This is a genomic window from Elusimicrobiota bacterium (assembly GCA_016180815.1).
Taxonomy (GTDB): domain Bacteria; phylum Elusimicrobiota; class Elusimicrobia; order JACQPE01; family JACQPE01; genus JACPAN01.
On the sequence record JACPAN010000010.1, the window covers coordinates 1 to 114,879 of the forward strand.

The following is a 114,879-nucleotide window of genomic DNA, read 5'->3' on the forward strand; positions in this document are numbered from 1 at the left end:
TTGAGCCCTCCGAAGGGCACGCCGGGTGGCTTTGATTGGAGCAATCCACCGCAATGCCATCCACCATGATCACCTGAGCAAAGACCTGGTAAAAGTCCAGGCCGGGGGTGGTGATGAGAAGGGATAAAGCGATGAGCAGCGTAATGCCGCGCTTTAGAATGCTTCGTTTCTTAAGCATTGGGTTCATCGCCTTAAGCGTAACAGGGATTTAATGCAAAGAACGTGAGACTTTAGGGAAAAAGTTGGGGAGTGCTGGTCCTATTCCTAAATGGGACTATAGTCCCTATTTAAAAAGTGTCCTATTTTTTAGACAGTAATACTAAAATAATCTATTCGTACACAATTCGGTGACCATCTGATGTGCGGGAGCCATGATAGCCTCCTCCGGCGGGAACAACAATGGTCCCTGTTCTCTCTCTCCATTCGGATGGAAAATTATCAGCGGAACGCGAATTTTCTTCGCGAACAGCGCCGCTATCATGAGCAACCGGCGCAGACACAGGCTCCGGTTGAAAACCAGGCGCATATTCTGCCTGCAAATCAGATAGAAATCCGGAGAACTCAGCATAAGTTCCTGAAAAAGGGCCGTAGGGATTGTAACCGCCGTCTGCGAGAGCAGCCAGCCCCAAATAAACGAAAGCTTCCTTTTCCCGGTCATAAATACGGCTGGAGGCTTCGGTCGTATTGGGATTATCATAATTGCCCGTTCTTGCGCCATCAAGAATCGCCAGCGTATCGATAAGGAAAGCCCTAGCGCGATCTTCTTCTTTGCCTTGGCGCAACTTATCGAACGTCAAAGCAAAATTCGTATAGCGCCGGGTTTCAAGGTTATAAAACCATGCCAACGGCGCCTCGACGCAAGGAGAACCGGCGCCTGTTCCGGCGCGATAAACGCAATCGCGATTGATGCCCATGGCCTGCAAATTTGTCTCCAGCTGAGCAATGCGCTGATTGTGCGCCGCATTGTCGGCCGCGATCTCGTCCATAGCGCTCCTGATTTTCAGCGCAAGATCGCGATTGGAGCGGCCCCCGGCAATTTCGCCGATACGGCGTTCAAGAGTTTCTTGCGCAATGACGCGGACATTGACTTGGCTGCTGTTGGCGATGCTGACATAATCCCGGCAAGCGTTCAGCAAATCATCTAAAAGAATAATCGCGGAAGCATCGCCCGACGCCAAACGGCTCTCCAAATCTTGATAGAACTCTCTGGGCGCATGATTCTCATAACTCCAAAGAAATTGGAGAAAATAAGCGTAACCGATGTCGCTGTCGCCTTGAGAGGCGATACCCGCCGAAGCCAGACGATTTTTAATTCCCGAGAGGGTCGTCGCCGGAACAAAAGCTCCCGAAGCATCGCCTGAAACGGCGTTTAAATTCTCTTGCCCCGGACACTCCGGGTGACATTCGATGGAACAGTCATACTCGCGACCGTCTGAGGCGACGATCACCTGAGCCCAGCCTGCAGGCGCCGCAACAACGCAAAAAACTGCGATCAAACCTCGCGCAAAGAATCTAAACATACTCACAGCCTAGATGAAAAAGGTCCTTTAAACATGGGACTTAAGACCCGGATTATTTTTCCCTGAAGGGCCTAGGCGGACGCAAAAAACGTTTAAAGCTTATTTTTTAGGGACGAAAACCGCGATCTCAACATATTCATCCAGATGGCTGCCGGAGGGAGAACCGCGCGCCTGCACGTTTTCCTTGCTTCTGAGAAGACTTTGAATAAGCCGTCCGGCTAAAAAATCAGCTTGTTTTTGGCCTTTCTCCTTGTTGCCTGAATAAACAGTGATATAAAGAGGAGCCAGAGCTCCACGGTGCGATTTAATCCAATCAGCGGTTTCCTGAACCATGGATTTTCCGGCCGCGGACAAAACAACCCCTTTATCCTTATCCTCCGGTTTTGGTTTTCGCTCAAAAAGAGCTTCCAGGGAAAGGTTAATGACATAGCCTTTCTCCGTTTTTTCCAGCAGGCCGGAAAGAGTGAACGGAGAAGTCAGGGCCGTATGCACCTCGCCATAGCTGTCGCGGTAAGTCAAGACGCCGGCATAGGGAGAACCGGGGCGGACGGGTTCACCCTCCACATTTCGCGTCGGAACAGCCAAAACATCCGGCGGCAAGCCTTTGCCGGAAAATTCCATATAAATTTTACCGGAAGCGTCGGCGATGCGGAATTCCCACCTGGCTTTAACCGCGGCTTCCTTGAGATTAGTCTCTTTATAAATGCGGTCAAGCTCGGCCCGCAGCTTAAACTCATGCGCCACGGCATCCGGGCGAAATTCAAAATACCGGGGCACGATCACGAAATCCGAATGAATCTCGGTCGGAACCGCGTCTTTGACCTGCCCAAAATCCGGCGGGCCGACCAGAAAAGCCTGTTTTTCCGTCTCAAGCGTAGGCTTGATGAGCTCCCCATCGTCAAGCGTCGCCTGCAGCGGAGGCTTTTCGCTGTCTAAAGCCAGACGGCTTTCGCCTTTGATGACGTATTCGCCGACCTTCCCGCCGGAGACTTCCGCCGCAGCAGGCGCCTTTTGATCAGACTTAGCTTTCGAATCCTGTTTGGCTTTGTCATCTTCTTTTTTCGGCGCAGATTCATCCATCGGCGAAACGCCGCCGATGCCGGGAAGGCCGGCCGGAAACTGCGCCTGGAGAAACCCTGCCGGAACAATCAGCATCGCGGCTAAAAAAAGAAATCTCGAATATTTACTCAAGCACATACCTAAATGTCACGACTCCCCATTGTTCTTCGGACGAATTGAGCGGCTCAAAAAGCCAGCCCTTAATGGCCCGGATTGCCCGTTCGTCCAAATCCTTATAACCCGACGTGCGTTCAATCACCGTATTGTTGCTCACGCGGCCATCCGAAGCCACCCAAAATTTAATGCTGACCGAAGCTGCAATGGCTTGATCGCGGGCCCATTGAGGATATTCCGGCAAAAAGTATTTAAGAATTTTACGATTGGAGATAGGGCCTTTAAGTTCCATGGCTTTTTCGCGTCCGAACGATTTCTCCCCCAACAGCCTTTCATCGGAGGACTTAGAGATGGCTTTGGCGGGCGCAGTTAAGTCGCGAATGGAGCCGGCTCCCGGCCCTTTAGCGGCTCCGGCAGGAGCATTTTGCAGGGCCAGCGCCCGATCGTCGGCAACCGGCGCTTGAACCCTAACGGCGGGACCGCGATTTAAAGCGATGGTTTCTTCTTTCAAAGCGGATTTAGACGGCCGATTGAGACCCGGCAAAGCGATGGCGCCGTCGCCGGCCAAGCGGCGCGTTGTCGTGCGTAGAGCGATGGATTCAACCGGGGCTTGCGGTTTGGCAACGGCCACCCGCCCGACTTCCTCAAGTTTGATCGGAGCTTCGCTCAATGCAGGCGCGCGCTGCGAACGGGCCGCTTCAGGCATGGCCGCGTCGCTTAACCCCTTGGTCTGAACATTCGCGCGGTCCAAATTGATTTCAGGCTTAACCCCGGCAAGCCCCTTCTTCAAATCGATCGGCGCCGGAGCCTGAGTCTCCATGAGAGAAGGTTTTTTCTCCGGGCGCACGGACTCCTCAAGGAGCGCGGCCGTTTTTTTAGGCAGAGCTGTTTTAATGAGGTCGAGCCAGGTTTTTTCCTCTTTCTGAGGAACGGCCGTGGGCGACGAAGGCGGCTTCAACGCCTCCGGCTCGATCAATTCAACGTTATCTAAAACCGGAAGCCTCATTTCAACGCGCTTCTGCCAGGTCAAAAAAGTGGCCAAGGCTGCGCCGTGAACGCACAACGACAAGGTCCAGCAGGCTTGCAACCGCCGCGAATCATTAATGGCCCAGCTCATTTGGCAACAACCATTGAGATCTCTCGGTTGTCATGGCGAGGCCCCTTTGGGGCCGTGGCCATCCCATAAAAGCAGTTCTTTGATGAGATTGCTTCGCTGCGCTCGCAATGACGGAAAGAAACAAACGAATTTCTCATTTCTGCACCGTCGCGATGGTGATGGATTTGGCGCCGGCGTTTTTCGCGGCCCGCATGGCTGATAGCAATTCGCCATGAAGCGCTTCCTGGTCGGCCTTGATAACGACGAGCTTGTCCGGAGTTTGCCTAATCCTGGCCGGCAGAACTTTTTCGATCTCGTCCGCGGCGATTTCCTGTTCATTGACGGCCCAACGTTTATCTTTAGTGATCGTGATCGTGACATTGGACTTTTCCTCGCCCTCCTTGGTCTTGGCTTTGGGCAGATCAACGGAAAGCGTGGATTGGTTTAGGATCGGCGCCGTCACCATGAAAATGATGACAAGCACCAGGCAAACGTCCACCAGAGGAGTAACGTTGATGCCGGTGACCGGTTCGTCTCGATCGCCGCCCGTTTGCATGGCCATTACCGCGCCTGTTCTCCTTTTTGAGAGTCCTTGTTCTTGTTCATCAAATCGATTTTTCTGGTGCCGGATTGTCGATCCTTGCTCGCGGCCAACGCTTTCTTTAACGCGATGCGCAATCCATCTTTGGGCACGATTTTTCCATTGACCCTCATGATCCCGGCCCGGTCCATTTCTAAATTGACGTTTTTTTCGACTGTTTTGAGCCCTTGAGCGGCGCCGGTTTTTGATTCCATGGCCTTGATGCCGGCCTGAAGGATAAGAGGAGAAACCGCCATAAAAATAATGACTAAAACCAGGGAAACATCGACGAGCGGCGTCACGTTGATTTCCGTGATCGGATCGTCGCCGTCTGAAAGCGTTCTCATTCTTGTTAAGCGACCTCCAATCCGACCAAAACTTTGATCTGCGTGGTTTCCATAGCCACGGTCAAATTTTTAACCTTCTTAAGAAAATAGTTATAGAGAACAACGGCAGGGATGGCGACGGCCAAACCTCCGGCCGTGGCCACGAGCGCTTCCGCGATGCCCGCGGCCACTACTGAAGGGCCTGCCGATCCAGATAGAGCTAAATCTTGGAACGCCTTGATAATGCCGACAACCGTCCCGAATAAGCCCACGAAAGGAGCGATATTGCCTAATGTGCCCAAAACCCCCAGATGGCGCTCAAGATGTTGGCGTTCTTCCATACGAATAGCCAATAAAAGCTCCTCCAGCTGCGACTTGGGTTTCTTGCGATGGGTAATCGCGGCTTTGGCCACGATGGATAAAGGCGTGGGCGTTTTTCCGCAAAGAGTCAACGCCTCTTCCAACTTGCCGGAATCAATCAGCTTCATCAATGTGTTGACGAAAGCCTCTTGGCCGCGGGAGGCTTTCTTAATGAAAAACCAGCGCTCCGCGGCAAAGGTCAGCAGCACGACCGAACATCCCAGAAGCAAGACAAGCGTAAAGCTTGTGCGCAGAATTTCCAAATAATTGATTTCAGGCATTTAGTTACCCCCCTGCGGACCGGTTTTTTTGCCGCCGCCGAAAATTTCCGGATGATTGGTCTTGATGAACTCGGCGCGGGCCTTGCCCGCTTGAACCCACTCAGGTTTCACGGCGTCTTTGACCAATAAATCATAAACCCTGATGGCGTCCTGCCAGCGGCTATTCTTTTCATAAAGCTCGCCGAGTTTGATCAAGGCGCTGAGCCTCCATTCATTCTTGGCCGGCAACTCCTCAAGCAACAACTCGTACGTTTGTATGGCGGCGTCATCTTGTCCGCCTAAAACCCTCAACTCGGCGATTTTAAAAGACATCTCTCCATAGCGCGGTTCCAAACGGCCGATTTCTTTTCTGGCGTCGTCAAGCTGCATGGCGGCGTCGCCGTATTTTTTTTGTTCCTCATAAACGGCGGCCAGTTCTTCCCGGGCCCCGGTTTCTTTGGCTTTATCCGGAAACTTGCGCATGTAATTTAGGAACGCGTTCTCCGCCTGAGTCCAAGTCTTGGCGCTTTTATAACTCATGGCCGCGTTGTACATGGCGCTGGCCGCCTGATCCGATTTAGGATAATTTTGTGCGAGGGCTTCAAAATATTGCGCGGCGTCCCGGAAATTCTCAAGCTTAAAATACGAGGCGCCGAGACGAAAAAGAGCGAAGGCGACGCGCTCATCTTGAGGAAAATTTTTGACCAAGCGTTCGAACGCTCGAACCGCATTTTTCCACTTGCCCAATTGGTAATAGGATTCACCCGCATAGTACTCTTTCAAAGCCAACCGCTCGGCGTCAAAGCCCGCAATGCCCAATTTTTCCAAGTCCTCCGCGGCATGAGCCCAGTCTCCTGCGGTGAAATAGCTCTGAGCGATGATAAATTGGGCTTCAGCGCCCAATTTTGAAGAAGCCCCCAAGAAAGCAGCCGCATTATGCAGGCGGTCTTGCGCCAGATGACGCAATTCGGCCCGCTCCAACAATGAGGCCAAAAAATCGAGCCCCTCTTTTGCTTCGGGCGTGTCGGGATGATTGACGATCAAGCTTTGAAACGCTTCCATGGCTTCAGGAAACTTTTGATTGTTGTAGTGGCTTTGAGCGATGCGCAAACGCGCCTGAGGCAAACGGCTGTCTTTGGGATTCGCTTCAATGATTTGCTGGTAAGCGCCGACCGCGGCGTCGTATTTGGCGGCGCGAAAATAAGTATCCGCGATCATCCAAGACGCGCGCATGGCGGCCTCCGAGCCCGCATGCGTTTTTCTCAACGCTTCCCAAACCTCAAGCGATTGACCGTGATACCCTAATTGAGCGTAACAAAGTCCGATGCGGTATTTGGCCTCGGGCGCGAGATCGTGGCCCGAATTTTTTTCTCCGAAGCGCTCAAACTGTTCCAGGGCGTCGCTGTAGCGCTTCAAATTAAACAGCACATTGCCCCGCTCATAATCGTTCACGAGCAATAAATCCGCAGGGAAAGCTTCGCCCGTCATTTTTAAAATTTTATCGCGGATGCCCAGGGCTTCGCTGAAACGCCCCATTTTAAAGAAACTCCAAGCCAAACCGTTCTGGGCATGGGGCCAAGCCGGGCTTGATGGGTAAGCCTTAATGATGGCTTCGTAAATATCCGCGGCCTCACGATAATGCCCGCGCTTAAAATACCCTTCCGCGACGAATAAATAGGACCATGCGCGCCAGGGGTTGGCCGCGGGAGGAAAATTATTAACCAGAAGATGATAGCCCGATACCAAGGCCGCGTCATTGTCGCCTAAATAATGCACCTGGCTGGCCAGGGCCATCGCCGCTTCCGCAACTTCGCCCGGGAATGTCAGGTCAATGCTTTTTTGATAGGCGCGAGCCGCCTCGGCATACTTGCCCTGATTGCGCAAAATCCGGCCCAACAGAAGCTGGCCGTAAGAAAGAATCGAATGATTAGGATAAAGCGCGGCCAATTGCCTGAGATTCGATTCAGCCGCGGCCAAGTCCGAGTCTTGGATGAAACACCAGGACAATTTGTACAAAGCATTGGCGGCAAGGGAATGCGCCGGGAAGGTGTTGGCCATTTTGCTCAAGGCATAACCCGCCTCCCTGAACCTTTTTTCTTTCAGGTAGCTTTCACCGATCAAATACAAGGCCCAGGGAACGAATTCATTGCCGTTCTGGGCGATGCTGCCGGGAAGGCGGCCGGAGCCATGGTGAAGCGCCAATTCCCCGGCCGGTCCGGCGGAAGGCCCTTCCAAAACGGTTTGCAGGGCTTCCCTGGCCGCCAGATAATCTTCTTCGGCAAAATAGCTCGCTCCGATTTTATAGTGTGCCGCCCACCGGAAGGAGCCGGTCGAGTAGGTTTCCAGGAAACTCTCGAAACGCCTGACCGCGCCGGCAAAATCCTGGGCCGCAAAGTAGGCGTCCGCCAGAAGAAACGCGGACTCTTCGACGAATGATGAGCCGGGGTAACGATTGATCAATTCTTGAAACTTGGCGGCCGCAAAAAGCGCCCGGCCCTGGGAGGCATAGCTTTTCGCCGCGTAGTAAAGGCTCGCGTCCGTCTGGCGGGTTAACTTTTCAAAATTCTCGATGGCCGCGGCCCAATCCCTCTTGGCGAACGCCAGCAAACCCGTCAGGTAGCGGACGCTATCGCCTTCCTGATAGGCGGGGTTGTAGCGCAACAACTCGTCGACAGCGAACTGAGCCTCGTCGAATTGGCCGCGCGCCGCCTGCGTATGGGCCATGGCCAAAAGAGCCTCCCCTCGCAAATAGCTTCCCTCATATTTATCCAGAAACTTGTCCCAGGATTGCGCGGCTTCGCTATAAAGGCCCGTATTAAAAAACATCTCATTGACGCGAAACTGGGCTCCTTCGGCCAGGTAACTCTTGGGTTCGATATTGACCGTTTCAAGAAAAAGAGAAGCGATTTTATTTTCCGCGGAAAGGCTTCGATCCGTCCGCCCGGAGGAGTCGGCCTCAAGCCGCCGGGCTTTAAGCGCACACTCCGCGATCATGAAGCGGATGGATTGAGCCTTGGGATCTTTAGGATTCTGCTTAATATAGCGCTCGTAATAACCCAAGGCCGAGCTGTACTCCCCCCGATCGTAAAGCTCCTGAGCGGCTTTTAAAGCATCTTGCGCCAACGCAATGCCGGGAAAGCAAAACACGGCTAATACAGCCGCAGCTGCGCGTCGTCTCCCCATTAAGTTCATTCTACAGAATACGACCTGTGGACGCAGCGGTAATTTTTCGGTGCGACAAGGGTTCCATCGTGCTAAAATTGATGTTTCATGAAACTGATCCCCGTATTTTCCACGGCTTGTTTCGCCTCGTTGTTCGGATGTTTGGGCTACCTGGCTTGCCTGCCGGATGTCTCCTCACTCAAAAGGCACAACCCCAAAGAAACTCAATTGATGATTTTAAGGGAAACGCAGGCCGAAAAAGCCGGCAAAAAATCAACCATCATCCAGCAGTGGATGCCGTATGAAAAAATTTCTCCCCATCTTAGAAATGCCGTGATCGTGGCCGAAGACGGACGCTACTGGGAACATAACGGATTCGACGTTGATCAGTTTAGAGAAGCCATGCGCCGCAATTGGGAAAAAAAACGTTTGCATTACGGCGCGAGCACGATCACGCAACAGCTGGCTAAGAATCTTTATTTGTCGCCGTCAAAAAATCCCCTGCGCAAAGCCAAAGAAGCCGTCATCACCCGGCAGATGGAAAAACACCTGACCAAACGCAGGATTCTTGAAATTTATCTCAATGTCGCGGAATGGGGTCCCGGTATTTACGGAGCCGAGGCTGCGGCGCACCATTATTTCGGAAAATCAGCGAACGATTTAACTCCGGAAGAAGCCGCGACTTTAGCCGCCTACCTGCCGGCCCCTTTACGCTATCCCAAACCCCGCAACGCCAAATACGTTTCCAGGATGGCGAAACGTATTTTGATCAGAATGCGGGCCCGAGGATATTTATCCGACCCAATCGGGGCTTAAGGAATCAGGTAACGTAGCCCCAGGTTCTCAGCAAATCCCCATCCCTGACCCAGCGTTCGCCGATATCGGTTCGATAGAACATATTGGGGATGACGATGTTTTTGAGGCGGTTATAGGCTTCTTTGCGCGCGTCTTCCATGGTCGGGCCCGCTCCGGTCACGACCATGGGATAGCCCGAGCTTCCGGTCAGACGCCATTCGCCGTCGACAATTTTGATATCCGCGGGCCAGATTCCTTCTTTGACCGGCCTTTTAAATAAAACAATCGAATCTTCCGAATATTTTTTGAACGTCTTTAAATCATCGAAGGGAAACGGCGGCACGGCCACCACCACGCCGACCTGGAAACCTCTTTTTACTTTGAGGTTGAGAGGCTCATGGCAAGCTAAAGCCGCCAAGAGTTCGCTGACCGGAGTGACCATCGCCTCCATCTGGATGGACAGCGTAGGCATGCCGAAACGCGACGTGCACTCCAAGGGATAAATGCCCCGGCCGTTGGCGATGCAATTAATGTCGAAATAACCGACGTAGCCGGCCGCGGCCAAACGGCCTCTCATTTTCAACAGCGTCTCCTCGAAAAGCTTGCCGCCGTCGCACCAAAACATGGATGTGCCCATTTCTCCGGTCGTGGGCCCGATATCGCCGTTAAAAAGCCGCTTGTGCTCGAAATTGATGCACACCGGCTGGATGAAGTCCGAGCCGTTAAAATAAGCGCCGATCGCCACTTCCACGCCGGTCGCGTGTTTCTGAACCTGAAAACTTTTGATTTTGCTGGACCAGCTTTTCTTGTAATGACCCAAGATAGTGATAATGTCCAACCCATCTTCTTCCTGGCCGATAAAAGAAAGAACCTTTTCTTCTTGGGCCGTGCCGTTAGGTTTGACTACATAACGCTCGGGGTTCTCCTGGACAAATTTGATGGCCTCGTCGAAGGTAATGAAATTCCAGGACGGCAAATTCAACAGCCCGGCGGCTTTCATCTCCTGCTGCCCAAACTCCCGGTCCATTTCCAAACGATCCGTATACGGCGTTCCGCCGATCACGGATTTGCCTTCTTTCCTTAAGCGTACCGCGATTTCCCCAAAATCCGAATCATCGAAGACGATCACATCAGCCCAATCTTTCCACTCTTCCCAGTTCTGGACTTTTTCCGCAAGGCCGTCGCCGACCTCCCGTTCGCCTTTGTCATCAATGAAATACCGAACCTCGCAGCCTTCTTTCAGCAACTGGCAGCACAAGTCCGTGATCGCGCCGATGCGCGACACGCACAAAAATTTCATCGCTTTTTTTTCAACGACTTCTTCCAAGGCGCTGGGTGTTTGCATAACGCTGTCCATTATTTGATACGAACAAGATGATTGCAATAAGCGAATTAAGATTAACCGAAGAAATTACGCGGCCGGAGTTGTTGGGGGGCGGTCAGGATAAACCGCTTCCCAACTGCCGCGGGTGGCGCCGCCGTGCACGGAGCATTGGTGAGGAAATTTTAACGCGCACTCATTGACCGGTTTTCTTAATTTCGGATTCATGAGCTCATGGATGTCGAGGCGCATCGCTTCCCTGGAGGTGGCGGCGACATCAAGGATTCCGGTATCCATGCGGATCGCGTCCTCCGGACAGACCTCGACGCAGTAGCCGCAGTAAACGCAAACGCCCAGATCGATATCGAAGCGCACCGGATATTTTTCGACATTGGGATCGGGATGCTCGCCGGCCACGATGGTGATGCACTTGGCCGGGCACACGGTTTCACAAAGCATGCAGCCGACGCAGCGCGGGGTCCCTTCTTCACGAACCGTCAAACGGTGGCGGCTGCGAAAACGCGAAGCTAGGCGGCGCAGAACTTCCGGGTATTGAATGGTGACGCCTGCTTGGATATGTTTGAGAAGCCCCACGCTATGCGCCGTATGAAGAAATAAATTCCGAAAAAAATGAGCGGAAGTGATCCAAATTCCCGCAAAAATGGCGGGCAAATAAAGGCGTTCCCAGAAGGTCAAGGGGCGGCGCTCAACAACTTTAACGGCCATTAGATAAGAAAAAATCCTGTCACCAAAACATTGGCCACGGATAACGGGAACAAACGGCGCCAGCCCAGTTGCATGAGCTGATCATAGCGAAACCTGGGCAAGGTCCAGCGAATGGTCATGAACAGCCAGCAAAAAACAATGACCTTGATCGTGAAACTGGCCACGCCAAGCAAGACGTAAGCCAAATGGGGCACGCCGTAAAATCCGCCCCATGGAAAATGAAAACCGTCCGGGCTCAAAAAGGGCACCTGCCAGCCGCCGAAAAATAAGGTCGTCGCCAAACAAGCGACCATCACGGTCTCGATAAAATCCGTCATGAAAAACATCCCGAATTTCATGCCGCTGTATTCGACGAAATACCCGATGATTTCGGATTCGCCTTCCGGAAGATCAAAGGGGATACGCTTTGTTTCCGCCAAAGCCGCGGCCAAAAAAATAAAAAAAGCCAGCGGCTGGGCGACGATTCCCCAAAAAGGAATCCACCCGCCCAATGTCCGGCCTTGCGCCCGGACAAGCTCCTGAAGATCGACGGTTCCGTAAACCATGATCAGCCCCAAAATAGAAATGCCGAGCGCGATTTCATAAGAGAGCATTTGAGAAGCGGCTCTTAATCCCCCCAAAATCGCGTAATTATTGCGGGAGGCGAATCCGGCCAGGATAACGCCGTAAACGCCCATGGACAGCATCGCAAACACATAGAGCAAACCGACATTGATATTGACCACCTGCAGGCTGATGGTGCGGCCCGCCCAATGCAGCTCATCGCCGAAAGGAATGGTGGCGAATGCCGCCAACGCGAAAACCATTGAGAGAAAAGGCGCCAGGGTATGCAAGTATTTATCCGCGCCCTTGGGGATCAAGTCTTCCTTGGTGAACATCTTGATCGCGTCGGCCAGGGGATGAAAAAGCCCAAGAACGCGAAAACCAAAAATGCTCGCCCGGTTCGCGCCGATTCGATCCTGCATGAGCGCCGATTGTTTGCGCTCCACCCATGCGTGAAGCCCGGCCAAATTCAGCACGCCGAAAAAAACCAACCCGGCCAGCAATAACTTGATCAGGAAGGCTTCGATCATGGAACGGCCTTCGTCGCTTCCTTTGATTTTTTTGCGGCCAAGTCCGCGCCCTGCAAGCCGATTTTTTCATAGTCGAGGCCATGAAGGGGTTTGACGGTTTTCGCCATCTCAAGGAAAATTTCCTGCGGATGGGAAGCGGAATCCTTACGGCCCAATAATTTTTCGACCTCAAGCAAAATGCGCCAGTCTTCCCGCGAATCTTTCAGAGGAGCGAAAGCCCGGCCGATTCTCTGCACGCGGTTATGGACGTTGATGAACGTGCCGTCTTTTTCCACATAAGCCGCGGAAGGCAATACCCAATGCGCCGACGCGGAGGTTCCATTTTCATTAGGACCCTGGAAGACGAACAATTCAAGCTTCTGAGCCAGTTCCTGAATTTTTTGCGCGCCGCAAACAGCCGCCAAATCAACGCCAAAAACCCATAGGGCTTTGAGCTTGCCATTAAGAGCCTCTTCAACGATTTTGGCGGCATCGGGACCGTCCGCCAATCCCAACAATTCAGCGCCCGCGGTGTTCGGGTGTTTATCCGCCTTAATTAGGAAGTCATCTTCCGAACCCACGGAGGGCGCCGGCGCGCCCAAACGCGCTTTTAAGGCCCCATCAAATACCTCGCGCAAAAGGAAAAGCTCTTCAGTGCTTAATTGCGCCGAAAAAATAACGCCGACGGACGGGCCGTGTCCGTTTTGTCCGGCTTTGCTCAGGACGGGGCTGATCGCCTCAAACGCTTGCTCCCAGGTTGAATCCTGTCCCTTATTAAGAACCTTGGTCAGGCGCTTTTGATCGATGGGTTTAAAACCGTATCGTCCCTCGTCGCAAATCCACCACTCGTTGACGTCGGGATTAAAACGCGGCTTAATCCGCACGACCCTGTCCCCGTTATTTAAATGCGGACGGTCGGGAACAAAATGAAGATTGATATTGCACCCTTGGCTGCAGCCGTTGCAGACCGTGGAGGCGCTCCTTAAGTACCAAACCCTGGCCTTGAAGCGGAAATCCTGTTCCGTTAAAGCGCCGACCGGGCAAATATCGATGACATTGGCGGAGTACGGATTGTCCAAAACCTTCCCGGGATAAAGATTCACCTCGGCTTTATCGCCGCGGTTGAATATGCCGAACTCCCCGGTTTTCGTGATCTCGTCCGTGAATCGCACGCAGCGCGAGCAAAGAATACAGCGCTCCTGATCGAGCATCACATGGGGGCCCAGGGAAATCGCTTTTTCTTTTTTGACCTTATGTTCCTGGAAACGTGGATCATAGAGCCCGAATTGCATGTAAAAATTCTGCAGATCGCATTCACCGGATTGATCGCAAACCGGGCAATCGAGCGGGTGATTGGCCAAAAGGAACTCAAGAACCGAGCGGCGGCCGTCCGTCACCTTTTGACTTTGGGTATGCACCACCATGCCCTCGGTCACCGGCGTATTGCAGGCGATTTGGAGCTTTGAATTTTTTTCGATTTCAACCAGGCAAATTCGGCAATTGCCCGCGATGGAAAGGCCGGGATGATAGCAATAACGGGGAATATAACTTTTGAGCTGTTCGGCAGCCTGGATCACCGTGGTTCCGTCCGGAACCGATATTTTCTTGCCGTCGATGGTTATGCTAGGCATGAGAATCCTGACGGCCGAGCGGACAAAGTTCCGAGGCGCAGAGGCCGTTGTTGATATGCGCCTCAAATTCCGTTCGGAATTTAGAAATGTACGATTGAACAGGCCAGGCAGCCGCATCCGCAAACACGCAAATCGTTTTCCCCTCCATGTCCCGGGCAATGCCCATTAAATCATCCAAGTCGCGCAAACGCCCTTTGCCTTGAACGATCCGATTGACGATTCGGTGAATCCAGCCCGTGCCTTCGCGGCAAGGCGAGCATTGCCCGCAGGATTCATCCGCAAAAAACCGGGACGCGGAATCGAGCGCCCCCAGCATGCACGCGCTGTCATCTAAAACGATCACGCCGCCGGAGCCGGCCATGGTGCCGGCCGCCATCAACGAATCAAAATCCATGGCCACGTCGATCTCGTCGGCCTTCAAAATTTTGGCTGAAATGCCGCCCGGAATAACGGCCTTGATTTTGCGCCCCTCAGGCACGCCTTGGGCGTATTTATTAATGAGTTCCGAAAGGCGCACGGTCACCGGCGCTTCATAGAGTCCCGGCCGCTTCACATGGCCGCTGATGGAAAAAAGCCTGGTGCCCCCTTGCTTGGGCGTTCCCAAAGCCGCGAAGCGCTCGGCTCCTTCCCTCATGATAAAAGGCACGCAAGCCAAGGTTTCAACATTGTTGACGATGGTGGGGCAGCCGAACAAACCGGAAATCGCGGGGAAGGGAGGTTTGATGCGCGGAAATCCTTTCCCGCCTTCCAACGACGTCAACAGCGCGGTTTCTTCGCCGCAAATATAAGCGCCGGCCCCTTGATGAACCACCACATCGAGCGCATAGCCGCTGCCTTGAATATTCTTGCCGAGCCATCCGTGTTTATAGGCTTCCTCCACGGCGCGGGAAAACCGTTTGGCGGGACGAAAATATTCGCCCCGGATATAAATATAAGCCTTGTGGCTGGCGATGGCGAAGGCCGCGATCATCATGCCTTCCAAAAGCGCGTGGGGATCGCGCTCCAGAATGTAGCGATCTTTGAACGTTCCGGGCTCGCCTTCATCAGCGTTGACCACCAGGTATTTGGGCTTGGGACTGTCCTTGGGAATGAAGGACCATTTTTTTCCGGCCGGAAATCCCGCGCCGCCTAAGCCGCGCAAATTGGCTTTAGTGACTTCGTTCATCACCTCGGCCGGTTTCATGGATGTCAAAACTTTTTTAGCGGCCGAATACCCGCCGCCACGGACATATTCGTCGAACCAAGTTCCTTCGGCATTTTTAAACCGCGAAGACAAAACCGGGCCGTCCGCGGCAATATGCGGCGCCGGCTCTAAATCGTCAGATGGGCCGGTCTCGGATCGAACGGCTTCGCGGGCCAAAATATTCATCATCCGATCATCCAAGGGCCCGGTGAACTGCTCGTCAAGTTGGGCCATGGGCGCCATTTCACAGGCGCATAAACATTCGACTTCCTCGATGGTGACTTTGGCTGGGCCGTCATGGCCCTGACCGCCCATACGCTCCTCAATTTGATCCACTAATTTTTTTGTCGTTGCTTTGGCGCCTTTGAGCAAACAAGGCAAACTCGTACACACCCGGACAACATGATTCCCGGCCGGTTTGGTGCGAAACATGGAATAAAAAGAAACGACTTCGCGGACGTGGACGATGGCGACGTCCAGCAGGCGGCTGATCCAAGCCTCGCCCTCAGGGGTGACGTAACCGAAATGATCCTGGACAAGCCACAACAAAGGGAGCATCGCGGCTTTTGGTTTTTCATAACGGCCGATGATTTCTTTGGCCTTGGACTCAAGCGTCGCGGGCATGTCGTGCGGCAGAGTTTTCTTTGGCCCGGTCGGTTTATCCGCCAAAACACTATCCGCCATCTTACCGATCCAATTCCCCGCCGATCATATTAACCGAGCCGAATGTCGGCACCACGTCGGCCAACATGTCCCCCGTCAAAAGCCGGGGCAAAGCGGACATAATGGCGAAACAAGGCGGCCGGACGCGCACGCGGTAGGCGCATTCACTGCCGTCGCTGACCACATAAAAACCCAATTCTCCGTTGGCGCCCTCAACAGGAAAATAAGATTCGCCTTTGGGCGGCCGAACGCCGTGGCCCTGCATGACCAGCTTAAAATGCCGCATCAGGCCTTCGATGTTGCCGTAGGTGTCTTCTTTGGGCGGCAAAACCACGCGTTTTTCCTCCACGGCAATTCCTAGATGCTGAGGCCTGGCCGAGCCGCCCAGCGTCGGATCAGTGACAGCCACCGCTCTGGCAATCACCGGGATATCCCCGATTTTCGCGCTATCCACCATTTCCGCGGCCGCCATCGGGCGTCCTGTTTCAGGGTCCACCAGAACCGGTCCCGGGGGTATGGTTTTAAGCGCGGCCTCGATAATGCGGATGGATTGGCGCATCTCTTCCATGCGCACATAGTAGCGATCCAGATTGTCGCCTTTGGCGCCCACCGGCACGTCGAAATCAAAACGGTCGTAAACGCTATAAGGGCAGTCTTTGCGCACATCATAGGGCGTCCCGCTCGCGCGCAAAAACGGCCCGGTGATGCCGTAAGCAATCGCTTCCTGGGCGCTGATAACGCCGGTACCCGACATTCGATCCACAAAAATACGGTTGCGGGTCAACAGCGCGTCCGCCTCTTTCAAAACTTTTTTGGTTTCCTCCAAGGCCTTTTGGCATCGGTCCTCAAAATCCTCCGGCAAATCGCCTTTGACGCCGCCGACCCGGCAATAAGAAATGGTCAGACGCGCGCCCGTCACCATCTCAACGAGCTCCCAGAGAAACTCGCGGGCTTTGATCAAATAAAGAAAAACGCTGAACGCGCCCAACTCCATTGCGCTTGCGCCCACGCAGGTCAAATGATCCGAGAGGCGCGAAATTTCGGACATGATGACGCGGATGTAATGGCAGCGCTCCGGCACATTCAAACCCAAGAGTTTTTCCACGGCCATGGAGTAGCCCATATTGTTGATGAGCGGAGAAACATAATTCAACCGGTCCGTATACGGCATGACGCCGTTGTAATCCACGACCTCAGCCATTTTTTCAAAGCCCCGATGCAGGTAGCCGATTTCAACGTCCACCTCCTTGACCCGCTCGCCTTGAAGCTTCAACACAAGGCGGATAATCCCGTGCATGGCCGGATGCGCGGGTCCCACGTTTAACAGCATTTCTCTCGTTTCAAGATCACCGGAACCTTTTGAATGAGCGGCCGGCGCGGAGGGTGTCGCCGAGCGTTTAACGGCTCCGGGCCCGGCCAAAGGCTGGCGTTGATTGACCGGATAATCTTTTCTTAAAGGATGGCCGATAAATTCTTCGTACATCAAGATGCGTTTTAAATTCGGATGGCCCTTGAAACGAATTCCGTACATGTCCCAAACCTCGCGCTCCAGCCAATTCGCCGCCGGCCATAACGAAGTCAAGGAATCCAGCTCAGCCGCTTTTTCTTCCACGGGCACGTGAAGCCTGATGCGGTGCCGAAGCGAGGAAGAATAGAAATGATAAACCACGACAAAACGTTCCTTCTCCGGGCCCCCCGGCCAAGGCGTATCCGCGGGAATCTCAGGCGCCGGCGCCACGTCGACGCCGGAAGATGGGAAAAAAGCCCTGGGCGGCCGCTGCCCGAAGGTCAAATAATCCACGGCCGTCACATCCATCAAAAAATCCATTTGAAACGCCGGGTCTTCTTTTAAAGTCCGCGCAACTTTGACAAGCGATTCACGGTTGATACGCGCGGTCTGGTCACCCCGCCACGAATGAGCGGCGCGAACAGCATCCGGGCAGCGTTCTTTCAGGAGGGCGGTTAGGTCAGCGTTCGTCATCATCAGGCTTTCTGCTGGCCTGCTTTGGAATGCTGGGCCTGAATTTTTTCTTGAAGTTTCATTAAACCATCCAACACGTATTCAGGGCGCGGCGGGCAGCCTGGGATGTAAATGTCCACCGGCATAATCGTGTCGATGCCCATCACCGTCGCGTAATTGTCGTAAAAGCCGCCGGTGCAGGTGCACACGCCGAAGGCCACCACCCATTTGGGATCGGCCATCTGTTCATAAATGCGCAGAAGCACGGGCGCCATTTTGTGACTGATCGTGCCCACCACGAAAAGAACGTCCGCCTGTCTCGGTGAAAATCGCGGAAGCCCGGCGCCGAAACGGTCAAAATCATAGTGGGAACAAGCCGCGGCCATATATTCCATGCCGCAGCAAGCCGTCACAAAAGGGTATTGGAAAATGGAGTATTTTCTGGCCCAGCCGATGGCCTCATCCAATTTGCTGGTTAAAAAGCTGGCGTCTTCAAGCTGTTGGCTCATGGTTACTCCCAATCCAAAGCGCCGTTATCCAAGGCATAGTAAAATCCGGCCATCAAAATCCCTAAAAAAACCGCCAAAGCCGCGAAACCGCCGGCACCCAACTGGGTGCAGACCACCGCCCAAGGGTAAAGAAAAACCAACTCCACGTCAAAGAGAATGAACAAAATCGCGATCAGGTAAAAATGGACATGAAACCTGCCGGAAGGCAAAGCAAAAGGCTCCTGGCCGCACTCAAAAGGCTCACTTTTAACCGCCGAAGGCCGCTTGCGGCCAAGACAAGAGGCGAGCAGCAGAAAACCCCCCGCCACGACGGCAGAGATAGCTAGGAAGATCACCAACCCGATATATTCGGTCATATTTTGTTACTCATAAATTTTACGATTATCAAGGCTCAAAGGGGACCATCGCCGATGTGGACATGCGGCCCCATTCGGAAAAACTTTCCGGAAAAACGCCCGACAAGAGGACGACGCCGGCGGCGATGCCCAGCGCCAGGGCGACCGGTGCGCTAAGACGATCGGGGCGATCCCGGAGGGCAGGCTTCATGTACATCAGAACAGCCACGCGCAAATAGAAAAAGGCGGAAATGACGCTGCAAAGGACGCCTAAAACCGCAAGCAAAGTGTAGCCCGAGGCCAAGGCGCTTCTAAAAACCAAAAACTTGGCGGCGAAACCGGCCGTCGGCGGAATGCCGGTCAATGACAGCAGAAAAAGAAGCATGAGCCCGGCGGTCCAGGGTGATTGCTCAGCCAAACCCTCATAGCCGGTTAAGTCCTCACCTCGCTCACCCAAGCGTATGACCACGGCAAAAGCCCCCAACGTCATAAAAGCATAGGCAAAAAGATAAGAGGCCGTTGACGCAAAATCCATCGGAGTTCCCCCCAGCACGCCCAACAGCGCGTAGCCTGCATGCGCGATCGATGAATAAGCAAGCATGCGTTTGACATTCTTCTGAGGCAAAGCCAGGAGATTGCCGATCACCATGGATAATACGGCCAGGATGGAAAGAATTAAAGACCAGGCGTTCCAGAAATCAGGGAAAGCCGTCAAGCAAACTCTGCCCAAAACAGCGAAGCCCGCGATTTTGGAGCCGACCGCTAAAAAGGCCGCGATCGGAGCGCCCGCGCCCTCATACGCGTCCGGCGCCCAGGCGTGAAAAGGCACGGCTGAAATTTTAAAGGCCAAACCCCCGATCATGAGGGCCACGGCCACGCCGATCAGCGGCTCAGTGGTCAACGAACGCCCGGACAAAGCATCGGCAATCGCGGCGAATTCCAAATGACCGCCGGAGAATCCCCAGGCCAAAGCCGCACCGTAAAGAAGAACGGCCGAGGCGAATGAGCCGAGCACAAAATATTTAAATGCGGCCTCCGTGGCCTGAGGACGGTCGCGCTCGATGCCGACCAGGATATAGGAAGACAGCGCCATCAGCTCCAGGCCCAGATAAAGCATCAGCAAGTCCTTTGCCGAAGCGGCCAGCATCATGCCGGTGGTGGCCAATAGAAGAAGGCTGAAGTACTCGGACCAGGGAACATGCTCTTCGCTTAAGCGGCGCAAACTAAGCATCGCGGATAAGGCCAAAGTAGCCGAGAAAAGAATTTTAAAAAAACGCGCGAATTCATCCGCGACAGGGGCCCTGAAGGCCAAGCCGGCGGACAACACCGAGGCGAATAAGACGGCGGCCAAGGCGAATGAAGGCGAAGAGATGCGGCGGGCGAAGAGGATAAGGATCAGGGCAACCCCGGCCAGGGCGAGCTCGGGGAAATAGGGCGCTATTAAGGGCATTGCAGGACTCCTGCCAAAACATAGAGAGGGCCTGGGTTCCCGCATTCGCGGGAATGACGATGGGATAGCGAAAACTTTCTCATAACCCCGCCCTCAGACCAGCGCCGTTTAATTGCATCAGCAAATGTTCGACGGAAACGCGCAGAAAACCTAAAACGGAATCAGGGTAAAGCCCGATCACCAGCGCCAGCGCGGCCAAAGGAGCCAGGGTCGCCATTTCGCGCCAGTCCAGGTCCTTTAAATTGGGGTGGCGGTTGTCCCCCAGGGCCAACCGGTAAAACAGCCAGACCATATACATGGTCCCTAAAGCCACACCCAAAACGCCGGAGAGCCCGAGCCAAGTCCGCATGGTAAACGCGCCGTTTAAGATTAAAAATTCGCCGACAAAGGAATTCAAGCCAGGAAATCCGGTGGCTGCCAAGGAAAACAGCGCCAGAAAAACCGTGTAGACCGGAAGGGCCTTAAAAAGCCCGCCGTAACGCGCGATATCGCGGGTATGCGTTCGTTCATAAAGCATGCCCACGCATAAAAACAAGGCGCCGGTGATAATGCCGTGATTAATCATTTGAAGAATCGCGCCTTCCAGGCCGCTCGCGGTAAAAGAAAAAATGCCCAGCGTCACAAAACCCATGTGGCTGACGCTCGAATAAGCGATCAACCTTTTGACATCGGTTTGGGTCAAGGTCACGCACGCCCCCCAAATAATGGCGGCCACCGATAAGGCGAGCATAGGCTTCAAGAAATACAACGAGGCGCCGGGCAAAACCGGCAGGCAAACCCGGAGGAATCCGTAAGCGCCCATTTTAAGCAGAATCCCGGCTAAAATCACGCTCCCGGCCGTCGGCGCTTCGGTATGCGCGTCCGGAAGCCAGGTATGCAGAGGAAACATCGGCACTTTAACCGCAAACGCGGCCGTGAAAGCCCCGAACAGCCAATACTGAAGCGTGGGCTCGATCATGGTTCTGGACAAAGCGTCGAATTCCAGAGTTCCTCCGCCCAAATTGTAAAGCGCGATCATGCCCAAGAGCATCAAGACGCTGCCCGCTAAAGTGAACAGTAAAAATTTAACCGCGGCGTAAACCCGCTCCGTGGAGCCCCAAACCCCGATCAAGAGAAAAATAGGCACAAGAATAAGTTCCCAAAACACGTAAAAAAGCAAAAGGTTCGCGGCCGCAAAAAGCCCGATCATGGCGGTCTCGGAAACAAGGAGCGCGCCGTAAAACGCGCGCGTGCGCGTTTCAACCGCGCGCCAGGAAACGGCCACGCACAAAATGGAAAGCAAGGCCGCCAGGAAAATAAACGGCAGGCTGATCCCGTCCACGCCCACGGAATACGCGATATTCCAGGAAGGAATCCAAAGCGCCTGCTCCGTAAATTGCAGTTGGGCCATCTGCTTGTCGAACAGAAAGAACAAGGGCAAGGACAAAACGAATGTCGCGACCGTCGTCAACAGCGCGATCCAGCGCGCGGCCCTGGCGCTAGGGAAAAGCATAATGGCCGCGGCCCCGGCCATGGGCAGAAAAATAATGGAACTCAGCATATGGTCCATCATTGCAAGACTGCCGCCATCATCATGGCCACAATGAGTCCGGCGGCCATGGCCAGGCCATAATCCTGGGCATTGCCTGTTTGCATGGGGCGAAGCCAACGGGAAGCGGCTTGGGTCAAACGCCCGACGCCATTGGCCGCTCCGTCGACGACGACTTGATCCAGCTTGCGTAAAATTTTAGAAACGCCCAGGACAAGGCCGGTTGTGAAAAACTCATAAATTTCCCCGACAACGCGCTGCTCAAAACGCAGCAGAGGGGCCGCCCCCCAGCGCATAAAGGCGCCGGCGCCGCGCCGATAAAACCAATCCGTATCCAAACTAATCGTGGGTTTGGGATCGAGCTGAGGCAGAAGAAGAAAAAATCCCAGCGCGGTAAAGCCAAGAAGCCCCAAAGTCGCGATGACGTGATGGACCGTATACGGCGCGTAATCCACGGCAAAAGGCAAATGCCGGTAAAGAAGTCCCGGAGCCACGCCGATCAAAATACAGGCCCCCGCGGCTAAGGCCATGGCCGCAAGCATATTCGACGGCGGCTCTTGAGCCGCGATGCCTTTATCCTTGCCGAAAAACATGTAATACGGAAGTTTGAGTCCGGTATGCAGGAACGTTCCCGCAGAAGCCATGGTTAATAAGAGAAATAACGCGGCCCGATGCGATTCCCCCGCCGCTGAAACAACCATGGCCTTGCTCACGAATCCGCTGAACAGCGGCACCGCTGAAATGGCGAACGCGCCGATCATGTACAAAAACATGGTGCGCGGCATAGTTTTATAAAGGCCGCCCATTTCGCTGAGATTTCTTAATCCGGTCATTTGCAGCACGGCCCCGGCGCCCATAAAAAGCAGCGCCTTGTAAAGAATATGGGCGAAGGCATGCGCCGTGGCTCCGTTTAAGGCCAGTTCCGTCCCCAGGCCGACCCCGCAGACCATGTAACCCACCTGGCTGATGATGTGATAAGCCAACAGGCGGCGCGCGTCGTTTTCAAGAACGGCGTAAACAACGCCATAAAGGGCCATGGCTGCGCCGAGCCAAGCTAAGAGTTCGGTGCCCGGATAGCCGCGGATTAAAGCGTATACCGCTGATTTGGTGGTGAAGGCCGTCAAGAAAACCGCTCCGGTGGGCGTGGCCTCCGGGTAAGCGTCCGGCAGCCAGGCGCCTAAAGGCGGCACAGCCGCGTTTAATAAAAAGGCGATCAGAATTAAGAAAAAAGCCGGGCTGCCCGCGAAAGCGCCCATGTTGTCAAAAGCCAAAGAGCCGGTATCATTCCAATGAATCGCAGCTCCGGCCAAAAGGCATAAGCCGCCGACGACATGAACCAAAAGATAACGGAAACCAGCGGCTGTGGCTCGGGGATCACGCCTCAACCAAACAATCAAGACAGCGGCAACCGCCATCAATTCCCAAAAAATAAACAGCGCGAGGAAATCCCCGGCCAAGGTCACGCCAAGCGCTCCCCCCACGTACGTAAGGGCCGAGACGTGCTGAGCATCGTCGTTAACGTGAAGCGCGTACACCATCCCGATCAACGCCATGAGCGAAAAAACGTAACAGAAAACCAGGCTTAATTGATCCACCCGCCCGAAAACAATTTCCATGTCCAGGAACGACACCGCGCCATAAACGCCGGGTTGAAGCGACAGGCAGACAATGAAAGCCGCGGCCGGCAAAAGCACAAGATAGGTCTTTTGAACGCGCCCCTTAAGAAAAGGGACAAGCCAAGCGCCCACGATCAGCAACAAGCCGGGGTGGAGCCAGTTCATCATTGTTTATCTTGCTGCATTAAAGCTAACCGGGGCACACGCTAATGTCTTCGCCCTTTTCATTTCTTATTTCTCTACCGAAGAACTTTCCTTCGTAATTCCAGAATTCAATCTGTATTTATAAATGTTGCCCTCGTTGTCATGGCCTGAATCATCAAGAACAGCCCATTGCTCATCAGGGGAAATGTCAAACTTGCGGCCGCTGTCAAAAATAGGGCCCCAGTCAAGAACTTTCATTGGGGGCTCTGACCCATCAGCCTTGATTTTCCAGAGGCTCGGATGAGTGCTGTAATAAAAATATTGGCCATTTTTGGACCACTGAACATCCTCAACCTTTGTTTCCTGAGAAAACCGGCGTTGATTTTCCCTATTTAAGCCGATTAGCCAAATTCTCCGATACTCTTTCCAGGGCTTGCGAACTTCCTCGACGGCAATATAGGCCAAGGTGTCCTCTTTAGGTGACCAGTCACAGCAACGCTCCCACTTATTAGCCGGCAGGGGTGTAAATGGAAATTGATTTTTCCCGTCGCTATCCATGACCCAGAGCCGCGCATCGCGCGTAAACACCATCTGCTTGCCGTCAGGGGACCAGCAGGGATGCTGAGCCCTTTCTCCTAACGACTGGGCATTGGTCAATTGCCGTAGATCGGTGCCATCGATGTTCACCACAAAAATATCAAAAAGCCATATATTTTTTTTTGCATCCTTAGGACCAATTCCATAACTTTGAAAAGCGATCTTTTTGCCGTCAGGGCTCCAGGCGGGCGCCGAGCTGTTACGCAGCTTCTTGGTAATTTGCTTCTGCCTTTTGCCATTAACATCCATAACCCAGATATTCGTATAGCCTATCTTGTTGCTTGAGAAAGCTATCTTTGTCCCATCAGGGCTAAAAACAGGGTCCCTGCATCCTATGTCTCCCTTTACATCGGTGATGCGAATTCCCTGGGCAGAAAGAGGGGAGCATGAGAGGATAATGAATAGACCAAGAAAAGAGCACCTGGTCATAAGGTCGCTGCCAACCGGGACCAGGAGCCAATACGCTGGTTCTCCCTGGCTTTGCGGGCATTCTCAAGTTTTTGAATGAGGCTCTTGAGAATGCCGTCATTATCGATAAGATTAAGTTGTCTTGCCAGGCGCAGGTCAATTTCCAAACTTTGAAATGAAACAGTTTTAATTACAGATGAGGGTTGGCCTGGGATTGGGCTGTAAGATACTTGATAAACATCAATTTTCCCTGCCATTGTGAGGCCGGAAAATTGGGTGTCCAAGCTAGTTTGAGCGTTGGAATCAGTATTAATCAGATTTAAATGATAGCTCCCTTCCCCTGTGCCAACAACCTGAATGCTATAGAGACCTGGAGGGGCCGGGGTTAGCTCAAGATAAGCAAAACGTTCTTCATCATTGCCTTCCCCGGTGTCATCTCCCAACGAGGTATCGGACTCGTATGCGGCTCCAGGGATTTGCGTAACAAGAGAAGAAGCTAAAGGATCAAACCCTGTTTTTCTTCCTAGAGAATCAATCAGCAAAAGCTCGATGGGGGAGCGGCCTAATATATTGACGCTGCTGCTGTCGCCTGACTCTGGGGTCAAGACTCTTAAAGAAATGATCTTACGTTTTAGGGGATCGGAGATTCTGTTGAAGTATTCGGTTAATGTTTCGATATCGCTATTCCCTGGATCATTGATGGCGTAGGTTTCCCCTTGTTTGCCTTTGATCACCAAAAAATGGGTTTTGTCGGAAGTACCAATACTGTAAACCTTGACAATAACAGGCTGTTCTTTTAGCTCAAGGTCAACTTGTTCATTGGTGGGCTGGTCAATTCTGGTGTAGTGAAATGGCCGGTCTTGAGTATCAGTGTAGGCAGGGATTTTGGGGAAGATAAGATCAGCGCCATCAAAAGCATCGGCTTCTTTGAGGCCATTATTGAGGGTAAGGGGATTAACGTCAAAGCCATAGAATCTCAATATATTGCTGACAGTAACAACGGCGCAGCCGATGTTTCTAAACATCTGATTTTCCCCGGTACCATTGCCAACGAATTCGCCAGCCCAATCAACGTCTTCTCCAAATTGTTTATCATCATCTACCTCATGCGCTATGTCGCCGGATGCTCCCCCCACCGTCACGCTGGCTAAATGAATCTCCTGGCCCGGGTTAATCGTATAGTGGAGGACGGCCTGTCCGACGACGGTTCCGGTTGGGTCTCCGATATTGACGTCGGCCTGCACAGGGATGGATTGGCCGGGAGCGCGATAGAAAAGCCACATGCCGTAGGTGCCCTCAAGGGGTGTCGTGGAAGCAACGACAAAGCTGCCCTCGCCGCAACCTAATCCGAAGTTAAGCGGCTCTCCGGAACTCGCCAAAAAAGAATCGGAACGCATGTCGCTTCTGGCATCGCCTGAAACATTAACGAGACTAAACCGTTGGAAAAGAGCTTGAGAGGCAAGCCGCTTGAGTCGGCATTGATAATGAGAAACTTGACTGCCGTCGGGAGAAACTTCAACAACATCAGTCTCGGCGATAATCGTTCCAGGGGCATCGGCAAAATCCAAGACCTCATCGCTGCCGGGCTCTTGGATGCCTAAAGCCAGGTCGCCGATTGAGACCGGGTTGACTGCAGGGCTTTCAACAAAAGTAAAGTCTGTGAAATGAAGAACGCCTCCTTGATTGGCTGCAAAAACCTTGGGTTCATCAGGAGGCGCAATGTGAGAGCCGGGACCCATCAGATGCGCAAGCTGGGTCAACAGCCTGGCTTTAAGCTCTTTTGGAAGCTGAGATCGTTCGATAAGAAGTTCTGGGGTTGAGGCCTGACCCTGAACCTGGGCTTGGGGAAACTCCTGGAAGGTTTTAATGGAACGGTTTTTAACTTGTTTAGCCTCATCGCCGATTAAGTTTAAGCCTAAATTGCCCCTGAGGGTTAAACCTTGGGTGTTATCAGGATCAACGATCAAGGCGAATTCTGAGCCCCTGCCGTCATTATTGATAAGGATGTTGTTTTGGGAACCTGGGTCAAAAGAAGAGTCTCCGCAGCATTGATTGGTCAGCCAAATGCCCACACCTGCTGATGGGGTAGTCGGGTTGTCCGGGATGGATGTTTTGTTGTTCTCTACGGCGGTGTTATCGGCATTTAAAAGAAAAATGCCGGACATGGAAAAAAGGGTTAAAGAATCGGGGATTTGGCCGGAGATCGCGTTGTGGGCGATGGTGTTGTTCTGGGGTCTTGAGCGCAATTGGCTTTGGACAACAGCGCCTCTCCATAGTTGGGCCACAATACCCACGCCTCCCCCGCAAAGTTTGGCTCCCGTTTGGCAGTCAAAAACAGAGAGATTTTCGATGACGTTGTGATGGATATTCCAATTGTCTCCGCCGTTATTGGTGATGGCTTGAACCGTGCCCAGGACTTTGATGTGGCTGATTTCAACGTCGTTGATTTTGTCATTGCCGTTGATCAAGTCTCTGGAAAAAATAGCGGCTCCAAGGGGATCAAGATTGCTGTTTGAAACGCCTTGTCCGTCAAAGGTCAAGTGATGGATTTTGCTGCCGCTTGCTTCCTTTCTTGAGAGCCAGAGGCCGACTTTAAAACCGGAAGGATGTTTGGGCGAATCGCAGCCGATAATCACGGCCCCTTCCCCGGTAATTTCCAGACGCTTGGAAACAAAAGCGCCGCAGTGACGGCCGGGCGAGAGCCTGATTGTGTCGCCTGGGCCGGCAGCATTAACGGCTGCCTGGAGGGTTGGCTGGTTTTTGGGAACTTCAACGACGGCAGCGCTAATAAATGGAATAAAAATACTGCCGATTAAAAAAAGAAACAAAAAGAAACTGCCGTAAAAAATTCTCGATCTCCGTATCACTTTTTGCCTCTGCCGCTTTCCTCATAATAATTTTCAGGGCGCATCAGCCAAAACTGCCCGATGAATTTGGACACGACGATAATGAGGACGCAGGACACCAAACCATAAAGCGAGCCCCAGGCCGGAAAATGCTCAAAATCAAAATGAACATGCCCGTGGAACAGGCGCGGAGCGATGATTTCAACCAAAGCGATAACGCCCAGGCTGATATAAAACCACTGCTTCGCTTTCGCAGAGAATTTCATGGAAGCGCTCTACCGGCCAAACCGAGCAGAAAATTCGGATAAAAACCGAGCGCCACCGAGGCCACGGCGCTTAAAACCAAAGGCACAACCATCCACGGAATTTCCCGCGCATGTTCATGGCCATGAGCGGCCTCGGCAACCTGTTCTTTTTCAAAGTAGGCCTTATAGACGACAGGCCCTAGGTACGCTGCCGTGAAAAAAGACGAAAGCAGAAGCACGGCCATCAGCGCCAAACTTCCGCGCTCCAAGGAACCGAGGACCAAATTCCATTTGGACACGAACCCGCCTGCAGGCGGCACGCCCACTAAACTCAACGTTGCGAGCGTGAAAGCGGCCATGGTCCAGGGCATGCGCTTGGCGAGCCCGGAAAGCTGGCTCACTTGCGTTTTATGCGCCGTGACATAGATAGAACCGGCGCAGAAAAACAGAGTGATTTTGGCGAAGGCGTGATTCGTGATATGAATGATTCCGCCCAAAGCGCCCCTCGAGGTCAACAGCGCGCCGCCTAAAAGAATATAAGAAAGCTGGGAAATGGTTGAAAAAGCGAGCCGCGCTTTTAAATTATCCGCCCCAAGGGCCAGCACCGAGGCCACGAGAATCGTAATGGCCGCGGCCCAAAGCGTCAACTCATCGGCGCCCACGATGCTCATGGCTTCCGGGCCGAAGACGAACAGCATCACCCGCAGCATGGAGAAGACGCCGGTTTTAACGACGGCCACGGCATGCAGCAGGGCGCTGACCGGCGTAGGCGCCACCATGGCCGCGGGCAGCCAGCTATGCATGGGCATAATCGCGCTTTTGGCAAATCCGAACAGAAACATCGCAAAAATACCCCAGAAAAACGCCGGCCGCGCATAGAGAATTTCCAGAGGCAGAATGCCTCCTTTTTGGAATTCCAAAGTTCCGGTGGTCGTATAAATCAAGACAATCGCGGCCAGCAAAAAAACTTTAGCCGCGCCCAAAAGATAAATCGCGTATTTGCGGGCGCCGGCCTTGGCTTCCGGGGTTTCCTTATGCGCGACCAAAGGATAGGTGGCCAATGTCAGCGCTTCGTAAAAGATAAAAAGCGTAAAAAGATTGGCGGCAAAGGCCACGCCCATAGTCGCGGACATGGCCAGGGCAAAACAGGCGAAGTAGCGGGTTTGAGCGTGCTCCGAGAGCGCGCGCATGTAACCCACGGAATAAAACGAGGTTGCGATCCATAAAAGCGAGGCGCCCAGCGCGAACAAAAGCCCGAACGCATCAGCGCGAAAGGCGATTTCCACCCCGGGCAACAGGCGGAACAAAACGCATTCGAGGTTCAGGCCCGACCAAACAGCCGGAATCATGGACGCCACAATCAAAAACTTCAAAATCCCGGCTCCGACCGACCAAAACTCCCTAAGATTCCGGCGTTTCGAGCCCGTCGCCATGACAAGAAATGCGGCGATCAGGGAAACCGAAACAGCGCAAACAGGTTTCAAAGAAAAGGCCGTTGTCGTCACCATTTAAGTTTGGTCAGTTCATCAATATGAGCCGCGGGCTGGTTGCGTTGAAGGGCGAGCAAAAGGCCGAGCCCGACCGCGACCTCGGCCGCGGCCACGGCAATGACAAAGATGGCGACGACCTGGCCGCCTAAATTTTGAAGATGAAAACCAAAACCGGCCAAACTCACATTCACGGCATTGAGCATAATCTCCACCGAAACCAGCATCAAAATAAGGTTGCGGCGGATCAAAAAGCCCGTCATGCCGATTCCAAAAAGAATCGCGCTCAACATCAGATAAGAAGATAAAGGAGCCGCCATTAAACGTTTGTCCCCGAAAGAGCCCTTGTTTGCCGCGCCGCCGGACCGGATGATTGAGCAATTTTTCCGTTGGCCGGCTGCGCCCGGCGTTTCCCCAAGACAATGGCGCCCACGATCGCGGCTAAAAGAATCAAGGAAGCGATCTCAAAATGAACGGCAAAATCGCCGAAAAGCGCCGTGCCAAGGTCGGCGACCGTGGGCTGCCAGAGGACGCCCTCAGGCAAGGGCCCGTCAAACGCCAGACCCTTCAACGAGCGCAGCGCCGTCGCAGCCAAAACCACGAAACCCAATCCCGCGGCAACGCCGAAAATCCAATGCGCGCCGTAACGGGGCTCGTTCCCCTCGACTTTTAAATCCAACAGCATCAAGATGATCAAATAAAACACAAGGATGGCCCCCGCATAAATAATAATTTGAGTGGCGGCCAAAAATTGAGCTCCGGCTAAAAGAAAAATTCCCGCCACATGCAAAAAAAGGGCCAAAACCCAAAGGACGCTATGGATCGGATTGCGGCGAGTGACGGCTAGAAGGGCCGAGGTTACGCTTGCGGCCGCAAGATAAGCGAAGGCCATAAACGACCTAACTCAGGACCGGGCCCGAATCGCGCAGGTCCTTAATGTTTATGCTTCTCGATTTCTTTGACGGCCAATGGAATAAATTCATATAAATCCGCCTCAATGCTGAAGGTCGCCAGTTTCATCAGCGGGCAATCGGGATCTTTATTGACGGCGATAATGACTTCCGCCTGGCCCATGCCGGCTAAATGCTGCACCTGACCGGAAATACCGCAAGCGATGTAAAGCTTGGGCCGGACCGTCCGTCCGGTCAGACCGACCTGATGCCGGTAAGGAATCCATCCGGAATCAACCGCCGCCCGGGAAGCGCCGACAGCCGCCCCCAAAACTTTGGCCAGAGCGCGGATCGTCTCAAAGCCCTCGGCTTTGGATAAGCCCCGGCCGCCGGAAACGATTTTATCCGCGGAACCGATATCAATCTCGGTGTTCTGTTCGGGAACAAAATTCACGAATTTTGTTTTTGAATTCCAGGAAGAAGGGTCCACGGCGACTTTTACGGTTTCGCCGGTTTTCCCGGCGCTGCGTGCGGCTCTCGAAAAAACCATGGGCCGCACGGTCACGATCTCGGGACGGCTGCGCTCGCACAAAACAGTGGCGATCAGATTGCCGCCGTAGGCCGGGCGCATCGCTTTTAAGACGCCATTGGCCACGCCGTTATTGCCTGAGCTGACGGACAAATCCGTCACATCCGCCATGGCTCCGGTTTTTAGACGAACGGCCAAGCGTCCCGCGATGGAACGGCCGATCGTGGACGCCGGCAAGAGAAGCTTATTAGGCTTCTCTTTTTCAATCAAATCAGCCAAAACTTTGACGTAAGCTTCATCGATGAAATTAGCCAATTCAGGATGATCGGCCAAGTAAACCTTGGCCGCGCCCGCTTCAAAAAGTTCCTTCGCGTATCCATCAAGTTGATGGCCGACCAGCACCACGGACAACGGCTCGCCCAAATCTCCGGCAAGCTTGCCGCCGATGGACAAGAGCTCGTAAACGGTTGGGACCAATTTACCGCGGCGAATTTCGCCGACGCACCAAACGCCTTTATATTGACCGAGATTTGTTTCGGACATGGTATTTTTCCTTCCTATAGAAGTTTCAGCTCTTTAAGCTTTTCGACGAATTTTTGCGCCTTTTCTTCGATGGTGGCGCCTTCGATGCGCACGCCGCCTTGCCTTCTGGCCGGCGCGTCTTTTTTCCACACCTTAGTCGGGCTGCCCGTCAACCCCAAGTGCGCGGCATCGGCGCCGATATCAGCGGCCGACCATTTGGCGACGACCGCTTTTTTAGAGGCCATTTTGCCTTTAAGCGAAGGCAGGCGCGGCTCATTGATCTCTTTGACGACGGAAATCAAGGCCGGCAGCTTCATTTCCAGAACATCCATGCCGTCTTCCATCATGCGCTCCACGCGCACGATTTGATCGTTGATTTCCTCGACCTTCTTGACGAAGGCGACATTGGGCCAATCCAGCCAGGCGGACAAACCGGGGCCCACCTGGCCCGTATCGCCGTCATTGGTCTGTTTGGCGCAGATAACCACGTCCACTTTGCCTTTTTCCTGCTGAATTTTCCGAATGCCCATGGACAGCACGTAGGCCGTGGCGTAGGAATCGGAATCATTGAACGCCTCGTCCGAGAGATGGTACACGCTGTCGATGCCGCGGGCGATCGCCTCGCGCAGGATTTCTTCCGAGCGCGCCGGACCCATGGTCACGGCCGCGGTCCACGAGCCGGGAACGCGCTCTTTCAAACGGATCGCTTCTTCCAAGGCGTATTCATCAAACGGGCTGATCGCATAGGTCAACCCGGTGGACATCAACTCCCCGGTATGGGGATCGATCTGGACGGATGAGGAAGCCGGCGTTTGTTTGATGCAGACGACAATATTCAAAGGCATTAGACGCTCAGAGCCTCCTTGGTGTTGGCCTTGGAAGCATACTCTTTAATGGTCATCATGGCGATTTCGTTTTTCTGAATCTGGCTCGTCCCCTCGTAGATTTGCGTGATTTTCGCGTCCCGCATAAATTTCTCGATGGGGAAATCCCGCATGTAACCGATGCCGCCGCACATCTGAACGCAGTCGGTGGTCACAGCCATCGCCGTCTCCGAACAAGAGAGTTTGACCATGGCCGAATATTTCGTCAGGCGGGCGCCGCTCAAAGCCGTCATTTCCTCGTAAACCGTTTTACCGGAAGCTTGACTCCGGCTGAAGGCCTCTTTGAGAGTTCGATCCATGACGCGGTTGACCGCATAGAGCAGAGCCCTGGATGTTTCGATCTTGGTGGCGCAATCCGCGAGCATGTGCTGGAGAGCCTGGAAATGAATGATGGCCTGGCCGAATTGTTTGCGCACGCGCATGTACTCGATGGCCTCATTCAAGGCGCCCTGAGCGATGCCCACGGCCTGGGCGCCGACGCCGGGACGGGAAAAGTCGAACGTCGCCTGCGCGACGAACAACCCGCGCCCCTCTTCCCAAAGCAGGTTCTTGGCCGGCACTTTGCAGTTATTGAGCACCAGTTCGTACGTGGGGCTGGCGCGAATGCCCATTTTGGTTTCTTTCTTGCCGAAGGAGAAGCCCGGAGTTCCTTTTTCAACGACAAAGGCCGAAATACCCCGCGCCCCTCTCTTTGGGTTGGTCGAAGCGAAGAGCGTATAAATTTCCGCAACCTCGCCGTTGGAACAGAAGTTCTTCATGCCGTTGAGGATATAGTAATCCCCCTCGCGCTTAGCCGTAGTCCTGGTGGCCGTCGCCTCGGAACCGGCTTCAGGCTCGGTAATGGTGAAAGCGCCCAGGCGCTTGCCGCTGGCTAAATCCGGCAGCCAGCGCTTCTTCTGCTCGTCCGTGCCGAAAAGAAGAATCGGAATCGCGCACAAGCCGCACGCCGCGATGCAAAGAGCGATACCGCCGCAGACTTTGGATATTTCCTCCGTGACCAGGCAAAGCTCCGTATTGGCGCCGCCCAAACCGCCGTACTCCTGCGGCAAATACACGCCGAAAAGATCCGCGCGCCGGAACTCTTCGATGACTTCCCAGGGGAATTTTTCCGTTTCATCGTGATGGGCGCGGACGGGCTTGACCTTTTTTTCGGCGATTTCCCGCGCCAGTTTGATGATTTCCCTTTGTTCGTCCGTAAATTCGTGGTCCAATGTCAACAACATATTGATCTCCTTTTTTCTGTCATTCTTCCTGCTTCAAGATCACCTTGAAGCTGCGCAGCGCCTCTTTGGCTGCGACCTGCTCGGCTTCCTTCTTATTCTTGCCGATGCCCCGGCCCAAGATTTTCCCCTCAAAGCATGCCTCCACCTCGAACGTTTTTGCGTGCTCGGGCCCCCAGCATTGATGGACGCGGTACTCCGGAATTTTCTTGTACGTTTTTTGGATGACTTCCTGAAGCCGGCTCTTGTAATCCCTGATCACTAGGCGCTTTTTCTTCATGACCCAACGCGTCACCACCAATTGCCGGCAAACTTCAAGGCCGGCTTCAAGGTACAAGGCGCCGATCACCGCTTCCGCGCAATTAGCCAGGATATTGTCGCGTTCCCTGGTCACCAATTGCTTGGCGTCGAGCGTTTCCTTTGAACTGACGCGCACATAAGCTTCGAGGTTTAAGTGCTGCGCCAATTCCAAGAGGCTCTTTTTGGCGACCAGCATTGATTTGAGTTTAGAGAGCTTCCCCTCGTCCGCATCCGCGAATTTGCCGTAAAGATACTCGGCCACCAGCATGTTGAACACGCTGTCGCCTAAGAACTCCAGGCGTTCGTTGGAAACCCCGAGGTTATGCTCCGACCCGAACGAGCTGTGCGTCAACGCCAGCTCCAGGAGCTGTTTATCTTTAAATGCGTAACCGAGCGCGCGTTCGAGTTCGCTCAAGCGCTGTTCGGCAGCAAGGCCTTCGGCCGTGACCATGAATCACAACAAGGCGGACACCAAGGCCGCCTTGTCGACAAGATATTAAAGCGAAACAGATTCGCTATTTCTTGCCGTGCGTTCTAATGTACTCGACCGCTTGGCCGACGGTTTGAATCTTCTCTGCGTCTTCGTCCGGAATCTCGGCGTTAAACTCTTCTTCCAGAGCCATGACGAGCTCAACGGTGTCTAGAGAGTCTGCGCCCAGGTCGTTGACAAAGTGGGAATTCTGACTGACTTCCCCTGCGTCCACGCCTAACTGCTCCACGATGATTTTTTTTACGCGCGCCTCAACGTCGTTTGTTACGGCCATGAGAGTTCCTCCACTGCTCATTTTCATTTGGAGCCCGGCTTTAAGACGCTAGGAGACAGGGAAGGGATTTCCCCTTCACTAACTCCTAACTCTTTCGGTCCAAGGCCCTTTAGCATTAAACACGCCTTACTTTTAGGCATGTCAAAATCTACATGTACAATCCGCCGTTAACCCCGATGACTTGTCCCGTCACATAACTGACGTCGTCCGAGGCCAAGAACAGGCAGACTTTGGCCACTTCCACGGGTTCGGCGAAACGCCCCAAAGGCGTCCAGGTCATAAATTGCTTTTTGATCTCCTCCGGAAGCACCTCGGTCAGGCGCGTGCGCACGAATCCCGGAGCAATGGCATTGCACAAAATGTTGCGGGAGGCCAATTCCTTGGCCACGGTCTTGGTCAGGGCGATCAACCCGCCTTTGCTGGCCGCATAATTGGCCTGGCCGGGATTGCCGTATTGACCCACGACCGAGGCGATATTGACGATGCGCCCGTAGCGCTGCTTCATCATCGGGTGGGCGCAAGCCTTGATCAAGTAAAAGGCGGCCTTTAAGTTGACGTCCATCACCGCGTTCCACTGATCATCAGTCATTCGCATGATCAAATTATCTTTGGTAATGCCGGCATTGTTGACCAAAATATCGATGCGCCCGAACGTTGCGACGGCTTTTTGGACCGCGGCTTCGCAATCCTCTTTCTTGGTCACATTGCCCGCGGCCGTGGCCACGGAATCGCCCGATCCGGACACTTCCTTGGCCGCGGACTCAAGAGCGGCGGCATCCAAATCGCAAAGAACGACTTTCGCGCCCTCCGCGTGGAAAAGCTTGGCCGTGGCCCGGCCGATGCCTTGGGCCGCGCCGGTGATTAAAGCTACCCTATCCTTTAATCTCAATCTTGATCATTGCTCGGTTTTCTGAGATGCCACTTCTAGCATAATTCATCCCCTCCGCTTGCAGTCTAGGCAAAAAACCCCGTCAAAATCAAGAGAGCTTGCCCGCTGCCGCCACGCCTCCTGGGTTGGCGATCAAAGCCGCGTAATGTCTCAGGTACTCTTCTTGGATTTTTGCCGTTCCTTCGATGGCCGCGAATTGCCCGCAGCGAACAAGCCCGCTGGCGATCGCGGCCGGAGAAGAACGCCCGTGCCCGATAAACAAATTTCCGCGCGCGCCCAATAAAGGCGCGCCGCCGATGGCTTCCCAGGAAAGCTTCTTTTTGAGTTTCTTTAAGCTGGGCAGCATTAACAGGCCGCCTAATTTGCCCAGCCAGTTTAAATTTTTCTTGAGCATGCGCCCGGCTTCCTCAATAAAGCCCTCGCCTAATTTGAGCGCAATATTGCCGACGAATGCGTCGCAAATCACCACATCCACCCGGCCCAAGGGCAAATCCTTGCCCTCGACCATGCCCGCGAAATCATTGGGGATCAACTTTTCGATCAAACGATAGGCTTCCTTAATCTTTGAATTGCCCTTAGTGCGCTCTTCGCCGATGGACAACAGCCCGACCCTCACCGATTCCCTGCCCAGCATGGCTTTAGCATAGAGGCTGCCCAGCACCGCGAAATGGGCCAATTGCCGCGCGTCCGCGTCTGGAGTCGCGCCCGCATCCATGAGATAAGTGGCGCCCCGGCTATTCGGCCATGGAATAGGAAGGCCGGGTTTTAACGACTCATCCGGGTACGTGCCAAGAATCTCCAGCGCCCAATACACGCTGGCCGTGGTCGAGCCCGCGCTCATGACCCCGGCCACTTCGCCCGCTTTCAACAATTCGAGGCATTTGGCGATGGAGGAATCCTTGCGCCGCTTGGCGATGGCGAACGTGCCCTCGCCCATGCCCACGGCTTCGGACGAAACCACGATTTTGATGGCCCGGTTTCGCCAACCGGGTTCGAATTTTGATAAGGCGCTCTCCAAATCTTTGGGAACGCCGGCTAAATGAACCTCGAGGTTCGGCTCTCGATCCAGGGCTTCCAGAGCGCCCTTGACCAGGGGTTCACAGCCGAAATCTCCCCCCATGGCATCCAGAGCGATGGGGATTCTTTTCATTATTGCTGCCCGCCCTGTTCGCCTTTCTTGGACTTTTCCATTTTGGGAGTGATGACGAGCCGTCCGCCGTAAAACCCGCATTTGCCGCAAACGCGATGCGGCAGCTTCATTCCCTTGCAATTAGGGCAAGGCACGGCAGCCACCGGCTCCACGCGCCAATTGGACGCCCGCCGTATGCCGGTGCGATGCCTTGTATGTTTCTTCTTTGGATTGGGCATAGCTTTTATTGCTCCTTTCTCTTATAGATATCCTTAAGTTTACCAAATGGATTTGAGATTGCAGGCCGGCAGGAACAGGCCTCTTTATTGCGGTTAACCCCGCAGGTGGGGCACAAGCCACGGCAGTCCCCCCGGCATAAAGGCTTGACCGGCAAAACAAGGACCAAAGCTTGGCGGATTTGCTCCCCGACGTCGATTTCAGGAGCGCTTAAAGGATACGTTTCCTCAAGCTCCTGGGTAAAGGACTGCTCGAATTCATCCCCACAGCGCGAACAAACGAGCTTAAAACCGCCCTCGATTTGCCCCAGCAGCAAAAGCTCTTTGGATCCGATGGAAATCTCGAATTCGGCTTCCAGGCGCTCATTGAGGCGGGCCGTCGGGCTCGCGATATCCTCGGCAAAGGACTTGGTCTCTTCAATCGGGCCTGAGAAGGAAAGGCCGCCTTCGCTGACGATTTCTTCGGTTCGATAGATCAGGGGCATGGGTTTAGCTTACTAATATCAGGAGCGTTTTTTAAGGGCGTTGAAGGTTTTATTTCTGTAAAATGAGTCATCAATTATAAAAATTTCTCGGAGGCTTCATGGGTCAATATCAAAAAGTAAAGGTCCCCGCCGGCGGCGCGAAAATTCAATTCAAAAACGGCAAATTAGAGGCGCCGGAGCGCCCCATCATTCCCTTTTTCGCCGGAGACGGCACCGGGCCCGATCTTTGGAAAGGCACGCAGCCCGTTTTAGATGCCGCTGTTGAGAAAGCCTACGGCGGCAAAAAGAAAATCGTCTGGATGGAAATTTACGCGGGACTCTCCGCGCTCATGCACTACGACAAGGACACCGTGCTCCCCCAAGAAACTTTGGATACGATTTCTGATTTCCGTGTGGCCATCAAAGGCCCGCTGACCACGCCTGCCGGCGGGTTTAAATTCGTCTGCCTCGTCTGCGCGACGGAACAAAACGAGACGAACGGCAAACGCCCGGCTCAATGCGCGAAATGCGAGTCCGAATGGGTCACGCCGCGATTCCGTTCCGTCAATGTGGGCCTGCGCCAAAAACTCGACCTTTACGCCTGCGTGCGGCCCGTGCGCTGGTTTAAAGGCGTTCCCTGCCCGGTCAAAGCTCCTGAAAAATTCAACATCGTCATTTTCCGCGAAAACACGGAAGACGTTTACGCGGGCATTGAATTTGAGAACGGAACGCCGGAACAAAAAAAGGTCTACGAATTTTTGACTAAAGAGATGGGCAAAAAATTCCGGGCGGATTCGGGCATCGGGATCAAGCCGATCTCGGCCACCGGCAGCAAGCGCCTGGTGCGCATGGCCATCCAATACGCCTTGGACCATCAAAAGCCCTCGGTGACCTTGGTTCATAAGGGCAATATCCAAAAATTCACGGAAGGCGCCTTCCGCGACTGGGGCTATGAGGTGGCCAAAGGAGAATTCCGCGACAAAATCGTCACCGAGCAGGAACTTTGGGATCAATATGAGGGCAAAATGCCCTCGGGCAAACTCCTCGTTAAAGACCGCATCGCCGACCAGACATTCCAACAATTGCTCCTGCGACCTGATGAGTACAGCGTGCTGGCCACTCCCAATTTAAACGGCGACTATATTTCAGACGCGGCCGCCGCCCAGGTGGGCGGCCTGGGCATCGCCCCCGGCGCCAACATCGGCGACGGCGTGGCCGTATTCGAGGCCACGCACGGCACCGCTCCCAAATACACGGGCAAAGACATGGTCAATCCGGGTTCGCTGATTCTCTCCGGCGTCATGATGCTGGAGCATCTAGGCTGGCAGGAAGCCGCGGACCTGGTTGTACACGGCCTTGAGGCCACGATTCAAGCAAAAACCGTCACCTACGATCTCGAGCGCCAAATGCAAGGAGCCAAAAAACTCAAAACGTCCGAATTCGGCGCAGCCATCGTAAAGAACATGGGCCGCCGCACCGCCGCCGTCGCTTAAAAGCGACGCCGAACTGCCTCGACTAATTAGACAGGTATTTTCCCTAAGCTTCCCTCTTGTCTAAAGAGTATTGTGCCCCGGTTAACTTCGAGGCAGCTAAAATAGGTTAAGGAGGACACAATGGAAACATCAAAATCAGCTGTCCGAGGCCCCCAAAAGCGTCGATGGTTGAGCGAACAGAAACTCGGTACCACCGAGCGCAGTCGCGTTGCCGCAAAGTACGCCCCGGACGATTACGCTCAACTACTCAAGCCTGTCCCGCCGAGCGTTGTTTTCGAGAAGAAGGTCTCCCAGCGTACGGATATCGTCCACGTCTTCAGCGACAAGAAATCATCTCTAAAAGCGGAACTCGTGGCTCTGCGTAAATCCATCAAGAGCGATGCTGTGGTGTGGGTTTCCTGGCCGAAGAAGGCATCGAAAGTGCAAACTGACATCATCGAAGACACAGTTCGCGAATTGGCGCTCCCGCTTGGGTTCGTAGACGTAAAGGTTTGCGCCGTGAGCGAAGTTTGGTCGGGCTTGAAGTTGGTCGTCCGCAAGGAGCTTCGCTGAAAATGCGGCCTAACCACCGCATCGAGGCGGACCGTCGCCAGCGTCGCTTCGCGACCCCGGCTCCGTCCGCTCATGCGGGACGTTAGGGCGCCAATAGAACTCCTACCAGACGTATACCTTGTACTTTTTGTCCGCGACCTTTTTAGAAGTAATCCTGAGCGTCCGGGCTTTTGCTAGACGAAACAATGCCACGGCCACACGCCCAGCATCGCATGGATACTTTGTTTGGACTTTGGCAAAGACTTCGCCCGCGACACGCGGAGTGGAAAAGAAGCGAGCATCCCTCAGCTCAATCAGGGCATCGGACAGCGAATTCTTGCCCGCTTTGAGCGGAGGCCCTTTCTTTTTCGAAATGATGGCCTCGAGAGCAGCTATTCGCTTTTCATGGTCCTTTAACATCGTTGCTTGGTCCACTCTTATTTCCTCACTTCTGGCGCACCGGCACGCCGAATGATTCCTTCCGCCTCTTCCATTCCAAGCGCACGCAGGCGAAGAGAGTTCCCATCGTCATCTACAACACTAGCGAGTCGTCTGACCGCCAGCTTCGCATTATTGATGGAAAACTGATGACGACAGATCGTATCAACAAGAGTATCCACGGTGACTCGCCGTGGGTGCCGATACCACAAGGTCAGCAGGCCGACCTCGCGCGCGCTGATTTTCTTGATGTTAAAATACGGACGTCTATCAATTTCCTCAGTGAGCGGGTATTTCTTCTCCATCAATTCCGCGACGAGATCGCTGGCATCCTTTAGGCTCAAAGCGCCGCGGCCAGAATAACGCACGAGCTCGGCCATTATCCAAGAACATAAAACTACGATAACATCGGCGTCCATTTCGTTTGGATCGACCTCACCCGGATCGTGGCGAGCACCGCGGTTACTGGCGATTTCATAGCCAAATCTGCATGCACGCGGGATCACGAGCCTAATCGTGTCATCGAGGCTGGTCCGCGGCATGGCAAACAGGTCGTTAATAACCTTATCAACCTTGAAATCTCGTGAAGCAGGCAACGTCTGTCCGGCATACAAGGATACGGCCTTCATGATCGCTTCAATAAACTTGCCATCCTTCACGATCGCGCCCTCCCAGTCCTGGTGCTGAAACTTCTCAATCGCCGCAATATGGTGATCAATGGCCGCCACGACGTGCTTCTTCTCAAATTTAGTCGCGATCTGAGCTTCGATAACCTTTGCCGGTGAACTCAATTAAGTATCTCCGACCAGCGCGGAAGAAGAACATACACGCCCTTCTTGGGTGAATCCGCCCAACCGTTGTCCTTCGCCCTGTTGGAGTAGGCCCGATTATAGGCGCCCCCCATCAAGCCGACCATCTTGCTCCAGGCGTCCTCAACCGATTTAACCGGGACCGTCGCATTTCCAGTTTTACCTTTTGCAAGATAGGCCAGCAGAAGCGTAAATTTCTCGGGGCCCTTAAGAGAACGCGCGTGCGTCTTCATGAAGAAACGCATCGGCGCGTTGAAATCAATCTTGGGCGCCCGGGCAGGCGCCAGCGCCTTACGCGCAACAGTTACCTTAGATTTAGTTCCCAACTTCTCCAGAACAACCTCACCCTGATAGATGTTTTCGGCATCATCAATGAAACGAATTTCCAGTTTCATTTCTGCATCCTCACCAGTTCGAATACACGAATATTTTTCCCTTACCCTTTCGAACTTCCTGGGTCCGGCGCAACACTCTACGCCGCGTTTGCCGGACCAGAATCGGGCTTAACGTCGTAATCGGATATGAATGACCCGCGACGCGCAATGCCTCACGCACATCGAAAATCGACTTTGCGTTCTTAAAGAACCCTTCACGCGCTAAATCCGAGACTCGCTCAGTCGGCCCGCCCTTTCCTGATCCCTTTGCGGTGCGCGCGGGTACAGCCAGGGCTTGCTTCTTATGGGTAGAATTGGCCACGAAACCCACATTGGATCCACCCCCGGAGAGCAGGTGGCCCAATATGACCTCAAAGGCCTTTTCCTTCAGCTTTTGATCCTGCATATCGCTGACGGATTCTTCAGCCTTCTTGCGGGCGGCGCGGATATTGGCAATTGGGTTATTTTGTTTCATTGGTAGACATTATAAGGAATTGCAATATTTACTGTCAACTCACCGTCGGAGATTTTATTATTGATAGACTTAGCATATGAATATAAATTTATTATCCGAGCTTTGGGACGGGATCGGTGACGTAGAGCACCGAAAAGAGTGCGCCCTAACCATTGGCTTGTGCCGCCGCGTTGCGCGCGCGGCACAGCCTCGGCGATGCCGATCAGGTCACAATGCCAGAGCCATTAACGCCAATCCCAAGCCTCATGTCAGAGTACCTTGGCAAGTGGGGGCAGTTAGAAAATTACCGGCTCCAGGAGGCTTCGCTGCGCCTCCTCTTTCACAGCCTCTGCTCCGAAAACAAAAAATTGAGCATGTGCTGCTAAAAGTAAGTGCCCTTAACGATTTACAGCACCAATATTTTCGACACATATTCAGTAGCCAAGCATACCCTCAAAAAAGACATAGATGAGAGTTCAAGGATTCCCTCTTTATGGCCAATGACTCAATAAGGCCATGGGATGAACCAGTCTTCTCTTCCGGGGACATTTTGCGGCCTCGAGAGTATTCGTACAGGTAGATCTCGGATTATGCCTTCGGCAAAACAAAACCTTCAGACCTAAGGCCTACGGCTTGGGCGGCAAGACCCTGCCGGACATCATGGGTGGCAAACAGCAGTTCCCTTTTTTCATGCTCGAGTAAATGTAGGGCTGAAGCGAGATGAATGGCATCAAGCGTTCCAATAACGGTTGGAAAACTTGCGGCGGCTCGATCAAGTATGGAAGCGCTTAAGACGATAAGATTGAAAGCCTGCAAGGCCTTTACCAGGGTCTGCGTTTTATCCGCCATTTCAAAATCGTTGAGCTTACCTTCAAGACGATAACGATCCAAAACCCTCAAAGCTTCCACTCTTGTAAGTTCGCTGGTATAAAGATTCACATCAGACCCCAAGAAAGAGCTCGCACCGCCGGAGTCGAGTATCTTGCGAAGGATGACCGAAGAGTCCAAGTAAGCGATCAATGGGGCGGAACTCACCGCCTATCTCTATCTTCGCGCAGATCGGCGACGACATCAATTTTGTGTCGTAAAGGACGGGTTTTTAAACGTAAAAATTGCTCGGGGCTTGCCTTAGCTGGAATGACTTTGAAATCACTCACCGACTTAGGTGAGGCCAAAATTTTAGCAATCGGTGTTTTTCGATCTAAAACCAAAACTTCTTCTCCCCTCTTAACCAAATTAAGGTAATAACTTAAACGCGCCTTAAGATTAGCAATATTAGCTGATATCATGACTATATTATAGTCATAAGTAGTCATATTTTCAACAGCCTGGATCAAATCATTCGAAACAACGCCAAACTGTTTAGCCTTAGCCAAACTCTTCGGGATTTGTAGTCGGGCAAAACGGATTGCACCATCCGCCAGAACCGGTCCGAATGATTGGGGTGCTTCAGGTGGCACAATTCATGGACCACCACATATTCCAAAACCGGCGCAGGGGTCATGGCCAGACGCCAATTAAATCTTAGATTTCCTTTGCCGGAGCAGCTTCCCCAGCGGCTTTTTTGATTGCCGACCCGGCACTTTGCCGGTGTGACGCCTAGGATAGGCGCATACTGTTGCATGTGTTCTTGTATTTTCTGCGCGGCCAAGCCCTTATAAAAGTCCATCAGAGCGCGCCGCGCCGCCTCTTTCAAATCGTTTTGCTTGCCGGCGGGCAAAACCATTCTTAGGCAGCCATCTTCGATACCGCAAAAATTACGTTTAACCGCTTCGGATATCGCAAACTGAAATCTGTAATTTTTCCCCAGCACCGGGAAGGATTCTCCGCTGACGAATTCCCTGGGCGGATGCTCCGCGAGCCGGTTGCGGAAAAAATCGGTCTGTCTAAATATCCAATCCGCATGTTTGAGCACAAAGGCTTCAATGTCCTTTTGCCGGGCGGATTTGGGCGCACTGACCGCCACTTCCCCCTCTTGATTGATGCGCAAGGTCAACCTGCGCTTCCAGGCTCTAAATTTCAAGGAATACTCAATTTTCTTGTCTTGATGCAAAATTTCCGGCATTGAAACAGATGATCATTATATCGGCATTTGTCGGCAACGAATCACGCTATTGCAAAATCGTACGACTTCTGGTACGATTCATTATGATCACAATGACGGTGAGCGAAGCCAGGACGAACCTATACCGCCTGATCGACCGGTCGGCGGCCTCCCATGAACCCGTGCACATTACGGGGAAACGGACGCATGCCGTATTGATTTCAGAAGAAGATTGGCGCTCTATTCAAGAGACGCTTTACCTGCTTTCCATTCCCAAGATGCGCCGATCCATCAAAAAAGGTTTAAAAACTCCGATCTCCCAGTGCGCTAAAAGCCTTAAGTGGTAGTTTGGCGCCTAGTCTATACTAAGGACGCCCAGAAGGATGCTAAAAAACTTGCCCAAGCCGGGCTAAAAACGAAAGCCCAAAAACTGCTGGATATTATCGCTAAAAACCCTTTTGCCAACCCGCCCCCTTTTGAAAAACTGGTAGGCGACCTTGCCGGAGCCTATTCACGCAGAATCAATATTCAGCACCGTTTGGTGTATCAAGTCCTCAAAGACATAAAAACCGTCAAAGTCCTTCGGATGTGGACTCATTACGAATAAATAAACGATTGATTTACTCGCCCAGGATTTTAACGATGACGCGTTTTTTTCTTTGGCCGTCGAATTCCGCGTAAAAGACCTGTTCCCAGGGGCCTAAGTCGAGTTTGCCTGCGGTCACGGGCAAAACAGTCTGGTAATGGATCAGCGTTCTTTTTAAATGCGCGTCGCCGTTATCTTCTCCGGTTTGATGGTGGCGGTAATCGCCGACCGGCGCCAGGCGCTCAAGCAAATCCATTAAATCCTGTTTCAACCCCTCCTCTTCATCATTGACCCAAATGCCGGCGGTGATATGCATGGCGCTGACCAGGCACATGCCCTCTTGAATCCTGCTTTTGGTGACCAGCTCTTGAATGGTTTGGGTGATATTGGTCAAGTCCTTGCGTTTCTTGGTGTTGAAATAAAGATATTCGGTGAAACTTGTCATGATTTTAACGCGGCCGCGATTTTTTCCCGGCAAGCCTTTTGATCGTTCATGATTTCCCCCTCCGACAACCTTAAAATACGCCAACCCAAAACGCTCAGATCAGCGTCTTTTATTTTGTCTTTTTGTTTCTGATCGGCACGGCGATGGGAACGGAACCCGTCGCATTCAATGCCCAAACGGCTGGTTTTCAGAAATAGCGCAAAATCAAGGCGCCATCGTTTTTTAGGAGTCAGGCGAATCGTGTATTCTCTTCGATAAGGAAAACCGGTTGCCTTCACATACTCCTCGACCATCTCTTCGATAGGCGGCAAATCAAAAAGCTCTTTAACTTCCCGACAGTTTTTGAGTTTTCCCAAAGTGGTGAAGCCGAAGGTCACGCGCATGCGGCGCTGATTAAGAATAGGTTGAGGCAACGTGCGGCAAGGACCTAAATGTAAAAGATAATACGGCTCATTGGCTCTGGGATGTTCCGGCTCATCTCTAACGATATCGCGGCGCTTTACGGTTTCTATTTTCCGAACACTCGCCCAGTATCTGATTAAACCATCAAACCCCTGGGGCCGCATTTTAATAAGGCCCAAATTTTCTTGGGTAGACACCGGCTGATAAAAAGCGACATAACGGAGTTTTCGTTTGGGGGCATGGGATTGGGGAATGCGGTAGAGACGCGAACGAAGAATCATGTTTAAGTCTTTGGGGGATTTGACGACGCAGATTAAAACGTTGCGGGTCATAGACGTGTTGTGATTGGAGAAAAAAGAGAGGAATAAAGCTTTTCCTGGCGGCGGACCATGGCATCGATATCGAAATCCTCATTAATCGCGGCCTTGGCTGCCGTAGACAGGGATTTGCGCTGACCGGCATCTTCAAGCACGGCCTTGAGCCTGCGTTCCATGGCATCAAGGTCGCCCGAAGTCAAAAGAAAGCCGTTCTTGCCGTTTTGAATCACTTCCCTTAAACCATCCGCGGCATAAGCCAACACAGGCAAGCCCAGGCGCAAGGCTTCCACCGAAGATCTCGGCAGTCCTTCCCATAAACTGGTCATAACGAAAATATCCGAAGCATTGAGGATTTCCCGGACATCTTCGCGCCAACCCAAATATTTAAGATTGGGCGGCGCTTGCTGAAAAATCGTTTCCCGCGCTCCGCCCCCCTCCCAGCCGCCAATGAATAAAAAGACAGGCAGTGAGGCATGATTCTTGAAGCGCCGGGCAAGCTCGATATAGTGCTCCGGGTTTTTCTGAGCCTTTAAATTGCCGACCGTGGCCACAACCAAAGCGTCGGTGGACAAATTCAACTCTTTGCGTTTTTTATTGCGATGATCCGCGCTCAACTGATCCAGAGACTTGAGCGCCACCCCGCTGCGGATAAGAACCGGGGGCTCTTTAGCCGTAATATTCCAACGCTTGGCGTATTCTTCATTGCTTTTGGAAACGAAAACAAACTGGGTCGTGATTTTTCCGGTGATGCGCTCGGAAAAAGCCAGGAGGCTGCGGGTTAAGGGCTTTTGAAAATCATGAAAACCGAATCCGTGGAAAGTGTGGATGACAACGGGAACGCCGGCCAGTTTCGCGGCCCATCGGCCTAAAATGCCGGCCTTGGAAGAATGGGTATGGATGATATCGGGCCGAATGCGCCGCAAATAAACAATCAGCTCAAACAAAGCCAATAAATCCCACCAAGGCCGAATTTGACGCTTCATGAAGCGCAGCCAATGAATCTGAATTCCCTTGGGAAGCAACAGGGCTTCTTTATCCAAATATCCGCCCACGCCGCAGACCAGATGGACGTCGAAGCCTTCCCTGTTTAAATGGCCGACAGTATAAAGGGTATTTTGCTGAGCGCCCCCGAATTCAAGTTTGGTGATTAAGTGAAGGACTCTGATCTTGCCTTGCAATTTAAACCGTGGAGGCTGACAAGACTTTTTCCGCGGCTGCTTTGCCGTCTAAAATCGCTTCCTCCATAAAGGAATACTTCCACGCTCCGTAGCGGCCCGTTGACAGAATATTGTTTTGCTCAAGGAATTTGAAGGCTTCGGGCAGGAAATTCCTGCGCTCCTTGGTGAAAATGACATAGGCCGGGGCAATGCGTATCCACTTGGTCATGGACACCTCGTCTTTAGGCCGCATCCAGCCCAAACCGCGAAGAGCCGAAATCGTGTGATTGAGCATTTTCTTATAGTCGAAATGCTCCCGTTCCCAGGCCGCAAATTCCACGTAAAAAGAGCTCATGCCCGGCGGCGCCAGGGCCGGAGCGAAATTGCTCGATGTGCCGATGCGGTAAAAACGAAACTTGCCTTCGGGAAAATAGACCCAATGTTTTTCGCTGGGTTTGGGATTAGTGATGCCCAAATTCAGGTTATAAACCACGGTGTAATTTAAAGCCTTGGCTCTGGCTGCGTCGAGCGCTTTGGGCAGGCGCGGGGTCAATCGCTCCAAAAATTGGTTCAAGGGAGCCGTATTGATCAGCCAGTCGTAAGAATAGCGGCGGCCCTGGCTGGTGGTGAGCTCTTTTTTCTGCCAATTGATTTCAACGACATCAACGCCCATGTAAAGGTCCGCGCCCTCTAGACAGGAAGCGATCGCGTCCGGAAGAGCCTGGATGCCCCCTTGCTTGGGGTAATAAAACGTGGCGTTATAGCCGAAGAATTTCTTCTGATCAACGAGAGCTCCGTAGAGAACTTCTTCGCGAGAAGGCACGGGGACGAAATTCCTGATCCACTCCGTCGTCATTTTTTTCAAATCAACGCGCCAAAGCTTGCGGTTGTAAGGAAACATGAAATGATTGGAGATGCCCGCGCCGAAGGTTTCCAGGCACCAATCGTGGAAACTCGGATCCGGGGAAGGCTTGGCCATTTTGTCCCTGGTTTTTAGAAAGGAAACAACGCAGTCCGCGACGATTTTAGGCGGCAGGCCGTAAGTATTGGCTTGGTAAGGGAAACGCGTGAAAACATTCTTGGAATAAATCCAGGAATCCCGTTTCAAGAGCGCCAATTTGTCTTTAAGCAGATTGTCGATCAGCCAGCCTTTGGTGTAAGGATTGTGCATATGCAGCAAATGGCCGGTTTTGTCGAAGGTGAATCCGGCCTCATGCTCGGACGCGGCCAAGCCTCCGACCTTTGTGTCTTTTTCAAAAATAACCCAATCGCGCTTTAAGTGATAGGCGGCTGAAAGCCCGGCCAAGCCTCCGCCGATAATGACCGTCGTCATGAGATTGGTTTGGGCTTAATTTTAGTCAAACCCCAGGCAATAATGAATAAAGTGGCGATTAAAGCGCCGTAAATCAGCGCGGCGACAATGGGTTCAGTGACCTGCGTAATCAAATAAGCGACCATGGAAAAGGCCAAGGTTGCGGCTCCCATGACCAAAACGATTTTTTCCTCGGAAAAACCCAGGGCCTGAAGCCTGTGAGCGATATGATCCCTGCTGCCGCGAAAAGGCGAGAGCCCTTGCTTGGTCCTGATATACATCAGAAAAAAAGTCTCGAAAATCGGAACCCCGAGGATCAAGATCGGCGCGTAAACAGCGTAGGGATTGTATGTCGAATAAGAGGAGCCCAAGGCCAGAACAGCCAGCAAATAACCCAAGGTCAGGCTGCCGGCGTCGCCCATGAAAACCTTTTTGCGCGAGGATAAATTATGGGGCAGGAATCCGATTGTGGACCCTAAAATGGCGGCGGCCAAAATATTAACCAACACATCCTCGGATGGAAAACTGATGGCTAAAAAACTCGCGGCGGCGATGGCCACCTGGGTTGCGGCCAAGCCGTCGAGGATATCGATGAGGTTGATCGAATTGGCCACGCCCACGACCCAAAGCAGCGAAAGAAAAACGGCCAAATAATTGGGGTGCAGGAATTGAATGTGGATCGAGGCGACCATCAGCACGCCAGCGGCCAGAAATTGAAAAATAAATTTCCAGCGATAAGGCACGCCGCCGGGCCGGGTGTCGTCAATCAAGCCCAAGGTGAAAATAATCACCGCGCCTAGAAGAATGTAGCGGAAATTGCTGATCGTGCCCGTCGGGTAATGGGTTAAAAAACGCGCGGCCGCCAGCACCAGGACAATGGAACAAAAAATAGCGACGCCGCCTAAACGGGGCGTGGGCCGGGCATGGCTTTTCAACTGATGATCCGGCAAATCGAAAAGCCCGGCCCGAAAAGCCAGCCAGCGCACCACGGGCATCAGGCACAAAGACAACAGAAACGAAGCGACGGCGATGCTTAAATAAACCATCTCAGCTTTCCATTAGACGAAATACATGTTTTGATGGGCAATCAATTTCCAAACGAACCTGAAGCCTGGGCGTTGGGATGGAAACGCCGAAGGCCGGGGAATAGCGGCCCTGGGTTGCGCTCAGGGGAAACGGCGCTTCCAAAACAAATCGCCGGCCGCTCGGCGTTTTAAATCGAGCGGTCCCGCCCGCCAATTCCAAAAACCCGATATCAGGGGCCAAAACAAAAGACCAAGCGGCTGAGATACGCGCCGGCGAACCAGGAGCGCCAAGAAGAATTTCATCTTCGATCTCCAAGGAAAACAACGCTTGAGATAGAACTGTTTTGAAGCTGCGGCGATGGATCACCGGCGGTTTCAAGCGTTTGTATCCGTCATGCTCGCCGGTAAAAACGAAACGGCCGTCGAAAGCATTGAATGTACCGGCCAAAACCTTGGGCGCCGAAACATCGGGGCGCAGCCCGAACGGGCCCACGTCCATGCGGTTCTGCTCCTGTCCGCCGAGCATTAAGGTGTTGTGATGGCTGGTTGAACGAAACTGATCGCGCGCGGCCCGGTCGCGCAAATAAACGCCGGTTCCGGGATCGACACAAATATCTTCGCCGTAAAGCGTCAAATGAAAGCCCAGTCGGTCGTTATGCGCATGCCCGCCTTGCCCGCCCTGGCCGTTGTTAGAACAACTGATCGCCAAAAAATGCTTGCGCTCATTGTCGCGCACGCTGTAAATGCCGCCTTGCGGTAGTTGATGATGCTCAAGGCTCGCGGGCCGGACCGGTTTTTGTTGACGCCGGGCAGCCCAGCGATCAAGGGCGCTCGGCCCGAAAAACCACAAGGCCTCGGGCGTCAGATGCCCTTCCGCCATGGAAGGCGCGTGCTCAAACGCCAGCTCGCCCAAACCGTAAAGATAAGAACAATCCAATGGAGCCCGTTCCGGAGCCAGGTTCAGAAGCCGGCCCGAATCATTATCCCCGAATTGAACCATTTGCCCGCCGGGCTTCATAAAGACGCGCAGGGCTTCGAACATGCGGGCCAGTTTTTTTCCGTAGGACTTGAGCAAGGGCCGCCCCGTCTTATCGCAGACGACCCAGGCCCCCAGAAAAAATTCGGCGGCCAAGCGGTGGTAGCAAGTGGAGCTTTCAAAATCCATCCCATCCTCGTAAACCTGGACATCCATCTGCTCGCCGAAACTTTTCCTGGCCAATTCCCCCCACTGGCCGGAGGCCTGAAAATGCGGGTAACATTCGGCTAAAAACAGCAGGCCGATTAAATCGCCGAGCAAATGATTATTAGGAGCTTCCAAATTCTTAATGATATGAAGGGCATGGTTGAAAACAAAAGACGGCAAAATTTTGTCCAAGCGGCTTGCCAAGTCGCCATGGCGCTGGAGCTTGGCGCCCGACAGGCCCAAGGCGAACAACACATTGACCGCGCGCAGGCCCACATCCATGGCGCAGGCCCAATTGACCCCGTATCCGGGAGGATTCAAACGATGCCAATCTTCAAGCTGCCGGACGATTTCTTCCAAAAACCTTGGATCGGATGTCAGGCAAAACGCCTGGGCCAAGGTGACCAAATGATGAAAACGGGAAAGTTCCCAAGGAAGCTTCACATCAACCCCGTCAAGCTCGTTAAACGGACAATCAAGGTAAGTTCCGGCGGGATCCCAACGGTAGGGATGAATCCAATCATAATGCCACGGCAAATAAGTCGGCTCATGACTGAAGCGCGAAGCAAAGTCCGCGCTCAAGGCGCGCAGGTTCCTCGGCTGAGGCTCTAAAATCTGATAGTCGCCGGCTAAATATTGCTCGGCTTTCCGGCGAATCTCAGCCGCATGTTCAGGGAAAAGTTCCAAAATCATGGCTTTAAGTTTATCGACCTCCGCGTTCGCCCAGAAAGGAAAAATAAGCTCAAGATGCCCCGGGAATTGATCGCGGCGTTCGGGTTTGAGCGCAAAGCGCAAATGCCGCTCGCCCGCCCAAGACGGACGGCCCAAGAGGGACTTGGCGCGCAGGTATTGATTGCGGCCATGGGCGCGGATTTTTTTTAAGGCTTTTTTCGCGAGAAGATCCAACGGCAGATTTTTAACTTTACGAAAATTCTCCCTGATGCCTGACACGGGTCAGGCGGGCTCGGGCTTGCTGCGAAGGCGTTCATCGACTAAAAAAGAAAGCTCGGTGATGGCAGCCGCTTCCTCAAACGATACCGGCGGCGTTCCCCGGCGGCCCGTCACATATTCGGCGAAGGAGCGCCATTCTTCCTCAAAACCCTTGGCCGGGGCCGCGCGATTTTCCCGGAGAACGACCTCGCCGTTATCGACGATGGTCAGGCGCTTAAAATCATCCAAAATCATCATGCCCGACGGCGTCAAAATTTCGAAGCGTTCTTTGCCGAAGCCCTTGGCCGGGCTGGCGCCGTAAACAATGGTGGCCATGGCGTCTTGCGGATAGCGCAGTACCGTGACGCAGGAGTCTCCCGGCGCAAGCTCAGGCGAGGATAAAGCGGACGCCTGAACCTCCACCGGCATCCAAGGCCCTTCGGCGCCGGCGGGCTTAAGAAGATGCGAAGACAAATCAAGCATATGGCAGAGCTCGCCGATGACGCGGCCCCCGCCTTCCGCGCTTAATATCCAATGATTGGCGGGCACGACTTCCGCGGCCACCCGGTATTGAAGCATCCAAGGCTTCGGGCTTTTGTCAAGGCGCTCCTTGATTTTAACGGCCAACGGTGAAAATCTTCGATTAAACCCGACATGGAAAGGCGCGGGGCGCCGCTCATAGGCTTGGCGCAAATTCCCCAATTCTTCCATGTTCAAGGCCATTGGTTTCTCAAGAAAAACGGCTTTACCCGATTCCAATGCCGCCGCGGCCAAGGCCGCATGAAGATTGTGCCGGGTGCCGATTAAAACCAAATCCACATTCCGGTCGCCTAAAACCTGATTGTAATCCGCGGTCGAACGCGCGCCGTACTGCCCGGCGATAAACGCCGCTTTTTCGGAATGTTTGTTGCAAATCATGGTGATTTGAAAATCACCCAGGCGCGCCAGAATCGGCAAATGCACCGAGGACGTGAAGCCGCCCGCGCCGATGACGCCCACGCGGATTTTTCCCGTCCTGGCGCTCCAGGACACGGGCGCGGCGGGCTTCTCCCCTGATTTGTGCTCACCGTTGGCTTTAGGCTCATAAGTCAACAGCGTCATAATCGGCCCCCCGCCTTTACCGAGATTTTTATAGGCGGCTTCGGCTTTCTCCACGGGATAAACGGCTTGAATCAAGCCCGCGACATCTAATTTCCGGCGGGCGATCAAATCAAGATAACAGGCCATATTGCGCTCGCTGGTCCAGCGGACATAAGCTCTGGGATAATCCAATCCCCGCTCCTCATAATCGGGATCATAACGGCCGGGGCCATAGGCCACCGCGATATTGACGCTTAAATCTTTCTCATAGAGAAGCTCGCGCGGGATCGAGGTTTTGGTATCCCCTAAAATAGTGATGCGCGCGCGTTTCGCGCAAGCGCGCGCCGCCAAATCCAGCGGGCCTTCGTCTCCGGGAGCATGCACGGCCAGGAGGGCCCCATCCACCCCCTGTCCGTCCGTCCATTCCATGATCCGACGCAGGGACTCTTTCGAGGATTCCGCGCTCTGCCACAGCCACCCTCTTGATTTGGCGAATTCCAAACGCGCCGGATCGCGGTCCATGCCGATGACTTTGGCGCCGGCCGTAGTGAGCAGTTGAGCGACCAATTGCCCCACGGCGCCTAAACCCATCAACAAGACGGTCTCTCCGAGCGCAGGAGACAGCCGGCGCACGGCTTGCATGGCAATGGAACCTAAGGTCACGGTCGCCGCTTCCTCCAGGCTCACGCCCATGGGCACTTTGACCGTCAAACGGTTCGACGCCAAAATTTCTTCGGCATGATTGGCGAATTGGGCGCCCGCGCACGCGACCAGATCGCCGACCGCAAAACCATGGACTTGCCGGCCGCAGGCTTCCACGATGCCGGCCGCCGAATAACCGATCGGGCGCCCTTGCCGGAACGCTTCATCGAGCTTTTTCAAAAAAGCGCCGACGCCGCGCTCCTTGGCGAACCTGAGCGCTTTGCCGACTAAGTGCGGGTTCCTTCCGATGTCAAAACCGACTGAAGCCACGATGGCTGATTCCGTGCCCGGGGACACGGCCGAGGCCAAGATACGCACCCGCAGCTCATGATCGCCCGGCGCCCCGGGAGAAGGCACGTCCGCCACCACGATTTTTCCGCGCTTGAGCAGCAACTTTTTCATGGCATGACCCCTTTGAAATCAAGAATATTCTCAGCGCCCTTTCGGGATCGAAGGCCCGGCCAATCCAACGATAAAAATTCTTTATGGTCCACCAACAAGGCAATGACGTCGGCTTTGCTCAAGCCCTCATTAAGAGCGACCGAGGGAATATTGTGATTGAGGTTTTTAGCATGAGCATCGGCGACCATGAACGTCAAATCCCGGCGTTTCGAAAAATGCTCGATGATGTGCAAAGCCGGGCTCTCGCGTATATCATCGACATTGGCTTTATAAGTGGCGCCCAGGCAAAGCAACGCGGGTTTGGCCTTGCCCGTATTCTTGAGGGTCTGTTCGATCTCGGCAATGACGCGCAGGGGCTTGGCATCGTTGATTTCTCGGGCCAAGCGCGTCATTTTCGCTTCCTCAGGCGCGGCCTCCACCAAAAACCAAGGATCGACCGCGATGCAATGCCCGCCCACACCGGGCCCCGGACGCAGAATATTCACCCGAGGGTGCTTGTTCGCCAAGCGGATGACATCCCAGGCATTGATGCCTATTTTCCGGCAGACGGCCTCCACTTCATTGGCGAAAGCGATATTGACGTCGCGGAAGGTATTCTCGATGAGCTTGACGGTTTCAGCGGTCGTGCAGTCCGTCAGGTGAATCTCGCCTTGGACGAAACGCCCGTAAACGGCTTTGGCCCGTTCGCGAGATAATTCGTCGATGCCGCCGACGATGCGGTCGTTGGTGACGAGTTCCGTCAGGATATTGCCGGGCAGCACGCGCTCCGGGCAATGCGCCACAAAAACATCGCCGGGAATTTTTTGGCCGCTTCCGGCTAAGATCGGGATTAAAATTTTTTCAACCGTGGACGGCGGAACCGTGGATTCCAAAATGACCAAATTTCCCGGCTTCAACCGGCGCGCGATGCTCTGGGCCGCTTCACGCACGAAGGAGAGATCGGCCCGGGCGTTTTCATGCGGGGTCGGCACGCAAATCATGAAAACATCCGCCTCCTGAACTTCATCGTTTAAGCTCAGATGGTTTGATTTTAAGGCGGCCTCGACCAGGGTGTTTAACCCCGGTTCCTCAATAGGCGTTCGCCCTTGGCGCAAATGATCGATGACGGCTTTTCGCTTATCGACACCGACGACATCAAACCCATGCGTAGCCAAAATACTGGCCGTGGGCAGGCCGATATAGCCTAGTCCTAGAACACAAATCCGCTCGGTTGCCATCAACTCTTGATTGTAGCCTTTTGAGAATTCCCGAATAAACCGCGCCATAACTCGACCAAAGAATTTTCACGCGCAATCACGAGAAAGGAAGCGGCGAAGAGAAGAACGTAAGTAAAGCCATGCGCGGCCAACAGATAGGCCAAGGCTTGATCCGTTGCGAAACCCAGGGACTCCAAAACCCAAGAGCCCATAAGCTCGTAAAGCCCCAAAGCTCCGGGACTGACCGATGAGGCGTAAGCCAATGAAAGAGTCACCTGAAGAAACAAAAGCTGAAAAAACGAAAGGTGAATTTGGAATCCCTCGGCCATGGACCAGACGAAGAATAAGTCCGCCAGCCAAATGAGCAAAGCCGCGGCCATGGCCGCGGGCAAACGCTTGGCCAAGGCCCGCGCAATTTCCCTGAGTTGCCCCAACAAAGCGCTCGCCAACAGCCATAGACGGCGCCTCAAACCGCCGATATCAAAGGCCAACACCGCCATGGCCGCGACAAGCAAACAGCAAACGGCGATCAACGGCCACGGTAAGCCTTGGGAAGAATCAGTTCCTGGGCCGGATAATTTTTCCAGCCAAACTAAGAACAGGGAACTGTTGCCGATGAACGCCAACCCCATCAACAACAAAAGGCTGATGACATCCAGGACGCGCTCGGCAACGATCACCATCGATGATTTTAAAAACCCCAAGCCCGCTCTTTTGGCCAGATAATAAATTTTCAGCAGTTCGCCGACTCTCAACGGGATGAAATTATTGACGGCCAAGCATAGAACGGCGCCGCTGGCATAGGGTTTGGGCACCGAGGCGCGGCCTTCGCCCAGATAAGCGATGCGCAAACCCCGCAGCCATAATCCCGTTAAAAAAATGAAACCCGCAGGAAGAAGCCACAACGGCTGCGCCCGGCGCAAGGCGCTCGATATCTGGCTCCACTCGACATGGCGGAAAGCAAAATAAAAAAGCGCAGCGCCTAAGCCCAGGCTCATCAAACCCTGTAAAAGGCGCCTGCCGTTACCCAGCCCTGAAGCAAATTTTTGTTGAGGCACCGGTGCTTTAGCGCTAGAGCTCGCGTTTGGAAGCAAGGTGATAGGATTTGTAATTTTGATGCGCCATAAAACTGCGGGCCATCAAGTCGGCCATGACGCCTAGGAAGAAAAACAGCAGCGCGCCGCAGCCCAAAAAAAGACCTAAAAAGAACAACGGAGAAAGCCAATCGCCGCCCATGGCCAAACGGCGAAAAACCACGAAAGCCTCCAAGCAGAACGCGATCCCCAAGAGCCCCAGGCCGGCCATGCCGAAAAAATGCATGGGCCGCGTGATATAGGAAAAATAAAAATTGAGCAAAAAAGCGTCAAGCACGACCTTCCACAAACGCGTCATGATGGAATACTTCGAATAACCGGCCGTCCGGGGGCGATGCGGCACCGGCATCTCCGTTACTTTAAGCCCCATCCAGGTCAAATACGCGGGCAGCAAACGATGCATATCCCCCATCATGCGAAAATCCTTAAGCGCGGCGCGCCGGTAAGCCCTCAGCGTGCACCCGTAATCATGAATGGGCACGCGGGTAATGGCGCTGATCATTTTATTGGCCAGACGGCTGACCCAAACGCGCAGAAGGCCGTCATGGCGGTCCCTGCGCCAGCCGCAGACGACGTCGAAGCCCTCGCCAAGCTTGGCCAGCAATCCGGCGATGGCCGAAGGGTCGTTCTGACGATCCCCGTCTAACGTCACCACGATATCCCCCTGCGCATGCTCGAACCCGCAGGCCAGCGCCGCTGATTGGCCGAAATTTCTCGTCAACTTGAAATATAAAACGCGCGCGTTGCCGTCGGAGCAGCTTTCAACGGCGGCTTGCGAAGCGTCCGAACTGCCGTCATCCACCCACAAAATTTCCCAATTCATACCCAAACGTTTGAGGGCCTGTTGAAGCTCATCAAACAGCGGCCGGATATTGCGCTCCTCGTTAAAGACCGGGATGACGATGGAAAGCTTGGGTTCCTCTGTCACGGCTTGGCCTCCAGACGGCTCCAATGATTAAGCGTGCGCCAATATTCTTTGCGCCAGGGTTCCAGCGCAGCGGCCCGGCGTTCGGCCCAAAAGGCGCGGGGCAAGCGCGCGGGCGCCTCCCGGCTTAACGTAAATTCCAAATGAGCCAAATCATCCCAAACGGTTTGATTGCGCAAATCCCAACGCAATGATCGCGCCAGCGAACGGCGCACTTCGGCCCAAACTGCGGGGCTTGACTCCACCAAGCTCAGCCACAGCCCGCCCCTTAAAAGATGATACCGCGCCATGAACAGCTCGCCGGCAAGAGCCAGGGCGGCCGCGGCCGCAAACACAAGCGCAACCTTCATCGGACCTGCCCCGAATGATAGGGCCGGGCCCCTGATATCGGCGCGGCGGTAAGATAAAGCCAAGGCCGTGACCGCCGCGGCATTGGGCAATAAAAAAACGGATGAATCATAAAAACCGCTCAATAAAATAACGGCGAACACTGCCTGGCAATCAGCAGGTAAAGGGCGCGGCCACTGTTTCCATAATGAATAGGCCGCGCCCAAAAGCAACGATGCGCCGATTAAGCCCCAATGACTTAAAAACTCGATATACATATTATGGCTGTAATTGGACCTCAGAGGCACATCCGGTGACCGGTAAATAGGATATAGGGCGCCATAGCCTCCCTCCATGGCCGTGCCCCACAAGGGAGAATCGAAAAACATGGCCGCACCTGCGCGCTGCCACTCAAAGCGATGACTCAGCGATTCCGGATTCCTGAAGGCTTTCAAAGCGACAATCGCCAGGCCGGCGCCCAGAACCGGATAAATCCAACGGCGCTTTCCAAACAACAATGCAACCGCCAAAAAGCCCGTGAAACAAGCCCCCCATGAACGGCTGACGATTAAAGCCGCGGCTAACGCGGCCATGATAAACGCATAAAAATACTTCTCGCTGCGATCGCCCGAACGCAGCCGCTGATAGGCGGCGATCGGAAATGCGCAGCTTAGATGAAATCCCAAAACGTTGGGGTTGCCCATCGCCAAATCCTGAAGCCCGGATCGGGCAAAAAAAAGGCGGCTGCCCAAGGCAATGGCCGCGGTCACCCACGCCCCCGTCAAAACCGCGAATCGAATTTTTTCGCCGAAGCCGCGTTCCCGGCCCGAGCGAAAAATCAAGGCTAAAGCATAAACGCCCACCGCAGCCAAGCCGAGGCCTTTCTCCCAAACAAAACTGGTGCCGCCGCAAGAAAAAACCGCCAAACAAAGACCCAAGGCAACCGCAAACCCGGATAAAGCCACCGGCGGCATCGGCAGCCGTTCCATCGATAGAAAAATAAGCAAGCTGGTTAAAACCAAAAAAATCATGCCGAGAGAGCCGGTAAATTGAGGCGCCAAACCGTAAACCGGGGCCAAGGCCATCAGCGGCCACAAGGCCAAAAGATCGCTTTTCGACCAGTGGAGCGCCGATAAACGGTTCAAGCGAAGGGGCTTGAGCTTATGCAGAAGCAACAACCGGGTCAATCGAGAATTTTAGGAGTGACGAACACCAGGAGTTCCGAACGCGGATCATTCCTCGATGTTCTGCGGAAAAACCATCCGATTAACGGAAGGTCGCCGAGGATCGGGACTTTGGTCGTCTGCCGGTCCTTGGTTTCACTGATTAATCCGCCGATGACGGCCGTTTCCTCGTCTTTGACGATCAGGGTCGTGCTGGCCGTGCGCGTATTGATGGCCGGCGCCACGCCCGGCACGCCGCCGGTGGAGCCCACTTGGCTGACCGTTGGAGAAATGACCATTTTGATGTAACGGTCCGAGGTGATGGTCGGCGTGACATTCAATAAAACGCCGACGCTCAAGTAAGAGGCGCTTTGAGTGGTGCCCACGCCGGGACTGACCGTTGTCACGACGGTGGGCACCTGGCTTCCGGCCGTGATGCTGGCCGCCTTGTTATTAAGCGTTACGATTTTAGGATTGGAAAGAACCTTCAGCCTGCCTTCCCTCGCGGCAAAGCTTAATGCTGAGGTCAAAAAGCTGGTATTGGTGACCCGGCCGAAGGTAAAAGCCAAAGAGGTCACCGCGGTTCCGCCCGGAGGCAGGCTCAGACGGACCGGATTGCTGGGCATGGCGCCGGCAATGCCGCCGGCTTTCGTCGTGGCATTGGGATTGGTGTAACCGATGCTGCGACGATCAAGCTGCGGTTCTGCGCCTGTCAAATTCGACCGATCCCAGTCCTTCGCGTACTGCCACTCAATCCCATAGTCGGTGGCCTTGTCGATTTGCAGATCAATAATTTTAGCCTCGATTTGGACGGCCTTGGGGCGGATGTCCAACTGTTTGATGAGATTGGCCGTCTGAATAAGGCCATCGTCGGTATCCGTCACGATCAAAGCGTTGATGTCGTTGGCGATCAAGATACTGCCCTTGCGCCCCTCCATGCTCCTGATGGCGTTGAGGTGAGTGCTCATCTCCGCGGCCGCGACATAGTTCAAAATAAAAATGCGCGTGTTGGTGATGGCGCGCTGCTTTTCCGCCAAGTAACTGGTCTGCCCCATGATCTTGATGATATTCGATCCCGTTTGGCTCGCAGCCAATTGCTTAATGGTCAGGATGGTCTGAAACACCTCATTGTAAGGGACCTGCTCCAACTGCAGGGTGATCGTACCGGTAACATCCGGCGCCATAATCAGGTTTAGTTTATTGCCGAGAAGGGATTCCAACTTCTCAATCAAGATAGTCAGCGCCGCCCCGATGTCAAGGTCCCTGAAATCCACGTCAATGGGCGCGGTCGGCAGCTCACGCAAAAGATCACGGTCCAAGTTATCCGATGAACCCTGCGCCGAAGCGGCCGTTTTCGCCTGAAGCGCCTTGGGCGCGGCCCCAACGCCGGTTGCGGCCATGGCCGTTTTCTTAGCCGTCGCCTTAAAATCAAGAGTCACCGTTCCGTTCAACTGAGTCGCTTGATAAGGCGCTGCTTGAGCCAAATCCACCACCACGCGGGCGACATGCTGAGGACTGTTGCTGAACTGAGCCACCCGAACCCTGTCCACGAATGCTCCCGCGGGGCTGGGTTTTAAGCTTTCCGGAAAACCGCTGGGAATCCACGTGTCGTAAAATTCCAGGACCACTTTAGGCGGCGACGCGATGGCGAAGGTCTTATACTTGGCCTGGACCCCTTCGGTTTTGATCTCAACCTTATCTTCCTCAAATTGTACGCCCGCAATTTTAGTGGGCGCGCGCCATTGCTCGCCCATCGGCGAGGTCGCGGCCGGAACCGTCCTTGAGCAAAGGACGCCCAAACCCAACAACGCCGGCAGGGCCAAGTATCGGGCCGAAAATTTTCGATTGCTCATGTTCATGGCGATCCTCCCTCTTCTTTATCTTGCGGAAAACCGACGGTAGCCATCAATGGATCCCCTTTTGTCCGGCTGATGATGACGCTGTCTTTCTGAATTTTGGCGGAAAAAACGCCCAAGACCAATCCGCTGGCCATATGACGCACGCGGGAACCACGGATCACATAACCCTCCCCAGGATTCGAAAGGCTGGCCAAAATCGCCATATGCTCGCCACGCTTGGCGTCTTTCACCAAGGCCCGCACCACAAGATCATCCGGATTAAAAGCTTTTTCCAAATCCTCGATGGACAAGTCGGCCGCGGGCTCGCTTGAAGCCATCGCAGCGCCGGCTGAAGCGCCGCCCGCTGCCAACAACGACACGAATGGGTCGCCTAAATTCTTGGCGCGATAGGAATACTCGGCGGCCGCGGCGGTGGAAACCTGAGGCGTCTGAGCCCATAATAATGAGGAACAACAGCACAAGACGGTCAGAACGAACAAGGGCCGGACGCCGGGATTTTTAAACCGTTGAAGCGCGACTACCATGTCCATCCGTCAACCTCCTTTGTATTGATAAGTCACCAGCGTCAACGATACGCTGACGCTGATCCACGGGGCTTCCGTCGTCGGCGACGCGCGCGATAAAGAAAGGTTCCTTGTATGAAAAATGCGCTCCATCTTGCCCATCGTTTCCATAAAAAGGGCGACATCATGATAAGAACCGGTGATTGAAAGGCCGAAGGGAATCTCATCGTAGAGACCGGCGGAGGAGGCGCTCATGGGATTGATATTAGAGACTTGAACCCGATGTTTGCGGGCCATTTGGGTGATGACCTGCAGGATATTGGGCATGTTTTGGGTATCCGGCAGCTTGGCCCGCAGAGCCGTCCATGCCGATTCCGCTTCGGCAATTTCGGCCAGAAGCCTCTCGCGTTTTTTGGCGCGCTTCTCCAAATCCTCGACGCGTTTGGTCAGCTCGACGACCTTGACTTTATTTTTCTTGATGGATTCCAGATTCGGTTTAAGAAAATATTTGAAATAAACAAAACTCCCTAAAGCAGCCATCATGACCGCGGCCGCGATCTGTTGAATCTGCTCTTTGCTGAGCTTAATTTTATCCATTGTCGTTTCTGTTCATCATGATCATTGAGGCGTGTACACCAATGTTATGGGGAACGCGGACCCCGATGCCGAATTGGAAATCGAGCCCAGCTTGATGCCGCTGAAACCCTTGGTCGCTTCCAAACGCTCGAGCCACTTAATCACCGCCTGGATACCCACGGAATTGGCTTGGATGGTCAATTGATATCCGCCCTCTGCGCTCTTCGCCGTCCCCACCGACGTAAACCAAATTTGATTCGGAGGCAGGCTCATCACCAATGCCTCCATGACCTTCGGGTAATCAAAACGCCCGCCCAGCAATGATTGAACGACGCCGTTCTTCGATAAAATCGCCGCTTTCTTGGCCTCCAGCGCATCGACTTCGCGGGCAATCTCTTCAAGCTGTTTGACCTTAGCCTCCAGGGTTTCGACTTCACGGGCTAAACTGCGCGATTGAAAATAGATGGTCATTGAAACGCCCACGATCGCCAACGCCGCGACCCCGCCCACGGCGCCGCCTATTTTGACCATGACGGCTCTCGTCTGCTTTTGTATGTATTCTTTAGGGATGAGGTTGATTCTGACCATGGTTACACCTTCACCCAATCGTTCCAACGCCGCATGGCCAATCCGCAGGCGACCGCGAACATCGGCCCGGACTCCAATCCTATGCCTGAACCGGGCGCACCCAAAAGATCAAACGGGTTCAAGAGTTCCACTTGCGTCTTTAACTGGCTCGCCGCGAAAGGAACCAAATTCTTCAGCATGGCGCCGCCGCCGGTAATGTAGAGCCGGGAAATGGTCCGATCAACGCCGTGAGTCATGTAAAAATCAGTCGACTTGTTGATTTCCGCGAATAAATCCGAAGCCACGCCGGCAAGAACGTCGGCGGCCTGCAGCTTCTGCGGTCCTCCCTCCTGATTCTGCAGATTGGCTTTTTCGGTTTCATCGAGCATGATGCCGGAGGCTTTCTTGAATTTTTCGGCTTCCTCGGCGCCGATGCTGAACGCGTTGTCCAAGGCTCGCGTAAAAGCGCCTCCGGCGATGGCCACGTCGCGAACCACGCGCGGAACGCCTTTCTCAACAATGGCTAAATTCGTGATCGTAGCGCCGACATTGACGACGACCACGGTCTCTTGAGCGGCGGCGGGAATCAAATCCAACAGGCTGGCCACGGCGAACGCGTCGATGTCGACGACGACCGGCCTGGCGCCGGAAGCCGTAAAAATAGACAGACGGCTCTCGATCAAATCTTTTTTGGCTGCGACCAGAATCGTTTCATACTTGTTCTGGCCTTCATCGACGACGGAGCCGATGATGTAGTAATCGAGGGTGACTTCGCGGATATCGAAAGGAATAAAAGGCTCGGCCTCGAAGCTTAACGTTTTTTCGAGCTGATCGGCGGGCAGCGATGGCAGTTTGGCTTCGCGGACGATAACGGAGGAGCCGGAAATGCTCGTTGCCGCGAGCGGATTCTTGACGCCCAAGGAACCGAGGCCGGTTTTAATTTCTCGAACAAGAAAATCTTGGCGAGCGGCCTCTTCAATGGGAATGTCTTTGAGATTGAAGGCCCGGTGAGTCAGGGATTCCAATTTCGGAGGCGACGAGCCCTTCTTGATTCCGGCCATTTTGATGCCGGAGGAACCGATATCAATGGCAACGATGGTTTCTTTGGGCGCCGCCAACGATGACAGCTTGACGCCCAAGGCTTTGACCTTCGCCGCAATATCTCCCTTCCCTATCGCCATAATCCGTTACGGCCCGATACCGGCGACAACCCGCGGCCCGGGCCTGACTCTCCTCCCTTCTATAAGAGACTCCCCGCTTTTCAAGAAGTAGTGTACCAGGGAGCGCAGAGGAATTCAAGGAGCAAACGGAAATTTTAAGAACGCCGGAAAGAGCATGCCGAACCAAAAGTAAACGGCGGCAGCCAAAACCAAAAACGGGCCGTAAGGAACCGGATCGAGACGGCGCAAACGGCGCATCGCCAGCATGGGCGCGGCGTAGAGAACCCCGAAGGTGGACGATAAAAAGACCACGGAAAAAATGCTTTCGATTCCCAGGGCCGCTCCGATTGCGGCGGCGAGCTTCACATCCCCTCCCCCCATGGCTTCCATCTTGTAAAGTTTCTTACCGACGGCGGCGAATATAAAATACAAACCGCCGCCGCAGAGAGCGCCCAAGCAAGAAGCCCATAACCGCCCCAAGGCCGATGGTCCCAACAGCGGATTCCACGGCGCGAACGCAATCATGAAAAAAGCCAACCCCACGCTCAGCGCGTCCGGAATGAGGTAAGTCTCAAAATCAATGAACGCCACGGCCGTCAAAGCCGTCAAAAAAATCAAAAATCCTCCAAACGCGATCCAATCGCTCCATTGCTCGAGGCCGAGCCGCCGACACGTCAAATAAGCGGCCGCAGCCATGGTCGCCTCAACGAGAGGATAGCGCCATGAAATGGAGCCCCGGCAATAACGGCAACGGCCCTTGAGCAGAAGGAAACTCAGCAAAGGGATATTGTCCCGGGCCTTGACGCCGGCATGACAATGAGGGCAATAGGAATGGCGCGGGCTCCAGGGGAGCTCTCGGCGCGGAAGGCGCCAAATTAAAACGTTGGCGAAGCTGCCCATAATCGCTCCGAAGAGAACGCCGGCCAAGCAGTTCATTTCAGCCACCGCTCAAACCACTCGACGGCATCCGCACCGTAAAACCGATGATCGAAACGATGGCGAATAAAAGACAATCGTTCCTGGCCATGGCGGCCGTAATGCAGGGCTAATTGATTGGCCATGTGATCGACTCCCTCAAAAGATTCGGTCGGGTCTTGCTCGCCGTGCTCAATCAATATGGGCCGGGGTTTGATTAATGCCGCAATCTGATCTTTATCACCGAAATCGGAAAGCAAGAAAGGCACATAATTGTCCGGGGACTGCAAAGGCGCATCCGGATGCAGAAGTATGGCATAAGGCGCGAAAGAAGCGCTGATGTAAACCGCCCGAAGAGCCGGTTCCAAGGCCGCCGCGTAGAGCGCGATTTGGCCTCCCATGGACCAACCCAGAATCCCCAAACGCCGGGCATCGACCCTGGGATGGCGCGCCAGAAAATCCGCGGCGCGCAGCACATCGGCCGTTCGTTCGCCCGTAATGATCCGCCCGGATAAAAGCAGTTGAAACGTTTGACGAATCTCGTTCTTTAAATTTTGAGGCTCCCAGCGTATCTCCGGCGCCAGGACAACAAATCCGCGGCTGGCCAGCAAAGCGCCGACCGACCACAAATTGACGGAGGTGCTTAATGCCACCAATTCATCGGGATGGCTCAAATGCCCATGAAGAACGATAACGGCCGGCCGTTTTCCGGGAAAAATATCTTCGGGCGGCAGCGCCAAAAAAGCCTTTGCCGAATCCACTCCCGTCCTCATGCGCAGGGTCTTGATGCGAATAGGCGCATGCTCGCCGACAAAAGGAAAATTCGGCAAACGAAAAATATCCGGTCCTTCGATATTCACCGAGTCCCAGGCCCATGGACCCCGGATTCTTAAAAGCTTCTCCAGCCGCTCGACATCCGCCCGGCCGCACTGGTTAAGCAGCAAAGCAGCGGCCAGGATTAATGCAATTCTTCTAATTGAATCCGGCATAGCTCCTGCATTGCGTCATCGTGATCGCGAGAGCATCGTAACAATCTAGCAAGCCCGGTTCCATATTATGAATCGCGCGGGTGCAGCCAGCGCAACCCAAAGCCAACCCTTGATCTAATGAACCAAAAAAGAGACCCCCCGCCGGGAAATTTGAAATTTTGAATCTCAAATTTTCTAGCGGGGGGTCAATTCAACAGTCAGTAATTATCGAGTATTCCAGACGACCGCTTTGCTGTCGTTATGCGTGCAGCCGACATAGATATGTCCCCAGTTGGATGAGGTATTGTTGTTGATGTACTGCCACTGCCCGTTCTCCGCCGTTGAGGAGAACTCGGTTAGACCAGTCACCGCCGTTGTCTTGGCATGGCCGGGATTATTCACGTCGTTAAAGCCAGGCACCAAGGCTTCGGGCATGGCTTTCAAGTACTTCTGGTTCGATGTCAGCACACCGAGGGTGTCCGTCGGGCTTAAGCCATCGGCGTCTCCATAGTAAATGGAGAGCGCGCTGCGGACGGCGGTTAAGTTGCCTCTGGTTTTACCCTCCTGCGCTTTTCTGACTAAGTCCGCGAACTTGGGGATCGCGATTGCCGCGAGAATACCGATAATAGCCACCACGATCATAAGTTCGACCAGGGTGAAGCCCCGTTCGCTGGACCTTTTCATTGTTTTTTTGGACATTCTTTTCACCTCCCTTTTCAAAGAACGCTTATTTGTGAACGCTGAGCGCCCACCTGTCAAGACTAACACAATTCCCTAAACCGCGCAATGTATGCATGGTCACAAACCGGGATGCCGACAAATTTGAAATCACTCGCCCACGCCGCCGGCCATTTGGGAAATCTGGAACATGGGCAAAAACATGGCGATCACGATGGAGCCGATGACAAGGCCCATAAAAACGATCACCACGGGTTCGATCATGCTGGTCAATCCTTTAACCGCGGCATCCACCTCGCTGTCATAGAAATCAGCAATTTTGTTAAGCATGGTATCGAGATTGCCGGTTTCCTCCCCGATCGCGATCATCTGAACGACCATCGGTGGAAAAACCGAGCTTTTCTTCAACGGCTCGACTAAACGCATGCCTTCCTGAACGGATTTTTTTGAATCCAAGACCGTGCGCTCGATCACTTTATTGCCGCTCGCCCGGGCTACGGTGTCCAAGGCGTCAAGGATATTGACCCCGGATTTAATCATGGTCGCCAAGGTCCGGCAGAATTTCGTAACCGCGACCTTTTTGAGGATATCCCCGAACACAGGCAGTTTGAGCAGAATTTCATCGATTTTGAAGGCGTATTTTTCAACCTTTTTCGCCTTTTTATAAATCTGAAACAAGCCGGCGGGAATAACGACAAACATATAAAAATAACGCGTGCACACATCCGAAAGGCCCAAGAGCACCCTTGTCGGAGTGGGCATTTCCGAGCCGAACGATTCAAAAATCTCCTTGAATTTGGGAATAATGGCGATCATCAAAAACGCGGTGACCGCGATGGCGATAAACAACATGACCGCCGGGTAAATCATCGCTCCCTTAACCTTGTGCTTTAACTCTTCCGCCGCCTCCAGGTATGAGCACAGCCGGTCGAGAATCACATCAAGCACTCCGCCCAACTCGCCGGCGCGGATCATGGAAACATAAAGATCGTCGAAAGCGTCCGGATATTTTTTGAGCGCTTCATTGATGGCGACGCCGCTTTCAATATCGTTTTTCAGACCGTCGACCACGGTTTTAAATCGCGGGTTCTCAATTTGATTGACCATCATATTCAAGCCCTGAACGATGGGCACGCCGGCTGAAATCAACGTGGACATCTGCCGGGAAAAAATAACAAGGTCTTTGCTGCCGACCGAGGGCTTGAACGGGTTGATGGACTGCAAAAAGCCCATGATTCCGGTCGCCCCGGCCGGGCCTAGCTCCGTGACGGAATATTTCATCGCCCGCAGCTGATTCATGGCTGCGCGCATCTCCGGAGCCTCAACCGTGCCTGAGGTCAATGAGCCGTTGGGCATCTTGGCTTTATAGGCAAAGAGCATAAATCGTTACTTCTTGGCCGCAAGGCCGACTCGGTCGCCGATTAAACGCTTCAGATCATCGGGCGCGGTCGAAGCCTCCAACGCCGTATCGTAAAGAATCAGACGCCGGCGATAAAGATCAGCCAGTGATTGATTCATAGTCTGCATCCCGAATTTAGACCCGGTTTGAATGAGGGTTTGGATCTGCTCAACCTTGGCTTCCCGGATCAGATTGCGTATCGCGGACGTCGCCATCAAGACTTCGGCGGCGAGCACGCGGCCATTGCCCGAGGCATGAATCAACAACTGTTGACACAAGACGGCCTCAATGACGAAGGACAATTGCACGCGCACCTGCTCCTGTTGATGCGCCGGAAAAACATCAATGATGCGGTTGATGCTCTGGGCCGCGTCATTGGTGTGCAGCGTCGCAAAAACCAAATGCCCGGTTTCAGCCACGTTCAACGCCGTCTGCACGGTTTCCAAATCCCTTAGCTCGCCGATCAAAATAATATCCGGGTCCTGGCGGAGGATGTGCCTTAAGGCATTGCCGAACGACTGCGTGTCTTGTCCGATCTCGCGCTGGTTGATCAGGCTGCGTTTATGGGAATGGATGAATTCGATAGGGTCTTCGATGGTCACGATATGGCCCGAACGATTTTCGTTGACGTAATTGATGATGGCCGCCAACGTGGTTGATTTGCCCGAGCCCGTGGGCCCGGTGACCAACACAAGCCCCTTGGGCATTTTCGCGATGTCATAGGTCACCTGCGGCAGGCCCAATTGCTCGAAGGTCGATGTCAACTCGGGGATCAGCCTCAACGCCGCAGCCACGAAATTACGCTGCTTAAACACGTTGACTCGAAAACGTCCGATGCCCTTAAACGTCAGTGAAGCGTCTAATTCGCTGGTTTCTTCAAAACGCCGTTTTTGCTCCTCGGTCAGGATCGAATAAACAAGGTCGTGGGTGTGTTCCGGGGTCAAGCTGTCGCCGGGCATCAAAACCAGTTCGCCGTCTAAGCGGATGGCCGGAGGACTGCCGGCCGTGATATGAATATCGCTGCCGCCTTTTAACTTGGCGTATTGAAGAATCTCGTCAATCGTCAAACGAACCACCCCCTCCCCGAAAAGAACCTTAGTCCCTTAATAGTGTGGCCGAATTTAACCGCCTTTGCAAGAGGAAATTATCGAAACCCGCGGCGTTAAAGCGTCATCAGCGCTTTGGCCACGCAAGCCGGCGCAAAGGCCTTCGGATTTTTTCCTAAACGCGCAATCTCTTTAACGAGCGACGAGGAAAGATAGATGTGCTTTTCATCCGGCATCAAATAAACCGTATCCATCGCCGGGTTAAGCCGCCTGTTCATCAGCGCCATTTGCAGCTCGCTTTCAAAATCGGAAATAAACCGCAAGCCTCGGATGACGACCGAAGCGCCGCGTCTTCTCATGTAATCGGTGAGCAACCCATCAAAAACTTCAACTCTGACACCCTGGGTCAACCGGCGTTCGCGAAGGGACCGGATGATCAACGATTGGCGCTCATTGAGCGAAAAAGACGGATTTTTGACCGAGTTGTTGCTGACGGCAATGGTCACCGACCCGAAAAGTTCGCGCGCGCGCCGGATAATGTCGAGATGCCCGTTGGTGATGGGATCGAAACTGCCGGGATAAACAGCCGATCCTTTCGACGCGGAGCCTCTAGCTCTACTGTGAAACATATCCATTTCTGCTGCAATTTTGGCTTTTGGCCTGCGACTTTGCCGGATTTTTCTTACATATATTCCATATATGCTCAAAAAATCCGGCTTCGTCTCGGCTCAAAATCCAAAATTTCGCCATGAAAGCGATATGTCTCACAGTAGAGTTAGCCATCAATCATATGCTACGAAATATCACTCTGCAAAAAATCGCGGCCGAAACGCTCCTCGACGGCGCGGCGCAACTGAGGATCGAGCGCAGCGTCGCCTTGAACCTGGCGATGGACCAAGGCCCGCGCCGCCGGGATCAAATCCTTGTCCTGCTTCCAATCAAAATAACCCAAATCAAAATCGCCGTGCTGAACCCGGCCCAGCAATTCCCCGGGGCCCCGAAGTTCAAGGTCAAGCTCTCCGATCTCAAAACCACTGCGGCATTCGCAGAAACGCTTCAGCCGGTCGAGAGACAAATCCGCTTCGCCGGCGGCCGCAGGCTCCTGGAAAAGAAGGTCCTTTGGGCGCTCCACCGCCGGAGTCCCTGCGGCGGCCTGATGCTGCGCCGATGAAAAGACCAAAACGCACAAACCTTCCTTGGCGCCGCGTCCGACGCGGCCGCGCAATTGATGGAGAGTGGCCAGGCCGAAGCGCTCCGCGCCCAGCACGATCATCGCGCCGGCCCGGGCCACATCGATGCCGACTTCGATGACCGTCGTGGCCAACAAAACATCGGAGCGGCCTTGAGCGAAATTTTTAAGCGCCTCTTCTTTTTCCTTGGACGGCATCCGGCCGTGGATGGTTCCGATTCGATGTTTCGGGAAAAGCTTCACGAGTTCACCGCGCTCTTTTTCCAAATTATAAAGCTCGGACGATTCTTCGATCGCCGGAACCACGACATACGCCTGCTGCCCCTCCCCCAAAGCGGCGCGCAAGCGCTCCCAGGCTTCCTGTTCGGTCTTAACCAAAATAGCTTTGGCGATCGGGTGCCCCGACGGAAGCTCCTCCATCGTTGAAATATCCAAGTCGCCGTAAAGGGCCAGAGCCAAGGTTCGGGGAATAGGGGTGGCGGAGAGAACCAAACAGTCCGGCGAACTCGCCTTATTTCTCAACGTCCAGCGCTGATTGACGCCGAAGCGGTGCTGCTCATCGATGACGGTCAAGGCCAGGCTTTGGAAGCGGACATCGGGGTCCAATAACGCATGCGTTCCCACGACCAGCTTGATATGACCGGCGGCCAAACCTTCCAAAATTTCCTTGCGCTCCTTCGCCTGGGTATCGCTGGTCAATGACGCGATGCTGACGCCCAAAGGCTCCAAAAATTCTTTTAAATTGATGAGGTGCTGAAAAACCAAAATTTCAGTCGGCGCGATGAAAGCCGCCTGATGCCCCGATGCCACGGCTTGGCAAATCGCCGCCAGGGCGACCAAGGTCTTTCCCGATCCCACTTCCCCCTGCAACAGCCGGTTCATGGGCGCGGGCCGGTTCATGTCGCGAATAATGTCGTCGATAGCCTTTTGCTGCCCTTGCGTCAACACCAGCCCGCGATGGCTCAACAGTTTGTCGAATAAGGGCGAGCTGGGGCCGGGCAGATAGGTATGTTTTTTTGAGGCGTCGACCATCCGGCGGCGCCTGAGCTCCATGGCCAAGGCCAAAAGAAAAATTTGCCAAAAAGCGAGGGTCATGCGGGCCCGCCGGCGTGTTTCCAAATTTGCGGGGAAATGAATCTCTTCCCTCGCGTTTTTTAAATCCGTCACGCCCTCGGGAAGATGCTCGGCCCAATCCTTGGGCCAAGACCAACAGGAAGCATGCTCGCGCCAAACTTTAAGCGCCCCCCAGCGCAACTCTCTGAGCTTGCGCTGAGATACGCCTTCGGTCGCCGGATAAACCGGGATCCAGCCGCCCCAATGAGGAGAAGCTTTGGGCAGGAGCCCGTCATCCAACGCATCGTATTCTTCAACATAAAGGCCGACACCCTGGTGCTTCGGAACGGACGAATGATCCAGGCGGCCGAACGCCAAAATTTTTCGCCCGGGGGCGATCTCTTGGCGCAAGCGGCCGAATACGTCGAAACGCGAACGCCGGCGGATCCAAAGCAAGGAAAGCCCGGGAAGGTAGCGATCCTGAGTCTTGACCGTGGCTCTGAAAAAACAAAGATTCTTGTAAGGGTTGACGCTTTCATGAACGCTCTCGATTTCGCAAACGAACGCGCGTCGGGGTTCGTTGGACGCGGGCTTGAAATCCCCGAACAGGCGGCGGTCTTCCCAAGCGCGCGGCCCGGCCAACACAAGATCGCCGACCGTGCGCACGCCCAAGCGGGCCAGCTTCTCCTCCCATCGGGGCCCCACCCCTTTGAGATAGCGCACGGACGTCTCCAAGGTCAAGCGATACTCCCCGGAAAGTTTGGTAAAATGTTCTCTAATCATGGCTTATAAATGTGAAATCTGCGGCAAAGGCCCGAGAGCGGGCAAAAGCGTCAGCCATTCCAATAAAGCGACGAACCGATATTTCCGCCCGAATCTTTTCCGGCGCAAAGTCTATCTGGAAGGCGCGCCCAGCAGAGTGTACGTCTGCAGCATTTGCGTCAAATCGGGCCGCGCAAAGTTTCAACCCGCCTAACCCCCCATATCTTTCAGCGCCCGGCGTATGCGCGAGCGCGCTTTGGCCGTCTTAACGAATTTTAGCCAATCCTCATTGGGCCGCGCGTTCTTCCTGACCAAAACTTCGCAAATATCGCCGCTTTTTAATTCCGAGTCCAGACGCACGATTCTGCCGCTGACCTTGGCCCCAATGCAGCGGCTGCCGACATCCGTGTGAACCGCAAAGGCGAAATCAACAGGGGTGGCTCCCTCCGGCAGGGCTTTGACTTCCATGCGCGGCGTAAACACGAAAATTTGATGAACTTTCAGCTCCGTCTTTAAACTCTCCAAAAACTCGGACGGATTTTTAAGCTCCTGAAGCCAATCCAGCCACTCGCGCAGCCAGCGGATGCTGGCCTCCAAATCCTTTTCGCGGATTTTTTCGGCGCTGGCAAGCTTGTATTTCCAATGAGCCGCGATGCCGTATTCGGCGCGCTTGTGCATTTCCTCGTTGCGGATTTGGACCTCGACGACTTTATCCCCCGGACCGTAAATACTGGTGTGGATGCTTTGATAAAGGTTCGCCTTGGGTTGAGCGATATAATCCGTGAAGCTGCCGGGCACGGGCCTGTAGCTTGAATGGGTTTCGCCCAGGATTGAATAGCAATTGCCGACCGTGTCGGTGATGATGCGTATGCCCATGGCGTCTTCGATTTCATCAAGGCGTTTATTCTGCCTGAGCGTTTTCTGATAAATCGAATACACGTGTTTGGGGCGGAAGGTAAACCTAAAAGGAATCTCCAGCCCCTTGATTTTATCGGACAGCTCTCCGGCGAATTGCTTTAAATATTCCTCGCGCCGGGTCATACGCTTATCGAGCTCGTTGGAAATATCCCTGAAAAGTTCGGGCTCCAAGATAGAAAACGCCAGGTCCTCGAGTTCTGATTTAACGCCGAACATGCCGAGGCGATCCGCGATCGGCGCATAAAGGGTTGCGGTCTCCTGGGCGATGCGCTTCTGATCCTCCTGCGACAGGAAGCGGATCGTGCGCATATTGTGCAGCCGGTCGGCCAGCTTGATCAAGACCACGCGGATATCCTTGGCCATGGCCAAGAGCATCTTGCGCCAGTTCTCGGCCTGAAATTCGGTCAGGCTGGAAAATTTCAAACGGTCGATTTTGGTCACGCCGTCGACCAACATGGCGATTTCCTCGCCGAACTCTTTTTTCAATTGCTCATAGGAAACGCCGGAATCTTCAATGCAATCATGAAGAAGCCCCGCGCAAATCGTGGCCAAATCCAGCCTCAAATCGAGCAAAATATTGGAAACAGCCAGGCAGTGGATAAAATAGGGCTCTTCGCTGGCGCGCTTCTGGGTTTTATGGCATTCGCAGGAGAATCCGTAGGCGCGTTCCAGCAAAACGGTGTCGGACTGGGGAGAATAGGCTTTAAATCGATCGACGAGCTTAATCAGGTCTTCGGTGATTTCCTCCATGATCACCCTTTGCTCATTGATGATGGAAGAACCGCAGGAAGGCGGACATGGACGCCAAGCCGCCCAAAAAATAAACGAAACAAGAAGGATCTTTGAGCCGGTGGAGGCGCGGCAGAATATCGCTGGCGCCCACGTAAATCAGGCTGCCGGCGGAAAAACCTACGAAAAAATTCAGCACGCCGGGCTCCGACGCGGTATACGGCAAAATGAGGGATGTCAGCATGGCTCCCGCCGGCGTCGCCAAGGTGATGGCGATGACGCTGCCCAGGCTGCTCCAGAATCCTGTCTTCAGTTCCGATTCGAATAGCGCCAGCATGGTCATGGCATCCGCAAATTTGTGGACGGCCATGCCCGCGAACACGCTCCAGAACGCCGCCTCGCCGAGCTCGCCGGAAACGCCCAGAATCACGCCGTCGAGCAAGCTGTGAAACATCAGGGCCAAAGCGGTCAAACCCGAAACCCCATGAACATGGCATTCTTCCAAGTACTCGGGGCAAGAATGCGCCACCGCGTAGCTTTCAAGCGTAAAAAAGAAAGCAAAGCCGGAAATCGCGCCCATCAAAGGCCATTTACCGACGGAAGGAACCAAAAGATTGAATCCGCTCACTAAAAGAGTGGCGCTGCCGAACGCCAGCACGCGCCACAGCTCTTTGCGGGACCACGGGCGCAGCTTATAGAGCCCCCCGGCCAATAAAGCGCTGCCGGTCAGGCTGGTGGCTAAGAGCGCGATCGTCATCAGGCCCTCATCAACGCAGCCAAACGGCCGGATTCTCCGGACATAAGTTTAGGCAGCGTCGTCTCTTCGATAATGCGGCCGCGCTCGATCACGACGATCCGGCCCGTATTGACCAGCGTTTGAATGCGATGGCTGATCACGATGGCGGTCTTGCCTTTTAAAAGATTTCCCAAAGCCGCCAGGACAAGCTCTTCGGATTCGGGATCAAGATTGCTGGTGGCTTCGTCTAAAATCAAGATCGGCGCCTGTTTCAAAACCGCGCGCGCGATGGCGATGCGCTGGCGCTGGCCGGCGGACAGTTGCATGCCCCGTTCTCCGGCCACTGTTTCAAGCCCCCGGGGCAAACGCTGGATGAATTCCCAGGCATTGGCCGCCTTAGCCGCGGCCTCGATTTCACCGGGGCCGGCTTGAGGGTTGCCGATGGCGATATTCGCGGCAATGGTATCGTCGAATAAGAACGCGTCTTGGGTCACGAACGCGAACAATTTTCTTAATGAAGAGATATCCCAATCCCTGATATTTCGCCCATCAATGAGAATAGCGCCCCGGGTGGGATCGTAAAATCGGGCCAACAGCATGGCCAATGTTGACTTGCCGGAGCCGCTGGGCCCGGCCAGCCCCAGAACTTCTCCCTTGCTGATTTTCAAATCGATGCCCTCAAGCGCGCCGCGCCCGTCGGGATAAATCAAATGAACATCCTCAAAAACGATGCCGGAACAAAATTCGCCATCGCGCGCAGACGGTTGCTCAAGACCGGCCACGATGCCGATGGGCGCGTTTTTGACCTGCGCCACCCGGGACCAACTGGCCAAACCAAGTTGAATAATCGAATTGACTTGCGACAAATGCTTGATGGGCTGATAAGCGGCGAACGACGCGCCTAAGAAAGCGAGGAAATCGCCTGCGCTCCAGGAACCCCGGATCACCTCAATACCGCCCCACCAAAGCACCCAGGTAATCACCACGCCGCTTAAAAACTCCATCAACGATGGAGAAAGCGCGGTCAGGCGCTGGAATTTAACCATGGCCTTGTAATAATCGTGATTCTGCCTGCTGAAACGCCCCAGCCACGCGCGCTCGTAGAGATAAATCTTAATCATGGTCAGCCCGTCGATGGCTTCGGCGATAATCGAATAAACGCCGGCAATCAGTTCTTGGGCCCGGTAAGTCACGCGGCGCAGGCTTTTCGTAAAGGTGACGAAAATAAGCGCAAAAACCGGGATGGTAAACAACAACAAGGCCGCAAAACGCGCGTTGAGATAAAAAATCAGCGCCAAAAGAAAAACGACCGTCAAGCCGTCCCTCAAGGCGAAGAGCGGGACGTTCATGGTCATATTCGCCACGGCCGCGATATCATTGGTGGCTCGCGACAGCAAATCGCTGCTTTTGTTGCGGTTATGAAAGGCATGGTCTTGAAGCAGCAGGCGCCCGACCAACTCTTCCCGGATGTCGCGGGCGATGCCGTGGCCGATTTTGGTGATCAAATAGTTCAAAAAATAAGAAAAAACGCCTTTGGCTAAAAAAATTCCGGGCACGATCCATGCAAGATCGCGCAGCATGTCCACGTCTTTGTCGATAAAAATCTGATCGATGATGGGTTTGATCAAACCCATGGACACGGACGACAATAGAGCCACGACGCCCATGCTGAAAGCTGCGAACGAAAAATCGTCCCATCGTCCGCGCATGTAGGGAAAGAGCTCGCGCCAATCAGACGGTTTGTGTTCCACTGATTTTTGCTCCAAGCAAACGGAAAACAGCCTCTTGAGCGGCCCGGCGCGGGGATTGCCCCTGCGGCAGCAACGAGTCCGCCAATCCGGAAAGATTGCCGCGCAGGGCTGCCAGGCGCTCCGGCGCTTTCAAAAGCTCGATCGCGGCGGCGGACATGTCCCGCGCCGCGCGCGCGTCGTTTTCAGGATTCATGGCCCAAGGCAGTTCGCGGCAGATCTCGCTTCCCGCCAAAATATTCGGCATGCCGATAAAAGGCGTTTTAACGATGCGCTTGACGATATGAAAGAGCCATGCCGGGCGCACCCCATAGTAAATAACCATGGGCACCCCTAGAACCATGTTCTCCAGAGAAGCCAGCCCGCTGGCGCATAACGCCAAATCGCAGGCATGGCGGCTTTGATAAGCGGGGCCCCACTCTGCGGCAACGCCCATGGCCGCAAGGTCGCCATCGGACGGATAGAGGCGCTCTTGACCCAGGCGTTTGTAAAGAATGCCCCGGGCCTGCGGGAACTCCTCGCAGATCAAACGCCAAGATTTCAGAAGGACATCCATGTGCCTGGCGATTTCTCCGGGACGGCTGCCGGGAAGCAACCCGATGCGCGGCCGGTCGCTCATGGATGCCGGGCGATGGCCGTTGACCGCGACGTTCTCGGCGTGAACATCCCGAAACTCCAAGCTCAACAGCTCCACGATGGGGTGACCGACAAAAGTCGCGGGAAGCCCGTGCTTCTTATAGAAATCCGGCTCAAATGGAAAAACGCACAGAACATGATCCACCAAACGCTTCATTCTCTTGATCCGGCCCGGCCGGCTGGCCCATAATTGAGGCGAAACATAATAAACCACCGGATAACCCAATTTTTTTGCTTGCGCCGCCAGACGGATATTAAATCCATAAAAATCCACGGGAATAACCATATCGAAAGCATGCCTCTTGAGAATGTCCCGAAGCCGCCTATTGAGATTGGCCAGGAAAGGAAGTTTTCTGATGGGTTCAAGCCAGCCCATCAGACCGCGGGAAGCCAAATCTTCCAAAAAAACGTCCGATGTCGCCGCTAATTCAGGTCCGCCTAAAGCCCAAATTTCGACATCAGGGCGCTGCTTTTTGATCTCCCGAACCAGGTGCGAGGCGATCAGGTCCCCGGAAGGGTCGCCCGCGCTAACGAGCAGCCGCAGCATACGGACTCGCCGCAGAGTAAAGATTCTTGCGATCGATGGAGTGATTCAACTGCAGGGCCAATTCCAAGGCATCCCAGGCTTCCCTAGGGTGCACCTCGTGGCCGGAGCTTTGCGTGATGGAATCGATGAAATGCTGCAATTCCTGCCTTAAGGGATTGGTGGCCGGCAGCTTTGGTTTGATGGTGGTGATATCTTTGAGGCTTTTCAGCGGCAGGCGCATGGCCTTTGAGTAGCGCAGTTTATGATTCAACAGGTCGAGCGAAAGATAGGATTCCTCTTGAAATATCCTCATCTTCCTCAAACGTTCAAATGAAAGCCTGTTGGCGGTCAGATCAACAAACACAGGATACCCAGCCTTTCGCTCTTTGAAACGCAAACGAACCTTGGCCAAGTCTTCATGAGGCGAAATCAAAGACAACCCCTGGCCGCTGTATTCCTCCAACTGCACGTCAAGATCGGAAAGAATCCACAAAATAAGATCGAGATCGTGAATCATCAAATCCAGAATGACCCCGATGTCGTGAACTCTGGGTTCATAGGGCCCTGAACGGACAACCTCGATAAACAGCGGCCGCGCAATGAGTTCCTTGGCTTTAACGATGGTCGGGTTGAACCGCTCGATATGCCCGATATGCAAATGCGTGGATGTTCCCTGGCCGGCCCAAAGAATCTTGCTGACGGCATCCACATGTCCGAGCATCTGTTTGTAATCGGAAAAATGGCGGGCTTCGGGATGAATGTGCTTGGCCCGGCGGATTCTTTTAGCGTCCGTATCCGAAATGCCGCGCACACAAACTTTTGGGGTCAGGGTTTTGAGGACCTCAAGATGTAGCGTCCCCATGCGTCCGAGGCCGATGACCCCGTAGCGCAACGAAGATTCTTTCCCGTTGTTTAGCAATGAAGATCCGGGTGTTTCAGACAATATTCAGGTCCTGTATTTTGATTAAAAAGGGAGGATAAGAGCCCCTTTTCGACTCCATAAAAACCTGAATAATTATACCATCTGCGTTTAATGATTAATCTTTCGAAATACCGTAAATAGCGATCCCCAGGCGCTCGGCCAAACTCAGGGTTTTTTCCTTTTCCATAATCAGGGTCCAGCCGGATTCGGCCGCCAGGCAGACGGCACCGGCGTCATGGGCGATTTTAATGGTTTGGACGCCCAAAACAGGCAGGTCGAAACGGGGGTCCTGGCCGGGCCTGGCGACCTTGACGATGGTGAAACTTTTCTTGTCTCCCCCGCCTCGCCGGCGAAGAATTTCCCCCGCCCGCCGGATGCATTCATCCGTCCCTTCCAAAGCCTCCGCAGCCACAACCACCCCGTTGCGCACGCAGCAAGTCAGGCCGATGTCAAGCCGGGCCAACTCTTTGGCGGACGTGAAACCGCCCTCAATGTCTTTGAGTTGATTCGCGTCCGGCTTCAGGCGGCCGGCCGGGCCGGGCTTCAACAAATCCGGCTCAAGGTAGCTAAACGCAGGCAGCACCTTCATGCCGTCTTTTTCGATTTCACCGATGATCGCGGTCAACAGCGTATTGGCCCGTCTATTGTTGAGCGAAGCCAGCATTTTCAACGCCCGTGGATCGAGCATGAGTTTAAGTTTTTCCTTGGCGCCCAAGGCATGGGCATGATCCACATTGCCCGCCAAAATCACCCCTTGAACGCCTTCGTTTCGAAAAAAACGCAGCATTTTAGAAAGCTCGCCGAGGCTGACCCATAAAAAAGCGTCCGAGTTGTTCTCCATGTCCGGGGATGTCATGGATTTTAAAGCGGCCGTGACCACTTTGACGCCCCGGGCGCGCGCCCGTTGGGCCAAATGAACGGGGTAGATTCCGCCTCCGGCGATCAGGCCAAGGATCATACTCTTAGAAGAAACGCTAAGAAACGACGGCTTCAGCCGCCTGAGCCGTTTTCTCCGGACGGGTGATGCCTCGCTTCGATGGGGCTTTTAGGAAATCGATCAAAGAGTGAAGCTCAGGGCCGGGATTCCCTTGTTCCAGAAGAACCAAAGCGTCCGCCAGCGGACGCCCGGAATGGAAAAGAGTTTCATAAGCTTTATGAATGGCCGATACTTGCGCGCGATTGAATCCGCGACGGCGCAAGCCGACCATATTGAGCCCCATCAGCTTGCCGCGATTGCCCTCGATCATGGAAAAAGGAGGAGCGTCGCGCTCGACGCCGGTGGCTCCGCCCACCATCACCAAGGTTCCGACGCGCACGAATTGATGCACCGCGCTTAATCCGCCGATCATCACATAATCACCCAGCGTCACATGCCCGGCCAAGGCCGCGCAATTGACTAAAACCGCGCCGTTGCCGACCATGCAGTCATGAGCCACATGCGAATACGCCATGAAATAACAGTCGTTTCCGATGACCGTCGCGCCGTCGCCGCCGTCCGCCAGGGTCCCCCTGTTCAACGTCACGCACTCGCGCACCACGCAGTTGTCACCCATGATGAGCTTGGTCGGCTCGTTGTTGTATTTGAAATCCTGAGGGGGCGTTCCCACCACGGCATGCGGGCTGATCCGGCAATTCTTGCCGATGGCCGCGAACTCGACGACGCTATGCGAACCGATGGACGTTCCCGCGCCCACGGTCACGCCTTCACCGATAACGGCATAAGGCCCGATGCTGACCCCTTGTTCGATCCGAGCAGAGGGGTGGACGATGGCCGTGGGATGAATCATTGCCGTCATTGTTTATTTGTCGACCAAGGCGAATGTAAATTCCGCTTCGCAGGCGAGTTGCTGCCCGTCGATATAAGCCTCGCCCTTGGCTTTGCCGGCTCGCGAGCCGGCCCTCAAAACGTCGATGCGCAGCTCAAGGTAGCAGCCCGGAAAAACAGGCTGACGGAATTTAGCCTGCTCGATGCCCATAAAATACGCCAGTTTTCCGGCCATCTGCGGCGCGCCCAGCATCAAGGCGCAGGCGGTTTGAGCCAAGGCTTCGACGATCAGCACGCCCGGCATCACGGGCCGTTGGGGAAAATGCCCCTGGAAAAACGTTTCGTTGAACGTCACATATTTATAACCGTAGGCTTTTTTCCCTTCCTCAATAATCCTGACTCGATCCACCAGAAGAAATGGCCAGCGATGCGGGATGGCTTCGCGGATCGCCTGGATATTGAGCTCTCGAACCGCGGACGGCGTCGTCTCGGTCGTTGGTGTCATGGCAACCTCCTCGTGAGATGTTCGCGGAGTCTACGAATAAACTCGGTGTTGGATTTATGGCTGGGAGCCATGGCGAAACAGCTGAAACGGTATTCGCCCGGTCCGATCAGGCTGATATCTCCGAAGAAATCCAAAATTTTATGGCGGACGAATTCATCCTTGTAGCGCAAGGGCTCGTTGACTTTCACCGCCTGAGAGCCGACGACAATGGTGTTGTCGAGGCTCCCCCCCTTGGCCAAGCCCGCCCGGCGCAATTCATCCACCTCGGACTCGAGGCAAAACGTCCTGGCCCGCCCGATTTCCGAGGGATACGAACCGTTGGCGCAATGTTCCAACTCCTGAACGCCGATCAATGTTCCGGGAAAAGAGATGCTCACGCTCACCTTAAAAGCGTCCCACGGCAACACTTTGTAGCTGGAGAGCCCGATCGTGGCGACGAACGACTCCTTGCGGGCGTATTCCAGGATGGGACGGACGGCGTTCTCCTGAATCTTGACGCCCGCCTTGCCGATGGCCTCGATATAGGCCCAAGCCGAACCATCCATAGCCGGGATTTCTTCGCCGTCCACATCCACAAACGCATTGTCCACGCCCAATCCCCGAAAGGCGCTGAGCAAATGCTCGACCGTGTGGACGGCGACGTCCCCGACGCCCAACGTCGTTCCGCGTCTGGTGCCGATGACGTGTTCGACGAGCGCCGGAATGCTGACGCCTTTGGACTTAAAAACAATCCCTGTGTCGGCAGGCGCGGGCGACAGTTCGACCGTCGTTTTCGTCCCGCTGTGAAGGCCGACGCCGGAAACGGCGACCGAATCCTTTAAGGTGGCTTGCTTGGCGAACCCTTGGGCCTCAACTGCCACGGCGGCCTCCGGTTTTAACTTTACCGTCGTCATTGTCGAGCCCGGCGGCTTTCAATAATTTCTTAACGGACTCATAAATTTCAGGAAGTTTATTATAAAGAACCTGGAGTTTGAGCGCTTCGCGATGATTGCGTGACGGGGTTCCCCAAAGAATATCCTTTTCCTTGACGTCGCTGATAATCCCGGCTTGCCCGCCGATCATCGTGCCGCCGGCGATACGGACGTGATCCCTGACCCCCACTTGCCCGCCCATCACCACATAATCGCCGACCGATGAAGAGCCCGCAATGCCCACTTGGGCCGCGAAGAGACAGCCCTTCCCGACGACGACGTTATGGGCGATTTGAATCTGATTGTCGATTTTCGACCCGTCGTTGATTTTGGTCGCGCCCACCGTAGCCCGGTCGATGGTCGTATTGGCGCCGATCTCCACGTCATTGCCGATCTCCACCGTGCCGATTTGGGGAATTTTTTCATGGCGGCCTTCCACAGTCACAAAACCGAATCCATCCGATCCGATGACCGCGCCGGAATGAATAATGGCGCGATCGCCGATTTTGCAGCGTTCGCGGATGACGGCCTGAGGATAAATGATGCAATGGGCGCCGATGCTCACATCGCGGCCGATAAAGCACTGCGGGTGAATAACCGTGCCGTCGCCGATCTCAACGCGATCCTCAATCACGGCCAGGGCCCCTACCGAAACGTTTTTGCCCAATCGGACGGTTCTGGCCACATGAGCCGCGGGGTCGATGCCCCAGGCGGCCTCGGCCATGGAACGCTCCCAAAGGGCGAGCAGTTTGGCCCAAGCCAGCATGATATTGGGAACAAAAATTTTGCGGCCGCGAAAATGTTCGGTCAACGGACGCAGCTTATCCGCGGCCAGGATGGCGCCGGCGCGCGTCGTAGTCAAATCATCGGCGTACCGGTCGCTGGAAAACAGCGCGATATCCGAGGCTTCGGCGTCCTTAAGCGTCGCCGGGGCGCGCACCTCAAAATGAGCGTCGCCCTCCAGCGTCGCTGGGCCGATTGTTTCCAAAATTTTTAAGAGAGGGTGATTCATGGAGGCCGCTATTCGCGCTCGATCATGGCGCTTTTGAGCTTGCGCAAGAGTTCGTCGGTCAAATCGAGCTTAGATGCTCCCCAAAGAATAGCATTTTTGTCCACGACGACGTCCACATTTTTCTCCTCGGCCAGCTCCCGAACGGCAAAATAAATCTTGGCCAAGAGCGTCTTGGTTTTGGCCTCCTCCAGCGCTTCCAAATTCTTTTCGGCTTCCCGCTCCATTCGGCGCAATTCCTCTTTTTTGGTCTTCAACTCGGCTTCCTTTTGATTGACGGCGGCCTGCTCGGCGCCGGCATCGATGTTGGGTGCGGCAGGCTCCGGCTGGCTAAACCCGGGCAAATCCATGGCCGCCGTACTTCCCCCGGTCAATGTCTCGGTGCTTGACTGCGGCGTGGCAGTGGAAGGCGGAGGCGGCGCGGAATTTGACGACGACGATTGAGTTTTTAAGCGCGCCAGTTCCTCGGTCAGCCTGAAAATCTCAGCCCGTTTGCCCGCAATCTCGTTTTCTTTGATAAGAATGAGTTTTTCCAGCTCTTCCTTCGCTTTCTTGGTGCCCGGATAAGCCTGAAAAATGCGCTCCAAGTCAATGGTTGCGATCACCACGCCGCGCCTCGGCGCAACCTGGACTTTGGAAACGGAAACAGCGCCGGCCGGGGCAACGCCGGCCATGAGCAAAACAGCCAAAACGAATAGAAGGGCTTTCTCCCTCATTTAGAGTATGCTACCAATTGTGAAGTAAAACTGGCTGATGGATTCGCCGGGCTGATGATGAAGGCCCCAACCCCAGTCCAGACGCACCGGGAAAGCCGGGGTCTTAAAGCGCAGGCCGAAACCAACCCCTGTCTTCAATTTGTCTAATTCTCGCCCAAATTTCAAATTAACATCCCTTGTTCCCCTCCAAGCGCCGCCGATATCCGTGAACAAGGCGAACTGGATGATGGTGAAACGCCCTTCCATGACGATCGGCATTTTGTATTCGATATTGGCCACGCCGAAAACTTTGCCGCCTTGAATCGGTCCGATTTGGCCGGTATACGTATAGCCCCTGACCGTTTCCGCGCCCCCGACGAAAAACCGGTCCGAGACAGGCACCGGGTTGGAAGTGCGGTATTCCTTGACCATGCCCCAGCGCAGAGCATTCGACAAAACAAAAGTGTGGCGTCCGATCGAAAACGTCGGGATATGAAACGAATGCGTGAGCGTGGGTTTAACGAAATGAACATCCCCGCCCGCAGGGCCGCCCACAAACTCGGCGGAAAGCGTATGCTCCATGCCGCGCTTGGGATCCCAGACAAAATCCCTGGTGTCGCGTGTAATTCTGGTGTTGATCGCGGAACGGCGGGTGACGGTTTCAGGAATATCGACTTTATAAACGGGCAAAACATCATAAATTTCGTCTTCCTGAAGCGTATACCCGGCGCCCAGAATCCATTTATCCTCCTCGAAACGGGGAGCAAAAAAAACGCTGCCGCCCTTGGAGCGCCTCTTAAAACCGGTAGTATCCGAAGCGAACTGAAGGTGCCGGTTGGTATTAAAAAGCGATAGGGACGTGGACATGCGCCGGTCGAACGTCCACGGCGTTTTCCAGGTCACGTCATAGCTTTGACGCCGCTTGCCGAATTCAGTGGACAAATTCATATTTTGCGCCCGTCCCAAAAGGTTCAAATGCTGAAGAGAAATCGTGCCCACCACCCCGTCGACGGACGAGAAGCCGGCGCCTGCGGTCAGCATGCCCGGGCGCCCCTCTTTAACGTCGAAGATCAAATCAACGTAATCGGGATTGGGCGTCGCGTCATAATCCGGGCGGACGTCCTCGATAAAGCCCAGGTTGTAAATCTTGTCCGTGGAGCGAAGCAGCCTTTTCCAGCTGAACAAATCGCCTTCTTTGAGCAAAATCTCGCGGCGGATCACATGAGGTTTGGTCTTCAAGAGGCCTTCCACATAGATATTGGCGATGTAAACCAACTGGCGCTCGTCGATTTTGAACGTCAAGATAACGCCGTCCGGATCTTTTTTCCATTCCTTATCGATTTGGAGCGAAGCGAACAGCCGCCCGCGATCCCGATAAGCGCTAAGGATGGCCATTTCCGCCTCCCTTAAAGCGGATTCTTTGAGCACCTTGCCGGCCGGAAGATTCGCCAGCTTGCGCAGTTCCTGCTCCGTCATGGTTTCAAAACCGGTGAATCCGTAGCCCAGTAAAAAGTGGCGCCGGCCCTCGGCGGCGGCGTAATTTAAGACCAAGGGAAGCTCATCGGGTTTCCAACGGCGCTTGACCGCATCGCGCTCCTCATCAGTCGCGGTCCGGGTGGTGACGGTCACGATGAAATCAAGCCAACCTTCTTCTTTGTACAAACTGTTTAATTTTTCAAAACCGGTTTTTGTTTTTTTTGCGTCGAACGGCTTGCCTTTTTTGATCTTGATCGTTTTTGTTATTTTTTTGATAGGGTAGCTCTCAAAACCAGCGAGCTCAATTTTAGCCACGCGCGCCTTGCGGCCTTCCTTAATCTTAAGCGTCAATTCGATCTTGTTTAATTTCTCATCGAGCTTTTTCTCGACTTCGATTTCCGTGTCGAAAACGGCTTTTTCACGGTATTTATCATGAATTTTGGCCAATGTCTCGCTCAGTTTGGCCTCATCGAAGAAAGCCCCCTCGGCGATTTCCACGCGAAATTCGCCGGCCTTTCTTCCCGAAAGCCCTTCCGGGGCATCCGTGCGCGATGAATCATCAGTGCGCGCCGGTGAAAGGATGTCCTTGATCGTTCCTTTAGACACCTTTTTAGCTCCAAGAATGTGAACCTTCTTGACTTTGGGCTTCTCCGTCACCTGGAACGCCACGCTTAAATAGATTTTCTCCTTGATCGTAATCGTCGAGACCGCGGCGTCGGCCGATGAAAACGGGCCCAGGCCCATGAGCCTTTTGATATCCGACCTGGCCTCGATGGAATCGAAAACTTCCCCTTTTCTTGTTTTGATCTGAGAACGGACCAGGGACTCTTTGATGTTCTGAATGCCTTGAATTTTGACTTCCTGAATAATCAGGGTCTCAAAATTCATCTCCTCGGAAGCCTCTTTTTTTTCCGAATCCGGCCCGACCGGCGTTTCGGGTTCGATCGGCGAGACGGGGGCCGCCTCTGGAGGCTTAAGGTCGAGCGATTGGGCCGATCCCCCGCGACCGGAAAAAATCAGGCCGGAAAAGATCGCAAAACCAATAAAAAACGGCGCGCGAAAGTTTTGAAATTTACGCATAAGAATAGTGAATGGTGATGATATTAAATACGACCTACCTGCGCTATTGTAAGCGGGTCAAGGGCGTCGGGAAACCCTTGAGAGAATTTTTTCCGCGGATGAAAATCGCCAGGTGATGATATCGCCGCACCATGCCGCCGCGATCTTCGTAATCATGCCATCGATCCATTAGCTCCTGTTTGGGCATGTATCCGTAGCCCGAGGCCACGGCCGGGTCCATCACATAAACATTGTCTTGATCCATCGCGATCAAAACGACGTAATGCCCGTCTTCCCAAGTATCTTTCCAAGGAACCGGCTCTGACGCTTCATCCCGCCAAGCCTGGATATCCAGGATTACGGTTTCCCCTTTTTTAAGAGCCGACTCAATTGCTTCAAGATTCAAACGGTGTTTCCATGCCGCCTTGAGGCCGAATTCGCGCGCGACTTTCACGATCCTGGAAGGTTCCGTCCCATCGTTCGGCGTTGTCTCAAGGCGTTCATAAAGATGGGTTTCCGGTCCGTCGAAAACCTGCCAATAGTGCAACACCGCCGCCAAAGCTGCGGCTCCGCAGCTATATGTATTGGCCTGCCTGATGATGGGGACCGGGAGAAAATTTTGAGGAAGCGCCGGTCGCGAAGGCGTGGCCGATAAAACCCCGGGAAACCAAAGAGCTAAACCGATGAGATTCAAGAGACGACTTCGATCCGGCTATTTGCCGGCTTTGACTTTGGCCGGGAAAGGTTCAAGCGAAAAGAGCAATTTTTTATTGGATTCGTCGTAATCGACGTAAACCGTCGTCGGTTTGGGGAATTTTTTGGAAAGCATCTCCTCGGCCAGAGGATCCTCCAAATATTTCTGAATCGTCCGCTGCAGAGGCCGCGCGCCGTAATTGGGATCAAACCCCATTTCCGTCAGGAAGCCTTTGGCGTCCTCGGTCAAGTCAACGGTCAATCCCTGATCCTTGAGTTTTTTGCCGACCTTAGCCAGCATCAGGTCCAAAATCTTCCTTGTATGCTCTTGATTAAGCGGATGAAAGACGATCAACTCGTCGATTCTGTTTAAAAATTCCGGGTTGAAGACGCGCTTCAACTCCTCCAACACGGTATCTTTCATTTTCGCGTAATCTTTCTGAGCCGCGACCTCTTCATCGGTGACGAAGCCCAGAGCCTTGCCGCGGGAAATCATGCGCGCTCCGACATTCGAGGTCATGATCAAAACCGTATTTTTGAAGCTGACCTTATGACCGAGGCTGTCGGTCAGCGATCCCTCGTCCATGATTTGAAGAAGAATATTAAAGACATCCGGATGCGCTTTTTCAATTTCATCAAGCAGCACGACCGAATAAGGCCTACGCCTAACGGCTTCGGTCAGTTGTCCGCCCTCTTCGTACCCCACATAACCGGGAGGCGCCCCGATCAGGCGCGAAACGTTGAATTTTTCCATGTATTCCGACATGTCGATTCGGATCATGTGTTCTTCGTTGCTGAATAAAAATTCGGCCAAGGCCCGCGCCAATTCTGTTTTACCCACGCCGGTCGGACCCAAAAAAACGAACGTGCCGATCGGTTTCTTGGGGTCTTTCAAACCGGTTCGACTCCTGCGGATGGCCTGAGAAATCGCTTTGATGGCTTCATGTTGGCCGATGACCCGCTTATGCATCTCATCTTCCATATGGATGAGTTTTTCCTGTTCGGATTCGGTTAACCGCGTCACCGGAATGCCGGTCCATTTGGCCACGACATTGGCGATATCTTCGGCCGTCACCACCGGACTCTCGGCATCTTTAGTGGCTTTCCATTTCTTTTTCATGTCTTCGATCATTTTTCTGAATTCACGTTCTTTGTCGCGCAGTTTCGCGGCTTTTTCGTAATCCTGCTGTGAAATGGCTTGGTTCTTCGACTCCATGATGGTATTGAGCTCGGTTTCTTTATCCTTGATAGGAGCCGGGAGCTGGCTTGTGGCCAGACGCGCCCGTGAACCCGCTTCATCCAAAAGATCGATGGCTTTATCCGGCAAATGCCGGTCCGTAATATAACGCTCGGACAAAACAGCCGCTTGACGAATGGCCTCGTCTTCATACTTGACCCTGTGATGCTGCTCATAACGGTCCTTAAGGCCCATCAAAATCTGAATCGCCTCTTCGATGGAAGGAGGATCAACGGTGACCGGCTGAAACCGCCGTTCCAAGGCTGAATCATGCTCGATATAGCGCCGGTATTCATCGAGGGTCGTGGCCCCGATGCATTGAAGCTCCCCGCGCGCCAAGGGCGGCTTTAAAATATTGGCGGCGTCGATGGCCCCTTCCGCGGCTCCGGCGCCGATGACGGTATGAAGCTCATCAACGAACAAAATGACTTGATTTTTTGCGCGGCGAATCTCATCAATGATGTTCTTTAAGCGCTGCTCGAATTCGCCGCGATACTTCGTGCCGGCGACGACCGCGGCTAAATCCATGGTCACGACCCGCTTATTGGCCAGCATTTCCGGCACGTCGCTGGAGACGATTTTCTGGGCCAAGCCCTCGACGATGGCCGTTTTACCGACGCCGGGCTCACCGATGAGAACCGGGTTATTTTTTGTGCGGCGGGAAAGAATTTGAATGACACGTTCGATTTCGTTCTGACGGCCGATGACGGGGTCAAGTTTTTGCTCGCGGGCCAATTGCGTCAAATCCCTGCCGAATTCATCGAGCGTCGGGGTTTTTGAGCGCGATTTTGACGGAGCCGCCGCATGATGGGGGGCTCCGGGTTGGGACTCCTTGCCCTCCATGCCGCCTAAAAGATTCAACACCTCTTCACGCACGACTTCCAAACGCACGCCCAGATTTTCAAGCACCCGCGCGGCCACGCCTTCTTCCTCGCGGATCAAGCCGAGGAGGATGTGTTCGGTGCCGACATAGGTATGGCCCATCTTTTGGGCTTCCTCCACGGCCAATTCCAAAACTTTTTTCGCCCTGGGGGTAAACGGAATTTCCCCCAACTGCATGATATTGTCCCCGGTACCCACGATTTTTTCGATTTCCGCGCGCACGCGCTTGGAATCCACGCCGAGATTCGCCAGCACCTGGGCGGCGACGCCTTCATTTAACGCGACCAGTCCGAGCAAAATATGCTCGGTCCCCACATAATCGTGATTCAGGCGCTTGGCCTCTTCCTGGGCGATCAGAATGGCTCGCTGCGCTCGTTCTGAAAACCTGTTATAGAACATCGCCATAATTGTTCACCTTATTTTAATTATTACAGATATCCTACTACAATGCCACGAGATTTTTCTCACATTCGCCCCACAATGCCCTGCCGGATCAACGCCGCCCGGCGCTCATCCCGCTCTTGCGCTCTGATCTCGCGTCCGGCCTGCATCTGAATATGAGCCGGCTGAGTCAGGATAATCAGTTCGTTCACCTTGGCCATGGACACGTGATCGATATCGAAGCGCGCCGCTAAGCCCATGCGCAACAACGAAAGCTCCTGCATCGTCTCTTCATAAGAAATCAAGCGGGAATAGGCAAGCTTCGCGTACGCCCGCCAGATGCGATCCGTGGTTTTCACCCGGGCCGCGCCCTTTAAAAGTTTTTCGCGCATCTGGGCCTCGTGAGCGATGACGTTTTTTAAAATATTCTCGATGGTCTGCGTCAACTCGCCTTCGCTTTTGCCGATGGATGTCGCGTTGGAAATTTGAAAAAGATCGCCGTAAACCTGCGAGCCTTCGCCATAAAAACCCCGGACCACGAGGCCCACGCGCGAAAGTTCCTGAAAGACCGGCGCGATGGCCTGGCTCTGGACGAGCCCGGGCAAATGGACGAGGCAGCTGGCGCGAAGCCCGGTGCCGACGTTCGTGGGGCAGCTCGTCAAATAGCCGAACTCATTATGGAAAGCGTAAGGCAACTCCGCGCCCAAAGCGCGGTCAAGGCCCGCCGCCGTCTCTAAAGCGCCCCTCAAATCAAGCCCCGGCACCAAGGTCTGGATCCGCAGGTGATCCTCTTCGTTGACCATCACGCTCAATAATTCCCGATCGCCGATGATGACGGCGCTGCTCTGGGGCCGATGCAAAAGATCGGCGCTCACCAAATGCCGCTCAACTAAAAAATGCTGGTCGACCTTATCTAAATCTTCAAGACGAACGTAGGCTGCTTTGGACAACTCTTTCGTCTTCCTGGCGACGCGAAACGCATGATCTATGACCAGGCGAAGCTCCTTGGCGCCAGCGGCCGGAGGGAATCGCCCATTGGCCAAATTTCTGGCCAAACGGACGCGCGATGACAAAACAAAATCGCTCAGTTGACCGGAAGAATCCAGCCAACCGATGGAATTCTTGAGCAGATTGCTCAATTGAAACATCGCCGAGCTATTCGAACCCAAGGGCTCTGATCCTATCCCTTAGGACCACGGCTTGCTCATAAGCCTCTTTCTGCAACGCCGCCTCAAGCTCTTTCTTGAGCCGGGCCAGTTCCTGCCTGGGATTCTCGCGGACCCAATGAGCTCCACCGGCTCCGGGCTCATTGGACGGTTTGCCCGAAGCATAGCGCGAGCCGACGTGCACGGCGGAGCCATGGATTCTCTTGATGATCTCGCGCATGGAAGAGTAGAACGTCTCGTAACAGACGGCGCAACCCACGAAACCGTTTGCTTTGAAGCCGGCGTACGTGGTCGCGCACTGCGGGCAACGCAATTCCTTGGGTTTGGCCGCGGTTTTAAACGATTTGACCAACTCCTCTTGGGCCGATGAGGTCAAGCTGCCGATGACATCGGAAAGCGAGAAGGCTCCTTTGACCAATCCGGGAAAACTCCAGTCCTGCGCCAGGATGCCCCGCTCGCGCGCGCATTCTTCGCATAAACTCATCTTCGTCGTCTTATCATCGACGACCGCTTTAAAAAAAACGCTGGCCGGGTTTTGACCGCAAGACTCGCAAAGAGCCATCCGTTATCTTAGAACCGGATGATTTTCGTAGACGGGCGTGCCGGTGCCGGCCGTGACTTGCCGGAAAAGTTTTTCCACCTCGCGGGTAAACTTGCCCGGCTTGCCGGCGCCGATTTTGCGTCCGTCAATCTCGGACACGCCGATGATTTCGGCCCCGGTTCCGGTGATGAACGCTTCTTCAGCCTGGTAAAGATCAAAGGTCGTAAATAAATTCTCCATCAACGGCACGCGCAATTGTTCTTTCAAAAGTTCCATGACAACCTGCCTGGTCACGCCGGGGAGAATGCCGGCGGAAACCGGCGGCGTGACAACCCGCCCTTTCTTCAAATAAAAAATATTGTCCCCGGAACATTCGGCGACATAACCCTGCATGTTGAGCAAAATCGCCTCCTGCGCGTCGGCGCGGGCGGCCTCGGCGCGGGCCAAAATATTATTCAAATAGTTCAAGGATTTGACGCTGGGCGACAGGCATTCCACAGGGGTGCGCCGCAAGGAGCTGGTGATCAGCCTGATGCCTTGCTCATAAACGAATTCGGGATAAAGCTCGATCGTGTCCGCGATCACGATGACCGTCGGTTTTTTGCATTTCCTCATGTCCAACCCCAGATCGCCGAAGCCCCGGGTGATCACGACGCGGACATAAGCGTCTTTCAAATTATTGATCCGTACCGATTGAAGGATCAATTTCTCCATCTGCTCGGGAGATTCCGGAATATTAAGGAGGATGCCCTTGGCGCTGGCGTAAAGCCGCTCAACGTGCTCAGCGAGCCTAAACACCCGGCCGCCGTAGGCGCGGATGCCTTCGAAAATCCCGTCACCGTAAAGCAGGCCATGGTCGAAAACCGAAACTTTCGCTTGTTCGCGCTCGACCCATTTGCCGTCGATATAGATTTTGCCCATATGATTGAACCTTCCCCCCTGCCCTTTGGACAGATTTTTATGCTGAGGCTCTTGTTTCAAAGAGCGTTTGTTTCGCTCTTTAGACACAATCGGCCCTCCGACAACACCAAGATTCTATCGGCCTGGGACGCCACGTCGCCGTTATGCGTCGCCAACACGATGGCCGGCGGCGCGAGCGGCCCTGCGTGAGCGCGCCCCAACAGCCCCAAAAATTCTTCAATCAAATTTTTAGCATTTTTAGCGTCGAGATTCCCCGTCGGCTCATCGGCAAAAATCAATTCCGGGGATCCGAGCAGGGAACGGATCAAATTTCCGCGGCAGCATTCGCCGACCGACAGGTCCCGCGGATAAGCGCCCAGACGTTTAGTCAAGCCCAAGGCTTCGGCCAAGCGCTCGATTTCGAGAGCCGCCCGACGTTCGCTTTGTTCGGGCGATCTCACCCGTGAAGTCAGGGTCAAATTTTCCCTGAGCGTCAATTCTTCCAGCAAACTGTTGAATTGAAAAAGAAATCCGATGGCGCGCCGGCGCAGCCGGTCGCGTTCTTGTTCGGTCAACAACGCGGCGTCGCGGCCAAGCAAACGCAGCCGCCCCTCATCCGGCTTGGCCATCAGCCCCAGAATATGCAGCAGCGTGGATTTTCCGGAACCGCTGGGGCCCATGATCGCCACCATTTCGCCGGCGGCGACTTCCAGATCAACGCCTAGCAGAACAGGAACGGCTTCTCCGTTGGGCTGCCGGAAATTTTTCGTCAGCCCGACGGCTTCGATGATTTTTTGATTATCCATACCTCAAAATCTGGCTCGGATCCAAACGCGCGGTTCGATAGGCGGGCAGGGCGCTCGCCAACAAGCTCATCACCCAAGTGAACGCGGACACGCCCAAAATATCCCACAAATCAAGAGCGACCGGGAAATGCTCCAGCATGTAGACTTCCGGCGGCAGCCGGATCCAGCCGGATTTCAAAATAATAAAAATAACGGGGCAGGAAATCGCCAGCCCGGCCAGCACGCCCAAAAAGCCCAGCGTGCCGCCCACGGCCAGCATCAAACGGGCCAGCTCTTTTTGAGTGATTCCCAGGCTGCGCAAGGAACCCACCATTTTCGTTTTCTGCGCGGACAGCATGATCAAATTGCTCGTCACCGTGATCGAAGCCACGAAAATGATCAGAGAAAGAACGAGCGTCAGCATCAATTTTTCGAGCTTGAGCGCCGCGAACAGGCTTTTGTTCATCTGCCCCCAGGTCAACACTTGCGACACCCGGTCGCGCGCGGCCAATTGACGGCTTAAATCGCCCGCGATGGTTTCCGCGTCATCGGGATCGCGGCTTCTTAAGCCGAGCCAAAAAAGAGCGTTGACGTCATCCTGCGAAGCCCAAAGCTCTTTGGCCCGGTCAAGAGGCATATACGCCAAGGTCGAATCGTATTCATAGTAACCGGATTCAAAGACGCCGGTAATTTCACCGGCCAAAATCCTCGGTAAGCCGACCAAGGAATCGGCGCCGGTCGACGCGATCAGGGCCACGCGGCTGCCCGGCGAGGCCGCTAGCGTCTGCGCCAGCTCGCCGCCGATCACAAGCGGGATGGCGGGACGAACCCCGTCGACGGGGTGAGACGGCTCCGAAGAAAACCACCGGCCCCGTTTGAGGCTTTGGGGCAAATTCGTCGCTTTAGCCTCGGCGTCCGGATCCACGGCCTTGACCACCACGCCCAAGGTCGCGGCCGGGGTCCGAACCATGGCTTGACCGATGGCGAAAGGGGCGAGGCTCAGGCCGGCGCGAGCGCCCAAAACCTCATGAACCGCCTTGATCTCCCCGGCCCTGGTTTCGGCGTCCGTATCCAACCGCACAAACACATGCGGAGAGAGGCCCAGGATACGTTTCTGAACTTCCTGATGAAATCCGTCGATGACGCCGATGGTCACCAACAGGCTGGCCACGCCCACGCCCATGGCCGCGATGGCCGTGGCCACGGAAAATTTCTGGATGGTCGGGTTGCCTTTGAAAAAAATAATTTTCCAGGCCAGCCAAATGTACGGAAATTTCGACGGGGTCCCGTTGGGCGACGGGGTCAATGAATTGGGCGTCATTGCTGGGGCCCTCCGGTTTTAGGTTTTAAGGTCGGGAACAAAATAACCTCGCGGATCGACTCGATGCCCAAGAGCGTCATCACCAAACGGTCGATGCCGACCCCCAGACCCCCGGTCGGCGGCATGCCGTGGCTCAACGCCTCGATAAAATCTTCGTCCAACGGAGGAGCTTCCTCATCGCCTTCCTTATCGCGGTTTTCAACTTGAACTTCCATGCGCCGCCGCTGTTCGGCCGGGTCGTTTAGTTCGCTGAAGGCATTGGCCAATTCCGATCCTTTATAGAACAGCTCGAAACGTTCGACCCATTCGGGCTTGCCCGGCATGTTCTTAGCCAACGGGCTGATCGCGGTCGGGTAATCGAAAAGAAAACAATAATCGCCGAGCGAGGGCAAAATTTTATGATCCAAAATTCTATCGAAAATTTTGTGCGTCGGCGCTTTGCCGTCATAAGGAACGCCCAGCTTGCGGGCGCAAGCTTCGATTTTTTCCCGGTCAAAATGATAGGGATCGGCCAGAAAACGCTCCAACTCCTCCCCCGCGACCTGTTTCCAAACCTCAGGGAGCTTGGCCCGTTCAAATGTCATGGAAGCGGCCAAGCCGCAGGCTTCGGCCGATTTCCGGATCAACTCCTCGATCAAATCAGCCATATCATTGTAATCGGCGTAAGACTGATAAGCCTCAAGCATGGTGAACTCCGGATTATGCTTGGTGTCGATGCCTTCGTTCCTAAAGCACTTGCCGATTTCATAAACCCGCTCGATGCCGCCCACAATCAATCTTTTTAAATAAAGTTCGGTGGCGATGCGCAGATAAAGGTCGACGCCCAGAGCCTCGTGAAAAGTGACGAAGGGCTTGGCCGCGGCCCCGCCGGCCTGGGGCTGAAAAATCGGGGTTTCAACCTCCAAAAAACCGCGTCCATCGAGCACGCTGCGAAACGCGCTGACCACGGCGGAACGCTTGCGGAACGTCTCGCGCACCTCGCGGTTCGAAATTAAATCAAGGTGGCGCTGGCGGTAACGCGCCTCGGTATCCTTCAATCCATGCCATTTCTCGGGCAACGGCAGCAGCGTTTTCGACAACAAGGCCCAGGACTCGGCATGCACGCTGGGTTCTCCTGTTTTTGTCTTAAACGGAAAACCCGCAATAGAAATAAAATCTCCCGCCTCCACGCTGTCGACAAAAAGCGGGTATTCGACGCCGGCGTCATCGGCGCGCAAATAAACCTGAAGTTTGGAGGAGCCGTCCTCAATATGGAGAAAACAGGACTTCCCCATCAAGCGCAGTTGAGTAATCCGGCCGGCCACGGAGACTTTCTCTTCCTTGCGCTCTCCGGGGCCCAACCCATTGAGGCTGTTTTTGACGTCAAGGCAAATGTTGACGCGCTCGGAACGCGCCGGGTAAATCGGCCGGCCGGCCTTTTGCAATAAATTTATTTTTTCCCGCTTCGCCTCATCGATTTTCACAATAACCTCAATCCTTGATCTCTTCTCTTTTCCACGGCATTTTAGGTTTCTTCTCGATCAAATACGTCAAAAATCCCTCGATCAAAGCATCGAGATCGCCGTTCATCACGCCCTCAATATCCGAAGTTTCCACTCCGGTTCTCAAGTCCTTGACCATTTGATAAGGCATGAACACGTAGGAACGGATTTGATTTCCCCAGCCGATATCGCCTTTCTCCGTGTAATGGCGCTCCGCCTCGGAGCGTTTTTTGTCCATCTCGATTTCATAAAGCTTGGCCTTGAGCATTTTCATGGCCATCGAACGGTTCTTAAACTGCGAGCGCTCCACCTGGCAGGCGACCACGATCCCCGTGGGCACATGCGTCAGGCGCACGGCGGTTTCCACCTTATTGACGTTTTGACCGCCGTGTCCGCCCGCGCGAAATGTATCCATTTTAATATCGCTTTCCGCAACCTCGATATCATGCGTATCTTCGATATCCGGCAGCACGTCGCAACTGGCGAAGGAGGTGTGCCGGCGCTTATTCGAATCAAAAGGGCTGACCCGCACCAGACGATGCACGCCTGTTTCCCCTTTTAAAAATCCGTAGGCGTTTTCGCCTTCAACCAAAACGGACGCGCTTTTAACCCCCACTTCTTCGCCCGGCAGAAGAGACGTGATCGTGAACCCAAGGCCTTTTTTTGCGGCCCACATTTTATACATGCGAAACAACATATCCGCCCAGTCGCAGGCTTCCGTGCCTCCGGCGCCGGAATGAATGGATAGAATCGCGCTGGCCTTGTCGTTCTCGCCCGAGAGTTTCAGGCGCATTTCCCAATCCCTGATTTGCCGGGCGAACGAATCGCCGGCTTTCCGCGCTTCGCCGAGCTCTTGCTCATCTGCGGCCTCGGCGGCCAGGTCCCAATGCGCTTTGACATCCTGCAACTGCCGCTCCATGCGTTCCATATCCGTCAATTGCCGGCGCAAATCCGAGACTTCCTTGTTGACGTCCTTGGCTTTCTGCGTATCGGCCCAGAGAGCGGGATCATTAGCCTGGGCCTCGAGGGTTTTCAGGCGAGCGGATTTCCCCGGCGCGTCAAAGCAACCTCCTTAACGCATCCAGGCGTTCGGACAACTCTTTAATTTCCACGGGTGTATTTTAGCCAAAAACAAACTCCTCGGGGTCCTTTGCAGAAGCCCCGAGGAGCGGGAGGGAGAGTACGCGGTTGGGAATCTATTGTTTAGGAGACATTCTCCTCTTCAGGATGCGTATGTTCCGTATGTCCATCGGCTGAGGCCGTCGTAGAAACCGATTCTGGCGCAGGAGGATTTTCTCCGCCTTCCGTGTTGCCGCCGTCAGCCGGCGGATTGGTCGGTGTTTCTCTACTTTCTCGCTCCTTATTCTTGGCCATTTTCTCAAAATAGGGCAAGGTGCCCAGCGCCGCGCCGACGATAGCGCCCACGATGGCGCCGATAATGCTGCCGCCCGGACCAAAAAGGCCGAACAGGCCCAAGCCAACGGTCAACAACGTCATCCAGGTGGGATACATCATGTCCGCGCCAATGGCATCGGCCCATAATGCGCCCAGACCGAAAACAAGACCGGGGATCAGTCCAATCAGACCGACGACAGGGCTTCCCGCAATAAGAGAGGCGGCAACATACCCGCCCGCGCCGACCACGCCGGCCCAAAACATTTTATTCTTGAAAAAGTCCGTCCAACTCCCGGAAGACTCCGCTTCCTCAGCCGGAGGCGACGCTCGATCAGGACGCTCCGGCGTCACGGGCGTGGCTTCGTAATGAGGGCGGATATCCGGATTAATCTCGGATGATCCGGCATCAGCGACTCTAACGGCGCCGGCCGAACCGTAATCATTGGATGGATCGCCGTCGCCGTCATGATCGCGTCCGTCAAAAATCAAATCTCCCTGACGTACTGCGGTGTCCGTTCCACCATCAGGCGTTGGAGGATTGGGCATCACATCGGGCGCTGTGGACGACGTCGTTGAACCGTCGACAGAAAGCGGATCCTCTTCATTGGGCACGCCGGGACTGCCGCTGCCGGAACCCCGGGCTGAAGCGCGCAAAGTATCCTCGCGGGTATCGGCATAGGCCAAATGAGCCGTCAAGCCGAAACCAACCATCACAATCAGACTTAAGAACGCGAATTTTTTCGACATCTCCTCACACCTCTCTATAGATTTTTAAGCAATCCGATTAATCCGAAAAACAGACCGATGCCCAGGCCGACGGCGCCGCCAAGTAAAGCGCCGCCTAACAATCCGCCGCCCAGGGCTCCGGCGACGCCGAGCAAGCCGCCGATGAAAGCGCCGACTCCGCCCAGGATCAGGATCGGGGCAAGCGCTTTGCCCAATTTGTCCAATGTGCCTGAGGCGCCGAGTCCATAAATCAAGGCGAAAGCCCCGAGGCCGATTAAAATCGGCAGGCCGATGCCTAAAAATGTTGCTGTCGCGCCCAGCGCCGCCGAACCAAAGGCTCCGAGCAATCCCACGCCGGCGCCGATCGCGCCCCATTTAATGTGATTGCCCCAATCAACGCCTTCTGATTCGCCGCTTTCGCCGCCAGATTCTCCGTTGGGAGCAGGCGCCGCGCTGGTGGAAGCTGAGCCTGATGGAGCAGCCGTTTCCGCGGAAGCGCTTCTAGGTAAAACTTCATCCCCGGACATGGCCGGGCGAACAGGACTTGGGCTGCCCTCCGAAGCGCCGGCGCCGTCATAAACCACGCTTCCTTCCCTGGCCACCTCATCGGGTGTGCCCCTTAAGGCCGGATCAGCCGTGCCGCGATCAACCGCCCTGGCGATGCTGAACGCCGGGCTGGTTTCCAGCGTTCCATCGGTATTGCGATAAATCACTTGCGCCCTCTGCCCGTCCTCCATAGGGACGACATTGGCCACGCGTTTGCCTTCCGGGGTGGGCGGTAAATTAACTCGGTACGATTCACCGCTGGCGGGGTTTGTAATTTGAATATAGGTTGCGGAACGGGACACGGCCATGCATCGCCCGTCGCCTAAAGGTTCTGCGCCCGCGGGGCAATCAGGCTCCGGAGCTCCTGAGCCGGGGCCTTCGGCAAAAGAAAAAGACAAAAATGACAGGAACAGCCCTGCAACAATTAAAAAATGGGCGCTTCTATTTTTTTCCAAAACAGCCGCGTTATTCCCTGTCTTCTCTCCCTTCACGTTTCTCCTGAGGTTTTTCATCTTTCCCTCCTCGAACAAATACTAACACAAGAAGGAAAAATGACCTAGGGTCCAAAGGGCCTTTTTGATATAGCTAAAGGTCCTATGCATGGATAGGACTTTAGTCCTATATTAAAAATAGGAAAAAAGCGGTTTTATTGCTTCTTTTAGCGAGAAATAACGAATCCTGGGGTTTGAGGGGGACGCAAGGCCGGTGGAAGCTGCTGGGAAAGCTCCTCCGGCATGGGTAAAACCTGCCTGGGGGCGCATTCTTGTGGATTATCAGGGCAAATCCAGGCCGCAAATTTCCAAGCGTCTTTAGACAACGTTTCCACGGCTGCTTGACGGACGGGAACATTGGAGTCCTTGGTCAAATCCCGAACCTTAGCGGCCGCCGGACGGTAATCGTCCACAACCGCCCAATAAAGGCTTTTCACGCAGGCCACCTTTATAGGGAGATCGGCGTTGCGCACTTCACGTAGGAGGAAATCATACACATCATGTTCCACGCCTGCCGATCGAAATTGGCCCAGCGCCCGGACGGCTTCAAACTTCGGGCCCAAATTGTACTCATCATCCGCTCGTTCCAACAAAAAATCCCGGACATCGTCGTAAGTGTTGACCGCCCAGCCGAGGACTCGAAGACTGATCATCCTGACTTCCATCGTTGAATCGCGCTGGGCCAATCGTTGCAAAGGATCATGCGTGGCCGGATCGCTCGCAACATGGTAGCGAAGACCATAGATGGCGGCGAGACGAACGTTTAAAGGCTGCGAGGTGTCTTGGGCGACCCTGAGGAGATCGTCGCGGCTGTCGGCCGCAGCCCGAAGCTCACGGGTTGACTCAAGCTCAGGCAGGATCAAGCCCTCGTCTAATTGGGCGTATGCTTGCTCAGCTTCGCCGATACTTAAAGAAGCCCAGGAAAAAGACGAACACAGCAGAACCAACGCGAGTCCGCGCATTTCCCCTCCTCCGCTAAGTTTCGCTTAACGTTTTCTTAATCCGGGAATAATGTTTCGCCGACCTTCAAAAGGCCGACCATGGAACCGACCAGAAAACCAAGCGCAACAAACCCGATGGCAACACCGAGGCCCAAGCCGATGCCTGCAGTCAGGGCCGCGGCCGTGGACCAGCCGGCAGCGCCTGCCGCAGAATACGCTAAAGCGCCGCCGAGAACACCCATGCCCACGCCCACACCCGCGCCCACGCCCAAACCGATTTTGATGGACTTTTGAATCATTTCTTTGGGTTTCGGCGCCTCCGGTTGATCGGCCGGCACCGCGGGAACAGGCCTCACCGGAGCAGGTTGAACGGGCATGATTACCGGGCCTTCGGAATCATCGGCCGGAGCCACCGGGCGCGCGTCACCGGCCGGATCGGCCTGCGCCACGCGCAGCGGACGAAAATTAAGACGAGGAGAAACGTCAAATCGACGGCCCAACTCTCCATGCTGGCCTTCCGGTTGTCCCGAAACAGGATTAACGAAAGCGACGCCGGCGATCAAAAGCGCTGACAAGATCAGGGTTTTAGACATTGTGTTCCTCCTTCATTTTCCTATCCTCCCACGGTTGGAAAGTTTAGCAACAACGGTGATGCCTGTAAAGAACAAGCAAAGCCATGGAAAAGCGGTTTGACTCTCCGCCCACAACAACGACGGCTGCGGCAATTCTTCAATGAATCCGGAGAGAACCGTCCTGGTATTGAGCTCGGCCCTGGCCGTCACTTTCCCCAAGGGATTGATCACGGCCGAAATCCCGGTATTAGCCGCCCGAATCAACGGCAGTCTGGTTTCAATGGTCCGGGCGATATTCATCAGAAAATGCTGATGAGGGGCCGCTGTGTCGAGATACCAGCCGTCGTTGGTGACATTAACCAGGACTTTGGCCCCGCGCCGGCGCGCGGCGCGGGCGATGACCGGGAAAACGGCTTCGTAGCAAACGGAAAAACCCGCCTTGATGCCCGGCAGGACTTCGATAGGCATGGGTGTTGGTCCGGGCGTAACCTCTCCGGTCGTCACGATCACCGGGGTTTCTTCGGCGTTCACGAAAAAACGCAAAACCGGCATGATCGCCCATCGAAAAGGCAAATACTCGCCGAAGGGAACAAGACGCACCTTGCTGTAAATGCCGGACTCGGCCCCATCCAGAAAACAGACCACGCTGTTAAAAAAACGCCGGTGATCGGTAAGAACCAACCCGCCCAAATAAGCGGTTCCTTTATTCATCGGGATGTCCTTAAAAAATTCGATCCGGTCGGACGCCGGCAAAGAAGCGCCGGAAGATTCCATCCTAAGCGCATAAGGATAGAAGGATTCCGGATAAACGATCAGATCAGGATTTGTTGAGTTGGCTTCTCGCGTCATCTCGCGATAGACGGCGGTCACATGAGCGGCTCGGCCGTCATCCCACTTTTCATACTGATAAATATTGCCCTGGATTACCGCGACATCGAGGGTTCTATTTAAAACTCGAGTCAAAGACCGCAAACGCCAGGCCCCCCACCCTGCGGCCAGCGATACGATCAGGGCGGCTAAGGCGATCAACTTGGTTTGCCGCCGGCAAAAAGCCCGCCAGATCAAGGCCTGTGTAAAAACCATCAAGAATCCCAACAAAGGCACGCCGCCGATTTCAGCCAACTGCGCCAAGGGCTGCACGGGGATCAGGGCATAACCCAAATAACACCAAGGAAATCCGCCGAAAACAACGGGCGCCAAACGCAAAAATTCGAAAGCAACCCAGGCCGCGCCCACAGCCATCGCAAAAACCAGGGAATTTTTTATGCGCTCAACAGCCGTTTTCATACAGAAGCCGAACCCCGCCCAAAAAACACCGATCACCGCGGCCAAAAGAATCCAAGCAGTCCAGGCTGCCGGCCAATGAGCGCCTCCGGCGCGCAGAGTAACGGGAATCCAATTAAAAATGAAGAGGTTGCCACAGACGCCGGCCGCAAAAGCAAGCCAAGCCCCCTGGCGTGCGTTCCCGGCGCGGGATAAGGACCAAAAAAGAGGGATCAGGCAAAACCAGCCGGTCAGCCGGCCGAAATTAAACTTGGGAAAACACGAAGCAAAAAGAACGCCCGACGCCAGGGAGCAGAGCAGAAGCGGATTAATTTTTTTGATGAACAATCAAGCAGCATCGCGTCCGCAGCAGCGCTTGTACTTTTTGCCGCTTCCGCAGGGGCAAGGATCGTTGCGGCCGATAGTTTTCATAGACGGCGCTGCGACCGGAGCCGCGACCTTGGGTCTGGGACGCCGCCCAGCCCCATCCGGCGGCGAAGCGGCCGCCTCAAGTTCTTGGGCGCTTTTTTGCTCGGCCGGAGTCGGCAGCCTCATGAGAAAAGCGATGGTTTCCTCACGGATTCTACCCATCATGCTCTCGAACAACGCGAAGGACTCTTTTTGATACTCGATCCTGGGGTCTTTCTGCGCGTAAGCCCGCAAACCGATGCCTTGCTTTAAATGGTCGAGCTGATGCAAATGATCCTTCCAGGCCAAATCAATCACCTGAAGCAAAACCTGGCGCTCAATCTCGCCGAAATCAAGGCCCTCGTCCTTAAAAAGTCCGCTGCGGCGCTCATAAACTTCCCGCACGCTCCGGCGCATGATTTCCGTTAAAGGCTCGCCGGATTTTGTGACCTGATCGAGATCCAAATCAACCCCGAAGGTGGCCTTAAACCATTGCTGCATCGGCTCCCGGCTCCACTTTTCATAATGCTCTTTCGGCGGGCACCACAACAATTCGCGCTCCTCGAGCGATTCATCGATCATGACCTGAATGCGGGGCCGGATATTTTCCCCGTCCAAAATCGCATTCCTGAGCGCGTACACGGCTTCTCGCTGCCGGTTCATGACATTGTCGTATTCCAACAATTGCTTGCGAACGTCAAAATGATAAAGCTCGACTTTGCGCTGCGCGTTCTCGATGGCTTTACTGACCCAAGGGTGCTCGATGACTTCGCCTTCTTCCATGCCCAGCTTCTGCAAAAGGCCGGAAATGCGCTCGGAGCCGAAGAGGCGCATGAGCTCATCATCTAACGCCACGTAAAAAATAGAAGAGCCTGAATCGCCTTGGCGCCCGGAGCGGCCACGCAGCTGATTGTCGATGCGGCGGGATTCATGGCGCTCGGAACCGATAATGCGCAGGCCGCCGGCTTTCAGGACCTCATCATGTTCCGAGGCATCGGGCGGATTGCCTCCCAAAACAATGTCCGTGCCCCGTCCGGCCATATTCGTGGCGATGGTAACGCCCGCTTTTTTGCCCGCCTGGGCGATGATTTGAGCCTCCATTTCATGATACTTGGCGTTCAATACCTGATGCGGAATGCCCTTGCGATGAAGCATGGCGGAGAGTTTCTCGGATTTTTCAATGGAACGGGTGCCGACTAAGACCGGCTGGCCTTTTTTCCAGCAGCGCTCGATTTCCGTGATGATGGCGCCGAATTTTTCGCGCTCCGTCCGGTAGACCTGATCCGCCTCATCGGCGCGGATCATGCTTTTATTGGTGGGGATTTCCACGACGTCCAATTTGTAAATTTCCCAGAATTCCCGCACCTCGGTCATGGCCGTGCCCGTCATGCCGGAGCGTTTTTCATAAAGCTTGAAAAAGTTCTGAAACGTGATGGTGGCCAAGGTCTGGTTTTCTTCCTTGATCCGCAGATTCTCCTTGGATTCGATGGCCTGGTGCAGGCCGTCCGACCAGCGCCGCCCCGGCATCAAGCGCCCGGTGAATTCATCCACGATCAGCACTTCGCCGTCTTTAACCACGTACTGAACGTCGCGCTTGTAGAGATGATGCGCCCGCAGAGCCTGGGTGATATGGTGCGGCCATTCGGCCCGCACGTCGTCGTAAATATTGGACAGGCCCAAGAGTTTCTCCGCATGGCGCACGCCGTCTTCGGTCAATGACGCGTTGTTGTTTTTCTCATCCACGACCGCGTCGTACCCCGTTTCCAAGGACGTGCCTTCGTACTTGGCCTTGATCTCCTCGCCTTCGGTGATGGCGCGAACTTTCAAATGCGGGATCAGGCGGTTGGCGATGTGGTATTTTTCCGTCGACTCCTCGGCCGGCCCGGAAATAATCAGCGGGGTGCGCGCCTCGTCGACCAAGATGGAATCCACTTCGTCGATGACGGCGTAATAAAAACCGCGCAGGCATCGCTCTTCTTTCCTGGTGACCATATTATCCCGCAAATAATCAAAACCGATTTCGTTATTGGTCACGTAAGTGATGTCCGCGGCGTAAGCCGAACGCCGGTCCGCGTTTTTCATGTCGTGCTGAACGAAGCCCACGGTCAGGCCCAAACTCTCGAAAATCGGGCCCATCCAAAACCGGTCGCGTTTGGCCAGATAATCGTTGACCGTCACGATATGCACGCCCCGCCCGGTTAATGCGTTCAGATAAGCGGGCAGGGTGGCGACCAAGGTTTTCCCTTCGCCGGTTCGCATCTCCGCGATATTGCCTTTATGAAGCACGACGCCGCCGATCAATTGCACGTCAAAATGGCGCATATTCATCGTGCGCTTGGCCGCTTCGCGCGCCAAAGCGAAAGCCTCAGGCAAAATGTCGTCGAGTTTAGCGCCTTGCTGGATACGTTCTTTAAGCTCTTGAGTTTTCTTGGGAAAGTCGTTTTGGGAAAGCTCAGCGATGGACGGCTCTAAAGCGTTAATTTGCTCCACCAAGGGCAGAATTTGCTTGATGTCGCGCTCGCTTTTAGTGCCGAAGAGCTTGCGTATCAGATCGAAAGGCATGTGTTCCAATATAGTTTAACTGTTTCAGCTTCAAAATAGACCCCCCTTGCGCAAAACTCAAAAAGCGAGATAAACTTATTATGTCTGCCTTGAGTCGGACAATCATGTCGGCAATAACGGGAGTTTTAGCGTGGCCGTATCCGTGGGGAGCCAACGGTGGGAAATCCTGGACTCCGGTCAATGGCGCAACGTGTCTTTATGATACGAAGACGCGTTTGCCTCAAATTTTAATTTCAAAGCGTCTCTACCAAACGGCCAAATCTTGGAACCTGAAAAATCAACTCGGCAAACTCCAAAGCGTTCCCGCCTGCGCCGAGGGCGGCGCGCGTTTCGCGGTCATCGGTGATACGGAACCGGGCCGGTTTCTTTTTTCCCGGCTTCTCTGGGGGCGTCCCGGCGTAGCAAAAACATTAATCCGCAACATTCAGAAAGAACGCATTGAATTTTCCGTTCAGTTAGGAGACATGGTCAGTTGCGGCACCGAACAACACTATGGAAATTTTTTCGAAAAACTGTCTTCGCTCAAGCCGTCCGCTCCGTACCTGAGCGTTCTTGGCAACCATGACCGCCGCTACCCCCACGGCGTGGCGGACGCCGCGCTTTACGAAGAACTGCTCGCTCCGGCCAATCATTATTTCGACCGCGGACTCTGTCGCTTCATCTTCGTGGACACCACGGCCGGCGGCGTCAATGCCGCGCAAATTGAATGGCTCAACCGCGCTTTAAACACGACGCTGACGAAAATCGTTTTCATCCATATTCCGCCGATGCAGGTTAAATCCCTTCTGCCCTGGGGGCGCGGCGGCTTCATCAAAGGCAGCGAGGATTTCGTCAACCTCATGTCCGACTGCCGTGTTGCGCGGGTCTACATGGGCCATGTCCACGGTTTCGGCATTTCCGAATATCAGGGCGTGCGCTATGTCCTCTCCGGCGGCGGCGGTTCGCCGTTGTACCCGTCCCCCCTTCAACGCTTTTACCACTTCATCACGGTTGACGCGTCTCCCGAAGGCGTTCATGAAACCGTGCACTGCCTCGACGGCAAATCCTTCTACCTGGCTTAAATTTTCTTATTAAAATATCAAGGTCTCTCTGATTGAAAACCTTTTTTGAAAGCGGCCAATAGAGCACGGCCCTCCGCTCTCTTTTTATCGGCGCTCTCCTCAAGAAAACCTGCGGCCAAAGCATCCATAAACGGCGAATCCGGGTCCTCGGATTCCTTCAATAACCGCTCCACGTAGGCCGCGGCATCCGAGGACGCGAGCGCGCGGACCTCCCTGCCAAGCAATGCGGCCCCGGCGGTCTCATAGTCCTCATGGACCAAGCCAGGCTTTCCGGCCAAATCAAAGCGCCGGTCATCTTTAATGCCGCCGGCATAATTGTGAAGCCAGTACTCAATATCCCTGGCGTCATCCCGGCGCTTCGCGTCATTGCGCGCCTTGCGTTCAAGATAGGCAATCACTTTCAAAAGAACAAAACCAGACACAGTGATCACCGGCACGGGAAGTTCCTTCTCCGAAGCGGCCTTACGCGCCGCGGCGCAGACTTCATCAAAACCCAACACCGACATTTCAAGTTCGGATTTCGGCCAAGTTATCTTTCCATCCGGGGCAATCTCCCGCCCGTATGGAATGAGATCAACCATCGCGGTCCCAAGGTGCAAGCGATGTTCAATTCTGGGATTGGGCTTAAAATCGCGCTTCATCAGTTCTTCGTGAAACTTTTGATAAGTAGGCCAGTCACGCACGTACACGCCGAAGTCGGCGTCGTTGGTGCGCCGGAACCGCGGATAATCGGAGCCCATCTCCGGCGTAAACTCCGCCATCAACGCCCCGACTAAAACGATGTCGAGTTTAAGGCTTTCCGCGGCTCCGCAAACTTCCTCAACCGCCTTCTTAAGCGCTTTATCCATGAACACTTCCGGCTTCAAGGAAGCGTTCGTAAATCATTTGCGCCGTTTCCACCTCGCGCGCGCCTCCGGCCTCCAGAAGCTCGGCATAAATTAAAAGAGGAGTCGCCAAGGGCCATGGAACTTTCAATTCACCCCCGATCGCCGCGGCGCCAAAGAGCCGGAACACCGTCACATTGCCGGCCGCATCATCGCGCAGCATAGGCTCCCCCTCCAGCTTCGTCCTCGCTTGATCGTCCACAAAAAGCGCAACGGCATCCGGCTCCAAATAATGAGTCATCTCCCGCGCGGCCATGCCGCCGGTAACGGCCCAGTGGCCTCCCATACCGGCCAAACGCTGCGCAAATCCTTCAAGAATTTCCTGCGGCGCCCGCATCTTGTGCCTGTAACGCCCCAGCAGGCATACAGGCCGCAGCTTAAAGGCATACCCTCGCACAAATAACTCAATCAACCCCTTAATATCGCCGAATCGCTTCGTGCCCCCAGCCGCAGGCAAAAGCCACTGCCCATTTTGCAGTTCTTTCATGACGGCTTGCGCGGTCCCGAGGGCAACATCCGCCCCTCCCGCGATCGCTCGCAAAGGGTCTCCCACGGCTTGGGGGTGAGTGAGAAGATAATGAATAATTTTAAGCCCGCCCATCTCGATGAGCCTTCCCGGCTCAGCTTTCAAGGGCCGATCCGGTTTCCTGCCCCGAATATCAACCACCACTTGCGGAGGCTTCTGGATAAAAGCGTTGCCTTGAGCGTCAATAAAAAAAACGCCCGCTCTGCGGAACTCCTCCGCCGCCGGCTCCGGAATCCAATGGGTAAAAACCATCGCTCCCGCATTGCCGGCTTGGCCTTTCAACTGAAGAATAATATGAAGCGCTTGGTTACGGTTGTCAATTCGCGCCTTCACCTCTATGGCCAAATTCACAGCCGGCTTAGTTCCGATGTGGAGGTCAAAATCATAACCGCGTTTCGCCGCTTCCAAACGAAGAGGCAACCCAGGCCCCATGGCTTCTTTGAGCCTCTCCATACAAGCCTTAGCCAGCTCTATAGTGTTCTCTAAAACGATAGTGTTCATTTATATTGAACATTTTAATATGAAGAACTACACTTGTCAAGACCAGGTCAGGCCCAAACTGGGGGTCCAAACATTACGAGCCCGTACTATGACACGCTATGCCAATTTACTGTGCCAACGGAATCGCCTAAAATGGCCGTGTCCACGGTTTCGGCTTAAATTTTCTTATTGAAATACCCTCGCAGTAATCCCCATATTCGATCTGAAGAAATTCCGAGGCCTTTTGAGGCTAAAACCGTGAACCGACGGCAAGAAAAAGTTTAAAAAGCCGACTTTTCGCTCAATGACAAAAAATGAGATACTGACTTATCTGAAATCTTGGAGCAATCCGGCGGACTAAGTAAGACTGCTGGAAAATCCTTAAAACAGGGGTCATAATATGGGTATGGCAAAGCGAAAATTAGAACTGCCCCTATTGGTTGAAAAAGACGAAGACGGGCTTTATGTTGTTGAGTGTCCAGTGCTTTCCGGATGTTACACTCAGGGTAAAACCTTGGATGAAGCTTTGAAAAATATTCAAGAAGTCATAACGCTTTGCGCCGAAGAAGAAGAAAATCGTAAGGTTTTGCGTGATTACCATCCGCAGTCTTTTTCCTTTCATACCATCACCTCGATGGTAAATGTCTAAAGAATTACCCACTATTTCACCCGAACGGGCTATTCGTGCGTTTGAACGGCTGGGCTACAAAGTGGTCCGCCAGCGTGGCAGTCACGCCCGTTTAATTCATCCAGACGGTAAAAACCGAAAGCCTCTGACAATTCCTCGCCATCACAAAGACTTGGGTCGCGGTCTTCTGCGTAAGTTGTGCCGAGACGCAGGCGTAATGCCGCAGCAACTGGCAGATTTGCTTTAAGCTAAATCCTTCTTGAATTTTTTTCGAATCTGGGCTTAACTATTATTACAGCCTTGACGAATCTGCCTTAAACCCTTATCCACCTCCAATCCAGCCAACCAACGTTCAAGCTGAGCGGCTCACGCCATGAACCCGCGCCTTTCGCAGCATGAGCAGCTCATCGGGCTCAACTTCGGCTAAGACTCGCTTCTCGGTTCTTCCGGCATCTTGTCATCCTTCGAACCGTATGCCTAGATGCAAAATCCTTTCAATGGCTTTGGATATTCTCAGACATTCATCCTTATTGGTGTGCCAATAGACCGTTAAAGGAATCCACTCATCGTTTCTCAGAACGGCAACGCGCCGAAAGTGGTCGGTTGGTTTGACTCCCGGCAGTTCCTGTATGCGAACAGAAGAAATATCCGTCAAGGCGCATTTAAATAATTTTGTGCTAAACAGGCCTCGCCGAATCAAAGAGAAGCAATCCAATTCCCTGTCCAAAATGATCTCCGTCTTTTGAGCAATATTCAGCATCATCCAGGTCAGGAAGAAACCGCCGCCCGTAATCATAAAACGCTTCGGCCCGACGAACTGCTCAAGGTTCATAACTATGACGACAATCATGGTAGCCAAGAATAATATGCAGCACGCTACCGTAAAGGTTGGGAAATCACTAAGAACAAGCCTGGAACTACTTTGATCAATAATCTTCATATAGAGGGCCTAACGGGGACTGCCCAGCGGCGGCTACTGAAACCCCTTGCTGGCCGCCAGAGCTCAAGTTGATGTTAGGCGTCATCATCCCATGTCTTCGGACTTCCGGGCAACCGATCAGCCACATAATAAACTGCCCGAAGGCTATCAAGGCTCCTGCGACTGTCCCGGAGATGGCCAATTTTTACTTCACGTACGCCCAATATAGGGAAGGATTCTCCTCCCGACGGACACTAAGGTTCGGCAGCGGCCTCCTCTGTGAAACGTTCGCTTCGCCGGTGTAGATTTCAATGCCCGCGATTAGAGCAAACGGAGAAAAAAACAAAAAGCCCGCCATTATGCAGAATTGTCTCACCGACGCTGGGCTGACATTTTTCAGCATAGGATCCTTTGTGTCCGGTACGCCTAACGACCGAGCTCAGCCGCCGCGCTGCCTGCGGTCGGTTGTAGCGACTTGTTAGCCACACCTTAGTACCAGTACCACGGAAGCCGCAAGTAGGGATGAGAAGAACTTAAGCTTATTATCTCCGTAATCACGGCGGATTCCCGCATTCGTGGGCGTGTTCATGATGTGCGGATGCTGTGCATTGAACCAGCCACGAAAAATAATAAAGTGAGGGACTTCCTCTCCTGTTAGTATCTGGTACGTCTCGCATGAATCTAGTGCTCTGACCGCATAGAATCCATAAAATTATATTTGAATTTCTTCCTCGCATCCTTGACCGTAAATCTCCAGTCAATCTTGAGTCGCCGACGGTTCGCTTGACGATTCCAGGCGGAGGCCTGAGACCGCAAGGATTGAATGTCTCCAATACGATCCTTGCCGAGACACTGACGGGAAAACACCCCAATCTCAATCTCCGCCTGGTCAAGCCAGCTTCCATGTTTTGGAGTGTAGTGGATTGTAAACCGGTTCCAGATGCTTGCGCCCCGCTTCTTCCCGTAGAAGTCCGTCAAGGATTTCCCGCAGTGGGTATTGAGATTGTCCACGACCAGGTGGATTGTCCTGGCTTTAGGATAGGCCTTTGCGATCCTGGAGATTATTTTGGCGAACTGGGGTCCCTTTCGATTCTTGGTCACCTTCGTGATATGACGCCCCGCCTTGGGTTCTACGGCGCAGAACACGTTGGCGGTTCCACTTCGGACATATTCGCTGTCGCGTTTGAAAATAGTCCCGGGCTTGTCCGCCGGCAGAGAGGGCCGGGCGTCTTGGAGTAATTGCACCGGCTTTTCATCCAAGCAGACAACTGGCTCTTTCTTGTCCAAGGGTTTTTCGTAAAGGTCCAGGACATCCTCCATCTTTTCAACGTATTCCGTCGTCAATTCAGGAATGCACCACATTTTTTTCCCGCCAGGGTTTGAGGTGGTGGCTTTTTAGGAGAACCCGGACGGTTTCCCGTCCCACCCTGGGTACCAACTTGCGTTTGCGAACCTCTTCGACGATTAAGCGCACGCTCCAACGAGCGAATCCTGCCGGCGGCGCGCTGCAGACCATGGCAACGATTTTTTGCCGCTGTTTGTCGTTGAGCGCGGGGGCCTTTCCAGGACGAGGCGCATCCCGTAAAGCACGATTAAAGCCGCCCTGCTCATACCGCCATGCGGTCTCATAGGCAGTGGCAATCGCGGCGCCAGCCGCCTCGGCAGCGGCCTGCCCTGATTTCCCCGCATCCAATAACTGTAAAATTCGCGCCCTTTTTACAACCCTGACGGATTCTCTGCCTTTGCTCATAAGCTCCTTGAGTCTTTTCCTATCCTTCGGCAGCAATTTTAGCTTCAACTTCCCATTTCTCTTCTTTCTCCCCTTCCCTGATTTGTACGCCATACGCTAAGGATAACCAATATGGCGCGCTGGGTAATAATAATTTTCTGTATTTCATGCGGTCAGAGCACTAGAAGGAAGTAATCATTAATATCTGGGTAGAAAGTAAAAATACCTTTTGGGTCCCTGTCGGCATGTTTAAAGAAATTTCTTGCTTCTTTCAGCCACCCTCTAAATTCCTCTTTGTACTGCTCGTTAATCAACGAATCGCTCATTATTGTTGGTGAATTCCCTGCCTCCTTGTTGAGCGTTACCAGGACTTCGTGCGATGCACATGTGAGAGTATGAATTGACACCGGATCAGCATCGTTAAAATAGAGCGTAACGGCAGTTTCAAGTTGCCGTTTTGCTACATCTAGCTTGGTAAGCGCCATCTCTTTATTCATAGTGTGGCTAACGCCGAGGATGAGTGGCGGCGGCTATCAAGATATCCCTCACCGAGCCGCCGACCGCTCTATCCATTGGTTAGGGGTCCCTTGGCTTTTGGCCTGACGCCCAGAGCCAAACTTTAAACGTTTCCGGATCGTCCGAAGGAGAAATCGCCAAATCCTTGCGGATCTCAAAAAAGAATTTGGACATCAGCGCATCATGACGTTCAAGAGATTTGTCCTTATTTGAGATTTTAATTTCCTGCTGAAATCCGTGAAGCGCATCCATCACTTGTTGAGGTGCTACCAGCATCATCTTATTGCACGCGCGCGAAAAATTCCTGTGGCCCTCAGGAGTGGCTTCCCCTGAAATTACGCCGCTTAAGCTGGCTACAAAATCCTTGTAGTGCTCCAGCTTTTCCTTTCGCCAGTCGGCCTCGCGCTCCCGTTGCTTGGTGAACCAATAGCTCAGCCCTGCGACGGTGATACCGCCGAACATTGCGATTAATGCCGTTGCCACTTGTGCTGACATGTTTCCTCTTGGGGACCCCTAACGCTGCCGCTCAGCAGCCGCGGCCATAGGAACTCCTTCGAAGCCGCGGTCTGCTGAAGGGTTAGGGGCTCCACTTTTCTGCTGTTTCGATCGACGAGTCCGGCCACTCCAGTTCCTCCAACAAGCTAATGCCTCCCGAATCAAAAAATTTCGCGTAATCTCTACGAGGTTTTGGCACACCATTCCTTAACGTAGCCGGCTGGCACCGCCATCCTCTTCCCGTCGGTTTGATCTGATTTCTAGGCATATATGCAACGCAAACTGGCTCGGAAGGGTTTTGAGACGAAAAGTACGGGATTGCGAGGACCATCTCATCATGTAGCTCGCTCAGCTCCTCAGTATAACCATACGCATCCTTATCGGCAGTTCCCGATCTTGGGTATTTGCCCTTCACTTGAACTGGGCGGATAATTGGAACGCCAATTGGGTACTTCGTGATGATGAAATCAAAGCCCTGGTCGCGATGCGGAAAGTAGATGTTCCACCCCGCATCCGCCAAACGGCCAGCCACGTAAAGCTCAGCAAAATAGTCACTAACACGGACAAACTTGCCCTGAGCTTCTGAGCTCCCCGGTTCTCTGTTTCTCATCGGGCGGCCTATCCTCCCCAAACAACAATTTTTCAATATACAAGATTCAGGGAACTCCCCTCAACGCGCTGGCCGAAGGAAAACAAGATGATCTTCAGGCCTTCGCCCAATGGTTAAACGATGATCAGCATTGCCGGCCATGGCAAGTCAGCCAGGCTCTTGACGCGGTCAATTTTTTTAATCGGACATCCGGAAAGCCGGGGCCGGCCATCGCCCGTGACAACGTGCTTGAAAAAGCGCAAGATTATTTCAAGCTAAAGCATTTTTCGAGCCGCACCTCCGATCTGCCTTAAGGACCCTTAACAACTCTCAAGTCCAAAATTTGAAGCAGGATAGGTAAGGTCAGAAGTATCAAATGTAAAATATCAGGGATGTCCATGGGCAACAAAAAAAATGCAACCCTGCTCTGCCTGGGAACAATTTTGTTTTTGGCGGCGATGGCGTCGGCGGCGGGCAAAAAAGCGAATCCGGTTGAGAAACGAATGGCCGCTGCTTGGCAAAACGGCAAAACCTTTCAAATTGAAATCGAGGCGAAATACAAGGACTTGGAAGGTTCCGTTAATTTCGCCGCGACGGAAGGGACGTCCGCGAGCCATCTCTCCGGCGGCGAAAAACAACTGGTTTCCGGCAACGATAAAAAGGCTGGTTATAAAAAATGGGGATTCCTCGCCAATGTTTTGCCTGTCGCCAACCCCAAAAACGATCAAGAGATGCTCTTGCAACTGCAACTGGAGCTCTCCGGCCCCTGTAAATCATCCGGTGTTGTCAATATAGAGACCTGGCAACTGCAAACGACGGTTAAGTTGATTCTGGGACGCAAAACAGTGATCGCGCAAACGCCGGCGCTTGTTGAAGTCACTGTCAGAGAACTCAAAGAATGAGCCAAATTTTCTATGATGATTTCGTCATGGAAAAAACCACCGGGACTTGGACCGTCAAATCAGGTTTGGCCCAAATGTTCAAAGGCGGCGTCATCATGGACGTCACCACCGCGGACCAAGCCAAAATCGCCGAGGAAGCCGGCGCTTGCGCGGTCATGGCCTTGGAGCGCGTGCCCGCGGATATCCGCAGGGAAGGCGGCGTCGCGCGCATGGCCGATCCTGAAAAAATTCTGAAAATCATGGAGGCCGTGTCCATCCCGGTGATGGCCAAATGCCGCATCGGCCATTTCGTCGAAGCCCAGGCCCTCCAATCCATGGGCGTTGATTTTATCGATGAGTCCGAAGTGTTGACCCCGGCCGACGAAGAACACCATATCGACAAGCAGCCGTTTAACGTCCCTTTTGTCTGCGGCTGCCGCAATCTCGGAGAAGCCCTGCGCCGCATCGCGGAAGGCGCGGCCATGATCCGCACCAAGGGCGAAGCCGGAACTGGCGATGTCGTCGAAGCCGTGCGCCATGCGCGCGCGCTCAAACGTGAAATTCTTGCGCTCAAGGATCTCAGCGGCAAAGAGCTTAAGCGGGCGGCTAAAGACATGCGCGTTCCCCCGGCCTTGGTCAAAGAAGTGGCGGCCAACGGCAAATTACCGGTGGTCAATTTTGCGGCCGGCGGCATTGCGACGCCTGCGGACGCGGCGTTGATGATGCAATTGGGCATGGAAGGGGTTTTTGTGGGCAGCGGCATCTTCAAGTCCGGTGATCCCGCCAAACGAGCCCAGGCCATTGTCCGGGCGACCACGCATTATCATGACCCGGCCGTTATCGTCGAGGTTTCCAAGGGCCTCGGCGAACCCATGTCCGGCATCGCGGCTAGAACCATCCCCGAAACACAACAACTCGCCGCCCGCGGCCTCTAAGTTCGTGGTTAAAATCGGCATTCTCGCCCTGCAAGGGGATTTTCATGAACATGCCTTGATGCTGAGCTCGCTCAACGCCCAAGCCCGCGAAGTGCGTCGAGAACAAGATTTGCAAGATTTAAACGGCCTGATTATCCCCGGCGGCGAAAGCACGACCATCGGCCGCTTGGCCCGGGATTACGGTCTTCTGGAACCCCTGCGCCGTTTTGCCGGTTCGGGCCGCCCGGTCTGGGGCACCTGCGCCGGGATGATTTTTTTGGCTAAAAACATCGGCCCGGAACCTGCGCACCTGGCCTTGATGGATATCGAAGTCAGACGAAACGCTTTCGGCCGCCAAACGGAAAGCTTCGAAGCCGACCTTGAATCTCCTTTCGGGGCATTCCGCGCCGTTTTCATACGCGCCCCTTTAATCGAACGCGCCGGCCCGGACGTCGAGGTCTTAGCCAGGCTCCCGAAAGGCGCCATCGTCGCCGCCCGTCAAAAAAACCTCCTGGCCACCAGTTTTCATCCGGAATTGACCGCAGATACCCGCTGGCACCGCTTTTTTTTAACCTTCCTGGCAAACGCGAATTAACCCTGGCTAACAGGGACTTTCCCGCCTAGCCTATAGTAGGGATTATTCGTGTATTACTCTTCTAAAACCGGTTTAACCGCAGTTTTATTGCCGTTGGCCTGGGCTCTGGCTGCGATCTTAAGCCTTTTGATATTGGATTTCGCCTTTAAAAACATCCAGGTGTATCAGCGCGTCTTCTTCATCGCCAAAATCTTAAGCATGGGTTTGCCCTTGGCCGCGATTCTTGGTTTGGGCCTAGGCGCCCTTTGCGCCTTTTGGAAAAAAGAAACCAGCATCGCTCCCTACGCGGGAATGGCCCTCTCCGTCATTATCTTGATGAGTTGGGCTTTCGCCAGAAGCAGCTTGACGCGCGCCATGACCGCTCGGGAGGCCCAAATCGAGGCCCGTAAAATAGCGTACCTGTCAAGATTCCACCTAAAAAACGAAACTGAGGACAGCAAACGCCTTTTGCGCGAAAAACTTGATGAATTTTTCCGGTCGTTCAACGCCAAGGAATCAAGCCAAATGGACGCCTGCGTGGTCGCGGTCTCGGCCGCGGGTTCGCTGCTGGCTTACGAAGACGAAGGGTTCGTAAAAACCATCGATGAAAGCCTGAACCGGATCAAAACACCCACCAGCGAGTCAAGCTTGACGCTGGGAACCTGCTTGTTGGCCTTTCACACCATCATGTTCAGCGTCGACGTGGGCCAGGCGCTCAGGTTCCAGCAAGCCGGAGATATGCCCGCCCATTTTGAACATTGGCGCCATGCCCTGGATCACTGGGAATCCGGCCAGGCTTCGCGCAAACGCATGGTGCAAGCCATGGACCGCTTCATGACCGAAGAGCGCTACCTCAAGCTTTCCGGCGCGGAACAAGACAACCTCATGCAGACGGTCATGGCTCCCGGGTACGAACAATTGAGACGGCGCCATCAGCCCCTGCTGGAGCACATAAAAACATTCTTCGTCAAATACAACGGCGATGAAAACTTCAAACGCGCAGCGGACAACCTTTACCAGGGCCGCCACGCCGCGGCTTATATAAGCCGGGAACAAGCCGAAAAACTTTATCGGAAATCCGTGGAACAATTCCCTGATTTCGGCAACGCCCATATTGAATTAGGGATGATCTACGCCGACAAAGGAGAGCCCAAAACAGCCTTGGATTATTTCGAGAAAGGACTGAATTTAATCGAACGCCACGGATCGCAGGATTTAAACCCCGCAAAAACCATGTTATCGAGCGGTTATTATCAGGCCGCCAAAGCTTGGCTGGCCTTGGCCAATCGCAAAGAGACGAAAGAAGATCAAAAGAAAATTTATCGCAAAACCGCCGATCAGCTGCTGGTCAAATCCCTGCGCATCGATCCCAAAAACGCTGAAGTCCGCCAACTGCGCCGCTTCCTGAGCGCGGCGCTGGGGACTCAGGCTGTTTCCAAGAGACAGGCTTTTGCAACCCCGCCCCGGTCGCCGAAAAGCACGCCTTCACGCTCTAAAAGCCGGCGCTTGGCCCCCACCCCGCCGGACGCGGAATAACCGCCGAGCGAGCCGTCCGAACGAACCACGCGGTGGCAAGGGATATCCGGAGCAAAAGGGTTCCTGGCCATGGCCATAGCCACGACGCGCGCCGCCCGGGGCCGGCCGATTGATCGAGCCAAAGAACCGTAGGTCGCCACTCTCCCCTTCGGAATCCGGGCGCAAGCCCCCCAAATCTCGCGGAAGACGGCGGGGTATCGATCGCTACTCTTGAGCGCTTTTCTGATCGCCTCTGGGATTTTGTTCATGGGGCTCCTTAATCGCTCCGCTGTCGGGGTCCAGAATCTTGACCGCGCCCAACGAAGACAAGTCTTTATCGAATTTTTCGGGGTTGCCGACAACCAAAATCAAGGCATTCTTGGGATCCCAATACTTTTTAGCGGCCTGCCAAACATCGTCTTTGCTCACCTTGGCGAGATGATCGGTGTAAGTATCCAGGTAATCGCTCGAGTAGCCGTAAAATTCAAGCTCGGCGATCCGCCCGGCCGTCTGATCCGTCGTCCTAAAATTCTGCACGAAGGAATTGATCAATTGGCTTTTGGCGATCTCCAATTCCTCATCCGTCGGCGGCGCCTGCCGCAGAGACTCGATCTCCGCCAAAACTTCCTCGATAGCCCGGACCGTCGTCTCAGCCTTGGTGCCGACTGCGCAAAGCATCAAACCATCGACCTGAGGCGTAGTGAATCCGCTGCCGACCGAATACGCCAAACCTTTCCTCGACCGGATATTACGGAAAAGTCTGGAAGAAAAACCACCGCCTAAAATTTCATCAAGAACCTTGAGCTTGAAAAAATCCGGATGATGCCGGGAGACGCCCAAGCGGCCCAGCCTAATGGCGCTTTGTTGGGCCGTTTTTTTGTGGGCTAAGTAGATCGCCCTGGATGACGAGCCGGGACTCAAACCGACCGCCGGCGATTCCACGGCCGCCATGGGCCAAACTTTTGAACCTAAAGCCCATTCCAATTTCCTTTTTAGTTCGGCTTCAGTAATATCCCCGCTGACCGAGACCACCGCGTTATTGGGGTGAATGAGGCGGCGATGCAGCTCAACCAAATCACGGCGGGATATCTTTTGGATTGTTGCCGGCTCCGTGCGCCAACCCCAAGGCGAATTCGGTCCGTAGACGACGCGTTTAAACTCTCTCGCTGCAATGTTCCTGGGCTCGTCGTTTCTTCGAGCGATGCCGGCCAAAACTTTCTTTTTCTCAACCTCAAGCTTCCCGGCGTCAAGAGACGGCGCAACCATGATCTGGGCGAAAAGATCGAGCGTCCTGTCAAAATTCTTGCTCAAAGAAAAAAGCGACAGGCCGACCGACTCCTCCCCGGCGCCGGCATGCACGCTGGAAGCCATCAATTCC

At 54.1% G+C, this 114,879-nt stretch carries 115 protein-coding genes (1 of these 115 only partly in view); 14 read left to right on the plus strand and 101 right to left on the minus strand.

Features of this window, described 5'->3' with window-relative positions; genetic code table 11:
* The 8 genes from HYT79_04995 to HYT79_05030 all read right to left on the minus strand — a co-directional run.
* A partial coding sequence (locus HYT79_04995; protein MBI2069939.1) for a hypothetical protein occupies nucleotides 1-178 on the minus strand: 178 nt, incomplete at its 3' end.
* 151 nt (nucleotides 179-329) lie between these two features.
* Complete coding sequence (locus HYT79_05000; protein MBI2069940.1) at nucleotides 330-1,520, minus strand: hypothetical protein; 1,191 nt, start codon at nucleotides 1,518-1,520, stop codon at nucleotides 330-332.
* 99 nt (nucleotides 1,521-1,619) lie between these two features.
* Nucleotides 1,620-2,717, minus strand: coding sequence for a hypothetical protein (locus tag HYT79_05005; GenBank protein ID MBI2069941.1), 1,098 nt, complete (start codon nucleotides 2,715-2,717; stop codon nucleotides 1,620-1,622).
* Nucleotides 2,704-3,810 (minus strand): TonB family protein, encoded by a 1,107-nt coding sequence (locus HYT79_05010; protein MBI2069942.1) that lies wholly within the window; start codon nucleotides 3,808-3,810, stop codon nucleotides 2,704-2,706. Before HYT79_05010 ends, HYT79_05005 begins: the two co-directional genes overlap by 14 nt.
* A 133-nt stretch (nucleotides 3,811-3,943) precedes the next feature.
* Complete coding sequence (locus HYT79_05015) at nucleotides 3,944-4,351, minus strand: biopolymer transporter ExbD (GenBank protein MBI2069943.1); 408 nt, start codon at nucleotides 4,349-4,351, stop codon at nucleotides 3,944-3,946.
* Nucleotides 4,351-4,716, minus strand: coding sequence for a biopolymer transporter ExbD (locus HYT79_05020; protein MBI2069944.1), 366 nt, complete (start codon nucleotides 4,714-4,716; stop codon nucleotides 4,351-4,353). The genes HYT79_05015 and HYT79_05020 overlap by 1 nt, the downstream gene beginning before the upstream one ends.
* A gap of 5 nt (nucleotides 4,717-4,721) precedes the next feature.
* On the minus strand, nucleotides 4,722-5,336 hold the full coding sequence (locus HYT79_05025; GenBank protein MBI2069945.1) for a MotA/TolQ/ExbB proton channel family protein: 615 nt from the start codon (nucleotides 5,334-5,336) through the stop codon (nucleotides 4,722-4,724).
* Nucleotides 5,337-8,498, minus strand: coding sequence for a tetratricopeptide repeat protein (locus tag HYT79_05030; GenBank protein ID MBI2069946.1), 3,162 nt, complete (start codon nucleotides 8,496-8,498; stop codon nucleotides 5,337-5,339).
* A gap of 87 nt (nucleotides 8,499-8,585) precedes the next feature.
* Between HYT79_05030 and mtgA the strand changes: the two genes are divergently transcribed.
* Nucleotides 8,586-9,293 (plus strand): monofunctional biosynthetic peptidoglycan transglycosylase, encoded by a 708-nt coding sequence (gene mtgA, locus HYT79_05035; GenBank protein MBI2069947.1) that lies wholly within the window; start codon nucleotides 8,586-8,588, stop codon nucleotides 9,291-9,293.
* A 4-nt stretch (nucleotides 9,294-9,297) separates the two neighbouring features.
* On the opposite strand, the gene HYT79_05040 is transcribed toward mtgA, so the two are convergent.
* From HYT79_05040 to HYT79_05100, 13 genes are all read right to left on the minus strand, one after another.
* The gene (locus HYT79_05040; protein ID MBI2069948.1) at nucleotides 9,298-10,572 is read right to left on the minus strand and encodes a phosphoribosylamine--glycine ligase; all 1,275 of its coding nucleotides are present in this window, start codon (nucleotides 10,570-10,572) and stop codon (nucleotides 9,298-9,300) included.
* Between the two features lie 111 nt (nucleotides 10,573-10,683).
* Nucleotides 10,684-11,319: an NADH-quinone oxidoreductase subunit I gene (locus HYT79_05045; protein MBI2069949.1), complete on the minus strand. Its 636-nt coding sequence runs from the start codon at nucleotides 11,317-11,319 to the stop codon at nucleotides 10,684-10,686.
* Nucleotides 11,319-12,392 (minus strand): NADH-quinone oxidoreductase subunit NuoH, encoded by a 1,074-nt coding sequence (gene nuoH, locus HYT79_05050; GenBank protein ID MBI2069950.1) that lies wholly within the window; start codon nucleotides 12,390-12,392, stop codon nucleotides 11,319-11,321. Before nuoH ends, HYT79_05045 begins: the two co-directional genes overlap by 1 nt.
* The gene (locus HYT79_05055; GenBank protein ID MBI2069951.1) at nucleotides 12,389-14,002 is read right to left on the minus strand and encodes a (2Fe-2S)-binding protein; all 1,614 of its coding nucleotides are present in this window, start codon (nucleotides 14,000-14,002) and stop codon (nucleotides 12,389-12,391) included. The genes nuoH and HYT79_05055 overlap by 4 nt, the downstream gene beginning before the upstream one ends.
* Nucleotides 13,995-15,869, minus strand: a complete 1,875-nt coding sequence (gene nuoF, locus HYT79_05060; GenBank protein ID MBI2069952.1) for an NADH-quinone oxidoreductase subunit NuoF — start codon at nucleotides 15,867-15,869, stop codon at nucleotides 13,995-13,997. Before nuoF ends, HYT79_05055 begins: the two co-directional genes overlap by 8 nt.
* A gap of 1 nt (nucleotide 15,870) precedes the next feature.
* A complete protein-coding gene (locus HYT79_05065; GenBank protein ID MBI2069953.1) occupies nucleotides 15,871-17,832 on the minus strand; it encodes an NADH-quinone oxidoreductase subunit D in 1,962 nt (653 codons plus the stop codon).
* Entirely contained in the window at nucleotides 17,832-18,317 is a 486-nt protein-coding gene (locus HYT79_05070; protein MBI2069954.1) for an NADH-quinone oxidoreductase subunit B, read from the minus strand. The genes HYT79_05065 and HYT79_05070 overlap by 1 nt, the downstream gene beginning before the upstream one ends.
* Nucleotides 18,318-18,319: 2 nt before the next feature.
* Nucleotides 18,320-18,673, minus strand: coding sequence for an NADH-quinone oxidoreductase subunit A (locus tag HYT79_05075; GenBank protein ID MBI2069955.1), 354 nt, complete (start codon nucleotides 18,671-18,673; stop codon nucleotides 18,320-18,322).
* A gap of 28 nt (nucleotides 18,674-18,701) precedes the next feature.
* Nucleotides 18,702-20,102 carry an NADH-quinone oxidoreductase subunit N gene (locus HYT79_05080; GenBank protein MBI2069956.1) on the minus strand — a complete coding sequence of 467 codons (1,401 nt, stop codon included), beginning with the start codon at nucleotides 20,100-20,102 and terminating at the stop codon, nucleotides 18,702-18,704.
* Between the two features lie 79 nt (nucleotides 20,103-20,181).
* Nucleotides 20,182-21,654: an NADH-quinone oxidoreductase subunit M gene (locus HYT79_05085; protein ID MBI2069957.1), complete on the minus strand. Its 1,473-nt coding sequence runs from the start codon at nucleotides 21,652-21,654 to the stop codon at nucleotides 20,182-20,184.
* Nucleotides 21,651-23,414, minus strand: a complete 1,764-nt coding sequence (locus HYT79_05090) for a Na(+)/H(+) antiporter subunit D (GenBank protein MBI2069958.1) — start codon at nucleotides 23,412-23,414, stop codon at nucleotides 21,651-21,653. Before HYT79_05090 ends, HYT79_05085 begins: the two co-directional genes overlap by 4 nt.
* Before the next feature lie 63 nt (nucleotides 23,415-23,477).
* Nucleotides 23,478-24,416 (minus strand): PD40 domain-containing protein, encoded by a 939-nt coding sequence (locus HYT79_05095; protein MBI2069959.1) that lies wholly within the window; start codon nucleotides 24,414-24,416, stop codon nucleotides 23,478-23,480.
* Nucleotides 24,413-26,689 (minus strand): hypothetical protein, encoded by a 2,277-nt coding sequence (locus HYT79_05100; GenBank protein ID MBI2069960.1) that lies wholly within the window; start codon nucleotides 26,687-26,689, stop codon nucleotides 24,413-24,415. Before HYT79_05100 ends, HYT79_05095 begins: the two co-directional genes overlap by 4 nt.
* Before the next feature lie 27 nt (nucleotides 26,690-26,716).
* Here HYT79_05100 and HYT79_05105 point away from each other — a divergent pair, with 27 nt between their 5' ends.
* Nucleotides 26,717-26,911: a hypothetical protein gene (locus HYT79_05105; protein ID MBI2069961.1), complete on the plus strand. Its 195-nt coding sequence runs from the start codon at nucleotides 26,717-26,719 to the stop codon at nucleotides 26,909-26,911.
* Between the two features lie 347 nt (nucleotides 26,912-27,258).
* Here the strand turns inward: HYT79_05105 and HYT79_05110 are convergent, their stop codons facing one another.
* From HYT79_05110 to HYT79_05170, 13 genes are all read right to left on the minus strand, one after another.
* On the minus strand, nucleotides 27,259-27,507 hold the full coding sequence (locus HYT79_05110; protein ID MBI2069962.1) for a hypothetical protein: 249 nt from the start codon (nucleotides 27,505-27,507) through the stop codon (nucleotides 27,259-27,261).
* Entirely contained in the window at nucleotides 27,504-28,994 is a 1,491-nt protein-coding gene (locus HYT79_05115) for a monovalent cation/H+ antiporter subunit D family protein (GenBank protein MBI2069963.1), read from the minus strand. The genes HYT79_05110 and HYT79_05115 overlap by 4 nt, the downstream gene beginning before the upstream one ends.
* Nucleotides 28,988-29,293 carry an NADH-quinone oxidoreductase subunit NuoK gene (gene nuoK, locus HYT79_05120; GenBank protein ID MBI2069964.1) on the minus strand — a complete coding sequence of 102 codons (306 nt, stop codon included), beginning with the start codon at nucleotides 29,291-29,293 and terminating at the stop codon, nucleotides 28,988-28,990. The genes HYT79_05115 and nuoK overlap by 7 nt, the downstream gene beginning before the upstream one ends.
* Nucleotides 29,293-29,865: an NADH-quinone oxidoreductase subunit J gene (locus tag HYT79_05125; protein MBI2069965.1), complete on the minus strand. Its 573-nt coding sequence runs from the start codon at nucleotides 29,863-29,865 to the stop codon at nucleotides 29,293-29,295. Before HYT79_05125 ends, nuoK begins: the two co-directional genes overlap by 1 nt.
* Before the next feature lie 41 nt (nucleotides 29,866-29,906).
* On the minus strand, nucleotides 29,907-30,935 hold the full coding sequence (locus HYT79_05130; GenBank protein ID MBI2069966.1) for an electron transfer flavoprotein subunit alpha/FixB family protein: 1,029 nt from the start codon (nucleotides 30,933-30,935) through the stop codon (nucleotides 29,907-29,909).
* Between the two features lie 14 nt (nucleotides 30,936-30,949).
* Nucleotides 30,950-31,753: an electron transfer flavoprotein subunit beta/FixA family protein gene (locus HYT79_05135; GenBank protein ID MBI2069967.1), complete on the minus strand. Its 804-nt coding sequence runs from the start codon at nucleotides 31,751-31,753 to the stop codon at nucleotides 30,950-30,952.
* A gap of 5 nt (nucleotides 31,754-31,758) precedes the next feature.
* A complete protein-coding gene (locus tag HYT79_05140; GenBank protein MBI2069968.1) occupies nucleotides 31,759-33,009 on the minus strand; it encodes an acyl-CoA dehydrogenase family protein in 1,251 nt (416 codons plus the stop codon).
* A 31-nt stretch (nucleotides 33,010-33,040) separates the two neighbouring features.
* On the minus strand, nucleotides 33,041-33,769 hold the full coding sequence (rnc, locus tag HYT79_05145; GenBank protein ID MBI2069969.1) for a ribonuclease III: 729 nt from the start codon (nucleotides 33,767-33,769) through the stop codon (nucleotides 33,041-33,043).
* Nucleotides 33,770-33,833: 64 nt separating this feature from the next.
* A complete protein-coding gene (gene acpP, locus HYT79_05150; GenBank protein MBI2069970.1) occupies nucleotides 33,834-34,082 on the minus strand; it encodes an acyl carrier protein in 249 nt (82 codons plus the stop codon).
* A gap of 148 nt (nucleotides 34,083-34,230) precedes the next feature.
* Entirely contained in the window at nucleotides 34,231-34,971 is a 741-nt protein-coding gene (gene fabG / locus HYT79_05155) for a 3-oxoacyl-[acyl-carrier-protein] reductase (GenBank protein MBI2069971.1), read from the minus strand.
* Nucleotides 34,972-35,059: 88 nt separating this feature from the next.
* Nucleotides 35,060-36,121 (minus strand): phosphate acyltransferase, encoded by a 1,062-nt coding sequence (locus tag HYT79_05160; protein ID MBI2069972.1) that lies wholly within the window; start codon nucleotides 36,119-36,121, stop codon nucleotides 35,060-35,062.
* The gene (gene rpmF, locus HYT79_05165; protein ID MBI2069973.1) at nucleotides 36,121-36,339 is read right to left on the minus strand and encodes a 50S ribosomal protein L32; all 219 of its coding nucleotides are present in this window, start codon (nucleotides 36,337-36,339) and stop codon (nucleotides 36,121-36,123) included. Before rpmF ends, HYT79_05160 begins: the two co-directional genes overlap by 1 nt.
* 5 nt (nucleotides 36,340-36,344) lie before the next feature.
* Complete coding sequence (locus tag HYT79_05170; protein MBI2069974.1) at nucleotides 36,345-36,821, minus strand: DUF177 domain-containing protein; 477 nt, start codon at nucleotides 36,819-36,821, stop codon at nucleotides 36,345-36,347.
* 98 nt (nucleotides 36,822-36,919) lie between these two features.
* Here HYT79_05170 and HYT79_05175 point away from each other — a divergent pair, with 98 nt between their 5' ends.
* Both HYT79_05175 and HYT79_05180 read left to right on the plus strand, forming a co-directional pair.
* A complete protein-coding gene (locus HYT79_05175) occupies nucleotides 36,920-38,293 on the plus strand; it encodes an NADP-dependent isocitrate dehydrogenase (protein ID MBI2069975.1) in 1,374 nt (457 codons plus the stop codon).
* 120 nt (nucleotides 38,294-38,413) lie between these two features.
* Nucleotides 38,414-38,845: a DUF3052 family protein gene (locus HYT79_05180; protein MBI2069976.1), complete on the plus strand. Its 432-nt coding sequence runs from the start codon at nucleotides 38,414-38,416 to the stop codon at nucleotides 38,843-38,845.
* 102 nt (nucleotides 38,846-38,947) lie between these two features.
* Here the strand turns inward: HYT79_05180 and HYT79_05185 are convergent, their stop codons facing one another.
* The 7 genes from HYT79_05185 to HYT79_05215 form a co-directional block, all read right to left on the minus strand.
* On the minus strand, nucleotides 38,948-39,259 hold the full coding sequence (locus tag HYT79_05185) for a hypothetical protein (GenBank protein ID MBI2069977.1): 312 nt from the start codon (nucleotides 39,257-39,259) through the stop codon (nucleotides 38,948-38,950).
* 2 nt (nucleotides 39,260-39,261) lie between these two features.
* Nucleotides 39,262-40,053, minus strand: a complete 792-nt coding sequence (locus HYT79_05190) for a hypothetical protein (protein MBI2069978.1) — start codon at nucleotides 40,051-40,053, stop codon at nucleotides 39,262-39,264.
* A complete protein-coding gene (locus tag HYT79_05195) occupies nucleotides 40,050-40,466 on the minus strand; it encodes a hypothetical protein (GenBank protein ID MBI2069979.1) in 417 nt (138 codons plus the stop codon). Before HYT79_05195 ends, HYT79_05190 begins: the two co-directional genes overlap by 4 nt.
* A 10-nt stretch (nucleotides 40,467-40,476) precedes the next feature.
* Nucleotides 40,477-40,920, minus strand: a complete 444-nt coding sequence (locus HYT79_05200) for a hypothetical protein (protein MBI2069980.1) — start codon at nucleotides 40,918-40,920, stop codon at nucleotides 40,477-40,479.
* A 567-nt stretch (nucleotides 40,921-41,487) separates the two neighbouring features.
* A complete protein-coding gene (locus HYT79_05205) occupies nucleotides 41,488-41,919 on the minus strand; it encodes a type II toxin-antitoxin system VapC family toxin (GenBank protein MBI2069981.1) in 432 nt (143 codons plus the stop codon).
* A gap of 11 nt (nucleotides 41,920-41,930) precedes the next feature.
* Entirely contained in the window at nucleotides 41,931-42,275 is a 345-nt protein-coding gene (locus HYT79_05210) for a hypothetical protein (protein ID MBI2069982.1), read from the minus strand.
* Complete coding sequence (locus tag HYT79_05215; protein ID MBI2069983.1) at nucleotides 42,233-42,964, minus strand: M48 family metallopeptidase; 732 nt, start codon at nucleotides 42,962-42,964, stop codon at nucleotides 42,233-42,235. The genes HYT79_05210 and HYT79_05215 overlap by 43 nt, the downstream gene beginning before the upstream one ends.
* A gap of 83 nt (nucleotides 42,965-43,047) precedes the next feature.
* On the opposite strand from HYT79_05215, the gene HYT79_05220 reads away from it, so the two are divergent.
* Nucleotides 43,048-43,290: a type II toxin-antitoxin system Phd/YefM family antitoxin gene (locus HYT79_05220; GenBank protein MBI2069984.1), complete on the plus strand. Its 243-nt coding sequence runs from the start codon at nucleotides 43,048-43,050 to the stop codon at nucleotides 43,288-43,290.
* On the plus strand, nucleotides 43,284-43,550 hold the full coding sequence (locus HYT79_05225) for a Txe/YoeB family addiction module toxin (protein MBI2069985.1): 267 nt from the start codon (nucleotides 43,284-43,286) through the stop codon (nucleotides 43,548-43,550). The genes HYT79_05220 and HYT79_05225 overlap by 7 nt, the downstream gene beginning before the upstream one ends.
* 13 nt (nucleotides 43,551-43,563) lie before the next feature.
* On the opposite strand, the gene HYT79_05230 is transcribed toward HYT79_05225, so the two are convergent.
* The 23 genes from HYT79_05230 to HYT79_05340 all read right to left on the minus strand — a co-directional run bounded on the left by HYT79_05230 (nucleotide 43,564) and on the right by HYT79_05340 (nucleotide 69,885).
* Complete coding sequence (locus tag HYT79_05230) at nucleotides 43,564-43,974, minus strand: YjbQ family protein (GenBank protein MBI2069986.1); 411 nt, start codon at nucleotides 43,972-43,974, stop codon at nucleotides 43,564-43,566.
* Nucleotides 43,971-44,708, minus strand: coding sequence for a DUF559 domain-containing protein (locus tag HYT79_05235; GenBank protein ID MBI2069987.1), 738 nt, complete (start codon nucleotides 44,706-44,708; stop codon nucleotides 43,971-43,973). Before HYT79_05235 ends, HYT79_05230 begins: the two co-directional genes overlap by 4 nt.
* A complete protein-coding gene (locus HYT79_05240; protein MBI2069988.1) occupies nucleotides 44,705-45,871 on the minus strand; it encodes a glycosyltransferase family 4 protein in 1,167 nt (388 codons plus the stop codon). Before HYT79_05240 ends, HYT79_05235 begins: the two co-directional genes overlap by 4 nt.
* A 1-nt stretch (nucleotide 45,872) precedes the next feature.
* On the minus strand, nucleotides 45,873-47,183 hold the full coding sequence (locus tag HYT79_05245; protein ID MBI2069989.1) for an FAD-dependent oxidoreductase: 1,311 nt from the start codon (nucleotides 47,181-47,183) through the stop codon (nucleotides 45,873-45,875).
* Entirely contained in the window at nucleotides 47,180-48,208 is a 1,029-nt protein-coding gene (locus tag HYT79_05250) for an undecaprenyl/decaprenyl-phosphate alpha-N-acetylglucosaminyl 1-phosphate transferase (GenBank protein ID MBI2069990.1), read from the minus strand. The genes HYT79_05245 and HYT79_05250 overlap by 4 nt, the downstream gene beginning before the upstream one ends.
* 1 nt (nucleotide 48,209) lies before the next feature.
* Nucleotides 48,210-50,276 carry an alginate lyase family protein gene (locus tag HYT79_05255; protein MBI2069991.1) on the minus strand — a complete coding sequence of 689 codons (2,067 nt, stop codon included), beginning with the start codon at nucleotides 50,274-50,276 and terminating at the stop codon, nucleotides 48,210-48,212.
* A 48-nt stretch (nucleotides 50,277-50,324) separates the two neighbouring features.
* The gene (locus HYT79_05260; protein MBI2069992.1) at nucleotides 50,325-52,484 is read right to left on the minus strand and encodes a bi-domain-containing oxidoreductase; all 2,160 of its coding nucleotides are present in this window, start codon (nucleotides 52,482-52,484) and stop codon (nucleotides 50,325-50,327) included.
* A complete protein-coding gene (locus HYT79_05265) occupies nucleotides 52,481-53,701 on the minus strand; it encodes a nucleotide sugar dehydrogenase (protein ID MBI2069993.1) in 1,221 nt (406 codons plus the stop codon). The genes HYT79_05260 and HYT79_05265 overlap by 4 nt, the downstream gene beginning before the upstream one ends.
* Nucleotides 53,701-54,738 carry a flippase-like domain-containing protein gene (locus HYT79_05270; protein MBI2069994.1) on the minus strand — a complete coding sequence of 346 codons (1,038 nt, stop codon included), beginning with the start codon at nucleotides 54,736-54,738 and terminating at the stop codon, nucleotides 53,701-53,703. Before HYT79_05270 ends, HYT79_05265 begins: the two co-directional genes overlap by 1 nt.
* A 13-nt stretch (nucleotides 54,739-54,751) precedes the next feature.
* On the minus strand, nucleotides 54,752-55,702 hold the full coding sequence (locus tag HYT79_05275) for a glycosyltransferase family 2 protein (GenBank protein MBI2069995.1): 951 nt from the start codon (nucleotides 55,700-55,702) through the stop codon (nucleotides 54,752-54,754).
* Nucleotides 55,699-57,213, minus strand: coding sequence for a hypothetical protein (locus HYT79_05280; GenBank protein ID MBI2069996.1), 1,515 nt, complete (start codon nucleotides 57,211-57,213; stop codon nucleotides 55,699-55,701). Before HYT79_05280 ends, HYT79_05275 begins: the two co-directional genes overlap by 4 nt.
* Nucleotides 57,210-59,042, minus strand: a complete 1,833-nt coding sequence (locus HYT79_05285) for an AMIN domain-containing protein (GenBank protein MBI2069997.1) — start codon at nucleotides 59,040-59,042, stop codon at nucleotides 57,210-57,212. Before HYT79_05285 ends, HYT79_05280 begins: the two co-directional genes overlap by 4 nt.
* A 2-nt stretch (nucleotides 59,043-59,044) precedes the next feature.
* Nucleotides 59,045-59,578 carry a hypothetical protein gene (locus HYT79_05290; protein ID MBI2069998.1) on the minus strand — a complete coding sequence of 178 codons (534 nt, stop codon included), beginning with the start codon at nucleotides 59,576-59,578 and terminating at the stop codon, nucleotides 59,045-59,047.
* Nucleotides 59,579-59,581: 3 nt separating this feature from the next.
* Nucleotides 59,582-60,148, minus strand: coding sequence for a type 4a pilus biogenesis protein PilO (gene pilO / locus HYT79_05295; protein ID MBI2069999.1), 567 nt, complete (start codon nucleotides 60,146-60,148; stop codon nucleotides 59,582-59,584).
* Nucleotides 60,149-60,169: 21 nt separating this feature from the next.
* Nucleotides 60,170-60,715 carry a hypothetical protein gene (locus tag HYT79_05300; GenBank protein MBI2070000.1) on the minus strand — a complete coding sequence of 182 codons (546 nt, stop codon included), beginning with the start codon at nucleotides 60,713-60,715 and terminating at the stop codon, nucleotides 60,170-60,172.
* A 2-nt stretch (nucleotides 60,716-60,717) separates the two neighbouring features.
* Nucleotides 60,718-61,875 carry a type IV pilus assembly protein PilM gene (gene pilM / locus HYT79_05305; protein MBI2070001.1) on the minus strand — a complete coding sequence of 386 codons (1,158 nt, stop codon included), beginning with the start codon at nucleotides 61,873-61,875 and terminating at the stop codon, nucleotides 60,718-60,720.
* Between the two features lie 114 nt (nucleotides 61,876-61,989).
* Nucleotides 61,990-62,799, minus strand: coding sequence for a prepilin peptidase (locus HYT79_05310; GenBank protein MBI2070002.1), 810 nt, complete (start codon nucleotides 62,797-62,799; stop codon nucleotides 61,990-61,992).
* Nucleotides 62,787-63,758, minus strand: a complete 972-nt coding sequence (locus HYT79_05315; GenBank protein MBI2070003.1) for a dienelactone hydrolase family protein — start codon at nucleotides 63,756-63,758, stop codon at nucleotides 62,787-62,789. Before HYT79_05315 ends, HYT79_05310 begins: the two co-directional genes overlap by 13 nt.
* A gap of 204 nt (nucleotides 63,759-63,962) precedes the next feature.
* Nucleotides 63,963-64,421 carry a type II secretion system protein gene (locus tag HYT79_05320; protein MBI2070004.1) on the minus strand — a complete coding sequence of 153 codons (459 nt, stop codon included), beginning with the start codon at nucleotides 64,419-64,421 and terminating at the stop codon, nucleotides 63,963-63,965.
* Between the two features lie 144 nt (nucleotides 64,422-64,565).
* Complete coding sequence (locus HYT79_05325; protein ID MBI2070005.1) at nucleotides 64,566-65,795, minus strand: type II secretion system F family protein; 1,230 nt, start codon at nucleotides 65,793-65,795, stop codon at nucleotides 64,566-64,568.
* 6 nt (nucleotides 65,796-65,801) lie between these two features.
* Nucleotides 65,802-66,881: a type IV pilus twitching motility protein PilT gene (locus HYT79_05330; GenBank protein ID MBI2070006.1), complete on the minus strand. Its 1,080-nt coding sequence runs from the start codon at nucleotides 66,879-66,881 to the stop codon at nucleotides 65,802-65,804.
* A 95-nt stretch (nucleotides 66,882-66,976) separates the two neighbouring features.
* A complete protein-coding gene (gene coaD / locus HYT79_05335; GenBank protein ID MBI2070007.1) occupies nucleotides 66,977-67,489 on the minus strand; it encodes a pantetheine-phosphate adenylyltransferase in 513 nt (170 codons plus the stop codon).
* 164 nt (nucleotides 67,490-67,653) lie between these two features.
* Complete coding sequence (locus HYT79_05340) at nucleotides 67,654-69,885, minus strand: ATP-dependent DNA helicase RecG (protein ID MBI2070008.1); 2,232 nt, start codon at nucleotides 69,883-69,885, stop codon at nucleotides 67,654-67,656.
* On the opposite strand from HYT79_05340, the gene HYT79_05345 reads away from it, so the two are divergent.
* A complete protein-coding gene (locus HYT79_05345; GenBank protein MBI2070009.1) occupies nucleotides 69,884-70,078 on the plus strand; it encodes a 50S ribosomal protein L28 in 195 nt (64 codons plus the stop codon). The genes HYT79_05340 and HYT79_05345 overlap by 2 nt on opposite strands.
* On the opposite strand, the gene HYT79_05350 is transcribed toward HYT79_05345, so the two are convergent.
* From HYT79_05350 to secA, 27 genes are all read right to left on the minus strand, one after another.
* Nucleotides 70,075-71,538, minus strand: a complete 1,464-nt coding sequence (locus tag HYT79_05350) for a bifunctional (p)ppGpp synthetase/guanosine-3',5'-bis(diphosphate) 3'-pyrophosphohydrolase (protein MBI2070010.1) — start codon at nucleotides 71,536-71,538, stop codon at nucleotides 70,075-70,077. The two genes, HYT79_05345 and HYT79_05350, sit on opposite strands and share 4 nt — an antisense overlap.
* A gap of 7 nt (nucleotides 71,539-71,545) precedes the next feature.
* Nucleotides 71,546-72,268 carry a ZIP family metal transporter gene (locus HYT79_05355; protein MBI2070011.1) on the minus strand — a complete coding sequence of 241 codons (723 nt, stop codon included), beginning with the start codon at nucleotides 72,266-72,268 and terminating at the stop codon, nucleotides 71,546-71,548.
* A complete protein-coding gene (locus tag HYT79_05360) occupies nucleotides 72,268-73,998 on the minus strand; it encodes an ABC transporter ATP-binding protein (GenBank protein ID MBI2070012.1) in 1,731 nt (576 codons plus the stop codon). The genes HYT79_05355 and HYT79_05360 overlap by 1 nt, the downstream gene beginning before the upstream one ends.
* Nucleotides 73,979-75,178 (minus strand): lipid-A-disaccharide synthase, encoded by a 1,200-nt coding sequence (gene lpxB / locus HYT79_05365; protein ID MBI2070013.1) that lies wholly within the window; start codon nucleotides 75,176-75,178, stop codon nucleotides 73,979-73,981. The genes HYT79_05360 and lpxB overlap by 20 nt, the downstream gene beginning before the upstream one ends.
* Complete coding sequence (locus tag HYT79_05370; GenBank protein ID MBI2070014.1) at nucleotides 75,159-76,100, minus strand: Gfo/Idh/MocA family oxidoreductase; 942 nt, start codon at nucleotides 76,098-76,100, stop codon at nucleotides 75,159-75,161. Before HYT79_05370 ends, lpxB begins: the two co-directional genes overlap by 20 nt.
* A gap of 94 nt (nucleotides 76,101-76,194) precedes the next feature.
* A complete protein-coding gene (gene lpxI / locus HYT79_05375; GenBank protein ID MBI2070015.1) occupies nucleotides 76,195-77,037 on the minus strand; it encodes a UDP-2,3-diacylglucosamine diphosphatase LpxI in 843 nt (280 codons plus the stop codon).
* Nucleotides 77,038-77,053: 16 nt separating this feature from the next.
* Complete coding sequence (lpxA, locus tag HYT79_05380; protein ID MBI2070016.1) at nucleotides 77,054-77,875, minus strand: acyl-ACP--UDP-N-acetylglucosamine O-acyltransferase; 822 nt, start codon at nucleotides 77,873-77,875, stop codon at nucleotides 77,054-77,056.
* A 3-nt stretch (nucleotides 77,876-77,878) separates the two neighbouring features.
* Nucleotides 77,879-78,349 carry a 3-hydroxyacyl-ACP dehydratase FabZ gene (fabZ, locus tag HYT79_05385; GenBank protein MBI2070017.1) on the minus strand — a complete coding sequence of 157 codons (471 nt, stop codon included), beginning with the start codon at nucleotides 78,347-78,349 and terminating at the stop codon, nucleotides 77,879-77,881.
* Nucleotides 78,346-79,209: a UDP-3-O-[3-hydroxymyristoyl] N-acetylglucosamine deacetylase gene (gene lpxC / locus HYT79_05390; GenBank protein ID MBI2070018.1), complete on the minus strand. Its 864-nt coding sequence runs from the start codon at nucleotides 79,207-79,209 to the stop codon at nucleotides 78,346-78,348. The genes fabZ and lpxC overlap by 4 nt, the downstream gene beginning before the upstream one ends.
* Nucleotides 79,199-80,272, minus strand: a complete 1,074-nt coding sequence (lpxD, locus tag HYT79_05395; GenBank protein ID MBI2070019.1) for a UDP-3-O-(3-hydroxymyristoyl)glucosamine N-acyltransferase — start codon at nucleotides 80,270-80,272, stop codon at nucleotides 79,199-79,201. Before lpxD ends, lpxC begins: the two co-directional genes overlap by 11 nt.
* Before the next feature lie 8 nt (nucleotides 80,273-80,280).
* Entirely contained in the window at nucleotides 80,281-80,985 is a 705-nt protein-coding gene (locus HYT79_05400) for an OmpH family outer membrane protein (protein MBI2070020.1), read from the minus strand.
* The gene (gene bamA, locus HYT79_05405; GenBank protein ID MBI2070021.1) at nucleotides 80,986-83,520 is read right to left on the minus strand and encodes an outer membrane protein assembly factor BamA; all 2,535 of its coding nucleotides are present in this window, start codon (nucleotides 83,518-83,520) and stop codon (nucleotides 80,986-80,988) included.
* Nucleotides 83,521-83,563: 43 nt separating this feature from the next.
* Nucleotides 83,564-84,193 carry a C39 family peptidase gene (locus HYT79_05410; GenBank protein ID MBI2070022.1) on the minus strand — a complete coding sequence of 210 codons (630 nt, stop codon included), beginning with the start codon at nucleotides 84,191-84,193 and terminating at the stop codon, nucleotides 83,564-83,566.
* Between the two features lie 18 nt (nucleotides 84,194-84,211).
* Nucleotides 84,212-86,710, minus strand: a complete 2,499-nt coding sequence (locus tag HYT79_05415; protein ID MBI2070023.1) for an ATP-dependent Clp protease ATP-binding subunit — start codon at nucleotides 86,708-86,710, stop codon at nucleotides 84,212-84,214.
* Nucleotides 86,711-86,775: 65 nt separating this feature from the next.
* Nucleotides 86,776-87,840, minus strand: coding sequence for a protein arginine kinase (locus tag HYT79_05420; GenBank protein MBI2070024.1), 1,065 nt, complete (start codon nucleotides 87,838-87,840; stop codon nucleotides 86,776-86,778).
* 7 nt (nucleotides 87,841-87,847) lie between these two features.
* Nucleotides 87,848-88,420 carry a UvrB/UvrC motif-containing protein gene (locus tag HYT79_05425; GenBank protein MBI2070025.1) on the minus strand — a complete coding sequence of 191 codons (573 nt, stop codon included), beginning with the start codon at nucleotides 88,418-88,420 and terminating at the stop codon, nucleotides 87,848-87,850.
* Nucleotides 88,421-88,423: 3 nt separating this feature from the next.
* Nucleotides 88,424-89,320 (minus strand): branched-chain-amino-acid transaminase, encoded by an 897-nt coding sequence (gene ilvE / locus HYT79_05430; protein ID MBI2070026.1) that lies wholly within the window; start codon nucleotides 89,318-89,320, stop codon nucleotides 88,424-88,426.
* A gap of 56 nt (nucleotides 89,321-89,376) precedes the next feature.
* Nucleotides 89,377-90,105: an ABC transporter ATP-binding protein gene (locus HYT79_05435; GenBank protein MBI2070027.1), complete on the minus strand. Its 729-nt coding sequence runs from the start codon at nucleotides 90,103-90,105 to the stop codon at nucleotides 89,377-89,379.
* The gene (locus HYT79_05440) at nucleotides 90,098-91,405 is read right to left on the minus strand and encodes an ABC transporter permease (protein MBI2070028.1); all 1,308 of its coding nucleotides are present in this window, start codon (nucleotides 91,403-91,405) and stop codon (nucleotides 90,098-90,100) included. The genes HYT79_05435 and HYT79_05440 overlap by 8 nt, the downstream gene beginning before the upstream one ends.
* Nucleotides 91,402-92,880 (minus strand): lysine--tRNA ligase, encoded by a 1,479-nt coding sequence (lysS, locus tag HYT79_05445; GenBank protein MBI2070029.1) that lies wholly within the window; start codon nucleotides 92,878-92,880, stop codon nucleotides 91,402-91,404. Before lysS ends, HYT79_05440 begins: the two co-directional genes overlap by 4 nt.
* Complete coding sequence (gene prfB / locus HYT79_05450) at nucleotides 92,876-93,922, minus strand: peptide chain release factor 2 (protein ID MBI2070030.1); 1,047 nt, start codon at nucleotides 93,920-93,922, stop codon at nucleotides 92,876-92,878. Before prfB ends, lysS begins: the two co-directional genes overlap by 5 nt.
* A gap of 167 nt (nucleotides 93,923-94,089) precedes the next feature.
* Complete coding sequence (locus HYT79_05455) at nucleotides 94,090-95,028, minus strand: hypothetical protein (GenBank protein MBI2070031.1); 939 nt, start codon at nucleotides 95,026-95,028, stop codon at nucleotides 94,090-94,092.
* 14 nt (nucleotides 95,029-95,042) lie between these two features.
* A complete protein-coding gene (locus HYT79_05460) occupies nucleotides 95,043-96,065 on the minus strand; it encodes a hypothetical protein (protein MBI2070032.1) in 1,023 nt (340 codons plus the stop codon).
* Between the two features lie 146 nt (nucleotides 96,066-96,211).
* On the minus strand, nucleotides 96,212-97,006 hold the full coding sequence (locus tag HYT79_05465) for a hypothetical protein (GenBank protein MBI2070033.1): 795 nt from the start codon (nucleotides 97,004-97,006) through the stop codon (nucleotides 96,212-96,214).
* Nucleotides 97,007-97,041: 35 nt separating this feature from the next.
* On the minus strand, nucleotides 97,042-97,578 hold the full coding sequence (locus HYT79_05470) for a hypothetical protein (GenBank protein ID MBI2070034.1): 537 nt from the start codon (nucleotides 97,576-97,578) through the stop codon (nucleotides 97,042-97,044).
* A gap of 12 nt (nucleotides 97,579-97,590) precedes the next feature.
* Nucleotides 97,591-99,168, minus strand: coding sequence for an apolipoprotein N-acyltransferase (lnt, locus tag HYT79_05475; protein ID MBI2070035.1), 1,578 nt, complete (start codon nucleotides 99,166-99,168; stop codon nucleotides 97,591-97,593).
* Nucleotides 99,169-101,790 carry a preprotein translocase subunit SecA gene (gene secA / locus HYT79_05480; GenBank protein MBI2070036.1) on the minus strand — a complete coding sequence of 874 codons (2,622 nt, stop codon included), beginning with the start codon at nucleotides 101,788-101,790 and terminating at the stop codon, nucleotides 99,169-99,171.
* Between the two features lie 104 nt (nucleotides 101,791-101,894).
* On the opposite strand from secA, the gene HYT79_05485 reads away from it, so the two are divergent.
* Entirely contained in the window at nucleotides 101,895-102,851 is a 957-nt protein-coding gene (locus HYT79_05485) for a metallophosphoesterase (protein MBI2070037.1), read from the plus strand.
* 17 nt (nucleotides 102,852-102,868) lie between these two features.
* On the opposite strand, the gene HYT79_05490 is transcribed toward HYT79_05485, so the two are convergent.
* Together HYT79_05490 and HYT79_05495 are read right to left on the minus strand one after the other, a co-directional pair.
* Nucleotides 102,869-103,699 carry a hypothetical protein gene (locus HYT79_05490; GenBank protein ID MBI2070038.1) on the minus strand — a complete coding sequence of 277 codons (831 nt, stop codon included), beginning with the start codon at nucleotides 103,697-103,699 and terminating at the stop codon, nucleotides 102,869-102,871.
* Nucleotides 103,692-104,762, minus strand: a complete 1,071-nt coding sequence (locus HYT79_05495; GenBank protein MBI2070039.1) for a hypothetical protein — start codon at nucleotides 104,760-104,762, stop codon at nucleotides 103,692-103,694. Before HYT79_05495 ends, HYT79_05490 begins: the two co-directional genes overlap by 8 nt.
* A gap of 379 nt (nucleotides 104,763-105,141) precedes the next feature.
* On the opposite strand from HYT79_05495, the gene HYT79_05500 reads away from it, so the two are divergent.
* Entirely contained in the window at nucleotides 105,142-105,390 is a 249-nt protein-coding gene (locus tag HYT79_05500; GenBank protein ID MBI2070040.1) for a type II toxin-antitoxin system HicB family antitoxin, read from the plus strand.
* Nucleotides 105,383-105,616: a type II toxin-antitoxin system HicA family toxin gene (locus tag HYT79_05505; GenBank protein ID MBI2070041.1), complete on the plus strand. Its 234-nt coding sequence runs from the start codon at nucleotides 105,383-105,385 to the stop codon at nucleotides 105,614-105,616. Before HYT79_05500 ends, HYT79_05505 begins: the two co-directional genes overlap by 8 nt.
* Nucleotides 105,617-105,826: 210 nt before the next feature.
* Here HYT79_05505 and HYT79_05510 read toward each other — a convergent pair whose 3' ends face one another.
* The 6 genes from HYT79_05510 to HYT79_05535 all read right to left on the minus strand — a co-directional run bounded on the left by HYT79_05510 (nucleotide 105,827) and on the right by HYT79_05535 (nucleotide 109,638).
* A complete protein-coding gene (locus HYT79_05510; protein MBI2070042.1) occupies nucleotides 105,827-106,219 on the minus strand; it encodes a hypothetical protein in 393 nt (130 codons plus the stop codon).
* A 750-nt stretch (nucleotides 106,220-106,969) separates the two neighbouring features.
* Entirely contained in the window at nucleotides 106,970-107,650 is a 681-nt protein-coding gene (locus HYT79_05515) for an IS630 family transposase (protein ID MBI2070043.1), read from the minus strand.
* Complete coding sequence (locus HYT79_05520; protein MBI2070044.1) at nucleotides 107,634-108,131, minus strand: helix-turn-helix domain-containing protein; 498 nt, start codon at nucleotides 108,129-108,131, stop codon at nucleotides 107,634-107,636. The genes HYT79_05515 and HYT79_05520 overlap by 17 nt, the downstream gene beginning before the upstream one ends.
* A gap of 59 nt (nucleotides 108,132-108,190) precedes the next feature.
* Nucleotides 108,191-108,514 carry a hypothetical protein gene (locus HYT79_05525; protein MBI2070045.1) on the minus strand — a complete coding sequence of 108 codons (324 nt, stop codon included), beginning with the start codon at nucleotides 108,512-108,514 and terminating at the stop codon, nucleotides 108,191-108,193.
* A gap of 79 nt (nucleotides 108,515-108,593) precedes the next feature.
* Complete coding sequence (locus tag HYT79_05530; GenBank protein MBI2070046.1) at nucleotides 108,594-109,028, minus strand: hypothetical protein; 435 nt, start codon at nucleotides 109,026-109,028, stop codon at nucleotides 108,594-108,596.
* Nucleotides 109,029-109,110: 82 nt separating this feature from the next.
* On the minus strand, nucleotides 109,111-109,638 hold the full coding sequence (locus tag HYT79_05535) for a hypothetical protein (protein MBI2070047.1): 528 nt from the start codon (nucleotides 109,636-109,638) through the stop codon (nucleotides 109,111-109,113).
* Nucleotides 109,639-110,009: 371 nt separating this feature from the next.
* Between HYT79_05535 and HYT79_05540 the strand changes: the two genes are divergently transcribed.
* From HYT79_05540 to HYT79_05555, 4 genes are read left to right on the plus strand one after another with little or no spacing between them, the layout of a single operon-like run.
* On the plus strand, nucleotides 110,010-110,519 hold the full coding sequence (locus HYT79_05540; protein MBI2070048.1) for a hypothetical protein: 510 nt from the start codon (nucleotides 110,010-110,012) through the stop codon (nucleotides 110,517-110,519).
* 26 nt (nucleotides 110,520-110,545) lie between these two features.
* The gene (gene pdxS, locus HYT79_05545) at nucleotides 110,546-111,433 is read left to right on the plus strand and encodes a pyridoxal 5'-phosphate synthase lyase subunit PdxS (GenBank protein MBI2070049.1); all 888 of its coding nucleotides are present in this window, start codon (nucleotides 110,546-110,548) and stop codon (nucleotides 111,431-111,433) included.
* A 4-nt stretch (nucleotides 111,434-111,437) separates the two neighbouring features.
* Nucleotides 111,438-112,007 carry a pyridoxal 5'-phosphate synthase glutaminase subunit PdxT gene (gene pdxT / locus HYT79_05550; protein MBI2070050.1) on the plus strand — a complete coding sequence of 190 codons (570 nt, stop codon included), beginning with the start codon at nucleotides 111,438-111,440 and terminating at the stop codon, nucleotides 112,005-112,007.
* A 48-nt stretch (nucleotides 112,008-112,055) separates the two neighbouring features.
* Nucleotides 112,056-113,522, plus strand: a complete 1,467-nt coding sequence (locus tag HYT79_05555) for a hypothetical protein (protein MBI2070051.1) — start codon at nucleotides 112,056-112,058, stop codon at nucleotides 113,520-113,522.
* On the opposite strand, the gene HYT79_05560 is transcribed toward HYT79_05555, so the two are convergent.
* Together HYT79_05560 and HYT79_05565 are read right to left on the minus strand one after the other, a co-directional pair.
* Nucleotides 113,411-113,770: an MGMT family protein gene (locus HYT79_05560; GenBank protein ID MBI2070052.1), complete on the minus strand. Its 360-nt coding sequence runs from the start codon at nucleotides 113,768-113,770 to the stop codon at nucleotides 113,411-113,413. The two genes, HYT79_05555 and HYT79_05560, sit on opposite strands and share 112 nt — an antisense overlap.
* Nucleotides 113,727-114,879, minus strand: the 3' portion of a protein-coding gene (locus HYT79_05565) for an insulinase family protein (GenBank protein ID MBI2070053.1). 314 nt of this gene lie beyond the right edge of the window; only the last 1,153 of its 1,467 coding nucleotides appear in the window; its start codon lies off the right edge, out of view — the gene reads right to left on this strand; it ends in the stop codon at nucleotides 113,727-113,729. The genes HYT79_05560 and HYT79_05565 overlap by 44 nt, the downstream gene beginning before the upstream one ends.

Bases quoted from the DNA above. Each gene is read 5' to 3' on its own strand.
- HYT79_05320 (MBI2070004.1), bottom strand. From the start codon at position 64,421: ATGAAAAGGTCCAGCGAACGGGGCTTCACCCTGGTCGAACTTATGATC.
- HYT79_05230 (MBI2069986.1), bottom strand. From the start codon at position 43,974: ATGACAAGTTTCACCGAATATCTTTATTTCAACACCAAGAAACGCAAG.
- pilO (MBI2069999.1), bottom strand. From the start codon at position 60,148: ATGGATAAAATTAAGCTCAGCAAAGAGCAGATTCAACAGATCGCGGCC.
- HYT79_05075 (MBI2069955.1), bottom strand. From the start codon at position 18,673: ATGACCGAATATATCGGGTTGGTGATCTTCCTAGCTATCTCTGCCGTC.
- HYT79_05195 (MBI2069979.1), bottom strand. From the start codon at position 40,466: ATGAAACTGGAAATTCGTTTCATTGATGATGCCGAAAACATCTATCAG.
- HYT79_05465 (MBI2070033.1), bottom strand. From the start codon at position 97,006: ATGCGCGGACTCGCGTTGGTTCTGCTGTGTTCGTCTTTTTCCTGGGCT.
- HYT79_05030 (MBI2069946.1), bottom strand. From the start codon at position 8,498: ATGGGGAGACGACGCGCAGCTGCGGCTGTATTAGCCGTGTTTTGCTTT.
- HYT79_05530 (MBI2070046.1), bottom strand. From the start codon at position 109,028: ATGTCAGCACAAGTGGCAACGGCATTAATCGCAATGTTCGGCGGTATC.
- HYT79_05315 (MBI2070003.1), bottom strand. From the start codon at position 63,758: ATGCCGGATTCAATTAGAAGAATTGCATTAATCCTGGCCGCTGCTTTG.
- HYT79_05245 (MBI2069989.1), bottom strand. From the start codon at position 47,183: ATGACGACGGTCATTATCGGCGGAGGCTTGGCCGGGCTTTCAGCCGCC.
- lpxI (MBI2070015.1), bottom strand. From the start codon at position 77,037: ATGATCCTTGGCCTGATCGCCGGAGGCGGAATCTACCCCGTTCATTTG.
- HYT79_05125 (MBI2069965.1), bottom strand. From the start codon at position 29,865: ATGGCCTTCGCTTATCTTGCGGCCGCAAGCGTAACCTCGGCCCTTCTA.
- secA (MBI2070036.1), bottom strand. From the start codon at position 101,790: ATGCCTTTCGATCTGATACGCAAGCTCTTCGGCACTAAAAGCGAGCGC.
- HYT79_05005 (MBI2069941.1), bottom strand. From the start codon at position 2,717: ATGTGCTTGAGTAAATATTCGAGATTTCTTTTTTTAGCCGCGATGCTG.
- pdxS (MBI2070049.1), top strand. From the start codon at position 110,546: ATGGAAAAAACCACCGGGACTTGGACCGTCAAATCAGGTTTGGCCCAA.
- rnc (MBI2069969.1), bottom strand. From the start codon at position 33,769: ATGGTCACGGCCGAAGGCCTTGCTGCCGAACAGCGCTTGAGCGAACTC.
- HYT79_05020 (MBI2069944.1), bottom strand. From the start codon at position 4,716: ATGAGAACGCTTTCAGACGGCGACGATCCGATCACGGAAATCAACGTG.
- HYT79_05345 (MBI2070009.1), top strand. From the start codon at position 69,884: ATGGCTTATAAATGTGAAATCTGCGGCAAAGGCCCGAGAGCGGGCAAA.
- lpxA (MBI2070016.1), bottom strand. From the start codon at position 77,875: ATGACGGCAATGATTCATCCCACGGCCATCGTCCACCCCTCTGCTCGG.
- ilvE (MBI2070026.1), bottom strand. From the start codon at position 89,320: ATGGGCAAAATCTATATCGACGGCAAATGGGTCGAGCGCGAACAAGCG.
- HYT79_05290 (MBI2069998.1), bottom strand. From the start codon at position 59,578: ATGGACATGGTAGTCGCGCTTCAACGGTTTAAAAATCCCGGCGTCCGG.
- HYT79_05540 (MBI2070048.1), top strand. From the start codon at position 110,010: ATGTCCATGGGCAACAAAAAAAATGCAACCCTGCTCTGCCTGGGAACA.
- HYT79_05435 (MBI2070027.1), bottom strand. From the start codon at position 90,105: ATGGATAATCAAAAAATCATCGAAGCCGTCGGGCTGACGAAAAATTTC.
- HYT79_05285 (MBI2069997.1), bottom strand. From the start codon at position 59,042: ATGAGCAATCGAAAATTTTCGGCCCGATACTTGGCCCTGCCGGCGTTG.
- HYT79_05505 (MBI2070041.1), top strand. From the start codon at position 105,383: ATGTCTAAAGAATTACCCACTATTTCACCCGAACGGGCTATTCGTGCG.
- HYT79_05170 (MBI2069974.1), bottom strand. From the start codon at position 36,821: ATGCCCCTGATCTATCGAACCGAAGAAATCGTCAGCGAAGGCGGCCTT.
- HYT79_05175 (MBI2069975.1), top strand. From the start codon at position 36,920: ATGGGTCAATATCAAAAAGTAAAGGTCCCCGCCGGCGGCGCGAAAATT.
- HYT79_05130 (MBI2069966.1), bottom strand. From the start codon at position 30,935: ATGTCCGAAACAAATCTCGGTCAATATAAAGGCGTTTGGTGCGTCGGC.
- fabZ (MBI2070017.1), bottom strand. From the start codon at position 78,349: ATGACACCAACGACCGAGACGACGCCGTCCGCGGTTCGAGAGCTCAAT.
- HYT79_05090 (MBI2069958.1), bottom strand. From the start codon at position 23,414: ATGATGAACTGGCTCCACCCCGGCTTGTTGCTGATCGTGGGCGCTTGG.
- nuoF (MBI2069952.1), bottom strand. From the start codon at position 15,869: ATGGCGGATAGTGTTTTGGCGGATAAACCGACCGGGCCAAAGAAAACT.
- mtgA (MBI2069947.1), top strand. From the start codon at position 8,586: ATGAAACTGATCCCCGTATTTTCCACGGCTTGTTTCGCCTCGTTGTTC.
- HYT79_05045 (MBI2069949.1), bottom strand. From the start codon at position 11,319: ATGGCCGTTAAAGTTGTTGAGCGCCGCCCCTTGACCTTCTGGGAACGC.
- HYT79_05080 (MBI2069956.1), bottom strand. From the start codon at position 20,102: ATGCCCTTAATAGCGCCCTATTTCCCCGAGCTCGCCCTGGCCGGGGTT.
- HYT79_05420 (MBI2070024.1), bottom strand. From the start codon at position 87,840: ATGTTTCAATTGAGCAATCTGCTCAAGAATTCCATCGGTTGGCTGGAT.
- HYT79_05220 (MBI2069984.1), top strand. From the start codon at position 43,048: ATGATCACAATGACGGTGAGCGAAGCCAGGACGAACCTATACCGCCTG.
- HYT79_05265 (MBI2069993.1), bottom strand. From the start codon at position 53,701: ATGGCAACCGAGCGGATTTGTGTTCTAGGACTAGGCTATATCGGCCTG.
- HYT79_05415 (MBI2070023.1), bottom strand. From the start codon at position 86,710: ATGTTCTATAACAGGTTTTCAGAACGAGCGCAGCGAGCCATTCTGATC.
- HYT79_05455 (MBI2070031.1), bottom strand. From the start codon at position 95,028: ATGTCGAAAAAATTCGCGTTCTTAAGTCTGATTGTGATGGTTGGTTTC.
- HYT79_05115 (MBI2069963.1), bottom strand. From the start codon at position 28,994: ATGGTGACGACAACGGCCTTTTCTTTGAAACCTGTTTGCGCTGTTTCG.
- HYT79_05515 (MBI2070043.1), bottom strand. From the start codon at position 107,650: ATGTGGTGCATTCCTGAATTGACGACGGAATACGTTGAAAAGATGGAG.
- HYT79_05525 (MBI2070045.1), bottom strand. From the start codon at position 108,514: ATGAATAAAGAGATGGCGCTTACCAAGCTAGATGTAGCAAAACGGCAA.
- HYT79_05025 (MBI2069945.1), bottom strand. From the start codon at position 5,336: ATGCCTGAAATCAATTATTTGGAAATTCTGCGCACAAGCTTTACGCTT.
- HYT79_05510 (MBI2070042.1), bottom strand. From the start codon at position 106,219: ATGATTGTCGTCATAGTTATGAACCTTGAGCAGTTCGTCGGGCCGAAG.
- HYT79_05340 (MBI2070008.1), bottom strand. From the start codon at position 69,885: ATGATTAGAGAACATTTTACCAAACTTTCCGGGGAGTATCGCTTGACC.
- HYT79_05065 (MBI2069953.1), bottom strand. From the start codon at position 17,832: ATGATGACGAACGCTGACCTAACCGCCCTCCTGAAAGAACGCTGCCCG.
- HYT79_05235 (MBI2069987.1), bottom strand. From the start codon at position 44,708: ATGACCCGCAACGTTTTAATCTGCGTCGTCAAATCCCCCAAAGACTTA.
- HYT79_05500 (MBI2070040.1), top strand. From the start codon at position 105,142: ATGGGTATGGCAAAGCGAAAATTAGAACTGCCCCTATTGGTTGAAAAA.
- HYT79_05070 (MBI2069954.1), bottom strand. From the start codon at position 18,317: ATGAGCCAACAGCTTGAAGACGCCAGCTTTTTAACCAGCAAATTGGAT.
- acpP (MBI2069970.1), bottom strand. From the start codon at position 34,082: ATGGCCGTAACAAACGACGTTGAGGCGCGCGTAAAAAAAATCATCGTG.
- HYT79_05110 (MBI2069962.1), bottom strand. From the start codon at position 27,507: ATGAAATTCTCTGCGAAAGCGAAGCAGTGGTTTTATATCAGCCTGGGC.
- HYT79_05470 (MBI2070034.1), bottom strand. From the start codon at position 97,578: ATGTCTAAAACCCTGATCTTGTCAGCGCTTTTGATCGCCGGCGTCGCT.
- nuoK (MBI2069964.1), bottom strand. From the start codon at position 29,293: ATGGCGGCTCCTTTATCTTCTTATCTGATGTTGAGCGCGATTCTTTTT.
- HYT79_05085 (MBI2069957.1), bottom strand. From the start codon at position 21,654: ATGATGGACCATATGCTGAGTTCCATTATTTTTCTGCCCATGGCCGGG.
- HYT79_05325 (MBI2070005.1), bottom strand. From the start codon at position 65,795: ATGCTCTTTGCCTATAAAGCCAAGATGCCCAACGGCTCATTGACCTCA.
- HYT79_05055 (MBI2069951.1), bottom strand. From the start codon at position 14,002: ATGCCTAGCATAACCATCGACGGCAAGAAAATATCGGTTCCGGACGGA.
- HYT79_05000 (MBI2069940.1), bottom strand. From the start codon at position 1,520: ATGTTTAGATTCTTTGCGCGAGGTTTGATCGCAGTTTTTTGCGTTGTT.
- pilM (MBI2070001.1), bottom strand. From the start codon at position 61,875: ATGGCGATAGGGAAGGGAGATATTGCGGCGAAGGTCAAAGCCTTGGGC.
- HYT79_05400 (MBI2070020.1), bottom strand. From the start codon at position 80,985: ATGAGGGAGAAAGCCCTTCTATTCGTTTTGGCTGTTTTGCTCATGGCC.
- bamA (MBI2070021.1), bottom strand. From the start codon at position 83,520: ATGCGTAAATTTCAAAACTTTCGCGCGCCGTTTTTTATTGGTTTTGCG.
- HYT79_05460 (MBI2070032.1), bottom strand. From the start codon at position 96,065: ATGAAAAACCTCAGGAGAAACGTGAAGGGAGAGAAGACAGGGAATAAC.
- HYT79_05160 (MBI2069972.1), bottom strand. From the start codon at position 36,121: ATGAAAAGAATCCCCATCGCTCTGGATGCCATGGGGGGAGATTTCGGC.
- HYT79_05485 (MBI2070037.1), top strand. From the start codon at position 101,895: ATGTCGGCAATAACGGGAGTTTTAGCGTGGCCGTATCCGTGGGGAGCC.
- nuoH (MBI2069950.1), bottom strand. From the start codon at position 12,392: ATGATCGAAGCCTTCCTGATCAAGTTATTGCTGGCCGGGTTGGTTTTT.
- coaD (MBI2070007.1), bottom strand. From the start codon at position 67,489: ATGTTTCACAGTAGAGCTAGAGGCTCCGCGTCGAAAGGATCGGCTGTT.
- HYT79_05260 (MBI2069992.1), bottom strand. From the start codon at position 52,484: ATGAAAAAGTTGCTGCTCAAGCGCGGAAAAATCGTGGTGGCGGACGTG.
- HYT79_05015 (MBI2069943.1), bottom strand. From the start codon at position 4,351: ATGGCCATGCAAACGGGCGGCGATCGAGACGAACCGGTCACCGGCATC.
- HYT79_05440 (MBI2070028.1), bottom strand. From the start codon at position 91,405: ATGACGCCCAATTCATTGACCCCGTCGCCCAACGGGACCCCGTCGAAA.
- HYT79_05200 (MBI2069980.1), bottom strand. From the start codon at position 40,920: ATGAAACAAAATAACCCAATTGCCAATATCCGCGCCGCCCGCAAGAAG.
- HYT79_05250 (MBI2069990.1), bottom strand. From the start codon at position 48,208: ATGGTTTATTTAAGCATCGCCGTCGCTTCGTTTCTGTTGTCTTTGTGC.
- HYT79_05490 (MBI2070038.1), bottom strand. From the start codon at position 103,699: ATGGATAAAGCGCTTAAGAAGGCGGTTGAGGAAGTTTGCGGAGCCGCG.
- HYT79_05495 (MBI2070039.1), bottom strand. From the start codon at position 104,762: ATGAACACTATCGTTTTAGAGAACACTATAGAGCTGGCTAAGGCTTGT.
- HYT79_05215 (MBI2069983.1), bottom strand. From the start codon at position 42,964: ATGCCGGAAATTTTGCATCAAGACAAGAAAATTGAGTATTCCTTGAAA.
- HYT79_05180 (MBI2069976.1), top strand. From the start codon at position 38,414: ATGGAAACATCAAAATCAGCTGTCCGAGGCCCCCAAAAGCGTCGATGG.
- HYT79_05520 (MBI2070044.1), bottom strand. From the start codon at position 108,131: ATGGCGTACAAATCAGGGAAGGGGAGAAAGAAGAGAAATGGGAAGTTG.
- rpmF (MBI2069973.1), bottom strand. From the start codon at position 36,339: ATGCCCAATCCAAAGAAGAAACATACAAGGCATCGCACCGGCATACGG.
- HYT79_05010 (MBI2069942.1), bottom strand. From the start codon at position 3,810: ATGAGCTGGGCCATTAATGATTCGCGGCGGTTGCAAGCCTGCTGGACC.
- HYT79_05300 (MBI2070000.1), bottom strand. From the start codon at position 60,715: ATGGTCAGAATCAACCTCATCCCTAAAGAATACATACAAAAGCAGACG.
- HYT79_05040 (MBI2069948.1), bottom strand. From the start codon at position 10,572: ATGAAATTTTTGTGCGTGTCGCGCATCGGCGCGATCACGGACTTGTGC.
- lpxB (MBI2070013.1), bottom strand. From the start codon at position 75,178: ATGCTGCGGCTGCTCGTTAGCGCGGGCGACCCTTCCGGGGACCTGATC.
- lpxD (MBI2070019.1), bottom strand. From the start codon at position 80,272: ATGAATCACCCTCTCTTAAAAATTTTGGAAACAATCGGCCCAGCGACG.
- HYT79_05355 (MBI2070011.1), bottom strand. From the start codon at position 72,268: ATGACGATCGCGCTCTTAGCCACCAGCCTGACCGGCAGCGCTTTATTG.
- HYT79_05425 (MBI2070025.1), bottom strand. From the start codon at position 88,420: ATGGCTCTTTGCGAGTCTTGCGGTCAAAACCCGGCCAGCGTTTTTTTT.
- HYT79_05560 (MBI2070052.1), bottom strand. From the start codon at position 113,770: ATGAACAAAATCCCAGAGGCGATCAGAAAAGCGCTCAAGAGTAGCGAT.
- HYT79_05535 (MBI2070047.1), bottom strand. From the start codon at position 109,638: ATGAGAAACAGAGAACCGGGGAGCTCAGAAGCTCAGGGCAAGTTTGTC.
- HYT79_05095 (MBI2069959.1), bottom strand. From the start codon at position 24,416: ATGACCAGGTGCTCTTTTCTTGGTCTATTCATTATCCTCTCATGCTCC.